This window comes from Halomonas sp. YLGW01, from assembly GCF_014840935.1.
Classification (GTDB): domain Bacteria; phylum Pseudomonadota; class Gammaproteobacteria; order Pseudomonadales; family Halomonadaceae; genus Onishia.
Genome location: NZ_CP062005.1, coordinates 1,805,084 through 1,920,426 on the forward strand (window position 1 = coordinate 1,805,084; position 115,343 = coordinate 1,920,426).

Here is a 115,343-nt window from a genome sequence, read left to right on the forward strand (position 1 = left end):
TCTTCAGCCCGGCCCATAAACGATGACACCCGACAACATACATGGCCGGGTGTCATAAGATCGCTTTGCAATAAACCACTGTTTTCCTTGCTCATTTATGACAGGAGGAGGATTATCAAAATCGCCAACCTGCCCCACTCCCCCATGCTAGTGCCTTTCGTGGGTTATGGCGCCAGTAACGGCGTTTTGATGGCTCTTCGTCGCTGGTTGTGAAATTCACCACCTGACCTGGGCCAGGATATGGCCTCCACTTAGACAGGAGGTATGGCATGGTCGACACCCAGATTCGGACCCTCGGCCTGGACCTGGAGGCGCCTTGGGTGCTATCGGGCCCTCTCTAAAGGCTGGGCTTTCTCGATACGCTCGAGCCTCTTGGCGTCGTGAGTCGCTTCCCAAATATCCATCTTTTGCTGAAGGCTCAGCCAGAACTGCGCAGTATTGCCGAACACACGAGAGAACATCAGCGCGGTATCAGCTGTCACTGCTCTCTTATTACGGCAAAGCTCGGCGGTCTCAATGACCAAGTGCAACACGTGACCCATCAGGTACGGTGTTTCCATGAACCACTGCTATCGCCATCTTTCTGCTGAAGACCGAGCCGCCATCATGATGATGAGAGCGACTCACTCGATCCGAGCTATCGCCCATCATCTGGGCCGTGCACCGAGTACCGTGTCGCGAGAAATCGCTCGCCACTCCATCAATGGCTACGATGCTAGCCTCGCAGGCTACCGGGCTCGCCTGACACGCCATCGGCCCCGTCGGCGTCCCAAGCTGCACCCCGACGGGGAGTTGTTTGAAGTCGTGGTCCATCTGCTGCGCAAGTACTGGTCACCGCAACAGATAGCCCGCACACTGAAGCGCATGTCTCCCAACGATTCACGTCGACAGGTCTCGCACGAGGCCATCTACAACGCGCTCTATGTGATGCCCCGCGGCAGCCTCAAAAAGGAACTCATCACCTGCCTGCGACAAGGCAACGGCAAACGCCGGCCACGAAGTCGTGGCACGGATCGGCGCAACCAGATTCCCGATCTGGTCAGCATCCACGCGCGACCGCCTGAGGTCGAAGATCGTTTGATGCCTGGCCACTGGGAAGGCGATCTCATCATCGGTGCCAACAATCGCTCTGCCGTCGGTAGGCTGGTGGAACGCACCACGCGATTGGTGATTCTGGCGAAAGTGGATGGCACCACTGCCACCGCAGCGGCCGTTGGCTTCAGCGACAAGCTAAACGAGGTGCCGCGATCGCTGCGCTTGTCCATGACCTACGATCAGGGCAGAGAGATGGTGAAACATGCCGAAATCACCCAGAAGACCGGCACGGCGATCTACTTCGCTGACCCGCATAGCCCCTGGCAGCGAGGTTCGAACGAGAACACCAACGGGCTGTTGCGGCAGTATCTGCCAAAGGGCACGGATCTCTCCGTCTACAGCCAGGAAGAGCTCGACGAGATCGCCGACTCACTGAACACACGGCCTCGCCAGACACTGGACTGGCGAACCCCACTGGAAGTCTACGCCGAGGTGCTCAAGAAATCCGTCGGCGGTCCGAGCACCCTTCAATAGCGTTGCGCTTGGAACTTGAGACCGCCGACCCTACCCTGGGACTGGCAACTAAAAATGTCATCGCCCGAACGGGCGATCCTGGAAATCATGGATGAATTGCCCGGCAATGAGAGCTTCCACAATCTCGATATGGTATTTGAGAGTTTGACAACCCTTCGCCCGCGCACGCTTACTGCTTTGTTGCACAGTTGCAGGAAGATTAAAGTTACGCGGCTATTCTTCGTCTTTGCCGACCGCCACAACCACCCGTGGCGTAAGCGCCTCGACCCGCAAGAATTCAACCTCGGAAGCGGAGACCGCGCTCTGGTCAAAGGCGGTAAGATACACCCGCGCTACAGCATCATGGTGCCGGAAGAGTTTGCGAAAACGGAGGCAGCTGATGGCGCGTGAAGATTACAAGGCGCAGGTCGCCCTGCTCGTACGCCTCCTCCCCTATGTCGCTGAAGAAGAAATTTTCGCACTGAAAGGCGGCACGGCCATCAACCTGTTTTACCGTGACCTCCCGCGCCTATCGGTTGATATTAAAGTGGCCCCCATTCTTTGAAGTGGACCCCATTCTTTGGACCACCTGACAGGCTATCTAAGCTCGGATCGGGTCATCATCGGCGTCAGGCCGCCTTGTTCAGTGGTTGAGGGAAATACAGCTCATCGGGTGTCGCATCGTCCAGTCCCTGGTGAGGCCGCTCCTGGTTGTACCAGGTGAAGTAGCGGCCCAGCTCCTGTTTCAGCTGAGCCCCGTCCTTGAAGGCTTTCAGGTAGACGCACTCATACTTCACGCTGCGCCAGAGTCGCTCCACGAATATGTTGTCCCGGTAGCAGCCCTTGCCGTCCATGCTGATGGTCACGCCATGAGCCGCCAGAACGTCGGTGAAGTCCTGGCTAGTGAATTGGCAGCCCTGATCCGTGTTGAATATCTCCGGCGACCCATGGCGTGTCAGTGCCTCTTCCAGGGCATCAATACAGAAGTCGGTGTCCAGCGTGTTGGAAACCCGCCACGACAGCACTCGACGACTGTGCCAGTCCATCACTGCCACCAGATACATGAATCCACGTGCCAGCGGAATGTAGCTGATGTCAGTCGCCCACACTTGGTTTGGCCGGTTGATCGTCAGGCCGCGCAGTCGGTAGGGATAGATGCGGTGCCCCTTTCCCGGCAGGCTGGTCCGCGGTCGCGGATAGATGGCGTGGAGTCCCATCTGACGCATCAGGCGACGGACCCGCTTACGGTTGACCCGCTGGCCCAGCCGATTGAGATGGACGGTCATCCGGCGTGATCCGTAGACCGGCGTCAGCAAGTGCTGTTCATCGATCAGGCGCATCAGCGCCAAATCCTCGGCCCGCCACTCCCGCTGTTGGTAGTACAGCGATGAGCGGCTGATGCCCAGCAGCTGGCACTGACGACCCAGGCTGGGTGTATCGGGAGTCGGCGGCTCGACCATGGCCCGGCGCTGCGCCCGGCTCAACGCTCGAGCCTGCGTGATAAAAAATCCCGTTCCACCGTCAACTTACCGATCTCGCGGTAGAGGGTATCGACCTCTTCCTGGCTCTTCTGCGCGGCTTTGCCGCTGCTACCCTCGAAGAGATCGGCAGCGTTATCGAGTAGCTCACGCTTCCACTGGCTGACCATGGATGGATGGATCTCAAAGCGAGCCGCCAATGCGGAGGTGGTCTCATCGCCCTTCAACGCAGCGAGGGCCACCTTGGCCTTGAACTCACCGCTGTAATGCCGACGTTTCTTGCTCATGATCAGGGTCTCCTGGTCGGTCTGATCAGAGCTTAGCGCCTGGTCCGAAATTCGGGGACCACTTCACCCAGAGGCACGCTTTCCATAACATCGCCAAACCACTGCTGCCTCAAACCGCGCTGCTCAAGCAGCAGGATGTCGAGGTAAACGGGCAGCGGATGATCGATGGGCAAGCGAGAGGCGTGATCACGCAGGGCCTTCTGGTAGCGTTGCTGCTCAGGCGGTAGATGCCCAGCATGTGCGCGCTCTGCCAGGTCCTGGCGCTCCGGTAGCAGCAGGTGAGTCGCGCCACTAGCCAAGGCGATACTCACCCCCTTAGCATCGAAGTCGCCGAGATAGAGGTGGGGCCTGGCACTCTCCGCCCACGCTTCCGCCACCTTGGCGAAGGCGCCGCCGTAGTGGCTGTCACCCCGGTAAACCACCAGTGGACAGGACCAGCTGGCCAACGCAGCCGGTATGGTCGGCTCGAAGGCGTAGAAGCCATCGAGGTTCTCCACCTGAACCAGCACGTCGAAAGCGTCGAGGTCGAGCTCGCACCAGTCGAGGTCGATGAAGTCCCGGGGGCGGCAGGCAAGCCCCGGTCGCGGCTCCGCAACAGCAGGGAAGCTGGCCAATACGCGCCGATCACGAGGCTTCTCGCGGACGCTCTTCTCTTCCCGGTTTCCCAGGTGAGCCTGCTCGGCGGAGGTCAGGCCGCTAAGATCGGCCGCGATGGCTGGCTCACCCAGAGCGGCCAGTGTCTCGTCAATCCAGGCGAGCAATTCACGGTCGAACTGCAGGCGGGCATGGGAGATTCGCGGGCCGAGCTCGATATCGTGCGCCTCGCACCAGGCCACGACCTCGTTCACCACCTTGCTGCGCCGCTTCTCGACGCTGGGCGCGCTGCGCAGCGCCTGGCCCGCGTCGCGAAGCAGGTTACGCACACGCGACGAGAGGTTCATACCCCGCCCCTCAGCGCCAGGCTGACATCATGGATCAACCGCAAGTGGTTGAAGGGGCTGGCCTGACTCTCCTGCTGGCCAAGACGAAAGGCGCGCTGCTCGTTTCTGGGCAGGCCCTGGAACTCAGCAATCACCTGGAAGAGCCAGATCTCCTCACTCCACGCCAGCTCGCTCTCCTGCAGGTACTCCAAGGCGCTGAGTCCCTCACCGCCGCGGTCCACCACCGAAAGATAAAAGCGCTCCACATCTTCCTTGAGTGCTAGCTGACGCGCGGCGACGAGAGTGTCTTGCTGGGGCGCGGCGGCAGCGGCGGCGGTCACCGGTTCCGGGCGATGGCTAGGCCGCGGCAGCTGGTGCAGCAACTCAGCGAACACTCGCGTATCGGCGTGGTGATCCAGGGCCGCGGCGCCGGCGGCGATCAGCGGCGCGGCGCGGTTGACCAGCGCTGGCACCTCGCTGCGCCGGGCGTAATTGCCGGGCACAAACCCCGGATGCTCACGCAAGAAGCCGGCCATGCCGACCACCAGGCGACTGCGTGACTGCTGCTGGCGAAAGCGCGCCATCAGCTCGACCATGCGCCGCTGCACCTCGCGCAGGCTGGTGTAGTGCTGGGTGAGCTGCTGCTGCAGACCGCTGACCAGCAGCTTGCGCAGGGCGCCATCGCCGCCCACCAGTTCGATCAGTTCGTGGAAGTCGATCAACTCCAGGCCGTCGAGCAGGCGAACGATCTGCTTCTGCGCGCGCTCATTCTCGCGGATCTTGTCGCCCAGCCGGCTGACGAAGCCGAAGTCGCTGTTGAGCCGCCGCCACAGGCTGTCGATGGCGTCGGCAAACCGGCCGTTGAGGTCATCTACCTCCTGGCGCAGGCGCAGCAGCTGCTGCTCCTGGCGCCAGTACTCGCCGGCGTCCCGGGCCTCGCGGTAGCTCTGCACCAGGGTGCGTATTAGCTCCAGGGTCTCAGCCACGTCGGCGTTGACGTGGCGCCGGGTCTCATCGGCGAGCATCTCGGCGATCAACTCGCGCACCTTGGGGGCGAGCTTTACCCCGCCCTGCTCATCTGGCCGCCACAGAATGCGCGCCGCCAGCAATCGGTTGAGGGCAGTGGTGCTGAGCCCTTCCAGGGGGACCTCGTCCCGTGTGTAACCGGCCATCAACGCCTCGGCGTGCTTGCCGAGCAGCGCCAGGCGCTCGACGCCGGTGCCGATCAGGCGGCTCTCCAGAGCGTGGGAATCGCGATCACTCACAGCAGGCTCTCCTGGCTGACCGGTACCTGGTCATCCACAGGCAGGTTCTCCTCGTCGCGGATGAAGCGCACCAAGTCGATCAGGTAGTCGATCTTGGCGGTGACCACAAAGTACTGGCGGTCGGCATGGGGCTGGAGCAGGTAGCCGTGCTCTTTCAGGCGCTTGAAAACCTGCTTGAGCTGGGCATCGAGCTGGTCGCTCTGCGAGCCAAAGAAGGGATCGGTGGCCAGCCGTTCGAGGCGCTCGCGCAAGCCCTGGTTGTCCTCGCAGCGCGAGCTGAAGTCGGCGGGCTTGAGCACGTCACCGGGAGTGGCCAGGCCGTCGCGACCCAGCGTCTCTTGCACCAGCTGCAGCCACTCCAGCATCGGCAGCAGACTGTTAACGGTGTCCGCCAACTGGCGCGAAAGCTGCTCGCGAGCGCCCTCGTCGAGCGCTCGCCAGGCCAGGAAATAGACGCTGCCTTCGTCATTGGTGGCCAGGCGACGGTTGAGTGGGCGCAAGTAGGTATCGAGCTGCTCGCGAACCTCGTCGTCCTGTAGGCGGCGGTAGGCGCTCTCGTCGCTCACCGCACAGATGAACTCACCGGCCAGGAGGCGTTCAAGCAGAGGGCCGTGTTCGGTCATTGAGTGCTCGATCATGAGGCGGTCTCCTCGGCGCGAGCCTGCAGACGCTGGGCCAGGCGGCTCAGGCGAGGTTCGATGCGCTTGAGGCGTCGCTTGTCGGGTGCCGCCTCATCGCGGTCAATCAGGTAACGGTTGTGGAAGAGCAACAACACATCCGATTCGGGGTTGGGAAAGGCGCCGACGATATGGATACGGTTGTTGTCGCAGGCCTCAAACAACTTCTCGACGTTGTGATAGGCCAGGGTGCCGATCTCGTCGATGGGCCAATGGATGGCTACCTCAGCCTGGCCGCGCAGCAGTCGGGTGAAGGCGAGCAGAAACTTGCACAGGATCAGGTAGGCCATGCCGTGACTTGAAGATTCCAGCAGTTGGCGGTCGTTCCTAATGACCAGGTCCGTGCCGCCCTCGTTGAGGTGAAGCTCCAGGCGCAGGAGGCTCTCGAAGCTGTATTGCTGATCACTGCGCAACAGCTCCACCACATCGGCCAGGGCATCCAGGTAGTCGTCACCAGGCAGCGGCTGACCCGAGTCGCGCCATTCGTGATAGCGCTGGGCGAAGCGCTTGAGCGGCTCCCAGAAACCTAGCTCGTCGATGGTTGACTGAATCTTGACCTCGGCGCGACCGATGCCCTCGAGCCTGAGATCGTCGGCCACCTCGTCGGAGAGACGGCGGCTCTGGGCATTGATGCGCCGGTTGAGGTCGCGGAACACGGTGAAGAACTTATCGAGGTCGTCACTGAGGTTACGTCCTTCCTGCAGCAGCTGCTGCTGTTGCCCCTCGAGCAGCTGAAGCATACCGGCGATCACCGGCAACAGCCGGCGCGGGCTGGCACCCTCGAGCTTGGCCTGCTCGGCCTGAAGCATCTCCTGAAAGTCGGCGCTGGCGCCCTTGATCAGCTCGGACTCGATCTTCTCGCAGCCGCGACGCAGCTCATCCAGCCGCCGGGCGTGGTCGGCAAGCCCCTGACGACCGCGCTCGATGCGTTCATCAACATCACCCGGGGCGTCGCCGATGGGTGCCGGGGCGGGCTCGAGGCTCAAGGTTTGGAGCTTCTCGAGCAGCGGAGAAAGGGTCTCCACCAGCGCCTTGCCTGCGTCGCGGCGGGCCTTCAGTGCACTTACCGTCGCCTGATGCTCACTGCGGGCGGTGCGGAAGTCGGCCCAGTGCTGTTCGCGTTCGCGCTCGACTTGCTGGCGCTCGTGGGAGAGCTCGGCCTCCTTCTTCACCAGGCGCGGCTTGCGCTCTCCCCACTCCACGCGCATGAAGTGACGATATTCCCTCAGTTCATCTTCGCGCTCGGTGGTCTGGCGAATGCGGGTGGCCAGGGCCTCCAGGCGTGAGCGGGTCTCGCGGACGGTGGTCGGGTCGACGCCCTGCTCGGTCAGGTCGCGGTCAAAGGCGGCCTGCAGCTCGTCACGCTGGCGACGATTCTCTGCCCTGTGGTCGTCAAGCTGGCGGCGGTGCTGGGCGATCTGTTGATGGAAGCCGGCCAGCTGCCCTTGGTAGTCGGCGGTCAGCTCCAGCCGCTGGGCACGGTGGCCGTCGGCCAGGGCCTGGAGAGCCTGACGCTGATCGTCGCTCAGCGCCTGCTGCACGACCTCCTGCTCCTCAAGTGCCTCGCGACAGGCGGACTGGCGCGCTCTCTGTGCGGCGGCATGGCGCTGCTGGCATTGGCTTCGCGCCTGCAGGGCATACTCGACCTCCTCGGCCGCGCGACGGCGCGTACCGCGAGCGCGGTCGAGGCGTGCATCGGCTGCCTGCACTTTGTTGTGGCAGGCCCGAAGCGATTTCTCGGCGCCCTTCTCGACCTCCTGTGCCTCACCCAGTGTCGCCTCCGCGGCCTCGATCTCGGCCAGCAAGCTGGCCTCGTCCTGGGCGGAGTCGGGCAGCGCGATGGCGGCCAGATCCAGCACCAGCCCGAAGAGGTCGTCGCTGGCGTCCTCGTTGAGCTGGGGCGCCAGGTCGCGACGCTCGAGCAGCTCCGGAGCGATCACCTTGCCCAGGCCCTGCTCCCAGCCCGGGCGATGGTGGCGAAGGAAGTGACGCAGGCTTCCCTGGGCGGGGTCTCGCTGAACCAGTAAGGCATCGCGGCGTGCCTCGGCGCGAGAGCGCTGTGCCCGGGCCCTTTCCAGTGCGCGCTCGGCGGCCTCCCGCTCCTTCTTATGCTCATCGAGTTCGGCTCGAACGCTCTCCATGGCGGCAGAAGCCGCACTTTGCTCGCTCTGGGCCTGGTCGACCCGCGCCTGCGCCTGCTCGAATTCGCTAGCCTCCTCCGGCGTCTGGGCGCTACTGGAAAGCTGTGCCTTGAGCACGGAGAGCCTGGCGGTGACCTGCTCCAGGCGGGTGCGGTAATCGTCATCCAAGGCCTGGCGGCGAGTCTGATAATCCGCGTCCAGACGGCCCTCGGCATCGCTCTGTTGATCGCGACAGGCTTCCTTCTTCTCGCCCAGCGCATCGATCAGCGATTGAAGCTCATCGCGGCGCTGCTCAAGGGAATCGCCCAGCTCTACCAGACGAGCCTCTAGCTTGGCCTTGCTCTCCTTTACCGCCTGCTGCATCAGTTCCAGGTGCTCACGCAGCTGTTGTTGCTGGTCGCGCCACTGGGGCAGCGCCTTGAGGTCTTGTTCAAGACTCGGCATGTCGGCCTCCTCGAAGGCCTCGAACTGGCGCTGCAGGTCGTCAAGGTCGGCTCGTGATTTGCTCAGCTCGCTATCGAGCGAACTCAAGCGTTCATTCAGCGCATCGCGTGTCTCCTGGTAGGCCTCCTCCCGTGCCTGGAAGGCGCGCTGCTGGCTCTGGAGCTGCGCTTCGAGATCTGCGCTCTCGCGATTAGCACGGTGGCGGTCAGCCTCGAGCTGGGGCCGCAGCTGCCACAGCGAGGTCTCGATATCGGCGATCTCCCGGTCGAGGCTCTCTAGGTCCGAAAGCGAGCGCTGCAGGGGCTCCAGGCGCATCGATTGACGCATGCGATCGATCCACTCCCGAGCCTTGGTATTACGGATGCGGGTCACCGGCAGCTCGACACCGTCCTCCTCGAAGATCGCCGCCAACATGGTCTTGAGGGTGTCCATCTTGCCTTCCTTGGCATGTACCGCGGAGACCAGCTTCTCTATATGCCGGATACGTTGCCCGGGGCGCACCAGGCTATAGCGTGCCGCCAGCTGGCGAAGCCGCAGCCCTTCCTTGCTGTTACCTCTGGGCTGGATCCCGGTCTGAGTAAAGTCATTCTGGATCACCGCGCGGTATTCAGTGGTGGCGCCCAACTTAGCCGATGGTGGGATGCCCTGGCGGCGCAGGCCGTTGGCCCACTGGGCATAGTCCAGAGCGGTAACGCCACCCTCGCTCTCCACCAGATAGTCCTCGGGACGATAGGGGGCCCCGACGAAACGATACTCCACACCACCATCGCTCTTGCGTGTTAGCACTGCCTGGCAGACGTCACCCTCTTCGCGACGATACTCGTAGACGAGGTAGCTATTGCGGTGAGGTAGATAGAAGGCGTCGAACTTGAGTCGTGTCTTCGGCACCACCTTGTTGGGCTGCTCGCCGTAGAACACTGGCACCAGCCGCTGCAGGGTGGTCTTGCCCGAGGCGTTGGTTCCGCAGATGTTGGTGTGGCCGTCCACACTGAGCTCCACCACCCCCTCGAGGTGGCCGTGGATCATCACGATGCGTTGAAGATGAGCCATGTCGCGTCCTTGGTCGTTGGCGATCCATGCTGCCCGCAGGCGAAATCAGGATAGTGCCCGAGTCTATCAACTGATTCAAAAAGGGCAGGCCAAGGGGTGACCTTCTCCCCTTGCTCCATTGGCAATTGCTCCAAGCCCTAATGCACGAAAGTCCGAGTAATCAAATATCATCGCCAATAGCTGCCAAAGTATTGGTGATTAGAAAGCTCTGGGCCATCAAACGCTCCCACATATTGAAGTGGTCCCCGAATTTCGGACCAGGCGCTAAGCTCTGATCAGACCGACCAGGAGACCCTGATCATGAGCAAGAAACGTCGGCATTACAGCGGTGAGTTCAAGGCCAAGGTGGCCCTCGCTGCGTTGAAGGGCGATGAGACCACCTCCGCATTGGCGGCTCGCTTTGAGATCCATCCATCCATGGTCAGCCAGTGGAAGCGTGAGCTACTCGATAACGCTGCCGATCTCTTCGAGGGTAGCAGCGGCAAAGCCGCGCAGAAGAGCCAGGAAGAGGTCGATACCCTCTACCGCGAGATCGGTAAGTTGACGGTGGAACGGGATAATGGAATGGTCCGCCCCTCCCACTTACGCTTCCGGATGAGACCATTCCGAGGCGGAGGAGGAATGCACCATGACCATCGCTACCATTGGCATCGATATCGGCAAATCCAAGTTTCATGTCTGCGCGTTGGATGACCGTGGTCACGTCAAGTTGCGCCGGGTCTTCTCACGTTCTGCATTGATACGGTTTCTCAGCAATACGCCGCCGGCGCGCGTGGCGACCGAAGCTTGCGCTGGCGCCCATTTCATCGGGCGCAAAGCGGAGGCCTTTGGTCACGATGCCCGGCTGTTACCGGCTCAATACGTCAAAGCCTACGTCAAGTCTCAGAAAAACGACTACGCCGATGCCGAGGCCATCGCCGAAGCGGCTACGCGCCCTACCATGCGGTCGGTGCCGATCAAATCGATCGACCGCCAAACGCTCCAGCTCCTCCATCGTCAGCGAAGTGGCTGGGTATCGGAGCGGACGGCCTTGGTAAACCGCATTCGCGCTATCCTTCTGGAGTTCGGTATTACGGTGCCGAAAGGCATACGTCAATTACGGCGTGCCTTGCCGTGGGTGCTGGAAGATGGTGACAACGGGCTACCGCACCGCCTGCGGGAACTGTTGGCTGTGCTCTGGAGCGATATGAGCCGCCTTGATGAACGTATCGAGACGCTAACCACCGAGTTGGGAGCACTTGCCCGCGATGATCCGCAGCTACGACTGTTGATGAGCATTCCCGGCATCGGCCCGATCGTTGCCACTGCCTTGGCTGCCGGTATCGGTGACGCTGGTGCGTTCCGCAAGGGACGAGACTTAGCCGCCTGGCTTGGCCTGGTACCTCGTCAGCACAGTACAGGTGGGCAGACTCGCTTGTTAGGCATCGGGAAACGTGGCAATCCTCATCTACGCATGCTGCTCATCCATGGCGCCCGAGCGGTGCTGAGAGTCATTCATACGCGCGATGCTGATGATGGCCTGCGACGGTGGGTCGAACGAGTCCGTTCTCGCAAGCATGCCAACGTCGTGGCCGTCGCGCTGGCCAACAAGCTGGCCCGAATCGTTCATGGGGTTTTGCGTGATCGGGTGCCATATGACCCGCATCGGCTAAGCGCCTGAACCAAAGCTCACAGGTCATCCTCAGGATCAGCAGAGATGTCAGGAGGTTGATTCCCACCGAGTGAATGCAAGCGCCGGAACCGATGGCGGAAACAGGTCAACGGCATACCGAGAACCTGGTTAAAAAATCGGCCCTTCGAGGCCTTTGGGATATTAAGGATCGGTATGCGCGGATTTCCATCATGGCCCGGGCCATCAATATGTGGCCCATTGTGAGGCCGGATACATTAGCGCAATCCTGTCCCCGTCAAGGTAGAAGGCACTTGCCTCACCGGGGCGGACCATACATTTTTTATCACGCAGGCTCGAGCGTTGAGCCGGGCGCAGCGCCGGGCCATGGTCGAGCCGCCGACTCCCGATACACCCAGCCTGGGTCGTCAGTGCCAGCTGCTGGGCATCAGCCGCTCATCGCTGTACTACCAACAGCGGGAGTGGCGGGCCGAGGATTTGGCGCTGATGCGCCTGATCGATGAACAGCACTTGCTGACGCCGGTCTACGGATCACGCCGGATGACCGTCCATCTCAATCGGCTGGGCCAGCGGGTCAACCGTATTGAAGCAGGAGCTGGGCAGCTACTTCACTTGGTACAACCGGGATCGTCCCCACCAAGGACTGGACGATGCCACACCGGATGAGATGTACTTCTCTCAACCAGTGAAACAGGCGGCCTGACGCCGATAATGACCCGATCCGAGCTTAGATGACCTGTCAGGTGGTCCGAAGGATGGGGTCCACTTCACCCCCCCTATCGTGCTATCGGGAGACTCTTGAGATGCGCATCGATAGCGTTGCGCACATCCGGTATCATCGGGAGATTGTTTTTTTCGGCTTGCCAGTGCTGGTGGAATCGCGCAACTGTTTCGTGAGCCGTATCTAGAACAAGCTTTTCGGGAATGGCGGCCTTTACTGCCAAATGCTCAAGTTCGTCATTGGTCAGCTCTGAAAACGCTCGGGTCCGGCTGATCCTAAGTCCCATATCGTCGTTGGGGATGTAGGGAATAGTCGAGACAAGATCATAGGCCGGAGCGAGCGAGGCGTTTCGCCGATCGGGATAAATGAGTGACCAGTTCTTCATGTGCATATCGCCGTTTCCGGTCAGAACGCAGAACACCAGCCGTCGGATGAATTCAGCGATATCGGCGTCGCTGGTCTCGGCGGCGAGCACCTGTGCGATATTGCGCAAGGTCGCCGTTTTGTATTTATGCTCGGCATAGACATCGAAGACCTGCGCAAAATCCTCGATATGGACGGCACCGCCGTCAGACAGCCTGTCGAACCGTTCGATAATGAAGGCCCTTTGGCCGATTTTCTCGACTCCCTCAGGCAGATTTTCGATGCTGCCGACATCGACAAGATCAATCGGCGGGACGTCTATTCCGATAAGGCGCGCAAGCGTCATCATAGAAAATTCGTTTTCAGGAACGCCGTCGAACTCGCGCGATGGGAGTTTCACGATCCATGAGCCACCAACACCGGAGGCGGGAATCGTCAGGCCGCCCGTCGGTGCGAGAACTGCCGAGAATTTAAGCTGCACCCCTGCAAGCGAGAACCGCAAGGCGTTCTCGCGGCGGTTATCTTCGGTGATACCGGCATCGCTACTCTTACCACCAAGCGGCGGCCATGCCTCGCCGTCAGCGGGTTTGATCGTGACCGCACCTGGCAGGTCGTGACCCAGTGCCCAGAGTAGATGAAACTCACGCTCGGGATTGACCCCCGCACTCTCCGCAAGGTACTTGCGCAGATGACCTTCGGGCAGCAGATTCGAGAAAAAGGGCATTACACGCTTCTGGTAGGCCCGGAAGTCCGTCAGCAGTCCGCCGAATTCATCCTTGAAGGCCAGTCCCTGGGTCGGCCTGTCAGAATCGTCGATATAGGCTTCATTAAAGGCGAAAATCGTCCGGTCTCCGCCGACATGGGTAAGAGTGCCGACGGGTTCCCCGTAGAGCAGGACATCAAGGACAGAAACATCAGCCATCTTGATCCTCCTCCAGCCGATAGGCCGGCCTTGGGGCGCGCGGCTTCTCATGGGACACGCCGCGATGGGCAAGCTGGTTACGCAGGGAGCGGATAGTGTCTGCGGCCCGATTAACGGCCTCATTGCTGGCTGAGGACTCGATAGACTCGATAATGCCTCGTACCTTTTGCAAAATTTCGGGGTCAATCTGGCTGCGAATTTGGGTGATCTCGCGGATGCGGCGCTGAAGATTATCGAAGTTCGCGCCGGAGGCATGGGTTGCGAGGGCATTGACCTTTTCGCGGATACGGTCGAGCTCCCGCTGTGATTCGGCGTTGACGACCGGCGCGCGGGCGACGTTGCGGGTGATTGACTGGACAGCCGGAAGCGCCTTGCGGGGTACTAGCACCAACTCCAAGTCCAGCGCGTGGGCGATAGAGGAAAGGCTTGAGACGCGCAGGTCAACGGCATTGTTCTCGATCTTCGAGATGTGCGACTGCGGCACACCGGCAAGCGCGCTCAGTTCCCGCTGGTTGAGCCCTTTGGCTTCTCGTGCGGCCTTGAGACGTGCAGCCAGTTCTTCCGTTCCATAACTCATTTGATCTACTTTTATATATCACATGGGAATAATGATCTACTAAACTAGATCACATTATGCAGTAAAGCTCAAAAATCATTGATATACTATAACACATCAGGATGCGATTTTGATCTATCTAAATAGATCAAAAGCTGCCTATAGATGCTGGCCTTGAGGCTACCCACAATCTCTAGGGACACTCGAAAAAAATCGAGTGCGCCAGGGGCGATAAAGCGAAACCGCCCGCGTCATAGCGCGGGCAGCGTATGAGACTTGGCCAGGCCGGGGCCGCCTATGCGGCGGTCCCGGCTATTGCGGGCTGCAAGCCGTGGAGGTAGTGGCGGCACGCTATGGGTCAGCTCCAGTTTTGCGTAATGCAGGTAGCCATAGTTTCTGCCTTCAACGACCCCCTTGCCACGGTGGCGACGAGCATTGATCCCTGGGCTCTGAGAAAGCCGGTACGGTTCAGTTTTTCGGACAATCGCGTTGCATGTAACGCAGATGTGCGCTAACTTGTTACATGTAACAAGACGGAGGAGCCGCCATGGTGGCTACGAACGATGTAAACAACAGGGTGAAGAAGCACCGCGGCGCCTTGCGAGCGGCCGGCCTGCGCCCGATCCAAATCTGGGTCCCGGACACTCGACAACCCGGCTTCGCCGAAGAGGCTCACCGTCAGTGCGCTCTCGTGGCAGCTGCCGACGCCGGGGATCGCGACCTGCAGGACTTCATGGACGCGGCTCTGCTGGATCTTGACCTGGATGACGAGGGTGACGCATGAGGCGTGGGGATCTCGTGACCATTGCCCTATCGGGTGATTTCGGTAAGCCGCGTCCCGCCCTCATCGTCCAGTCCGACCAGTTTGCCGGCACAGGCAGTGTGACGGTGCTGCTGCTCTCCAGAAGCCGGGTCAATGCACCGTTGATCCGCCTCGATGTTGAGCCCACCCCCGAGAACGGCTTGCACCGACGCTCCCAGATCATGGTGGACAAACCCATGACGGTGAAACGCGAGAGAGTTGGAGAGTACTTCGGTCACCTCGATGACAGCGCCATGGTCGCCGTCAACAGAGCGCTGGCCGTCTTCCTGGGCTTCGCGTGAGTGAGGCTAGTCATCGCTTGCCCCACACATTCCTGAGACCTATCCAAAGCCCAGCCCCGAGACATTTTCCTTGAGGTCGGCATTGTCGAGGGCGCTTGGCCAGCCGCCTCTTCAGGCGAGCCTTTCGGTTTCCAGATCACGAAAGCGCTTGGTTCCCGCGTCCCCCATGCCGCCCTGTCGGGGCTTGCAACGAAAGGTGTCTGTTCGGCCAAACCATCCAGCCGGGTGAGCGCGGCGATCGAGGCACCTCATTCGTGGGCCTTAAGGACGGTGATGGTCTGCGCTTCGACATGACGATCTCGCTGCATCGTGAGCCCCCTGCTATCGGGGTAAACGTAGCGGAGATCTCACCTCACCGGTGGACCGGCTTCTGGGTAGGAGGTCATGCGGTTGCTGAGGTCGTTATTGGTCTCGGGGATCAGCCAAGCGGTGGCGCCGATCACGGTTTTCCAGCTGCTGAGGATCACCGGCAACTCGAGTTAGAGCTCGGAGAGGCGGGGCTGATTACCCCAAGATCAACCATGCCCCGACAGTGCCTGCGTATCGCAGTTCATGGCACGCGCAGTGGTCGGGTTGAGCCGTGACAGTAGCGATGCAAGAGGTCACGTCGTCAGACACTCAGGCCATGTCGATGCCCTGTTGCGTCGGCATAGGTGCGGGTTTGCAGAGGAAGCAGTGCTTTGCGTAGTGGCCCGGTGGCATCGTTCAAGCCCCATCGCTTGCTGGGGCAATATCGCCCTTGGGTGAGCGTGTCGTCGCCTCCCAGCAGTTGCCTGGGGTACACCCGGGTCAGCCGCTGCTAGTGTCGGGCCGTATCAGAGCGACATACCAGCTCATCAGCGTCTTTCAAACTATCTACACGACCTATACTCGGGAACGTCTCGCAGCCAGCTAATGTAGGTATGAAAAAACCAACTCCTGTGAAGGGTGGGCTAATGGTTTCTGGAGCTACCTAGGGGTCACATGGAGTCCAGTAATTCCTTCCGGCGGCGCCCAACCGTCTCGAGAGAACGCTTATGCGCCTCTTTCCAAGCCCGCTCCATTTCCTCGGAGCTGGCCCAGACACCTCTTGGCTTACGGGCACCCCCTAGCAGGACCGAGCGCCCTGAGCGTGACCTGCCTCGGAGCTCCGGGCGCTGATCTTCAGGCTTCGTTGGTAAACTGCTCATATTGGCCTCCCTCGGTAGTGCCATGGGTGGATTCCTCTTATTAAGTATACTGGTCAAACGGCAGAATTCCCAAAGGGTTGAATTGTCGACGCATCCTGCGTACGCGGATGAGCTAGGTTTTTAGCCCGGAGTGTAATGGTCCATGGTACTAGGAGGAGCCATGGCACAAGTACTTCAACAACGCGTTGGCCGTGACAAAGATCGGGGTGTTCAAGACTGAAGTGATCCGCCACCCAGGACCATGGCGGCATCTCGAAGTCGATGAGCTCACCACCCGAGAAATGGGTCGACTGTTTCAATCACCGGCGGATCCTGGAACCGTGCAGAGCGAGAAGCGCTGTATTTTGAACAGAGGCTATAAAGCTTTACAGGGTGCTTTAGGCGGCATAATGTCAATAGGTGTCCACGCCTCTCGATAACTGGATACAGTTAAGGAGACAACGTATGCAACCCGAAATCGCACTGCCGCTGGCTATACTCGGAGTGACACTTACGTTCTTCGCAGCTAGCTTTGCATGGGCACGCAAGAAGGACCGCAACCAAGCCAGCCGGAAGTAGATTTACCCGCTGGGTATTGGCCCCCACTGGTTGACCTAATTTTTTCTGCCCGGTATTCTTAATGGAGAGGTGGTCCGAGCCACCCCAAAAGCATCTCGGCCATACCGCATCAACTTAGCTTAAATACCGTGCACATCTACGTCGTGCATGTATGCCTCTACAGCTTCTTGTCCCCGCACGCTAAATCGTGGCACCGGGCGTGCAATATACCCTGCTTTTGCACTCTTTCTTTTCTCTTCTGTCTCTTGCAGGTGCTTGGATAACACCCTCGCACCTCGCGCGAGTAGAGACCGATCAGTACCATCAAGCAGGGCCATCCTTCATCGGTAGCCAGCTAGGTGATATCGCCGCCCCATTTCTGGTTTGATGCCCAAGAGATAACGTCTTGCTCCAGTAGGTTGGATGCTACCGGCAGCGCGTGTCGCGAGTTCCTCGTCGCCTTGAACTTACGCAGTACCTTGGCGCGAACTCCCTAGCGCAATAGTTCAATAATTACCTCGCATCGATTTTGTTATCTCAACTCTAATAGAGATGAGTTTTTTGCGTGTTAAAAAAGAGTGGCTCCAGCCATTCGCATCGCGGTTTTCCGCATAAAAAATCAGCCCAAAAGGCTTAAACGTCGAGTAACCGTCTGCCTCGACCAGGCATTTCTGCGAAAAAAACCTGGAGCCGAAAAATGTCAATCACTACTTACTACAGCATTCTTTCAGGGCACGAATACTATTTAAAAGGAAGTATTGTCGAGCGATCACTAATAGAGCTTCTCCGCTCTCAAGCACCGAGATCTAACGGCAGACTCGAGAGAGTAACACTCGATACCCTGCCAGTCGTATTGACATGCAAAGAATGGCCAGAGGAAGAACTAATAAATCGCGATAGCGTAATAAACCAACTCCCCAAAAATAAAGGCAGAAATATTCCAATTGACATCAAAACCCTACACACGATAAGGATTGATATCGATGATATCCCACCTGGCGATATAGACTTGGTGAGATTCATCTTTGGGCAGCTAAGCCGGATACATCAAATGCCAGAAACGGACAAAAACAAGACACAAGAAATCCATGGAATCATTGCTCACATAGAAAACAACAGCCATATAAAAGAGGCAATACAAAATAGCCTTTACGGTGGAGAAACGCTTCAAAGGCGGCATTATGTGTGGCTGCTGGCGAACCAGCGTGGCACTAGCTTTGTAGAACAATCGCTGCGAAGAGCACGCAGTCAGGCTAGCGCCAACAAGGTAACCAGCGACAATGAGGTGGCCAACGCCCTTAAGGTAGCCAGCACGGACAAGGTAGCCCATACCGGTAAGGAGACCAACACCGACAAAGCCATCCATAAGGATGTTCCGAAGTCCATTGATGAAGAAGAGGACAATAGCATATGTAAAACAAGCACATCGAGCGATTTTCTTGCCGAGAGTGCAAGTAGATTGCTAGCAGTGGTCAGGAACTCTGAAAACCAGAGGAAAGATTCCTGAACGCTTAAGACAAGGAGTAACCACAACTTCCCTGCAAGATATTTTAAAAGGCCGCCTTTGGCGGCCTAACCTTCCTGACCGACCGACCGACCGACCGACCGACCGACCGAGGCTTATAATGCTGACAGTTATACATTTTACGCCACATAATAAGTGACAGAAATTTTAATTTTTACGATTATGAAAAGGACTACACAACACAAGGTAGAACTATGTATATTTCAGACAACCCAAGTCATCTGACATTGAAAAAATCAAGCCATTTTCTTTTTGGTACAGCTCTTGTTGCCCCACAGTCGACATATATATTTTAACCCACCGAATTCACAAGCAACCAGCGAGAGGAAATAATTTTTCCGAAACAAATAAATATAAATAACAAATAAGCAATGAACACTCAATTAAATATTAACCCGCACACTACTATCTAATTTTCAACCCCCTATGGCGAGGAAGACATACAGGGTCGATGTAGCACCTGCTCTGCACCGCCTCACATCATTCCACTCGCAGCTTATCATCATTTCCGAAGCGACAGTTTACAGGCCTCGCGAGCCTTGCTATCTTGTGGGTGTCGAGTTAAATCACTCGGCCGGGTTTGGCGACCCGATTCACAAAGGCGCACAAGCGCCCCACCATGGTTGGCGTTTTTTTGTGTCTGCCATGCGTTATGGCGGTCGTGCGTGGGAGACCCTCGGGTCTGCCGGCATCCTTTGTGGCCGGTTCGCCAACCTGCGTACGGCCGCCCCCATCACTGTTTGGCGACAGCGGGAGCGGCTCCAACACAAAGGAGCTCTACCCATGATCGGATCGATCCCATCTTTCCACGATACCTCTTGGCGAATGCGTGCCTCAGCGCATAACAAGATCGTAGTCCATGCCCCGGCCTCCCATCACCGTGCACCAATCCGCTCTCAGCGCCTCCTTACGCCTATTCGCTGGGTTCTGGCAACCACCCAAATCGACAGCCATATCCCGCGGGAGGTGAAGTCATGACCTCCCTTTTTTCCGAGGCGTCGACTGCTCATCAAGAAGCACCCCATACCCATGGGATCGGCCTCATCAATGAACACTTGGATGAGCTGATTACCGAGTACGCGACTCAGGCAGAGCGTTTCACTGTCTGCGAGTGGCGAGATCGTCTACTCAAAGTGCCCGAGTTAGCGAACTCGTGCCCTAGAACGCTGCGGTTTCGGGTGCGTGACCGTGTGAAGGCGCTGGAAAAACAAGGCTTGGTGCATCAGGTCGGCTTTCAGGGTCGGCGTCGTCCCGTCTTCATGCTCGACCAAGCGGCGGTTCCTGTGGCACGAGCACATGGGAGCACAGACTCAAGATCCGGGGATGCCTCACCTACTAACCCCCTCTCCTCCCCCAACTTCCATGACACGCCTTTGACTCGCGAGGCATCACCGTCTTTTGTCGACTTTCTGGATCAGGAGTGTCACCGCCTAAAACTCGACATGCAGGCGGCATTAGGCGAGGCCAGCCACTATTCCCATATCCTTTCGCGCTACCCGGAACAACGGGCACTCATCGAGCCCCTCCATCAGGCTGCCTGCCAACGAGGCAGCGAAGCCAAAGGAGCCCTGGATGCTGTCCTGACCCTGCGCAAGCGTATTGATATGGAGGACGATACATGAACGCCAGAAAAGCCAACATGCTGTTGGCCTCCAACGATCGGCCTTCCCTTCGCGCCTGGCAGGCTCGCTGCATCGACCAAGCACTGCAGACACTATCTGATGAGCACCCCCACTACCTTTGCCAAGCGACACCAGGCGCCGGCAAGATGTTGATGGCCGCTGTACTCGCCCAAGAACTGCTCCAAGGTGACGCCATCGACTATGTCATCTATCTAGGGCCAACCACCTCGGTCGTTGAACGAGCAAGGGATACCCTCGAGAAGATTACTGGCCTTGCCATGCATGGCCGACTGGGCGCTGGCGGTGCAGCTTTTACGTACCATGCGCTGCATCACCGTTTGTCGGAACTAAAACATCTGTGCCAGCAAGGGCGAGTAATGCTGGTATGGGACGAGAGCCATCATGCTGCTGGTCACAGCGGCGGAACGAGCGCCGCCAATCAATGGGGGGTGGGGCTACTGGCACTGGAACGTCAGGTACGTTTTACTCTGGCGCTGTCGGGTACGCCTTGGCGCTCGGATGGCGGCCGCTTGCCACTGCTCCGCTACCTAGACACAGATGAAGAAAGTGCCCTGCCCGAGGGCGGGTCAGACGGTACTGCCATTCGGCAACAACTGATGCCCGACTTTATCTATTCGCTCGAAGAGGCCATTCGCGATCAAGTCTGCCGTTACCCGCGTGTTCTCTTAGTAGACAATCGAGATATCCAACTCACGGCCTATCACACGCAGCAACAGCAACGTGCGACACAACACTACGCCAGCATTCCCCACTTGCTACGCCATCCTGCCATCAATTACTCAGGGTTGCTTCGGCATGACGAGCCTCTGGACCATGTGCTAACCCTTGGCTGCCAGCGTCTCGCTCAGCTTCGTCAACTTGATCCCGATGCTGCCGGTCTAGTGGTGGCATCTGACATTGCGCATGCGGAGGATTTAACCGAGCGCCTCGAGGATCTCGGCCAATCGGTTTGTCTCATAACCAGTAAATCGTATGATGCACACAACCGCTTACGCGCCTTTCGCGATTCGAGTGCCCCCTGGATCGTCTCGGTGGGCATGGTCAGTGAAGGCGTAGACATTCCCAGGCTGCGAGTATGCTGCTACCTCAGCCATGTACGAACCGAGCAACATTTCCGCCAAGTTTTGGGCCGCATCATCCGTCGAGAAGGCATCAACGATGTCGACTGTTATTTGTACGCGCTCAATGAACCATACCTGATACGCTATGCCCGCCGCATTGCTGATGACCTACCTGATGACCTGGCGTCTGTGACGGTGTCAGTTACCAACCCCATTTCATCCGCTGCAGCTGCATACGACATTTCTCGAGATACATTTCCACAAGAGCAGACATCAACTGACACTCATGCGATGGCTCATGAAGAGCCAGCTGGCGAAACCATTGCAGAGAACACTACCTCTTCAACGACGCAAATCAGCATGGGAAGTAGTGGCGATAAGACAGGATCAGTAGACCCTGACCTAGCGTTCTCTCAGGCCTTCATTGAAAGACTAGTGGCCCTACAACTACCTTCCGCTTAGTGACAGGTATAGATACCCCGACCTCTTGCGACCAGCCGGTTGAGACTGGGTCTCAGAGGAATATCGGACGCTATACGTAATGAGACTTCCGCTATCGCACCGCCAGATGACAACAAGCCCGCATAGTTACTGAGTCAGCTCTACAGTACACGGCTGTTGCATGATCAGCACAGCAGAATGAGGCAGAACATGTCAGATCATCCTCTTCAACATCAAGTTATCAATATTGACTATCAAGAACGATATGGCGACGTCATGCCCGACCAAAAGGAAGGGCTAACGCCAGAAGCACAACGTCTTCTGGCAGAGAGCGTGTCCCATAACACTATCCGGGCTATGCGTGCCGATATTCGGGTCTATTTATCAGCAGGATTCCCGTTGCCCGCGACCGAGCCAGATATCGCCAACTTCCTCTCGGATCAAAACAAACTCGGCAAAAAGCCAGCAACATTGATTCGCTACGCGAATTCACTGCACATGTGGCACCGATATATGGGAGTTTCCTCGCCAGCACGCACCATGACCATTCGCAGCATTCTGCGGGGCATCAAGAAAACGCGTGACATGCGGCAAGCATCAGCCCCCGCATTGAGGCTGGCGGAGTTACATGTCCTGCTTGAGGCCTTGGATCGCAATACACTGCGAGGCCTGAGAGATAGCGCCCTCTTTGCCTTGAGCTTTTATGGCGCCTTCAGGCGTAGCGAAATTGTTGGGTTACGTGTCGATGATCTCGACTGGCAACCTAAAGGGGTTACCATCAGGATACGCTATAGCAAAACTAATCAGGCCGGTAGAATCGAAAATAAAAGCATCATGCAGGCTACGCAGGAGACGAGTTATTGCCCGGTAACACTGCTAAAGGCATGGTTGAGTACTTCCGGCATTTCGCGAGGTGCGATCTTTCGAAGCATAACGCTCGGTGACCACATCGGTTCGGGCCCATTAACCGACCAAACGGTATCTGACCGAATGAAAGTAGCGCTTGAAAAAACGTCTCTGACAGATCGCGGCTATACGCCTCACAGCTTCAGGGCGGGCTTTATCACTGAAGCCCACCTTCGTGGAAAAAGCGACACTCAGATTAAGCGCATCAGCGGGCATCGTAGCCAGAGAACGTTCGAGCAATATATTCGGATTGCTGATGAATTTGAGGATCATGCCGGAGATTTTTTCAGCTGATGTGATCACTCGTCGAAACTGTCATCTCGTTTCACGTAGAAATCGGACCATATATTTGACGGCGAGGGCCTCAAGTCTTCGCCGCCATGTATTGAATAGCAGCAAATTTTGGGTCATTATAACAGGATATACTAATGACGAAATAACCCTCACATGAGCAATGAACATTTCCTTCCTCAAGAAATAATCAAGCAGTGGCAAGATGCCGTGATGTCAATAGAGTTGTCGCCTAATGCTCGCCAACAGCTCTTCTCAATCGTACGCTATTCCCTGCCACCAGTATCAAGATCAGCACTTGAGAAAGCAGCTTTAGTTTATGTGAGTGATCACGATGCTTTATCGCATCACCAGATCATCGAATTATATTCTGGCAATATACTTAGCGACTCATTGCCACGCTCATTAAAGACTCAGTTCTCACTCTATGTTTCAATGACAAGCTTGAAACATCTTGGGGATATCAGCAATCCACTTGCCCACCTAGGGCGGAAACTGCTCAATGAGTGGTTTGCTACAGAACACGAAGATGTGAAAGACACACTCTACTACGAGCATTTGCTGAAGGTACGCACGGTCACAGAAATCGTTGCTCGCTCCGATTGGCCTACTCCTCATTCCTTCGCTGACCCTCGCTCCATCATAATGTCAGCTGCTGGCAGCGAGAGGCTCAGTTATCCTATCGGCCAGTGTTTCAATAAATATGAATTATTCACTCAAATTGCAGAAGGGAAGCGGGAAGCAGGCGTGCCAAAGCGCCATGTGTCAGAACGCCGGGCTGGGTACCGCGAGGCCACGCAACGCGATAAATGGCAAGATGAGCACCTATCCCGGCTAGCCAAGGAAATGCCTTCAAATGGAAAGCGTGTTGAACCGGAGAAGGCTGACAAACAAGATGGTGGTGATATGCCTACCGAGGCAAATCAGCTGGGCATACTACCTTGCATCGCCTCAAGCGACGATATAGACAATGAAGGAGACATTGTTTATCAAAGGCGCAAAGCATCGACTCTAACACCAATCGACGACCACCTGCTTGTCCGTCGTTTGTCTCGTGCAGCTTCCACCTCAAGCATTGCCACGCACTGCGATTTACAGCGGTTGCCTCATGAGCGAGTTCGATCCGTCCTCGACACCGAATTGCCAGCAGAGCTTCGGACTTTCACGGTACTGTTGCTCACGACAGGCATGTCAGTGTCGCGATTAGCCCGACTCCGACTAGCAGAAGAAGATTTTCTTCAACCAGGCGCCACTCTACCAGGTGATGATGATCCGCGTGTTGAGCCACTTAACGGTACACTTTCATACCGATTAAGTGATGGACCCAGCGACTGCTCGGCGTCAGCGAATCGTTGGATCTCATTATCCCTTCCCAACGTTCTTGTTGGCTCACTATCAGCGGCAATTGAGGAGGCAAGTTCAACAACCATCAGCCGATCAGACCATGCGCTTGAACCCGACATTGTGCCTCGCCCCCTCAAAAGCGCGGCAGGTCGACTTAATCGATTTCTGCATCGTCTGTTTTCCAATAAGCCCGGTCTGACGCCAACCGCCAACCGATTGCGAGCCAGCAGTTGGTTATGGCGACGCCCCAATGCGCGAGACGATGTAGCGGCACAGCTGCTAGCAGGCCATCTGGGGCTAATGCTAGCAGCCCCTGCTGCTTATCGTCAGTTGGACCGCGCCGAACTTCAGAAAGTATTTGATAAAACCCTCCAAGAGCTGGGAGTAGCCCTTGAGCCTGCTGGCATTCTTGTCGCTCCGCTCAGCGGAGTCGGTATTACCACATTAGGCTCGGGCGTAGCTATAGAAGCTAGAGAGTTCGCCCCTATCTTCGCGAAACTACGGCAGCAGATTTTCAATACGCATCGGGACTTTCAATCTTGGTATCCTAGCAAGCCCCTGCCGCTCGAAGCACTGCACCACATATCCGCCCTCACCGCCGGTCATACTTATCTCGGCTGGCTGTTAGCGACCGGTGCACGCCCCTTGGGCTTGAGCAGCCGCAACCGACTCAGCCAAGGTTTCCTCTGGATGCGTGATAAAGCATCGAGCCAAGGCGATGAAAGTCGTGTAATACCGCTAAACAAACAGATCGTCGATGCACTTCACGAGCACGCTTCCTGGACAGCGAGTGCGATAGAGTGGTGGACTGAACAAGGAGGCCGAATTGATGATCGGCGTAACCATCAGCGAGATACGCCGTCATGCCTCTTTCCAGGCCGTCAACAACAAACATTGGTACTGCGTGAGATGTCCCATGCGGATTTCAAGAAAACCCTGGAACTTGTACCGAACCTGAGCGATGCAGAAAAGTGCTGGCCAGATAACGTGACGCGCCACTCATTGGCCAGTTGGTTGCGACAATATCGCCCGGATGGTGAAGTCGATGGGCTTCTGGGTCACGCCCATCATGGTCAAGCAATCACCGCTCCGTGGGCCTCTGCCCCGATCGGCGCTCAGAAAAAACTGGGGGAAGCGCTTGCCTACTGGCTGAAACTCACCGGGTATGCCCCCCTTCCCTGGCAGGCATTGAGATGCTGAAGCTCAACGCGCACTCACTGCTAGGGCAATGGAAAGAAGAGCGCCATCCCTTGCTAAGGCCTCATCGCGAGAATGACACTCGCTGGCTCGTTGCGGCTGCGCTCGAGTCCGCCACCGCCAGTGGATTAATGCTGGACCTTCAGGCGGTCAAAACATTAGAAAAAGATTTCTTTCAATGGCGACAAGAAACTGGACGTAGCATCTCCCATCGCCAAGCCCAATGCCGAGTCACGCGCGTGCTGCAATCACTCAATGAGCAGCCACATATTACAGCCGTATTACCCCCACGTCCGGTTCGCTCTCATCGCGAGACAGCCATGCCCCGCCGAGGCGATACACTTGTCCAAACTCATAGAACGATGGCGCTGGATCGCCATCTGCTAACCTGGGCCCGCCAACATAACACCCGTGATGCCTGGTTATTCGTCCTTGCCGTCCGGTTGGTCACACGCATTGGGCTGGGAGAACCTGTTCTGTTGGGCACACTTTCCCAATTAACCCGTCGTCATGTCGACAACCAGTGGCTGACACTGCCCTCCCATCCCGATTCTGCACTGCCAGATGGCGCACATTACCGCCTTAAAATGCCAAGCGCTGTATGGATTCCGCTGCGAGCTATACTGAACCGCTGCACAGGGGAAAACGATACTTGGTTACTTGCCCCTACAGGCAAAGCCCTGGAAAAACGTATCAGCCGTGAAAAAAATTTGCGCGAACGCCTCAACGCCGGCGCTGTGCAATGTTTACAAGAAATGTACGGCCATACTGACAAACATAAATGGGAAGGGCTAAGGTCCTGGACATCGATTTACCGAGGAGGTCGCTATGCGCAGGTACTGAACGGTGTTCCGCCATTATGGGCAGGCCTTCTCCATCACTATCCGCTCCCTAGCGATACCCCCATACCACTTCTCGCTGATACTGATGCACACCACCATCAGCCTGGTGCGCGTTATGGGCCTCTCAACTCGACACAAACGCCAGCCCCCCTGCCAACACTGGGCAATGAGACTCAGTCACCCGGCGTTTACGAGCTGGATCTGTCATACCTGCCCGCGGACTGGCCTCGGCAGATTAAACGGCGCCTAAGTCAATTCCTCACCGATGCAAGTGGTCTCAGCTCCAGTCAGCGACTTTATGCTGACCGATACGCGGAAGACCTTCAGCAACTACTAGCCCATTACGAGCGCTTGATCACCGAACTAATCGGTCACAATGGCAGCTATGCTCAATGGCTCCTGCACTGGGCTTACCACTTATTACGTGTCGACCGAAACAAGCTATCGACAGCACGCACGTACATTTCACGAATCACTCCGATAACTATGTTGCTGCATGAAGGAACATTGAATCTTGCTGACTGGGACGACGAACTGGTAGAAGAAATAAAGGCGGGCACACTCAGCGAGCAATCTTGGAAAGACACTACAATAGGGGCTTATAGTCAAACACTTGGACAATTCATTCGGTTCTGTCAGAACCACGGCATGCTCGAGGAAGTGACGCCACCAATGAAGGAGCGGGGACAGAGCGTCAGCACGCTGCGCACGCGCATCCTGACACCAGGCCACTTCCTTAGCCTATGGCATGGCCTTGCCCACCAGTACGCCATCGGCGAGCGACGACAATTACTCGCGCTGATCATGGCGCTGGGATTCTATGGAGGGCTACGCGCTTCCGAGATCCTGGCGCTGACGCTCAGTGATGTGGTGATCGGCGAAGAGAAAGGAAAACGGACATGCTGGGTAGAAGTGTTGGGAGGGAAAACCCCGGCAGCACGAAGGCGCATCGCCTTGCACGTAATGGCTCCGCCATCAGTAGTAGAAACTTTGGGCGAATGGGTAGAGTACCGGAAGTCGAGCTGTGGCGGAGGGCATAAAATCAGTGACGTGGCGCTATTCGGCCCAGACTATAATCCAGATGCCTTTACTCGTCGTGCACTGATCACGCCGGTGATCGAGTGGATGCGAAAGGTATTGGGTGAAGGGGTCGATTTCCATGGCCTTCGTCATGCGGCGGTATCGTGGACGTTGCTAAGGCTGCATGCTGCTCAAACGCCGACATTCGCCGATACGCTTTTTCACCGCTACGACTGGATGTTTTCTGAGGAAGCGCTGGCGACTTTACTGAATCACTTTTGCGGGGCGGAAGGCGAAGATGCGATCGCCCGTGGAACGATGATTTACCGCGTAGCTAAGTGGATCGGGCATCGCGACCCTTCCACATTGCTACAACATTATGCTCATGTGCTTGGTCTCATCCATAGCGATATTCTCACACACTCATCGACTGGCAAGTGAAAAGCGAATTTTTCAACCGTAGTGCATATTATTACTAGCTGTCGGATCCTGCGTAATTAATAATGCGGGACCCGACAACCACCGAATATTAAGATCGATAGCCTTCTGGGTTATTGACCTGCCAGCGCCATGTATCATGCATCATGGCATCCAGGTTTCTCTTGGCCTTCCACCCCAGCTCACGCTCAGCCTTGGAAGGATCCGCCCAGCACTCAGGAATATCACCGTCACGGCGTAGTGCGATGTTGTACGGGACATCTCTGCCTGATGCCTCCTCGAAAGCCTGAATCATATTGAGCACGGAATACCCTTGACCTGTTCCCAAGTTCCAGATGCCAATCCCAGGCTGCCTGGCAATGGCCTGCATGGCGCATAGATGACCATCTACCAGATCACTCACGTGGATATAATCACGCACGCCGGTACCATCAGGCGTTGGGTAATCGTTACCATAGACGGAAAGCACTTCACGACGACCTATGGCGACCTGGGAAATGAACGGAACCAGATTATTTGGAATGTCGTTAGGATCTTCTCCAATCAAGCCGCTCTCGTGAGCTCCCACCGGGTTGAAATAGCGCAACAGTGCAATCGACCAACGAGAATCTGACTTGACAAGGTCTTTTAACACTTCCTCCACCATTAGTTTGGACCGACCATAAGGGTTAGTCGGCGTGCCGGTTGGCAGACCTTCGTGTATGGGCATGGTGCCTACTTCGCCATACACGGTAGCTGAAGAACTGAACACCAGCCGCCTAACGCCGGCGGCCTCCATCGCCTGGCAAAGGGCCAAAGTACCGCTAACGTTATTATCGAAATAATGTAACGGCTGCTCGACACTTTTCCCCACCGCTTTCAGCCCTGCGAAATGCAACACATCCGAGATGTTGTGCTCTGCAAATAGCCGATCCAGCAACTCACGATCGCGGATGTCCCCTTCAATAAAGCGTAAAGACTTACCAGTGATGCTCTCCACCCGACGCAATGCCTCAAGGGAGGAATTCACTAGGCTATCCAACACCACCACATCATGATCATGCTCCAGCAGGGAAAGCACCATATGAGAGCCGATATAGCCGGCACCACCAGTCACGAGAATGGACATGAAAACCGTCCTTGTATGATTAATCTAGGAATCACTTGGCCCCAAATCCTGTCAGGATCGTCTTAATCGTCTTGAACAAGATCAGGATATCCAGCCACAGTGAAAAATGCTTGATGTAATAAAAATCATGCTGAATTTTGATTCGAGTATCGTCGGCATCGCTGGCATATCCCTGTACCACTTGCGCCCAGCCTGTGATCCCCGGCTTTACGACATGGCGATAGGTATAAAATGGGATCTCTTCATCAAACTGTTCGACGAAGGCGCGCTGCTCCGGTCGCGGCCCAATCAGACTCATGTCACCCTTGATGACATTGAAAAATTGGGGGAGCTCATCAAGCCTCGTCTTGCGAATGATCTTACCTACCCGGGTGACCCGCATGTCGTCGGACTGGGCCAGTTTCGCCCCATCTTTTTCAGAATCCCGGCACATGCTGCGGAACTTGTAGATTTTATAGTCTTTATTGCCCTGACCAACGCGGTTCTGAATGAATAGGGCTGGCCCAGGGCTATCCAGCTTAACTGCGATGGCAGTGAACGCCATTATGGGAATGGTGATGGGAGCCGTTATCACTATTGCTGCAATATCGAAGCAGCGCTTGAAGAAGCTGTAAACACCAGAAGGCAGCAACGAACCAAAATCGTTTTCAGCGAGATGTTCTATTTGCACCCTACCAGTGATTGATTCACTAATTTGCTTCACGTGATAGACAGGAATATGACAAAGCGTGCAGCGGGCTAGGAACCTCTCCCATTCCGGCATCAGTTCATCGGAACGCAGATCTGCCACGATACCATCAAAGCGCACCCCGTTAAGGTCTGGCGCATCTAGCATACGAAATTCATTACCTTCAGTTTGCTGAAGATATTGTGTCGCTCCGAATGGAACAGCTGCAAGCTTCAGTCGGCGATATCGTATCCCGATGAAATAGCCTGCGAAGCACCAAGCCAAAGTCAGTAGATAGCCAATAAATAACACTTGGCGGGAATACCCTTCACGAGTAAAGAACAACAGAGCAATGGCAACTAGAAAAATACTAGTGACCGTTGGCACTATATACGAAACAATATGCGAGCCAGGAAAGCGAAGCAGCCGTCTCTGGGTCAAAATAGTAGCAATAAAAGATAGAGCAATCGCGAGCAGTGTATTGCTGCGAACCTCATTCATAGCATGCCAGAACCCCCACCCCCAGCGTTCCAGGCTTGGCAGAAGCAATACAAATGACAGCCCTACTATCAGCTGGAATGGCAGGGCTAGTAGGGCCTTTTCGTACCACCGCGAGTGGCGACGTTCGTAAGGGTATGTCACATCCATGCCTATATTGGTTTTCCGCAGCTAAGTATGATATGTAATGCTAGCGTCATTGACGCGTTCAGCGGCAATACCGCATCAAACTGAGGTACGCGTTTATACATGACCACGCGGACCAATATCCTGTGCAGCGCTAGTGCCGCGTGATGGTGCCGCACACGAGCGGCTATACTATTCTTGGCAACTTAACACCCTTTCTGAGCGAGCGCGAGACGACCAGCAAGTGGCTCAGGTTTACCAGCGCCGAAGTGGCTGCTCAGCCTCTCCCAGGTTAGCTCTAGATCTCATCGACGACGGTCTGCCGGTGACTCGCAAAACAGTCGCCGCTAGCCAGCAGCGCCAGCGGCTTCCCGCCAGGGCGACGACGAACTCGCGGCACTCTCTGCCGGTGGCACCCAACCTGCTGGATCAATACTACACTGCCAAGGTACAGGGCCAGAAGTGGGGGCGATGACATCACTTACCTGGCGACCGGCGAAGGATAGCTCTACTTGGCGGTGCTGACAGACCTTTACTCACGGAAGCTGATTGGCTTGGCGTTAAGCAACCATATGACTGAACTTCCCCCCAGAAACCGTTCCATCGTCAATGTGAGATTTCCGCTACGTTTACCCTGATAGCAGGAGATCTCGCGATGAAGCGTAACCACCAAACCGAAGAGCAGATCATCACCATCCTCAAGGCCCATGAACGTAGCGTGTCGATGGCCGAGCTGGCCCGGCAGCATGGCAGACCATCTATCGCTGGAAGGCCAAGTACGGCGGTATGGAGGTATTGGAAGCCAAACGTCTCCGGGACTTGGAAACCGAAAACGCCCTCCTGAAGAAACTGCTGGCGGAAAGCGCCCTCGACAATGCCTGCCGCCCTCAAGGAGATCGTCTCGGGAAAGTGGTAACGCCCGAAGCGAAGCCGCGTGACGATGAGCCGCTTCGGGCTCGACTACAAGCCTTGGCGACCTGCTATCCCCGCTACGGCTACCTGCTGCTGCACGACCTGTTGCGTCAGGAGGGCCTGGTGGTCAATCGCAAACGTACCTACCGGCTCTACTGCGAAGCTGGGCTTCAAGTCCGCCCCGCCAGCGCAAGCGACTGGTGCGGTCCAGCATGTCGATGCCATTACCCGATGGCCCCAATCAACGCTGGTTCCTGGACTACATCTTGGATTAGCTCGCCTCGGGGCGTCGTTTCCGCGTGCCTAACATCGTGGACGATTTCAGTCGGGAATGCATCGGCCAGCTAGTGATCTGGTCGGCGCCTGGCCAGATTCTTGGATGACATTACACAGCAGCGCGCGCTGCCCGGGTCGATTGTCTGCGATAACGGCCCCGAACTGACCAGCAAGGCGATGTTCTTATGGGCGCGTGAGCGGAAGGTCACGCTGGCCTTCATCCAGCCGGGCAAGCCGACACAGAATGCCTTCATCAGGAACTTCAACGGCAAGGTCCGCGATTGCTGCCTCAATCAGCACGGGTTTCTAAGCCTGACCGATGACAGACATGAAATCGACCAATTGAGGGCCCACTACAACCATGTCAGACCGAACAACTCGCTGGGTTATATGCTGCCTGTTGCCTATGCCCAGCGGTGTGCATGAAGGAGCGGTTTCTCACATTGAGCACGGACCTAAATCAGGGGGAAGGTCATAAGATTGATGCTTAAGAGTGCCGATAGCCTCGCCGATGGTCGACTCACTATTGAACCATGCGGTAATCACAGAGATCTTCAACGTTTCACTCATCAACAACGTCCATAGCGGTCATTGAAGCGGACGATGTCGTCCTCTCCTAGATAGGACCCCGACTGTACCTCAATCAGCTCCAACGGAATTTTGCCAGGATTCTCTAAGGCGTGGACCTGACCGATAGGTATATAAGTCGACTCGTTCTCGCAGACAAGACGGGTTGTTTCGCCGATAGTGACCTTGGCTGTGCCCGAAACCACCACCCAATGCTCAGCGCGGTGATGGTGCATCTGCACCGAGAGCTTGGCTCCAGGTTTAACGGTGATGCACTTGACCTGATAACGGTTGCCGCTATCAATGCTGTCGTAGACGCCCCAAGGTCGATAGACCTCGCGGTGGTTTGTCTGCTCGGTACGGCCCTCATCTTTCAGGCGCGAAACAATCTTCTTGACCTCCTGAGCGCGGCCCTTACGAGCCACCAGCACGGCATCCTTGGTTTCTACTACCACCAAATCCTCAACGCCTACCGTAGCGACCAGGCGATGTTCGGCATGCACCAACAGGTCGTGACTGTCGTGAAGCATCACGTCGCCATGGCAAACGTTACCTTGAGCATCACGATCACTGACCTCCCAAAGCGCCGACCAAGAACCGATATCGCTCCAGCCAGCGTCCAGCGGCACTACGCTGGCATATCTGGTACGTTCCATTACCGCATAATCGATGGAATCAGCAGGGCAGGCCTTGAAAGCCTCGGCGTCCAAACGCGTGAAATCGAGATCCTGACTGGCCCCGGCCAAGGCGTCGCGACAGGCATTCACCATGGCTGGCTGGAAGCATTCCAGCTCCTCCAGATAGCGCTTGGCTGAGAACAGAAACATGCCACTGTTCCAATAGTAGTCCCCAGCATTCAGGTAGTCTTCGGCGGTGATCCGATCGGGCTTCTCGACGAAGCGCTTGACCCTAAAGCCGAAACTTCCCTGCTCTTCGCCGCGCTGGATATAACCGTAGCCGGTCTCGGCATGGGTGGGCACCACACCGAAGGTAACCAACTGGCCCTGCTCGGCAAGCGTCTGGGCGTGATCCACACTCTCGTGAAACCTTGCCACGTCACGGATCAAATGGTCAGCGGCCAGCACCAGCATTAACGCCTCAGGATCCTCGGCAACCGCTTTCAACGCCGCTAGCGCAATCGCTGGAGCAGTATTACGCCCTTCCGGCTCAAGCAGGATACGCGCATCGGTGATGCCCTGTTGCCGAAGCTGTTCGGCGACCAAGAAACGATGCTCCTCGTTACAGATCAGCAACGGTGAGCGATGTTCGAGGGGAGCCAGACGCTTAAGAGTCTCCTGCAGCATCGTGCCCTCGCCGGTCAGCGGCAGGAACTGCTTGGGGCGCAACTGGCGTGATAGCGGCCAAAGCCGCGAACCGCTCCCCCCAGCCATGATGACGGGCGTTATCATGGGGGAAATCTCCTTATTCATATTTCAGGCTTTAACAGCCGGCAGATAGGCACGCGTATTGGCGTGCACCGCCTTATCATCAGCGATGGAGTGCGGTGACCACCAGCGATACGTGTCATGCTGCTCACGGGGCAGGGTCTCTAGATCTAAGTTCAGTTTTAACTGATAGGCCAGCACAACATAGTGCGTCGAAAGCCCAGAATCGTGCATGCTATTGGGATAGAAGTGTTGGTAAACACCCAAGAAGCGCATATTGGCCAGTTCGTTAATCCGGCCGAACTCGTCGCGGGTCAGGCGTATTGCCGCAGCTTCAAGAGTCTCGCCCTTTCGGACCCTCCCGCCTGGCACGAACCAGCTTCCTTGTGCCGGACGATTCAAGCGCTGGCCAAGTAGCCACTGACCTTGAGTATTAATCATCACGAAATCTAGAGAGACGAGCGGAGCATGCGCCACGACCTGGCGAAAGGCGTCAACGCTTAGCCACCCTTGGTCAGTCACTTGCGTTTCACACATGACGATCAACCGCGGAAGCGGTCTTGGTTATCCAGAAACCACTGGTAGGCATCCTGCAGACCATCCTCAAGAGAAATGGTGGCCTGCCAGCCTAGGGCCTTTAACCGCGAGACATCCATCAGCTTGCGCGGGGTGCCATCGGGCTTGCTGGCATCGAAAGTCAACTTGCCCTCAAATCCCGTTACACTCTTTACTGTCTCGGCCAGTTCCCGGATTGTGCAATCTACCCCGGTACCAACGTTGATATGGGAGAGCATCGGCGAGGTATTTGCTTCGTATGTGGCTTGGTCGAGCTCCATCACATGCACGCTGGCAGCAGCCATATCGTCCACATGTAAGAACTCACGCATCGGTGTGCCACTGCCCCACACAACCACCTCATCATCTCCCTGCTGCTTGGCCTCGTGGAAACGCCGCAGCAGCGCGGGAATCACATGGGAGTTCTCAGGATGGAAGTTGTCGTGGGGCCCATAAAGGTTGGTGGGCATCACACTGCGATAGTCGCGCCCGTACTGGCGGTTGTAACTCTCGCAGAGCTTGATGCCAGTGATCTTGGCAATGGCATAAGGTTCGTTGGTTGGTTCCAGCGTGCCGGTGAGTAGTGCCTCTTCCCTCATAGGTTGCTCAGCCAGCTTAGGATAGATACACGACGAGCCCAGAAAAAGCAGCTTCTGCACCCCGGCCTGATGAGCAGCGTGGACAAGGTTGGCCTCGATAATCAGATTCTGGTAGATGAAATCAGCCGGATAGCTGTTGTTGGCCTGGATGCCACCCACTTTCGCGGCCGCCAGGTACACCTGATCAATAGCGTGGCGCTCGAAGTAGGCATTTACCTGGGCCTGATCGGTGAGATCCAACTCATCACGGCCCGCGGTAAGAATGTTGCGATAGCCCAGCGCCTCAAGACGACGCACGATGGCCGAGCCCACCATACCCCGATGGCCGGCCACGAAGATCACCTGATCTAAATCACGCGCCATGCTTAGCCCTCCACCGTGACCGGAATCTCGTAGCCATGGTCTTTGAGGAGCGCATGGCGCTTGGCCACCTTTAGATCCTCAGCGACCATCTCTGCGCACATTTCCTGCACAGTGATCTCGGGCTCCCAACCCAGCTTTGCCTTTGCCTTAGTTGGATCGCCGAGTAGCGTCTCCACCTCAGCGGGCCGGAAATAACGTGGGTCGACTTTCACGATAAGGTCGCCAACCTTTATCTCTGGAGCTTTGTCACCTTCGATACTCTCGACAATGGCAACCTCGTCAACGCCCTGATTCTCAAAACGCAGTGTGACGCCCAGATTCTCAGCACTCAGCCGGATGAAGTCGCGCACCGAGATTTGTTTCCCAGTGGCAATAACGAAATCCTCGGCCTCATCCTGCTGCAGCATCATCCACTGCATGCGCACATAGTCTTTGGCATGGCCCCAGTCACGCAACGCATCCATATTCCCCATGTAAAGACACGTCTCCAAACCTTGAGCTATGTTGGCTAGCCCCCGGGTAATCTTGCGCGTGACGAAGGTCTCACCCCGGCGTGGCGATTCATGGTTGAAAAGGATACCGTTGCAAGCGTACATACCATAAGATTCGCGGTAATTAATCGTAACCCAGTAGGCGTACAACTTAGCAGCGGCATAAGGCGAGCGAGGATAGAACGGGGTCGTCTCGCGTTGCGGCGTTTCCTGCACTTCACCAAAAAGTTCGGAAGTAGAAGCTTGGTAAAATCTAGTTTTCTTCTCTAGACCAAGTAAACGAATCGCCTCAAGGATTCTTAAAGCACCCAGTGCATCAACATCTGCTGTATATTCAGGAGACTCGAAGCTTACCGCAACATGAGACTGGGCAGCCAAGTTATAGATCTCGTCTGGTTGAACTTGCTGAATAATGCGTGTCAAATTTGACGAGTCGGACAGGTCCCCATAATGGAGGACAAAATTCTGCTGATCAACATGAGGATCTTGATATATATGGTCAACACGCTGAGTATTAAAGAGCGAAGCGCGCCGCTTTATACCATGAACCTCATAGCCCCTCTCAAGAAGAAATTCTGCGAGGTAAGAACCATCTTGACCAGTCACACCAGTAATTAGAGCTCTTTTCATTTCACACCATTGATAAATAATTTTAATTAACTGACCATATATACACTTGAGACTTTTTCACACATATCTTCCAAAGAAAAATTATTCAAATAAGCCATTCTCGACCTTTCACCCATCTTCACCCTCAATTCTAAAGAAGATGAACGAGCAAAAGCATTCACAAGAGATGAAAAATCATTATTCTCTACTAAAATACCATTATCGTCATTAGCTACAAGCTCAGAAACACCGCCGACATTAGTTGCTACTACCATTTTTCCTGCACTCATCGCCTCAATAATTGCAAGAGGTAAAGCTTCGTAATTAGATATCAATGCAACAACGTCTGCCTGCGACATCAAGAATTCTATATCTGACCGCTGACCTAGTAGCTTGATATCTGAAACCCTTTTGGGCGCAAGATCTGCGACAGTCTCCTTAAATTCATTACTATCTGTTCCTGCGCCACAAAGCCACAGCTCAGAATCAAAATCTAAGGAATTGAATACCTTCAGAATCATAGCGTGATTTTTCGCATCACATACTCTAGCAGGCATAAGGATTTTAAGAGGACCTGAGGAGGGCTCACTATTATGTTTTAAATCACGAACTCCATTATAAATCACCGCCCCCTCATATTCTTTTATGCCAAGCACTCCCTCCGCCTGAGATTTTACAGAATTAGAAACATAAATATAGTGAACATTGCTACATATTTTAGCTAAAACATACTCAATACAAAAAACTAATGTACGTGGTATAAGCCCCAAGCCTCTCCACCCCCAGCCATGAACAGTATAAATTGCACTAACAGTATTCTTCCATGCTATAACTCTACCTAACATGGCAGCCTTGGAGCTATGACAGTGCACAACATCAGGTTTGTGTAGAGAAAATATTCTTTGTATTTTTTTTAGCGCTCGGAAATCATCAGACAGGTTAATACTACTTCTCAAATTCTCTACAATGTAAACATCAATACCAAGCTCACGTATTTTTTCGGCGACCGGACCTTCTTCACCAAACACTACAACAAAAACAAATTTCTCACGAAGCCCGTTCACAATACTATAAACATGTCTAGGAGCTCCCGCTTCATCTGCATTTGTACATATAACCATTATCTTTTTCATAAAACCATCTTATCACAACAATGCTTATAGAAAAAAAGTGGAGCTCTACAGCTTGACTTTAGAGCATTGATCTAAATGAATTCCATAGAATCGATATCACTGATTTAACATTTGGCTTTAAAAGGAATTCTCTAACAGCCAAACCTGCACACTCAGCATAAGCAAGGCTTGCCCCTTGAGATGAGTTTGAGTGAACCCTGTATCTTATTAACTTTTCATCCAAATTATCCCACTTAACACCCAGTCGGTATAGACGAAGCCATAGATCGTAATCTTCAGAAGAAAAGCCAGAGTTGTAACCCCTAGCCATAGTTATGAACGATTTTCTATACATAACGGATGGATGACAAAAGGGATTTTTCAACCTTACAAGCTTATTTATATCATCTCCTTTTGGATAAACTCTACAACCTACGACATCACCATCCGGATCGATAATCCTTACATCACTACCCAACACATCAAGCCTACGCTCTTTAATAGCAGCAAGCTGCTTCCTTAATCGATCAGGCTCTGAAACATCATCTGCATCCATCCTAGCGACATATTCGCAATCAGTTAAAGAAAGCCCATAATTCAAGGAATAAGAGAGCTGAGGAATAGGAGTGGATACTACACGCAGCAAAGACTCATCAGAATATTTATACTCAAGTTCATTTTTTATTTTTTTAGCTTCTGAACCATTAGCGATAACTAAAACGTTATGAATAACACCAACTTGTCTTATAGCACTATCAATTGCCTCATAGGTATACTTATCTATCCTGTGCAACCCTATAAGCACGCATACTTCAGCTTGACGTTTATCACCCATCATTTATGAACACCAACCCAACTATCTAAAGAAGGATCCAAAGAAAACTTTTGCCTCTTGTCATACCAGGGGTACGGACAAACAACAATCTGGCCATCACTAGAGCCTAAATATGCTCCCCACCAACTAAAACTACTATTAGCTATAATATTATGTTTTGCCAAACTCATTAGCCAGAGATCCTCTTCCTGGCTACCACCATTTACGTAGGAAACATCTCGCCCACTGAAGAGGCTTTCCATATTTTCCTCAACCCATTGTAGATCATCACTAAACACAAAGTACTTTGGCCTACAAACTCTACCCTCAATATAATCCATAGCTTGTCTATAGTAATTCAAACCACAAATACCGTGGTTTTTTAAAGCCCTTTTATTACTAATATAGTCTCCACGCCTCACATGGATAGCCACTGACGATTCATCCATTATAGCCTCGGAATAAAAAACAGATGAACTACTTATCTCCTTAGGAATGAAAACGCTTTTCAGCTCAGAAAAAATACCATCGAAGTATCTCCTACTCTGCCAATATCCAATCATCAAGGCGTAATCTTGTTTTTTCATCCCTGGAGAACCATACGCTTCATGCGCTATTTTCAGGAACGGTATTTTAGATAACAAGGGTGCTTTCATGACTATATTTAAGACCCATCCAGGATACTTCCTACGCTCATCTTTCCCTATAACTTTTAAAGGATGAATATTCATATTATGGAGCCTAACCCCACCATGTTGTTCATCTTTACTGTACGAACGCGCATCTAACATCAATTCACAATTGTTTTCCCGCGCAAAACTTAAAGCAGCGGCATATTGAAAGAGCTGATTGCCCAGCCCTCCGTCCAGTCGAACAATAATCACTCAAACACCTCTATAAAGTTATAAATCATGTGGGAATTAGACACCTAGAAACCAACAAAACCATCAATAATGTTATGGGTCAATATTTAAAATTTACCGTCATTATAGACAAGAAGCCCAACATGAATTAGATGAAAATGGCGAGACATATGTTTTCAACTATAACAAAACTATATTTAACCAACTCTTATTTCAAACCAGAGGGTAAGATGTCAACCTATAAACTCATTGTAAATAACAACTGGCTGCAAATATTGAGTGCAACACCTGATCGAATCGGCAAGGTGTTGTATCAGGGAAAACGCATGAAAAAACTTACACCGCTAGAATGTCCGCCAAGTAGGTCTCATCCAGCGCTGATCTTGCCCAGCAACAGTGGACACCCCGTTAAGGCATTACACTGAACGAGGTGTCCACTGTTGCTGGGCAAGATCAGGGTGCAGCTTGGGACGCTGACGTGGCTGCTGTCGCGTCAAACGAGCTCGATAGCCCGCCAGGCTGGCATCGTAGCCCTTGATGGGGTTGACCGTGTGGCGTGCGATTTCTCGCGACACGGCGCTCGGTGCACGGTGCACGGTGCACGGTGCACGGTGCACGGCCCAGATGAGTGGCGATGGACCGGATCGAATGAGTCGCTCGCATCATCATGATGGTGGCTCGGTCTTCGGCGGTGAGATGGCGGTAGCACTGGGTCATGGCAACACCGTACCTGATAGGTCATGTGTTGCACTTGGTCATTGAGACCGCCCTCTCTTGCTGCCAGCAGAGGATAACTCCTATAGCTCATCTGACCATCAGGGACCCTACGACTAGGGGGATATATTGCACCTGAACACGATTAGCATCGAGAGGAAAGACACTTACCCCTCTATGTTGGCTTGGGCTTTAACCCTGCATCATGAAACAACATATTTTACCAAATATACGGCAACTTCAGCATTTTTTTTTACTATTATCAAGATAGCCAAAACATCTTTTTATCGCAAATTTAAATCTAAAAACCAGATTTAACAAACAGAACACTTTCAGTCCTTTGTAGCTTATGGGTTTCACATTCCGTTCAAAAAAAAGTTTATGGAAGACAACGTCTTCATGGAAAGACTCTGAATATAACTTGCTTTCCACTGAATGGAAATGACACCCTTTCTCTGTGAGATCTTGAACAATTCTCCCGAACTGGACATCATTCTGAGGTAAACCATAATTCTTAATGGGCAACTCGCCTAGCGAGAAACCATACGATTTATAGATCCACCTATATCTTTTAACTGGCTTACTGCTTAAAGAAGAAAATGGTTTAACTATAATAGTAGGCAATCCTGAACGAGCACCATCCAATGCCGATGTACCCATGGCGAACATTACATCGTAGCTTTTTCTCAAGAAGTCACTCAATTGACTATAATCTACACTTTCTACAAAAAAGACAGGAAAACTAAAATGAGATTCTTTTATATAGCTTTTTAGCAATTCTAGTCCATCACCAGAACCAATAACTGTAAAGCTATTTATCAAAGAAACATCAGCATTGGTGCTGTTTATATCTTCAAGAAGACACATGAGTGGATGAACCTTAAAATCTGTACTCACCCTTCCTAACCAAACTGCTCGAAGCCCGCAACTTTTATCGTCTGCCTTTACTTTCTTTTCTTCATAAGCAGGAACAGGAACAGCAATGGGGTAAATAATTTCATCTATAGGCACACCATTGGTAATACGGCCGTTTAAATCATAGAGCATTCCAGTATAGTCTGTGTATACTAAGCTTCGGGTTTCTATTAAGGCTTTTTGACACTTCTCAGCAAACTTGCTAATCAAAAACCCAAGAAAAAAGCTGTACTTACCGTTAGTGTTATATATAGATGCCTTAAAAGCACCATGGCCCATAGACCATATTAAAAAACCACTATCATCTTTGTAACACTTTACTATTTTGTAGGAATCTTTCAACCTTGATGTTGGAAGAACAAATAAGTCAACATGCGGCTTACTGTCTACCAATTGACTCTCATCAATAACATTCACACCATTTTCAAACAACCAGCCCTCAGCTCGTTTTAGTAAGCTGTCAGTACCTCCATATTCACATTGATAAAGAAAACAAATAGAATTCACTGGCATACTCACTTTAGTTATTTAACAATTCACGCAGCGCTGATAAAGTCCAAGTGCAACGCTATTGAAGGATACTCGGTCCACCAAAGGATTTCTTTAGCACCGCGACAAAAACTTCCAGCTGCGTTCGCCAATCCAGTGTCTTGCGCGGCCGAGTGTTCAGTAAATCGGCAATTTCATCTTAGTGATCTTGTACAGCAGATGTGGACACTGATCTAAGCGATCATTCGGGCCTCAAAGACCTCTGGGCTGATCATCCCGATCACCCTGCGCCAGCGCTGCCGGTTGTAGTCTATCTCGATGTACTCTAACATTTGGCACCAAATGGCGTTCTGGGTTTTGAAACGCTCACCATTGATCGCCTCGACCTTCAGGCTGTGGAAGAAGTTCTCAACACACGCGTTATCTTAACAGCAGCCTTTGGCGCTCATGCTACAAGTGAGTTGATATTCCAGGATGCAAAGCGAAGAATATGTCATGGGTACAACGCATTGTCGATTAGATCAGGTATTGCACTCAGAGTTTCCGGCCAAGCTTTGTTAAGATGAAGAGTGAGCTGGATGAACCACTAATAAACACCTAAACGCATAGCTAGCCGCAAGTGTTAGAATTAATACTGCGAAGAACTTAACCAGAAGATCATACGAACCACTTCGAGCGAAATATATCAAATTAGGAATGGTCAGAAAAAGAATAAGGCCATGCAGTTTACCGTCTTGAACAGAGAATTCACCCTTAAGATATTTAGCCCTAACTTGTGATATAAAATCAAGGTATTTAAGCAGCGACCCCAGAGTTAGACAAAAAGCCAATGAGGGAAGGAGACCCAAGTAATATATCTCAGCAAAGAAGCTACTAGCAAATCCTCCGTACTCCCAGTAAACACCTCTTGACCTGTCAACACATTGCCCAAAATCAGTACTAGAGAAAAAATAATCGTATATTTTTATGCATGACCTCAACTCATCTGTGAAATTAACAGCACCATATAAAACCTCAAATGTCGCACCTTGTTGGTGAAATGTCTTATACAATACATCAAAAACCCCATCGTAAATCTTAATCCCAAGCCTGTACTCAATCACTGCAGATGATATATAAACAACAAATAAAGCGATCAGAGACAATCCCGCAATATTAATACTTCTCTTCTCAGCCAGAAAATATAGATACATGAAGAAGTATGCGACTGCATAACCCCTCAGACCAACAAACAAGAAACCGACTCCGCCCAAAGCCAAAATTAATGCACCAAGATTATATTTAGCAGAGTGGCCAGATAGTAAAAGGTAAGCGATTATACAGTATTTAGCGTAAAAAAAATACTTAATATGGTTGCTAAACCCCTCTTTGCCTGCAAGCTCAAAATAGCTATAATCCCCAAGCAATAACGATGCCTGATAAGATTTATATAAAAATACGAAAACCAAAAAAAACGCAAAAAACAAGAAAAGACTTGAAAACTCCTTCCTTAAAATACGCCCACTGGGCACCTTAGGCAAAAACCTATCTATTTTTTTTGCAGGGAAAATACAATAGCCAAACACAATAACTGAAAGGCAAAAAGACAAAAAGATGACTGGCTTAACTTCATCTCCATGGTTCAGAACAATTCCAGCCTCCACCAACTCCCCATTAAAAAAAATAGACAAGATAGGCCTTGCTAAAATAAAGACGACCACGGACAAAATAAAAAAACCCACTGGGGAAATTATTTTTTTATTGAGCGAAAAACCAGATAAGCTTAATAGCAAAACAAGACAATACAGTACAAAAAAAGATCCCCCCCCCCCATCACCCCCCAAAAAAAGGAAAGCAAAGAAGAACACCACAAGTGCTAAAAAAGAACAGCACAGTAAAATAAAAAGGGAATAACTTCTGTTTGAATTAACCATACTCATAAACTCTTGAAATGCATCTTTGTTCGTAAAAAAATTGAAAGGATATACTCCCGCTATATTTCTAAAAATCCGGCCTGATTTTTGGCATTAAAGCCTGAATTCATAGAGTAATCGCAGCACTTTGGACCACGAGGTAGAGGCGGGAGGGGCAGCGCCGGTACCCTTCTCGGCTCACCTACCAAAGTGAAGCAGAGCATGGGATACCGACAGCTGACCCAGACCCAACGATACCAGATCTATGCCCGTCATGACTTGGGCATGAGCCGACGTCAGATCGCCAGAGAGCTTGGCATCCACAACAGCACGGTCAGCCGGGAACTGCGCCGTAACGCCACCGACAGCGGTTACGATCCTGAGCAGGCGCAGTCCTGCAGTGATCATCGGCGACGCACTTCCTGGAAGTGGACGAAGCGCTTGCCCAGCATGATTGCCGCTGTCGTCGACCGGCTGCGAGAGGAATGGAGCCCAGAGCAGATCAGCGGTTTCATGGCCCCCTTGTCTGGCGTCGGCGTCAGTCACCAGTGGATCTATTCCTTAATCTGGGATGACAAGGCCCGCGGTGGCGAGCTCTGGAAGCACCTCCGCCAGCCCAAGCGGCGCAGCAAGCACCGGGCTCAAGCCAAGAGCGCAGGACTTGGTAAGATTCCCAACCGCGTGGGCATCGAGCATCGCGCGGCTGAGATCGATGACAGGCGCTTTATCGGGCACTGGGAGGGTGACACCGTGGTCCAGGGGCACAAGCAGTCGGGCCTGGTCACGCTGGTCGAGCGACGTAGCGGCTATCTGCTGGCGGCACGGTTGCCCAAGCTTTCGGCGGAGCTGACGCAAAGGGCCATGATTCGGCTGCTAAAACCTCGCCGCGGTGCTGTCCAGACCATCACCCTGGACAACGGCTCGGAATTCGCTGATCACGAGACCGTAGCCCAGGCGGTAACGGCAGCGACTTACTTCTGCGATCCCTACTGCTCCGGGCAGCGTGGGACCAATGAGAACACCAATGGCCTGATACGACAGTACTTCCCCAAGGGAACGGACTTTCGACAGGTCACCGATGCCAAGCTGCGCAAGGTGGTCGAGAAGCTGAATGACCGACCCCGAAAGCGTCTCGGCTATCGCACACCGGCACAGGTGTTCCTGGGGGAATATTCAGGCGCCCTGGATACCGCAGGTGCTGCGCTTGTTGCTTGAATTCAGGAAGTACATAGACAATCGCTAGGTTCTGTCTGATAAGTCGGCACGCAAGCAAGGCATATCATTGCCCCGAAACTGCTGGCCAACTTGTCGTACCGGGTGCAGACCCGGTGCAGTTTCTTAATCCAGCCGGAACAGCGCTCGATGATGTTTCGCTCTCATTAGCGAGGCTTATCGAAGCCCCGCGGAGCGCCAGGACGCGGTTTTCGCTTCATCTTGCGCCGGGCAATGATTGGCTTCATACGGTGCTGGTCGCTGTAGCGACGCAACGGTTCGCTGTCATATCCCTTTTCACCGCACGACGGTTAAAAAGTATATCCGACAGCTGATGCTAAACTTTCCAAGCCTAGCGGAAGACGGGAACGATCGATAAGTGGTGCATAAGAGATAGTGTCAGCATCGGGTCATCCATGAGCAAAAGCTGTTAGATGACCACATTAGCTCCTACTGGTAAATCGCCACGAAGCCCGTCGTAGAGCAGTTTTTTATGCGTTTTCCCTGGTAGTTAATTTAGCCAGGATCCGAAAAATAACAAAAGAATCTATATCTCATACACCAGATCATAACCAAAAGATATAGGCTGTAATTAAGCGCAAATGCGTAAGTAACGCCAACAAGCCCAAACTCATTGACAAAGAGAAAGGTTAGTAGAATAAATAGACCTGAAAAAACAAGTTCGGTAAGAATAAACAACTTAGTCATAGCCTTTGCCAACATCATATAGGCTAAAAGCCACCCAGCCAACTTAATCACATCTCCTACAAGTTGCCAAGCGAACAATGCACGCATAGGGGTAAAACTTGGACTAAACAATAACCAAATAATAAAATCCTTAAGTAGGTAAATCGTTACAGCCATCACCATCACAACAGGCATGATAAGCTTATACCCTGCAAGAAGTTCTTGCACAATCTTTTTTTTATCATTAATTTCAGATAAACGAGGAAGATAGTAGATACCAAGTGTCGTTGTAACCACCATTAAGTACATTGAGGAAATATACCAAATAGCCTGCCAGTAACCAGCTTTTTCCCATCCTAGAGTCTCACCTAGATAATTACGTATAACAAGATGGGATATGGGAACAGCCGTAGCAGTAGTAATCGCCATCGCTGAGTAACGAAATAATTTCTTTGCTTGAGCTAAATCAAATTTTCTCTTGAATGTTTGTAGCTTAACTATTGCATGATTGCGCAAGTGCCAAATCACTAAAGCCAATACTATCGATTGGTTTGTGACCAACGCCACCAAAGCGCCATCCAAACCGAAGTAAACAACTAACAATGTGGTATAAAAGAGGCTAAAAGTATTTTGAGCAACATTTATAAGAACAAAGTTCTTTACTTCTTTCAAGCCATTGACAATAGACAAAAGAAGCTGATTGATCACAAATAGAACTATCGTGCAACCGAACAAAACAAAAATGTAGGAAAATTCGGCGCTTTCAAGAAATTGTTGTGCGGCAAAGTGAGAAAAGATAATCAGGCCAAGCCCCACGATCAGCGAGCATACTAACGATATCCGTGCAGCAGTTGCGAGAAGCGGGATGAGTTGTTCACCATCTACACCGTATTGAGCTGTATATTTAGTAACACCTGTATTGATACCACCCTGAGCCATAGTCATGGACAGCTGCATTATATTTTGAAACTGGCCGATTACTGCCAAGCCAGAAGGCCCAACAAATACTGACACTGCCTTGTTAATAGAAAGGCCTGCCAAGATTTTAACTGTTGTGGCAATCAGGCTTAGAAAAGATGTTTTAATAAGTGTCATGAGAAGCTATTTACCGCTTCAATAACGTTCTTCACCTCTTCGTCCGTTAGAGTTGGCCCCATGGGAAGACTAAGCACTTGCTTATGAATAGCTTCAGTCACCGGGTAGCTTTGATCTTTCAAGCCTTTATAAGCTTTCTGTTGATGCGGAGGTATGGGATAGTGAATCATGGTTTTCACACCTGCTTCACTGAGATAGGCTTGCAGATCATTTCGTTTGGCTGTACGAATCACATATAAATGAAATGCGTGTAATTTAAGAGAAGTTGAAGCAGCATCTGCGATTATTGGATTTTTTATGGCAGGGTTATGAATGCTCTTCGCGTATTCCTGAGCAATTTCTCTACGGCGAGCTGTTTCTGAATCTAAATACCGGAGCTTTACCCTCAGCATTGCCGCCTGGATTTCATCCAATCGACTGTTGCGACCCTGATATAGGTTTTCGTATTTCTTTCTACTACCATAGTTTCCAAGCGCACGAATAGCATTAGCAACTAGTTCGTCATTCGTTGTTACTGCACCAGCATCACCAAGGGCACCAAGATTTTTTCCTGGATAAAAACTGAACGCGCTAGCATGCCCCCAGCTTCCAGCTTTCTTACCATGGAGACTAGCGCCATGCGCCTGAGCAGAATCCTCTAGAACTAGCAGTTTATACCGTTCAGCAATGTCCATGATTGCAGGCATATCCGCCAACTGACCATATAAGTGCACTGGTAGGATGGCACGAGTTCTGCTGGTAATAGCTGCTTCAGCTTTATCGGGGCAGATGTTAAAGGTTACCTCATCTGGCTCGACCAATACAGGCACCAAACGATTCTCGGTAACAGCCAGAATACTCGCGATATAGGTATTAGCTGGCACGATAACTTCATCACCTTCTTTGAGGCGACCTAATTCTATCCATGCCCGTAAAGTTAGCACCAAAGCTTCCAATCCATTTGCGACGCCCACACAATGTTCAGTGCCGCAGTAGTTGGCAAACTCTTGCTCGAAGGCACTAACCTCGGCCCCCTGGACATACCACCCTGAATCAATGACGCGTGTTGCCGCAGAAACAAGTTCATCGCGATATTGGTCATTGATTGCTTTCAAATCTAGAAAAGTGACCATTAATCAATATACCTAATTATTTTTGCAGGATTACCTACGACTACAGCTTTATCTGGGACGTCTCGAGTGACAACTGAACCAGCACCAACCATTGCACTTTCACCGACAGTAATACCAGGAAGGAGCGTGGCATTTGCACCAATGCTGGAATTTTTCTTTATATGAATACCAGAAAATTTTTCTGGGGTTTTTTTTGACCGTGGGTAAGGGTCATTTGTGAATGTAGCGTTAGGGCCGATGAAAACATCTGACTCAATGCGAGTACCATCCCAGATGAAAACACCTGATTTTACGGTAACACGATCGCCTAGCTCAACATCACTTTCAATCAATGCATGTGCACAGATGTTGCAATCTCGACCAATCTTAGCCCCCTCTAACACCACTACAAATTGCCAAATACGTGTCCCGGCACCAATGTCGCACTTAGAAACAATTGCAGTCTCATGTATCATGATAGAATCAATATCACATTTTTTGTAAAAATTCAGCATAGTCCCGAATATAGTCATTCTCGTCATAATGGTCACTAGCAAGAACCATCAGCACGCAATCATCACTAAAATCGTGCATTTCGTGCCATACCATCTGCTTTATTAAAACACCTTGTAGCGGGCTATCGAGCCAAGCACATTCCCTTCGAACCCCGTTATCGAATTCCATGCGACACTTCCCAGCAACACATATAGCCATTTGTATTAGTGCCTTGTGTGCATGAAAACCTCTCGCGATATCGTTCCTTGTGCCAAAAATATAATAGACACGCTTAATACAAAATGGAGCTGTGCTATTTTCCTCTATTGAAACTAAAGAACCGCGTTCATCACCCAACTGCGAAAGATTGATCCACTCAAATAGGCTCATGACTCCCCCCTGGAAATGGAAAGTAAGTATTGCCCATAACCATTCTTTTTTAAATTACTGCCAATACGATGCAGATCATCACCACTCAGCCATCCTTGATTGAAGGCAATCTCTTCTAAACAGGCGATCTTATAACCTTGGCGCTTCTCAATCGTTTCTACAAAATGAGCTGCTTCGAGCAGACTTTCGTGAGTACCTGTATCAAGCCAGGCGAATCCGCGGCCCAGTTGCTCAACATTAAGGTTGCCACGCTCCAGGTAGGCCTGATTGACGCTGGTGATCTCGAGCTCGCCTCGGTGAGAGGGCTCGACCCGTTTGGCGATCTCAATGACGTCGTTATCATAGAAATAAAGTCCGGTTACCGCGTAATGAGACTTGGGCTTGACCGGCTTCTCTTCAATGGATATTGCGCGCTTGTTTGCGTCGAACGCCACCACGCCGAAGCGTTCTGGATCTTTGACCTGGTAGCCAAACACTGTGGCACCGCTGGCTTGCGCCGAGGCTTCCTTGAGCTTGGGGGTAAAGCCTTGGCCGTAGAAGATATTATCGCCGAGCACCAAGCAAACACTGTCGTTGCCAATAAAATCCTCGCCAATGATGAAGGCTTGGGCCAGACCATCGGGGCTGGGCTGCTCAGCATAGCTGATCTCGACACCAAACTGACTACCGTCGCCCAGTAAACGTTCGAAGCTCGTCAGGTCTTCCGGTGTGGTGATGATCAGCACTTCACGAATACCCGCCAACATAAGTACTGAAAGCGGATAATAGATCATCGGCTTGTCATAGATGGGCAGTAGTTGCTTCGAGACGCCCATTGTTATGGGGTACAGGCGCGTGCCAGAACCGCCAGCGAGGATAATGCCTTTGCGTGCCATGTGGAATCCTTGTCTGAATCTGCGATGGCTGCGTGATGCTTCTCACAGTGAAGAAGCTGCGCTCCGATAATTTTTAAGCTGTGGTGACACCTAAGCGTTCACGCTGGTAGCTACCATCCTGCACCCGGCGACACCATTCTTGGTTATTCAGATACCATTGAACGGTCTTACGAATACCACTTTCGAACGTTTCCTCAGGACGCCAGCCAAGCTGACGCTCGATCTTGTTTGCGTCGATCGCGTAGCGCAGGTCGTGACCAGGCCGATCCGCCACATGAGTGATCAAGTTGGTGTAGGGCGAATGCTGTGAGGGTGCCATCTCATCAAGCAGGGCGCAGATTGTGCGTACCACCTCGATGTTCTGCATCTCGTTGTGGCCGCCGATGTTGTAGGTCTCTCCTACTTGGCCTTCCGTAACCACCTTGTAGAGCGCCCGGGCGTGGTCTTCCACATAAAGCCAGTCGCGAACTTGCTCACCTTTGCCGTATACCGGCAGTGCCTTGCCTTCCAGGGCGTTAAGAATGATCAGCGGAATCAGCTTCTCGGGGAAGTGGTAGGGCCCGTAGTTGTTGGAACAGTTGGTGATCAGCGTGGGCAGGCCATAGGTGCGCTGCCAAGCACGGACCAAGTGATCCGAGCTGGCCTTACTAGCGGAATATGGCGAGCTGGGGGCATAGGAGGTTTCTTCGGTAAACAGCCCTACTGGTCCTTCCAGGTCGCCATACACCTCATCGGTGGAGATATGGTGGAAGCGGAAGGCTTGCTTACCTTTACTATCCAGGTTGTTCCAGTAGGAGCGTGTCACTTCCAGCAAGGTGTAGGTGCCAATGATATTGGTTTCGATGAACGCTGCCGGGCCATCGATGGAGCGGTCGACATGACTCTCAGCTGCCAGGTGCATCACCGCATCTGGCTGGTGCTCATTGAACACCCTCTCAAGCTCATTTCGGTCGCAGATATCCACCTGTTCAAATGCGTAGCGCTCACTGTCGCTGACCTCGGCCAGCGATTCCAAATTTCCGGCGTAGGTCAGCTTATCGACGTTTACCACGCTGTCGCCGGTGTTAGCGATGATATGGCGAATCACTGCTGAGCCGATGAAGCCCGCGCCACCAGTAACCAATAACTTCATAGCTTTCCTATTTATTAAAAATGCTGCTTGGCTAATAAAAAAACCACAAAAATGTGAGCAGGTACCTGCGACACTTCACATTTTTGTGAGCTTTAGCGTTTCGCTGAATCAGCCACATTTTTACGACAAAGCCCCACATTTCTGTGAGGCGTCGTCCGTAACCTACTAATTTTATTGACCACCACCGATAAGGGCGGTTATCAAAACTCTTAGGATTCTTTCTCATTGAGGCTGTTACAAACAAGTCCTGCAAACTGCATGAGAAACACCCCCATCACGGCCAGCATGCCACCCAACACCAGGGCCAAGGCCATGATCAGCGACCGACTCGTGCCCGCTTTCTCAAGGCTCTGCACCGCGCTCTGTGCCACACGCCCATCTTTCAGCAAGTCTAGGCGATCCTTCGTTAGGCCGATCTGCTCGATGTAACCCGCCATCAACTCTGCTGCGCCGGCACTGTTTGATTTCTCGGCTGTAGTCAGGGCGGCCTGCAAGCTTTCCAGTCGATTGGACAGCGTGGTGCGCTGACGGTCTACCAGCGCTTGCTGGTCACTCAAGATGCGCTCCAGAAGCGCACCATGCATTACCTTCACCAGAGACGCTGAATTTTCAGAGGCCTCTGAGGTAATTTTCACCAGCTGAGTATCTTCCGGAGATGACAGCTCGACAGAAAACGGCAGTGACTCCATCCCCTCCTGCTCAAGCATCTCGCGTGTCGTGGGTGCCACATACAAGCTCTGTGTCTTGGCAATCACAGTCGGCGCGGATTCCAAGGCACGTTCGGTGTTGCCCTCCCCTACCGGCGATTGCTCGGCTACCTCATAAACCGATGTGTATGTATAAGTTGGCGTCAAGGTAAACACGAAGGCCAGAGCGCCCAACACCACCACAGCAAATATGGCAGCCATAGCCTTCCACCGGCGCACCAGCACGGCCGCCAGGTCAACCAGGGAAATTTCGTCGTCGTGAGTGGTCTGCTGATCAGTCGTCACATCGAATACTCGTTGATTAGTTTTTCACCATCACGGCAAGCAGGCACGCTACCGCCCGGGGATTCCCTGGGTATGGTCCCTAACCCTTTGTTTCATCATGGCTTGTGCAGCTCTGCCGCAAGGCCCACATTGTATCCGCATTATCCACGAAGCTCTATGCGGCCATGGTGAGAAAAGGTATCCCAATGGGTCGCTAATCGGAGACAGACACTTGTGACGTCAATCACTTATAGACATAGTTGTAATATCCGTATTCAGCGCTGGCCGCCGCCTTGCGCTCGACGGCGTTGAGTACACAGCCCTTGACCACCACCCCATTGTCCGCCAGCCGCTGCCGAGCAACTTCCACTTCCTTGGGCGGGTTCAGCTGGAAACGTGCCACCATTAGGGTTGTGCCACATTGACTAGCCACAATCGCAGGATCCGTAACCGCTAGCACCGGCGGGGTATCGATGATGATCAGATCGTATCGTTCGCTCACCTCTGCGAGTACGTCACTGAAGGCGGCATGCATCAGCAGTTCGGCCGGGTTCGGAGGTAGCATGCCTCGCGAAATGTAGCTGAGTCCTGGTACCTGGCTGCTACGAATCACCTCATCGAGAGAACACTTGCCCGAGATCAACTCGGATAACCCCCCCTCGCTCAGCCCACCGAATGCCGTGTGAACGTGCCCCTTCCGCATATCGGCGTCCACGATAAGCACGCTCTGCCCGCCTTGAGCGCACACCGCGCCCAGATTGGTACTGACAAAGCTCTTGCCGATGCCGGGACTAGGCCCAGTGATGACCAATCGGTTGTCCTTAGCCTCAAGCATCGCGAAATGCAGGCTGGTTCGAAGCCCTCGCAGTGCCTCGATAGACAGATCCGCCGGTGCCCGCCCCGCTAGTACGTCGGTGGAGACACTCTGTCCTTGCTTGTCTTGCTTGCGCTTGATGCGCCGCGACAACTTGCCCTGCTCTTCAGACAAGGGGACAGTGGTATACACATTCAGCCCCAGCTCTTCCAACTGCTCGGGCGCCTCTACGCCTCGTTTGAGCAGCCCACGCACCAGCACCAGCCCGACTGAGAGCATGCCGCCCAGCAGGGTCGCCAGCACCACGATCAGCGGACGCTTAGGTGCGACAGTGCCAGGCAATACTTCAGCATCATCGAGAATACGCACGTTACCGATAGTACTGGCCACCGCGATCTCCATTTCCTGCACCTTGTTGCGCAGCTGAACGTAGATTTCCTGGCCCACCTTGACGTCGCGAGAAAATCTTAGAATTTCTTGCTGTGTCTCAGGTAAGGTGTTGACCTGCTGCCCCAGTTTGACGCGTTCACGCTCGAGTTGAGCCCTCTTATCTAGCAAGGCCGAATAGGTCGGATGACTGGGGGTAAAGCGGCGCGAAATCTCCGACTCCAACAATTCGAGTTCGTTGAGCTGGCTCTCGAGATTCACCAAGCGCTCCAGAACCGCCTTAGTCTCCAGCGACACATCGACGCTTTCCTGCTGAGAGCGATAGCGGTTTAGGTTGTTCTCTGACTGGCGCAGTTCTTGGCGCACCTTCGGCATCTGCCCCTTGAGGAATTCAAGGCTCTTGCGCACCTCCTCGGATTGGCGGCGCATATTCTGTGATACGTACATATCCGCCACCGTGTTCAGAATACGCTTGAGCGCTTCAGGGTTAGTCCCTTCAAGCGACCAATGCAGAATGCCAGTGTTGTGGCCCTGCTCACTGATCGAGAGGCGATCACGCAGGCTGACGAACTCGCGCATTCGTGTTATGCGGAAGACATCGAATCGAGCACCCGCCGCTGCCTGTATAGCACCAACGCGAAGCGCCACATCGCCATTGGAAAAAGATGAAAGCTCCCCTACTAATCCCTCTCCGAGACGCTTGCCTTCCAGGTAGAGCGCATATTGAGTGTCGTTCAGCACCTCCAACTCGAAGACCTCACCTCGCATCTCGTCGGTCAACGGCATCTCGGTCACGGAAATGCCTTCATCCGCCCAGACACTATCCCACCCCTGAGCAAAGCCGGGCCGCTCGATGCCGCGACGCACCAGGAAGTCACCTATCACCGGCAGTCGATGCGGCTTAACCTTCAGGTCGAGATTGAGCAAATCTACCGCCTTTCCCAGCACCATGCGAGAGCGAATAATTTCGATCTCGGCCTGGGAGGGAGGCTCGCTGCCTAACATATTGGTGACATCCGAGAGCGGGTTCATCGACCCCGCCCTATCCTCGATCTGTACCAGCGTCTCGGCACGATAAACAGGCGTCGCCAATAATGCATAGGAGCCCCCTATCAGGGTGATGCTCAGCGTGATCATAGCAATCCACCACTTGTGATCGATCAAGAGGCCAAACAGGCGACTCAGGTCAATCTCATCATCGGCAGATGGTGTAACAGAGGATTGAGACATTTCAGCACCAGCGGAGGGAGCAATGACAACAATGCGATGAATGCTTTGATAGCGAGGCGGCGCCTGACACCATCAAGGACATTCAGAGCTTCTTGGCCCAAGTGTCGGCCGCAAGGACCAAACGGCGGTGAACAAACTCAAAGACTTCCTCGCTCTTACGGTATGGATCTGGAATCTCCTTGATGTCACGCTCAAGCCAGTGCCCGAGCAGCATGGTCTTCCCCAGCGCCGCCGGCGACATTTCTCCTATCGCGTGTCGCTGGCCGTCACTCATCACCAATACTAGGTCGACCTGCCGAAGCAGCTCACGACTAACCTGACGCGCCACATGCTCGCCCACATCCAGCCCATCCGCTTCCGCCAATTTCCTGGCGATCGGCTCGACACCCCGCCCCACAAGAGCACCTAAGCCTGCCGAGGTAATCACCTTGCCCGGTAAGCGCTGTGTGAGCATGGCTTCGGCTACAGGACTGCGGCATATATTGCCAATGCACACCACCATAATCTTCTCGAACAAGGTTAAAGATCCCTGACATCGCTGGACGTATCCGCAACGGTTCCCGGCAAGGCGACGGAAGGCAGCAAAAGACTGATCACACGATTCCAGCGCGCCACCGGCGCTGTGGTGACATAGATGATATCTCGGGGTTCGAGAATAAAGCGCTGCCCTAGAGTGAATGCAGCGGCATTGCTGACATCCAACTGATAGACCGTTGCCAGGCGATTGCTCTTAGGAGATTCGCTTCGCACCACGAAGATACCCGAAGCCTCGGCGCTTGCCTCGTTAATACCGCCGGCGCGCGATATAGCATCAGTCAGCGACAGGCGCTCATTACCGAGAGCGAAATTACCAGGCCGAATCACTTGCCCCATGACGGCGACCGTCTGATTCTCGGCACTAGAAACATGTAATACATCACCGTCCCGGAGCAAATGATTCTGCCTCTGATCACCTTTACGCAACAAACCGTAGAGCGACAGCGGCATTTCCTGGCCCTCACGGGTCAAGATGGCACGATGCCAATTGGCTTCCTGGGTAGCGCCACCAGCCTGACTGATGGCATCAGGAATGGTCATCGGGACATCGGTAATTGGAAGCGCCCCTGGTTGTGCCACAGCCCCGCTTACGTAGACTTTCTTGGACCGGAAGGCAGCGACCCTGACGTCGACCTGCGGCTCCGCGATGTAAGCTGCCAGGCGCCTCGTGAGCACTCGACGGATATCATCCAAGGTCTTGCCCAACACATCGACCTGCCCGATGTAGGGGTAAAAGATCGTACCGTCACTACGCACCTGGTTACCGGCCTCAGCAGCACTGCGATCGGAGCCCGCCGGGATGGTCAGCTCAGGATGGTCATAGACGATGATATCGAGGATGTCGCCCTTGCCAACCCTGTAGACATAGCCGTCTATCGCGGCAGCAAGCTCGGGTGATTGAGGCGCCGCCTGCTGGCTCATCGCCTCTCGGTACGCAGCCACCAAGCCGGGGGTGATGGGTTGGATATCGACTAGGTCATCGCTGGGAGCGGTATCGATCTCGTAGTCTAAGTGACTGCCCGGCGCCCAGGCGCAGCCGCTCAAAGACACTATCGTGACCAACAACGACAACCTCTTGCCCAAACCGTAGCAATTCATAGAACTTCATCCTTGTCCGAGCGGTGTTCTGTGTATGGCCTCATAATATCTTTATATTCAATAGCACTCATCACTGGCACGAATTTTTCCTCAGCACCCATCCTCAACAACTTTTCGTAACATTATCAACGTCTCCTGATCTTGATTGATACCAACGTTCGCAACGATGGAACGAAAACAGCCATAAGATAAGCCGCCTAACAACCCTGCTTTTTGCAGGAAAATTCATACAAAGGCTACGGTATTTGACGCACTCCTACTTCTTACTAATATTTAGGTGCTAGTTACATGATAAGCAAGTGCTGTCTGCTATTTGGAACACGACCAGGTGATCAAGGATTCTAATAACGAGGACACTCAATGTTGAAGAAAATCATGGCGCTAGCCGCAATTTCCGGCCTGCTATCTTCACCGCTGGTCATGGCACAAAGCACCACGGCTGCAGGCGCCAACACTGGGGGCGATGCGGGTGGTGCTTCAGGCACTGGTGGCATAGCCGCCGCCCTCACCGATGACAGCGTCACCTCTGACACCACCGGTGCCAACTGATGATACCGTTATGGGAAGACCAGCGAGGCCGCCTCCGGGCGGTCTCGTTGTGCTTGTTACTAACTTCCTGCACTCAGGGTGGCGGCACGACACCCATGAGCGACACCTTGGGCATCTATTTGGGCCCTGATGAAACGGATCTCTCCGCTCAGGCAGGCGCCCTCCCCCATGCCTCTATAGCAGTGGACGTGCGCGGCAATCGCGGCCTGCTGGTCATGGCCTATCAAGGCGGCGCTCAAGGCGAACACACCTATTGGCAAGCCGGGGATGAAGCGACACTTGCCTTCAGCAACGGTCGCCCCTTCGCGACGGCGGGGCTCGAAGAAAACTTGCTGAGCTATCGATTCACCATGGATCAGCCTACCCCCTCAGTTGTCGAGGTCCATTGGCAGGATGCCCAAGGCCTCGATCACCATGCTCGGGGCATCCGGACGGCCAGCTGCTCCTCGCCAGCACCGTTTGAACTGCCACTGACAACGCTATCGCTCGAACGCTGTCACGAGCATATTGAGTGGGATCGCGGCGCCAGTTCAGAGAACACACTATGGCGCCTCCCCTCGACAGGCCACATCTGGGCGGGTGATGTACAACCCTGGCCTGACGCCGAACCGATTCGGTGGCAAGTGGCTCGCCCCTGGTGGAGCGGCTAGGCCCAACGCATCCGCTATTCCTGTTGCCCTATCATCATTATCCGCCATGCCGGGCGCTAACATAACGAGTCGCAATGCCTAGACCCCTATTTTCTCGCCATGCCCTCGCGATGCTATCGCTAGCAGCACTGTCGGCGGCAAGCTCCATATGCTTGGCGAATCCCGCCTGGGCCAATGAGTCACGGGAACGTCATGCCTTCATCGAACCCGCAACAACCGACTCAGCGTACTCCATCAGAGTCCATCAGTTCAGCGACCTAACAGGTACGCTACGCGATGCCTGGCTAAAAGAACCCGAGCAACCGCCTGCGCCCGGCTATGCATTTATGCTGCGGCAGGAAGATCGACAACCTCAGCAGTTCACTGCGAGGCGGCTACTGGCAGAGCTTGATGCCTTAAGAAGCGCACCGAAGTTCCTTGATCACGCCGAGACCTATGAAGTGGCTGGACTGGAGGTCTGGCATGGACAGCTTGAGAAATATTCCGATGGCCGGCTGGCCCGCACCCCGGGGCGTGCCGACCCAACATCACTGATCGCCCGCCCTCGCCACAATCCCGCCCTTGCAACGCTGGAGCACTTCGGTCACTGCCGGCCACCGAACTGGACAGAGGTATGGCATGCACAGGGCGTCACTCGCCTGCCTTTCCAGCCAGGCATGACCGTACCGAACGCAATAGATACACTGAAGGACCGGTTGCCGGGGCTTTCCATCGCATCCGATACGGCATGGCGCGTGTCACCACTTGGTCAAGTGAACAGCGTGGGTATTGCGGCCTACAACCATGAGTCGGTCGAGCTGACGGCAGGCAGCCGTGTCGTGTTGCCGCTGTCATCGACGACCATCGGGGCTCGCTGGATCAATCAGACACTGCCTCGGTTCCTAGCGACACGACTGCCAGGCGATGATTGCGTACTTTACTCGTTCTCCCCCCTCGAGACTGCCAAGGGCGCCGCTTCACCATGATGTACCCTCTTTCTGCTGTCGAAGCCGTCGGATTCGCCGTCTCTCGATGCCCCTCATCGAGTGCCCTGGCCTCGACCTCAATGGCCGTAAGGCGTGTTCCCGCACACTTGCCGCCTTCACGACTGACACTTGCCGTGATGATGGCCTCGATGACATTACCCGCGACGGCAGCCTCTCTCTCCGTGAATGGGGAGAATCACGCCCTAGACACACATTATCCGTCATTGGAGAGCAGTCACCTACTGGGTGGAAGCCAATCCGATTTCGGTGGAATCGGTCTGATGCAGACGCCGACCGCGCGCATGGCGCCGCTGGGCAATTTTTCCTTCACCTATAACCGTGTTGCTCCTTACCGGCGCTATAGCATCAGCCTGCAGCCCACCGACTGGTTCGAGTTCACCTTTCACTACTCAGAGATCGAGGACCGCCTGTATGGCGAATCGATAGCCGGCAGCCGGGATTACCTGGACAAGGGGCTGGATGGCAAGTTTCGTCTGTGGCGCGAGAGTCGTTATCTACCCGAAATCGCTGTCGGCCTGCGGGACGCCGGCGGCACCTCGCTGTTCGGTGCCGAATACCTGGTCGCCAGCAAGCGCTGGTACGACCTCGACCTTAGCCTGGGCCTCGGGTGGGGGTATCTGGGGACACGCGGCGACATGGACTCGCCATTGTCAGTACTGGATGACCGCTTCGAGACGCGCCCCGACGATGCCGGTGGCGACCAGGGCGGTGAGTTCGCCTTGAATCAGCTGTTCAGAGGGCCCGCGGCGGTCTTCGCCGGAGCCGAGTACCAGACACCCTGGGATCCTCTGATTCTGCAGCTCGAGTACGAAGGCAACAACTATCAGAATGAGCCGGCCACCTCTCCCATCGAGCAGGACTCGCCCGTCAATATCGGCGCGCGCTATCACATCAACGACAACCTGACCCTGAGTACCGCCTGGCAGCGCGGTAACACCCTGATGACCGGCATCACCCTGAATGCCGACCTGGCCGGCCTGAGCCAGGTCAAGCGCGACACCCGGCCGCTATCGATCGCCGACACGTTATCCTCGCCGGCCCCATTGGCCACGACCCCGGCTGACAACAACGATGCAGCGAATTCTGAATCGCCAGCGCCCCAGACGATCGCCGCCACCTACGGCGAGACCACCATCGATGGCGTGCCTAGAGATGAAGCTGAGGTCAACTGGCAAGACGTCAGCCAGCAACTGGAAGACAACGCTGGTATTCGGGTCAATGGTATTCACCTCAATGGCGATACTCTGCTCATTGAGGCCACGCCAATCAAGTATCGCTCATTGGCGCAAACCGCCGGGCGCGCCAATCGCATCCTCCATCGGTACGCCCCGCCGCAGATCAACACCTTCCGCTATCGATGGCAGGAGCTTGGGCTCGATCTGCGTGACGATGTCCATCCTCGTGCCGCTTTCGTCGCTGCTCTGGTGAATGCGGAGCAGGAGTCCCGCTACCACCACAGCATATACGCTCAGCTTCCGCGACAGATAAGCTCACAGCCCCCCGACTTCGAGGCCACTCAGGAGCGATTCCGCTATAACCTCGGCCCTGGCTACAACCAGAATTTGGGCGGCCCGGATGGATACCTCTACCAGCTGCTCCTGCGGGCAAGTGGCGAGCTGAAAACTGACGACAATGGCTGGTTCTCGGGCGCACTAGGCTGGACAGTAGCCGACAACTTCGACAACTACGACTATATCGCCGAGTCCGACCTGCCCCGCGTGCGCACCTATATCGGGGACTATCTGGCCGAGTCCACCGTTGGCATCACCAACCTGCAATACACGCGTACGTCGCAGCTCGGCAAGAACTGGTTCGCCATGGGCTATGGCGGCCTGCTGGAGATGATGTATGCCGGGGCTGGCGGTGAGATGCTGTATCGCCCCTTCAACAGCGACTGGGCGCTCGGCATGGATCTGAACTATGTTCGCCAGCGTGATTTTGATCAACAATTTGGTTTGCGCGATTACTCGACCTGGACGGGTCACCTGAGCGCTTACGTGCAGACCGACTTCGAGGACGTACTGGCCAAGGTGAGCGTGGGCCGCTATCTGGCCAAGGACATCGGCGCGACCTTCGACTTCTCGAGGGAATTCGCGTCCGGCGTGCGTATGGGTGGCTGGGCCACCTTCACCGATGCCGGCGATGATTACGGCGAAGGCAGCTTCGACAAGGGCGTCTACATCACCCTGCCGCTGGATGCCTTCTTCACGACCTACAGCCGCGATGACGTCAATATCAGCTGGCAGCCGCTGACACGTGACGGCGGTGCCCGCCTCAATCGCCGCTACTCGCTGTATGATATCACCGAGGATCGTACCATGGGGAGCTTCTGGGAGGAGCGTGACCAGGTCTGGGAGTAAGACTCCCAGGGCCTAGCCTAGCCCCTCCGTAGGTATCTCACCCCTCACACGAAAACGCCCCGGCACGCATGCCGGGGCGATTGCCTGACCATCTGAGAATGCCGGGCTCTCAGCACTATTGCAGGCAGTGACTCAGAACAGTCGATTCAGACCATTCTGCGCTGCCACCCGGTAGGCCTCGGCCATGGTCGGGTAGTTGAAGGTGGTGTTGATGAAATACTTGAGGTTATTGGCCTCGCCTTCCTGCTGCATGATCGCCTGACCGATGTGCACGATCTCCGAGGCCTGGTCACCGAAGCAGTGAATGCCGAGGATCTCGAGGGTCTCGCGGTGGAAGAGGATCTTCAGCATGCCCACGGTATCCCCGGTGATCTGGGCACGAGCGGTATCCTTGAAGAAGGCCTGGGCCACTTCATAGGGCACCTTCGCGCCGGTCAGCTCGCGTTCGTTCTTGCCTACCGAGCTGATCTCGGGAATGGTATAGATTCCGGTCGGTACGTCATCGACGAAGCGGAAATCCTCATCGAGCAAGTCATCGCTGGCGTTACGCCCTTGGTCATAGGCGGCACTGGCGAGGCTCGGCCAGCCGATCACATCGCCTACGGCATAGATGTGCGGAGTGGTGGTGCGATAGTGGTTGTCGACCTGCAGCTGACCGCGGCCGTTGGCCTCCAGGCCGATGTTCTCGAGGCCCAGCTGATCCGTGTTGCCGGTACGGCCATTGGCCCACAGGAAGGCATCGGCACGCAGCTTCTTGCCGGACTTCAGGTGTACGACCACGCCGGACTCGTCCCCCTCGACCCGTTCGTAGTCCTCATTGTGGCGAATCAGCGCGCCGTGGTGGCGCAGATGATAGGACAGCGCATCGCTGATCTCATCATCGAGGAAAGACAACAGTCGGTCACGGGAATCGATCAGGTCGACCTTGACGCCAAGCCCAGAGAAGATCGAGGCATATTCGCTGCCGATAACGCCAGCACCGAAGATGATCAGGGTCCGCGGCGTGTGCGACAGGCCAAGGATAGTGTCAGAGCAATAGATGCGCGGGTGGCGGAAGTCGATGTCCGCCGGGCGATAGGGGCGCGAGCCGGTGGCGATGACGATCTTCTGGGCGTTGAGCTCCTCGATCCCCTCCTGGTTGTCGCGCACCAGTAGCGTATGCTCATCCTTGAAACGTGCCACGCCGAAGAACAGATCGATGCGGTTACGGGCATAAAAGGTGGTGCGCATCTCGACCTGCTGGTCGATCGTCACCTGAGAACGCTCCAGTACCTTCGGAAACGAGAACCAACGCGGCTCGCCGATATCACGGAACATGCGATTGGTGTTGAAGGACATGATCTGCTTGACCTGGTGACGCAGTGCCTTCGACGGGATGGTGCCCCAGTGCGTGCAGTTGCCGCCCACCGCACGCTGCTTTTCGATCACCGCCACGCGTTTGCCGTGCTTGGCGGCGTTGATGGCGGCGCTCTCTCCAGAGGGGCCGGTACCGATCACCACCACATCGTAATTATGAACTGCCATCGTTTCTCCTAGCGTTGTAGGTCCCGTCTCTGTCCCGTTCGGCCGATCGCGATTCAGCGGCGTGTGGCGTCATAGCCCAGGTCAGCGCCACGGCTCTCGTCACTGGCCCGACGGGCACTGGTGCCCTTCTTGCTCTCTTCCTCGCAGACCTTGTCGTTACCACCGCAGATATCGCAGCCTTCCTTCAGGCCCAGATTGTTGAGCCCGCCACAGGTGCCCGCAATCGGCTTTCGGCCGAGGATGACACCCACGGCCATCGCGGCCACTACCAGCAGCATGAAACCGAAAACGAGAAACCAGATCGTCATGATGATCTCCTTGGCTGCGGTGCTTAGTCGGCAGGATCGCAGGCGTTGGGGAGTGAGTGAATATCGCAGTGGCTGCGACCTCGGCTGGCGGCGTGTCATCGCCATGTCGCCAGCCGAGGGAGCAGCCCTCAAAAGGCAACAGGGCCGACCCACTGGGCCGGCCCTGCGTCGCAAAGGGCCGTATCGTGCCAGGCTGATCAGCCGCCGAAATCGTCCAGTGCGATGTTCTCGGGTTCGACGCCCATATCCAGCAGCATCTTGATCACCGAGGCGTTCATCATGGGCGGCCCACACATGTAGTACTCGCAGTCCTCGGGAGCCGGATGGTCCTTGAGGTAGTTCTCGTACAACACATTGTGGATGAAGCCGGTGGGGCCTTCCCAGTTGTCTTCGGGCAGCGGATCCGACAGGGCCAGGTGCCACTCGAAGTTGTCGTTCTCCTCGGCCAGCTGGTCGAATTCCTCGTTGTAGAAGGTCTCGCGCCAGGAACGCGCGCCGTACCAGAAGGAGATCTTGCGCTTGGAATTCAGGCGCTTGAGCTGGTCGAAGATGTGGCTGCGCATCGGCGCCATCCCGGCACCGCCGCCGATGAAGACCATCTCGGCATCGGTGTCCTTGGCGAAGAACTCGCCGAAGGGCCCCATCACCTGCACCTTGTCACCCGGTTTCAGGTTGAAGACGTAGGTGGACATCAGGCCCGGCGGATGGCTGGTGCCGGGAGGCGGTGTCGCAATACGGATGTTGAACTTCAGCAGGCCATACTCTTCCGGGTAGTTGGCCATCGAGTAGGCGCGAATGACCTCTTCGTCGCTCTTGTGGGAGACCTTGAACAGGTCGAACTTCTCCCAGTCGCCCCGGTAGTCCTCCTCGATATCGAAGTCGGAGAACTTGATGTCGTAGGGCGGCGCCACCAGCTGCACATAGCCGCCGGCCCGGAAGTCGACTTCCTCGCCTTCGGGCAGCTTGAGGTTGAGCTCCTTGATGAAGGTCGCGACGTTGGGGTTCGAGGTGACCTCGCATTCCCACTGCTTGACGCCGAAGACCTCTTCCGGGACCTCGATCTTCATGTCCTGCTTCACCGGCACCTGGCAGGAAAGCCGCCAGCCTTCCTTCTTCTCGCGCATGGTGAAGGCGGATTCTTCGGTCGGCAGGATCGCCCCGCCGCCGTCGGCCACGCGGCACTTGCACTGGGCGCAGGAGCCGCCGCCGCCACAGGCGGAGGACAGGAAGATGCCGTTGGCCGCCAGGGTCTGCAGCAGCTTGCCGCCCGCCTGGGTGCTCAGGGTGTGCTCGGGGTCGCCGTTGATCTCGATGGTCACATCGCCGCTGCTGACGAGGCGGCTGCGTGCGGCCAGGATGATCGCCACCAGGCCGATAACGACCACGGTGAACATGACCACGCCGAGCAAGATGACATTTGTATCAACCATGTCGGGTTCCTATTGGTGTTCGTTGTCCGAGGCGCGCCTCAGAGCTGGATACCGGAGAAGGACATGAAGCCGAGCGACATCAGACCCACGGTGATGAAGGTGATGCCCAGCCCCTGCAGGCCGGCCGGCACGTCGCTGTACTTGAGCTTCTCGCGAATCCCGGCCAGCGCCGCGATCGCCAATGCCCAGCCGAAGCCTGCGCCCGCGCCATACACAACGGACTCGCCGAAGTTGTAGTTACGCTCGACCATGAACAGCGTGCCGCCGAGAATGGCGCAGTTCACGGTGATCAGCGGCAGGAAGACACCCAGCGCGTTGTAGAGTGCCGGCACGAACTTGTCGAGAAACATCTCGAGAATCTGCACCAGCGCCGCGATGACGCCGATATAGCTCAGAAGCCCCAGGAACGACAGGTCGATGTTCTCGGCCCCGGCAATCCCGGTCCAGGAAAGCGCACCTTCCTCGAGCAGGTAGGTCAGGATCAGGTTATTGACCGGCACGGTGATCGCCAGTACCGCGATCACGGCGACGCCCAGACCGATGGCCGAGGAGACCTTCTTGGACACCGCCAGGAAGGTACACATCCCCAGGAAGAAGGCCAGGGCCATGTTCTCGACGAAGACCGCCGAGATGAACAGGCTGAGGTAATGTTCGAGCATTTACACGGCCTCCTTCGGCTGGGTGTTTTCCTTCATCTTGAACTCGTTCTCCTCGATCTGCTCCGGCTGAACGCTGCGCAGCACCCAGATGAACAGACCGATGACGAAGAACGCGGAGGGCGGCAGCAGCATCAGGCCGTTCGGAACGTACCAGCCACCGTCCTGGATCGGCGTCAGCACGGTGATGCCGAACAGGCTGCCGGAGCCGAGCAGTTCACGGAAGAAGCCGACGATCATCAGGATGACGCCATAGCCAAGGCCATTACCGATGCCGTCGAGGAACGACAGCATCGGCCCGTTCTGCATGGCGAAGGCCTCGGCGCGGCCCATCACGATGCAGTTGGTGATGATCAGGCCGACGAAAACCGACAGCTGCTTGGACATCTCATAGGCGTAAGCCTTGAGCACCTGGTCGACCACGATCACCAGCGAGGCGATGATGGTCATCTGCACGATGATGCGGATCGAGGACGGGATATGATTGCGGATCAGCGAGACGAACAGGTTGGAGAACGCCGTGACCGCGATCACCGCCAGCGCCATCACCAGCGACACGCTCATGCTGCTGGTCACCGCGAGGGCCGAACAGATCCCGAGGATCTGCAGCGCAATCGGGTTGTTCTTGAAGATTGGCGTGATCAGCACGCCTTTAGGAGTTGCGGCTGACATGTCTTAGGCTCCTTCCGATGTGTCGCGGATCTTGGCGAGGTAGTTGCCGAAGCCGGCATCGCTCAGCCAGAACTGCACCAGATTGGTCACGCCCTTGCTGGTAAGCGTCGCACCGGACAGGGCATCGACCTCGGTGGCCTGGCTCGCGCCACCCTTGACCAATGCGATTTCCGGGCCGCCCTCACCGACTTCACCATCGGGGTAGACCTGCTTGCCTTCCCACTGGGCCTTCCACTTCGGGTTATCCACTTCGCCGCCCAGCCCCGGAGTTTCGGAGTGGGAATAGAAGGTGATGCCTTCGATGGTGTTGGCGTCGCCCTGTAGCGCAAGATAACCGCGCATCAGGCCCCACAGGCCCTGACCCCGCACCGGCAGAATGATCTGCTCGGGATTCTGCGGATCCCCGACCAGATAGACCACCGAGTAGTTTTCCTGACGTGACAGGCCGGCGATGTCCTTCTCACCCGACAGGGTGCGAGACTGGGCCGGATCACGGGAAGCGGCAAACTGGTCATAGGTCTCCGGGTCTACCGCATCGGTGTACTCGCCGGTGCGCAGATCCACGGCACGCGGGGTCACCTGCTCGAACTGCTCGGTGATCGGCTCGCCGGCCTGATACAGGCCCGCCACCTGGAGGATGTTCGACTTGCGGTCGGCCTCCTGGTTGAACTGCTGCTGCGGGCGCAGGGCCACGGCGGCAGTGGACACGATCACCGAGCAGACGATGCACAACGCGAAGGCAACGGTCAGCGTCTTCTTGATGGAGTTGTTACTCGCCATCAGGCACTCTCCTCAGCCATGGCACCGGTGCGCTGCTGACGGCGCTTGATGTTGGCCTGCACAAAGAAATGGTCGATCAGCGGAGCGAACAGGTTGGCGAACAGGATCGCCAGCATGATGCCCTCGGGGAAAGCCGGGTTGACGACACGGATCAGCACGGTCATCACGCCGATCAGGGCGCCAAAGGCGAAACGGCCCTGGTTGGTCATGGCAGCGGAGACCGGGTCGGTCGCCATGAACACCATGCCGAAGGCGAAGCCGCCAATCACCAGGTGCCAGTACCAGGGCATGGCGAACATGGCATTGGTGTCGGACCCGATGAAGTTGAACAGCGAGCTGGTCGCCACCATACCCAGGAAAACGCCCAGCATGATCCGCCAGGAGGCAATTCGGGTCCACAGCAGAACCGCGGCGCCGATGAAGATCGCAAGCGTCGAGGTTTCACCAATGGAGCCGGGAATGTAGCCCAGGAAGGCGTCCAGCCAGCTGAACTGGCTCGACAGCGCGGACATGCCGCTCTGGTAGGCCGTGGACAGCGCTGTGGCACCGGTGTAGCCATCGGCGGCGACCCAGACGCTGTCGCCCGAGATCTGTGCCGGATAGGCGAAGTACAGGAAGGCCCGCCCGGTCAGTGCCGGGTTCAAGAAGTTCTTGCCGGTACCGCCGAAGATTTCCTTGCCGATCACGATACCGAAGGTGATGCCCAGGGCCACCTGCCACAGCGGAATGGTCGCCGGCAGGATCAGCGCGAACAGCACCGAGGAGACGAAGAAGCCCTCGTTGACCTCATGGCCGCGCTTGATGGCAAACAGCACTTCCCAGAAGCCGCCGACCACGAAGGTCACCAGATAGATCGGCAGGAAGTAGGTCGCCCCCAGCACGAAGTTGGACCAGACGCTGCCGACATCATGACCGCCAGCGAGCAGCATCAGGATAGCCTCGCGCCAGCCCCCCATGGAGGCGTAGCCCTCGGCGATCGCGGCATTGGCCTGCCAGCCGGCATTCCACATACCGAAGAACATCGCCGGGAAGGTGCACATCCAGACGGTGATCATGATGCGCTTCAGGTCGACCCCATCACGCACGTGAGCCGTGGTCTTGGTGACGCTGACCGGCGCGTAGAAAATCGTGTCGATGGCTTCGTACAGCGGGTAGAACTGCTCGTACTTGCCACCCTTGTGAAAGTGCGGCTCGAGATTATCGAGTGTCTGTCGGATACCCATCATCAGGCCTCTTTCTCGATAGTGGTGAGGTTGTCACGCAGGATGGGACCGTACTCATACTTGCCGGGGCACACATAGGTGCACAGCGCCAGGTCCTCTTCATCCAGTTCCAGACAACCCAACTGCATGGCAGTTTCAATATCGCCAACGATCAGCGAGCGCAGCAGCTGAGTGGGCAGGATATCCAGCGGCATGACGGTCTCGTAGTTGCCGACCGGTACCATGGCACGCTCGGAGCCATTGGTGGAGGTATCCGGGGCATACTTGTTGAGCCCGAGGATCTTCGACAGATAGATGCCCATCACCGAGTGGCGGTTGGTGCCCGTGGACAACCAGCCCATGAAGGCACGCTTGTTACCCTCTTCCAGCAGGCTGAGCTGGTTGTGGAAACGCCCCACATAGCACAGTGCGCCTTCGGCGATGGCGCCGGAGAACACCGAACCGGAGATCACCCGGGTATCGTCAGGCTTATTGACCTCACCGGCCAGCAGCTCATCGGTACTGGCGCCGATGCGAGTGCGCAGCATCCGCGGCTTCTCGGCTCGCGGCCCGCCGATGGCGACCACGCGGCTGACATCCAGCTTGCCTTCGGCAAACAGCTTGCCGACCGCGATCACATCCTGGTAGCCGATATGCCAGACCTGCTTGTGCAGGGCCACCGGCGACAGGTGATGGATATGCGTCCCCACCAGACCGGCCGGGTGCGGGCCACCGAAGCTCTCGACCTGCACCTTGTCCACCTGGCTGCCGGGCAGCTTGGCATCCGGTGCCTGGCACAGGAACACCTTGCCCTCGGTCAGCCGCGAGAGCACCTTGAGGCCATTTTCGAAGGCCTCGGGCGCCTCGTTAATGATGACGGCAGGATCCGGACTGAGCGGATGGGTATCGACGGCGGTGACGAAGATGCTTTCCGGCACGGCGTCGAGTGCCGGCGTCCGCGAGAACGGCCGTGTGCGTAGGGCCGTCCACAGGCCCGACTCGACCAGCTGGTCGACGACCACCTGACGGTCGAGGCTGACCAGCTTGCCGGCCTCATGGGCCGTGAACTCGACGGCTTCTTCCGCGTTTTCATCAACCTTGATCACCACCGACAGCAGCTTGCGCTTCTCCCCGCGGTTGATCGCCACCACTTCACCTGCCGCCGGCGCGGTGAACCGCACGCCGTCGATCTTCTTGTCGGTGAAGAGCAGCTGGCCTAGTTTGACGCTGTCCCCCTCCCGGACCTCCATGGTCGGCTTCATGCCGACATAGTCGGTGCCCAGGATGGCCACGTGACGAACCGGGCGCGCATCCTCGATGCGCTGCTCGGGCGCCCCCGTGATGGGGAGATCCAGGCCTCGTTTGACTTCGATCATAGACTCGCCCAGTTATCGGCTCTGATTTGTCAGGAAAGAGGTTCGAAAGACGCACATCCCCGATTAGCGCCGGATGGCACCAAGGGTCGCGGTCACGGTGTTCGAATTCTTTTCTTATCAGAAGGTTGTCAGTTCGGTCCGCCTTGAACGGACCGCCCCTAAAATCTCGGTCATTATAATGACATGGGAAACGAAAGACCACACGCCCTAAGGTAGCATGCGGCCTGACGACGACGCGGGATGCGACGCCCATGGGCGGAGACAGGGAGTAGCGCAAGGCCGCCAACGCTCCAAGCTCAGGAGCGACTGGAAAACGCAAAGCGCCCAGGCGGGAGCCTGGGCGCAGGAGCGGTGAAACGAGCGGGCAACAGTCGCGATGCCGTCAATCGCGATACCGTCAGTCGCGGTGGTATCAGTCGCGATCCATGGGGAAGGCGAGGAAGCTCACGTTGGACATGTGCTGCAGGATGCGAACCACCTGGCAGCTGTAGCCGAACTCGTTGTCGTACCAGACATAGAGCACCGCGTTCTTGTCCTCGGCAATGGTGGCCTTGGCATCGACGATGCCGGCATGCCGGTTGCCGACGAAGTCCGACGACACGACCTCGGACGAGTCCACGAAGTCGATCTGTTTCTGCATCGGGGAATGAATGGCCATGCGCCGCAGGTGGTCGTTGAGCGACTCGGCGTCGGTGCCCTGATGCAGGTTCAAGTTAAGGATCGCCATCGACACATTCGGTGTCGGCACCCGGATGGCATTGCCCGTCAGCTTGCCCGACAGTTCCGGTAGCGCCTTGGCGACGGCCTTGGCGGCCCCGGTCTCGGTCAGCACCATGTTCAGCGGTGCGCTGCGACCCCGACGGTCGCCCTTGTGGTAGTTGTCGATCAGGTTCTGGTCGTTGGTGTAGGAGTGCACCGTCTCCACATGGCCGTGCTCGATGCCGAACTTGTCGTTGAGCGCCTTGAGGACCGGGACGATGGCGTTGGTGGTGCAGGACGCCGCCGAGACGATGCGATCCTCGCGGGCGATGTCGGTGTGATTGATGCCATAGACGACGTTCTTGACCTCTCCCTTGCCCGGGGCGGTCAGGAGCGCCTTGGCCACCCCCTTGCAGGCCAGATGCTGCCCCAGGCCCTCTTCGTCACGCCACATGCCGGTATTGTCGACCACGATGGCCTTATCGATGCCATAGGCGGTGTAGTCGATCTCGCTCGGGGCGTTGGCGTAGATCACCTTGATGTAGTTGCCGTTGACGATCAGGGCGCTGTTGTCGTGATCGACGCTGATGGTGCCCGAGAAGGGACCGTGCACGGAATCACGTCGCAGCAGGCTGGCACGCTTCTCCAGATCCTTGGCCAGATCGCCCCGCCCTCGCACCACGATGGCTCTCAGACGCAGTAGGTTACCGCCGCCGGCCTTCTCGACCAGGATGCGCGCCAGGATGCGGCCGATGCGGCCAAAGCCATAGAGCACCACGTCCTTGGGCTCGCCGTTGCCCTTCACCTCGCAGTGCCCGCCGACGATCTCGGCCAGCTCCTGCTCGAGGAAGGCCGAGACATCATTGAACTGGCTGCGCTTGAAGGCCACCGCCAGCTTGCCGACATCCACATGCGCCGGCCCGAGATTGAGCTCGCTCATCGCCTTGACCAAGGGAAAGGTATCCCGGACGGAAAGCTCGGTGCCCTCGACCTTCTTGACGAAGCGATGGTCCTTGAGGATGCGGATCACCGACTGATTAATCAGCGAGCGACCGTAAAGCGAGGTAACGATATTGTACTGGCGGTACAGCTTGCCCAGCAGCGGAATCATCTCCTCTGCCAGTGCTTCATTGCTTTGCCATTCCTCGAAGACGGTATCGAGCATCTGCTGACTCACGTGAAGGCCTCTCTATTAGGAGCGGAGCGTCGGACTGACATCACCACCGGGTGACACCGGACCGGCGCAAAAACAGGGTGTCGGAACAACACTAGACGAACGAATTATCCGAATTGGTGAGAAAGGCCGCAATTACTGGATAGTCGCAGGCGCTGTAAGGCAATTACAGAAATGGCGACTTGACTACAAACACGAAATCGGCAGGTAGCCGATTCCTCTTCCGAAGTCGCTTCCGGCCCGCTAGAGTGGTTGGCCTGAGAGCGGCCAAGCGAGCCGCTTCCCCCTCTTCTTCCCGGTTGCGATCAAGACGACACCATGCCGCATTTTTCACCACTCGACCCTCCTCGCCCCCAGGGGGTGCGCGACACGCTCTACTGGCAGGCGCCTCAGGGCAGCGCCGCACCGCTGGCCCTGGCGCGCCTGGCCGATGATGCGCCCTTGATGATCATCACCGCCGATACCGCCAGTGCCCAGCGCCTGGAAGATGACCTGCGGTTCTTCGCCAAGGTGCCGGTACTGCCCTTCCCCGACTGGGAGACGCTGCCCTATGACAGCTTCTCTCCTCATCAGGATATCGTCTCGTCACGCCTGCGCACCCTGAGAAGCCTGCACCAGGCCAGCGAAGGCATCGTGATCGTCCCCATCAACACCCTGATGCAGCGCCTGCCGCCCACCGAGTATATCGCCGGCCAGGTGCTGACCCTCAGGGTCGGCATGACGATCGATCGCGAGGCATTTCGCGACACCCTGTCCCGAGCCGGCTATCGAGCCGTGGAAACCGTCTATGAACCCGGCGAGTACGCCCTGCGCGGCGCCCTGATTGACCTGTTCCCGATGGGCAGCGAGGCACCGCTGCGCCTGGACCTGTTCGATAACGAGCTCGATACCCTACGCCACTTCGACCCGGACACCCAGCGCAGCGAGGATAAGGTCGAGGCCGTCGAGCTGCTGCCGGCTCACGAGTACCCCCTGACTCGCTCGGCCATCGCCTGCTTCCGCGAGGGCTTCGAGACCCTGTTCGATGTCGACCCGCGTCAATGCCCGCTCTACAACGATGCCCTCAAGGGGATCCCCTCCCCCGGCCTCGAACAGCATCTGCCGCTGTTCTTCGAGGACACCGCCACCCTCTTCGATCATCTGGTCGACGGCACCCGGGTCTCCCTGATGCCCGGCGTCTTCGAGGCCGCCGAGCACCACTGGGCATCGATCCAGAGCCGCTTCGAGAACCTGGGGGTCGACCCCACGCGCCCGCTACTGCCGCCTCACCGCGCCTTCGTGCCGGTGGCCGAAGTGTTCGCGGCGATCAAGCGGTCCCCGCGGGTCGAGCTGGTCACGGACGAAGATCACCCCCATGCACGGGCCAGCAACACGCACGCCGCCCCTTCGGTGGCCATCAATGCCCGCGCTCAGCAATCGCTTTCTGCGCTGTCGAGCTACCTGGAGGCCGAAGCGAAGACGCGCGCCCTGTTCGTCGCCGAATCCCGGGGGCGCCGCGAGGCCCTGGAAGAAACCCTGGCGCCACTGGGCCTGTCCATCCCCCATGTCAACGGCTGGAGTGACTTCCTCGCCACCGACCACCGCCTCGCCATCACCGAGGGCAGCCTGGACGCCGGCCTCGCCATCGACGAGCCGGCGCTCGCGATCATCACCGAGACCGAGCTCTACGGCGAGGTGGTGCGCCAGAGCCGGCGCCGCGAAAAGGCCACCGACGACAGCGAACTGGCCATTCGCCATCTCTCCGAACTGCGCCCCGGCGCCCCAGTGGTCCACCACGCCCATGGCGTCGGCCGCTACCTGGGCCTCGAGACCCTTGAGGCCGGCGGTCAGGCGGCGGAATTCGTGGCCCTGGAATATGCCAATGGCGCTCGCCTCTATGTCCCGGTCGACAGCCTGCACCTGATCTCCCGCTATGCCGGCGCCAGCGACGAACTGGCCCCGCTGCACAAGCTGGGCTCCGATCAGTGGGACAAGGCCAAGAAGAAGGCCGCAGAGAAGGTGCGGGACACCGCCGCCGAACTGCTCGACGTCTACGCCCGTCGCGAGGCGCGGGAAGGCTTCGCCTGCGATCTCCCGGAATCGGAGTATGCCCGCTTCGCCGGAAGCTTCCCGTTCGAGGAGACACCCGACCAGCGGGCCGCCATCGAGGCGGTGATCGGCGACATGACCGCGCCGCGGCCGATGGACCGCGTAGTCTGTGGCGATGTCGGCTTCGGCAAGACCGAGGTCGCCATGCGTGCCGCCTTCCTGGCGGTCAACGCCGGCCGGCAGGTGGTGGTGCTGGTGCCCACCACCCTGCTCGCCCAGCAGCATTTCGAGAACTTCCGCGACCGCTTCGCCGACACGGCGGTGCAGATCGAACTGATTTCCCGCTTCACCGGCGGCAAGAGCCAGGACAAGGCTCTCGAGCGCATCCAGGACGGGCGCGCCGACATCGTGATCGGCACCCATAAACTGCTGTCAAAGAGCATGAAGCTGCCCAACATGGGCCTCTTGATCATCGATGAGGAGCATCGTTTCGGGGTCGCCCAGAAGGAACGGCTGAAGAACCTGCGGGCCGAGGTCGACATCCTGACCCTCACCGCCACGCCGATTCCCCGCACCCTCAACATGGCCATGAGCGGCATTCGCGACCTGTCGATCATCGCCACGCCGCCGGCCAAGCGCCTGTCGGTCAAGACCTTCGTCCAGCAGCGCAACGAGCCGGTGATCAAAGAGGCGATCCTGCGAGAGATCCTCCGCGGCGGCCAGGTCTATGTGCTGCACAACGAGGTCAAGACCATCGAGACCACCGCCGAGCAGGTACGCGAACTGGTGCCCGAGGCGCGGGTCGGCGTGGCCCACGGCCAGCTCCCAGAGCGCAGTCTCGAGCGCGTCATGTCGGACTTCTATCACAAGCGCTTCAACGTGCTGGTCTGCTCCACCATCATCGAGACCGGCATCGATGTGCCGAGTGCCAACACCATCGTCATCGAGCGTGCCGACAAGTTCGGACTCGCTCAGCTTCACCAGCTGCGCGGTCGGGTCGGACGCAGTCACCACCAGGCCTATGCCTACCTGCTGACGCCGCCGCCGCGCAGCATGACCAAGGATGCGATCAAGCGCCTGGAGGCCATCGGCGAAGCCGAGGACCTGGGCGCCGGCTTCACCCTGGCCAGCCACGACATGGAGATTCGCGGCGCCGGCGAGCTGCTGGGGGACGAACAGAGCGGCCAGATGGAGACCATCGGCTATAGTCTCTACATGCAGATGCTGGACCGCGCCGTGAAGGCCATTCGTGCCGGCAAGACGCCCAATATCGAGGCCCCGCTGGACGAAGGGGTGGAAATCAAGCTCAACCTGCCGGCGCTGATCCCCGACGACTACCTGCACGACGTGCAGCAACGCCTGGTGATGTACAAACGCATCGCTAGCGCGGAAAATGCCACCGAGCTCAAGGAACTGCAGGTCGAGCTGATCGACCGCTTCGGCCTGCTGCCGGCCCCGCTCAAGACCCTGCTGCGCCAGACGCGTCTGCGTCAGCGGGCCGAACAGCTCGGCATCACCCGCCTGGAAGCCGGCGAGCAGCGCGGCCGGGTCGTTTTCGGCTCGGGCACCGCGGTCGATCCCATGACCCTGGTCAGCCTGATCCAGAAGGACCCCGTACATTATCGCCTCGACGGCGCCGACACCCTGCGCTTCGAGGCCGACATGGCCAACGAGGAGGCTCGCTTCCAGACAGTGGAAGGCCTGCTCGACCGACTCAACCGCAAGACCGAGGCGGCCTAGGCACTCCTGCCGGGCCGAGACCAAGATGAGCAATGCAATGAAAGCAAGAACCCACGCCCGTGATGTCACGGGCCCCTGGCGTCTGACGCTTGCCGGCCTGCTGCTGGCCCTACCCCTGTCCTTGACGCCTATCACGGCACTGGGGGCAGATGACGCCCAGACGCCCCAAGGCGCCGAGGTGAGCAAGGACGCTGGCGACCAGGCCTGGCCGCAAGGCCACTACCCGCTGCCCGAGGACGGCGATATCGTCGGCGAGACCTCGACCATGATCGCCGAGGCCTCCGATACTCTGCTCGACATCGGTCGACGCCATGGCATCGGCTATGAAGAGATGCGACGCGCCAACCCGGATGTGAATGTCTGGTACCCCGGGGAAGGCACCGAGATCGTGATTCCCTCGCGCTTCATCCTGCCTCCCGGCGCGCGGGAAGGCGTGGTGGTGAACGTGGCCGAGATGCGCATCTACTTCTTCCCGGAACCCAAGGATGGCGAGACACCCCGCGTCGAGACCTACCCGGTCAGCGTCGGGCGCATGGACTGGAAGACGCCGCTGGGCACCACCTCGATCACCCAGATGGTCAAGAACCCGGCCTGGTACCCGCCCCAGTCGATCATCAAGGAACATGCCGAGGACGGCCGCGGCGAGCTGCCAAGGGTCGTACCGGCAGGCCCAGACAACCCACTGGGCTCACGCAAGATGCGCCTCAACATTCCCGGCTACCTGATCCATGGCACCAACCGTCCGGACGGGATCGGCATGCGGGTCACCCATGGCTGCATCCGCATGCTGCCGGAAGACGTCGAGGCCCTGTTCGAAAAGGTCGGCGTCGGCACCCAGGTCCGCCTGATCAACAAACCCTTCAAGCTGGGCTGGTCCGACGGCACCCTCTACGTCCAGGCCTACCCGTATCTGGACGAAGAGGATGGCACCACCGTCGAGCGCATCACCAATGCCCTACAGCAGGTCGACGAGGAGGTGACCGGGCTGGATTACCCCGTCGACTATGCTCGCCTGCGCGACGTGGTCGAGGTACCCGGCGGCCTGCCGGTGGCGCTCGAGTATACCGCTCCCCCCGAGCCGACACGCCCCGCCAAGACACTCTACGAGCGTCTGGAGCTGATCGCAGCCGATACGTCGGAGACCGTCAACGTGCGGGCGGCCAAGGCGCTCGTCGAGCGCAGCTGAACCATGGCCGGCCCCTGAAGGGCCGGCCAGCCCCCCTGCTTCGCCTGCACACGAATATCGCCCCGCTTGAAGCGGGGCGATGTCTGCACGCTCGATGCGAGCGCCAGGCAGACCACCTCCTGATACCCGAGCGTTGCGACAAGGGCATCACCAGTACATAACCACAAAAAAGCCCTGCCATATGGCAGGGCTTTCGCGTTGCGGACCAGGTGCATTTGCCGCCTGGCCTGCGACGGCATGCTTACTTGCGCATGGAGCGCTCGAACATGCGGTCCATGGCCTGACGGTTTTCCTGGGCCATCTGCATGGCGGCCTGGGCGTCGCGCTGAGCCTGGTTGGCAGTGTTCAGTGCACGGTTGGCAGTGCTGTTCGCCTGAGCGGCGTCAGCCTTGGCTTCCTCGGCAGTCATACGAACTTCTTCCAGAGCACCGGTAGAAGCACAACCCGCCAGAACGGCCAGAGAGGCGGCTGCAGCGGTCAGCTTCAGAGTATTCTTGATGGACTTAGACATGGAGTTCTCCTTGAGGGTCTTCCTTGGTTAGCCGGGCATACCCGATGTCAATCAGGCCCCTGCTCGACTTTGTTATCGACGCAGGACACTGCCTCGACACGACGACTCTGGCAACCCAGAACCGGTAGGTCAATGACCATTACATTATAGACACAACTCATTGTCTATACGGAATAACAGCAACTTCCGTAGTGAAGACTAGCGGATCACTACCGGCGTGCCAATCGCCACCATGTCGGCGAGGCGATCAATTTGCGAATTGGTCACCGCCACACAGCCCTGCGTCCAGTTGAAACGCCGATGGATGTCGGGATCGGCTTCACCTAGCCCATGAATACCGATGTATCCACCCAGCACGGTATCCTGCGGCGGCTGGCCCGTTCTGCGAAGATCGCTCATGAAGTCACCATACTCCCGCGCGGTCATCATGCCGGCGTCCCAGGCCTCACGGGCGTGAGCCGCCGTGGGAAAGTCGAGCCCCAGGAAAATATGGAAATCGCTGTCAAGCTTGACCCGGTTGATATGGAAGGTCCCCGTCGGCGTCGAGCGGTCACCTTCCCGCCGCAGGCGCTTCACGCCCCCGCGCCCCACCGAGACCGGCGAGTAGCGCTCGACGACGTCCTGCCCCTGGTAGACGGTCAGGCTCTCGCTCGCATTATCGACGAGCAACCAGATACCGTGACTGGGGACTGAGTGGCTGCTAACGGAGGCGTGGGCACCCCACAGAGGAGTGCCCCACAAGACGATGAAGATCAATACACTGGCAAGACGGGTCATAATCGCATGGCGCACTAATCGCGCAAAATGTGGCTGAGAAAAATGGGGTTGTACGCGATTCCCCGTCACATGGCAACGCCCCATCGATCATGCCTCAGACAGGCAGCAAGGCGCCGACACGGAACAGCTCACCCAGCGTCGTCACCCCTCTCTCCGCCTTGTCCAGCCCATCGCGAAACATCAGGCGCTCTCCCCGCGCGTGCAGTTCGTGTCTCAGTTTGTGTTCATCGATGTGGCGGAGAATCTGGCCATGATCGCCCTGTGTCGGCTGCCAGACTTCGAAGATCCCCGTCCGCCCCCGGAAGCCCAGGCCGTCGCATTCGTCACAGCCGGACGCGACCCAGACCCGCTCTGGCACCTCGAGACCACTCGCATCCAACCAGCTGGCATCATGCTCACTGATAGGTTCCTGTCGACGACAACGCTCACACAGCCGACGCACCAGACGCTGCGCGACGACCACGCCCAGGTTGGACGCGATTTCCTCGTCCTCGAGACCGCGCTGTCGCAGGGTGGAAACCGCTCCCACCGCATCGCGGCTGTGCAGCGTCCCCATCACGGATCGGCCACTGACCGACACGCCAAAGGCCGCCTGGGCGGACGCGCTGTCGCGAATCTCGCCAATCAGCACATAGTCCGGATCCAGACGCAGGGACGCCAGGGTGCCGGAATAGAAACCCAGCCCCTTGGCGTCATCGACCTGAATCTGGTTGATCCCGGGTATCGAGTACTCGACGGGGTCCTCGAGGGTCATGACCTGGCTATCGCCAAGCGACAGGCGGTGCAGCAGGGTATACAGGGTGGTGGTCTTCCCCGACCCGGTAGGCCCCGTGACCAGCAACATGCCTCCGGTGGCATCCATCCACTTCTTGATCCAGCCGACCCCCTCGCCACTGATGCCCAGGCCTTCGATGTCCTCGAAGATCAGGGGAGGTGCCAGAAAGCGAATCGCCAGCTTCTCTCCGGCGAAGCAGTTCACGGCCGTCACTCGCAGAGTGAACTCCTTTCCGCGCAGCGAAGCGGAGAAGCTGCCCTCCGCCGACAACAGGGAGGGCAGCGGATCGAGACCGGCCATCACCTTGAGCTGGTTGACCAGCTGTCTGCCGCCGTCGACATCGAACTCGGCGGCATCCACCATCATGCCGTCGATCCGCAGGCGCAGCCGATAGCTGGCCGGCAAGGGGTCCAGATGTATATCCGTCGCCCGCGCCAGCTCCGCATCGTCGAGCAGGGCCATGGCCTCAGACGGTGTATGACGAGGGCCGGATGTCTCACTCATTTCGGTGTGGAGCTTTTTCAGCAGGTGCTGGCGTACGGGACGTGGCATTGGTCGACTCCTTGACTCGTTACCTTGGCGTGAGAGCGTACACCTCAGAGGATCGAGCTGCCTCGGCGCGCAAGCCCCACCCACATTGCATCCTCGCTGTTACGCCCGCCGAGAGCAGGCCTGCCAGCACAACCGTATTTCGCGGCCCTGCCCGCGATACAGAAGCAGCAGGCGGGACATACAGAGCCTGAGGCCGTGGCTGCCCCATGCGCTTTCATCCTTTTTGCTTGGCAATTCACCCGAACTAATGACTAAGGTTAGTCTTCATCCAGAATCCGGCAACTCACGCATGAAGATCGGCCCCGCCACCAAGCCCCAACTTCCTACCAGGCCTGACTAGCCTTTTCGCCTGAGTGGGCCTGTGTTGCTCGCCCAGGCCGGTCAGCTCCGCTCCTCGGGAATAGTCCATTACTCGCCCGCTCCCCCTCGCCCTCATGGCAAGGTACCCTGACAGTCGGCACCAATCGTCATCCGAAGGAGTGCGCTGCATTGCTGAACACCATGCTGTCTGTTGGCCACCTGCTGGTAGTGATCGCGACCCTCGTGACCGTCGTCCTCTGCGTACTGCTGCACTACGAGGTGTCCATGGCCCTGAGCCGGCGAATGGAGCACTCCACCCACTCGCAACGTCAGCGCTTCCTGACCTTGATCTTCGGGCTGCTGGGCAGCCATATCGCCGAAATCTGGGCCTTCGCAGTGACCATGGAGCTGCTGCTCGACCTGCCCGGCAGTGGCGACGTGATCGGCATCACGGCACCGGGATTCCTGGACCTCGTCTATCTGTCGGCGATCAACTTCACCACCCTGGGCTATGGCGACATGGTGCCGAGCGGTCCCATCCGCTTCATCATGGGCACGGAAGCCCTCACCGGCTTCATGCTGATCACCTGGTCGGCGTCACTGACCTTCCTCGAGATGCAGAAGCACTGGCGTACCAATCACTCGGACTAGGATGCCAAGCCGTATAGCGGTGAATCGTCGGCACCGTCCCCCGGCATCGCCGACGCCCCAGATCAGGCGCCCGGAATCGCTCGACATCCGCTTGAGGGGACGGTTGCCGTGTAGGCTGGCCGCTTCCCTGAGCAACCGCTCAGGCAGGGACTCGGGTAAGCCCATGCAAGGAAGACAGGGACGGCCTGAGAAAAGGCGCGGAGAGAAGGACTAGAAGAAGCTCCGTGGGATCGGCTCAGCGGATGCCGGCCTTGCCCAACAATAGAGCCTCGTCGATGGGGACGAAGGTCGTGGCGGCCTGAATCAGCGAATCGGCGGTCAGGGCCGGCACACCGTAAACGTCTACCTGGACACCATGGCGCTGCCGCATGCGATTCACCAGCAGATCGAAATCGCCATCACCGGACACCAGTACGACGCGATCGACCTCGGCGGCCGCTTCGATGGCATCGAGGGCGATACCGACGTCCCAGTCGCCCTTGGCGGAGCCATCCCGTCGCTGGATGAAGGGCTTGAGTTTCACGTCGAAGCCGATGCTTCGCAGGATGGCCTGGAACTGGCGCTGTCGCGCATCACCGCGATCCACCGCATAGGCGTTGGCGATCACGACGACTCCGAACGACGCGAGACGCGCCCAGAAGGCATGGTAATCGAAGTGACGGCCATAGGCCTGACGGGTGGTGTAGTAGACGTTTTGCACGTCGACGAAGACGGCGACGCGGGGCGCGTCGCCAGGCGATGTAGCCATCGGAGGCCCTCAGTGCACGGTGGCGGGGATTTCCGGCTCGTCGCTTTCTTCCTGCCACAGCTTGCTGCGGGTAATGGCATGGTCGATCATCTCGCGAGCCACCTCGAAGCGACTCTGACGCAGCAGGTCACCGGCTTCCTCGGAGAAGTTGATACGCAGCAGCGGTTCGCCTTCGCCTTCGGCATGGCGCAGCACGATTTCACCGTCATTGAGTTCGACGATTTCCAGAACAGCGGTCTCTGACATTCTGGATGAAGCCTCCAGCTGATTGGGCAATAAAAAACGACCATGGCGATCATCCATGGTCGTTGTCGATGGGGTTAGGTTACCACCGCAGGGGCACAGCCGTCACCCGAGATTCTCCGTCGGGCGGAAGGCAGCGATGCACTGATTGGGCATCGTGCATCGCTTTCCTCCCCGCGCTATTGGCGACTCACCACTCGACGCTGGTTTCGCGCAGTCGCGCCAGGGTCGCCTTGAACTCGGCGATGCATCCCGCGAGCTCATCGCCCAGGTCACGCTGTCCGGCCACGGCGATGGTCATCGGGCTTGCCACCTCGCGCCGAGCCGCACCATCCACGCCATGCAGCGCCTGGAGGCGCCCCAGCAGCCAGCCAAGCCAACTCTCCGGCTGCGCCGCCAGCGAGCGAAGCTGGGTCAGTTCGGCCACGGGGCTAGCATCTGCGGCGAGCAGCTCCCGCCATTCGTGACGGGGCAGGCGCGCATGCTCGGTCAGCTCGCGCAGCGCCGAATTCAGCGAAAGCTCGAGCAACGCCAGCGCCCCCTCCTCAGCCGACTGACGACGGGCCACGGCGTGCTCGTCGTTTCCCGCCAGGACGGCCAGCAACAGCTCAGCCTGGTAGAGCAACTGATTCGTTCGACCGCTTGACGTCATTTGCGCTTGTCCTCGACCTGCCATTTGCCTGCGTCGAAGGTAGCCTTCCAGCCGGTGGCTTTGCCATCCTCGTCGGTCATCACGAACTGCGACTTGGTCTTGCGCGAGAAGCGGATCTGGGTCGGACGACCATCCGGATCTTCGCTCGGCGCCTTGAGCAGGAAGTGGTACTTCTCCGGCAGCTCGTCGGCATGCGCCTTGAGCTCGCGCACCAGCGGCGGACGCGTTTCGCGATTCTTGGGGAACTGGCTGGCGGCAAGGAAGAGCCCACTGGCCCCATCACGCAGCACGTAGTGATCCTCGACCTTCTGGCAGGCCAGCTCCGGCATCGGGATCGGATCCATCTTGGGCGGCGCCACCTCGCCGCTCTTCAACAGCTTGCGGGTGTTCTTGCAGCTATCGCTGGTACAGCCGAAGTACTTGCCGAAGCGCCCGCTCTTGAGCTGCATCTCGGCGCCGCACTTGTCGCACTCGATGACCGGGCCTTCATAGCCCTTGATCTTGAAGTGGCCCTGCTCGATCTCGTAACCACCGCAATCGGGGCTGTTGCCGCAGATGTGCAGCTTGCGGGTCTCGTCGATCAGATAGCTGTCCATGGCCGTACCGCAGATGCCACAGCGGTGCTTGGCGCGCAGCGCATCGGTCTCGGCCTCGTCGCCGGCGTCGGCGGCCACCGCCTCGTCGCCCGGAATCAGGTCGATGGTGGTCTTGCAGCGCTCCTTGGGCGGCAGGTTGTAGCCCGAGCAGCCCAGGAAGACCCCGGTCGAGGCGGTACGGATCTGCATCTTGCGACCACAGGTCGGGCAGTCGATATCGGTAGGCACCGGCTGGTTGGGCCGCATGCCCTCCTCGCTCTCGGCCACCTCGAGTTCCTTGCGGAATTCGCCGTAGAAGGCATTGAGCAGCTCGCGCCAGTTGCGTTCGCCTTCGGCCACCTCATCGAGGTTGTCCTCCATCCGCGCCGTGAAGGAGAAGTCCATCAGGTCCGGGAAGGACTCGCTGAGCCGCTCGGTGACGATATCGCCGAGCTTCTCGGCGTAGAAGCGGCGGCTCTCGAGCTTCACATAGCCACGATCCTGGATGGTCGAGATGATGGCGGCATAGGTCGAGGGCCGGCCGATGCCCCGCTTCTCGAGCTCCTTGACCAGGCTCGCCTCGGTGAAGCGGGCCGGCGGCTTGGTGAAGTGCTGCTGCGGATCCAACGTCTCGAGGTGCATCGGCGTGCCCTCGGCCAGATCGGGCAGCGACTGATCCTCTTCCTTCTTGCCGGCGGGCTTCATGACCCGAGTGTAACCATCGAACTTGAGCACCCGGCCCTTGGCCCGAAGCTCATACCCATCGACCTCTACCGTCAGGGTGCTCGACAGGTATTCCGCCGGCGTCATCTGACAGGCCACGAACTGACGCCAGATCAGCTCGTAGAGACGCTCCGCGTCGCGCTCCATGCCGGCAAGATCCGTGGCCTTGTACGCCACATTGGAGGGGCGAATGGCCTCGTGTGCTTCCTGGGCGCCTTCCTTGCTCGAATAGCGGTTGGCCGCCTCGGGCAGATAGCGTGCGCCGTATTCCTCTTCGATATGGCCGCGCACCGCCTCGATCGCATCCTTCGACAGGTTGGTCGAGTCGGTACGCATATAGGTGATGTAGCCCGCCTCATAGAGGCGCTGGGCCATGGTCATGGTCTTCTTGACCGAGAAGCCCAGGCGACCGCTGGCGGCCTGCTGCAGGGTCGAGGTGATGAAGGGTGCATTGGGCTTGGAGCGGGTCGGCTTGTCTTCGCGACCGGTGATGGCAAGCGAGGCGGTCTTTAGCGCCGCGATGCGCTCCAGCGTCTCGGCTTCGCTGGTCGGCCGGAACGCCTTGCCATCCTGGCGCACCAGCTCGAAGCGGATCGGCGCGGCGCCCTGCTTCGTGTCGCCCGCCACCAGATCGGCATGGACATCCCAGAACTCCTCGGGCACGAAGGCGCGGATCTGGCGTTCGCGTTCGACGATCAGGCGCACCGCGACCGACTGGACTCGCCCGGCCGACAGGCCGCGGGCCACCTTGCTCCACAGAAGCGGCGAGAGCATGAAGCCCACTACCCGGTCGAGGAAGCGACGGGCCTGCTGGGCCTCGACCCGAGGAATATTGAGCTGGCCGGGATCCTGGAAGGCCTCCTGGATCGCGTTCTTGGTGATCTCGTTGAAGACCACCCGCTTGTAGCGCTCAGGCTCGCCGCCGATGGTTTCCTGCAGGTGCCAGGCAATGGCCTCCCCTTCTCGGTCCAAGTCGGTCGCGAGATAGACGGCATCGGCCTTTTCGGCATGCTTCTTCAGCTCGGCGACCACCTTCTCCTTGCCGGGCAGGATCTCGTAGTTCGCTTCCCAGTCATGCTCGGGGTCGATACCCATGCGCCGGATCAACTGATCCCAGGCCTTGCGCTTCTTGTACGACGCCTTCTCGTCCGGCGACATCTTGCGGGTCGCCGCCGCCTGGCGAGCGCGCTCCTTGGGGTCGCTGGATGCCTTACCCGAGCCGCTGGTCGGCAGGTCGCGGATATGACCCACGCTCGACTTCACGATGTAATCGTTGCCGAGATACTTATTGATCGTCTTCGCCTTGGCCGGCGACTCGACGATGACCAGTGACTTGCCCATAGTGCTCCAAATTAGTATCAGCCCGGGCCATGACGCCCCGAGGCAACAGCCGTTTGCCGACATACATTAGCGGCAGAAAAATGCGCCTACCCTACCCCAGCGCCGGAAACGGCGCCAGTCATTGAGCCGACTCGCTATCTGACCCTAGACCGCGCTACTGGGCATCGGCAAGCTTTGGTGCTGCTTCACCCAGACGACTCAGGCTGTCATCTTGTGGTGACAGCATGGAGGTGCGCCCCGGTGCCGTCGGGCTTTTCAGCCGGCCGGGGGCGTGGTGTACTATGATGTAGTAAAATCACTACATGGCTATCTGCCATTCAGATCAAGCCACGCATCACGGTTGCCACTGTGCACCACCAGTCAAGCCAACTCGTCAGGAGAGACGCATGTCGAATGCCCTAAACGGCCCCATCCGCCGCACCAAGATCGTCGCCACGCTCGGCCCCGCCAGCGACCGCGAGGGCGTGCTCGAGGAGATGATCGCTGCCGGTGTCGACGTCGTGCGACTGAACTTCTCTCACGGCTCGGCGGATGATCACCGTCACCGCTTGGGTCGTGTCCGTGAGATTGCCGACCGCCTAGGCCGGAGCGTCGCGGCTCTTGGTGACCTGCAGGGTCCGAAGATCCGCATCGCCCGCTTTGCCGATGGCGCCGTCCACCTGGAAGAAGGCCAGTCCTTCATCCTGGATGTGTCGCTGGACAGCAATGCCGGCGACGCGCAGCGCGTCGGCTGTGACTACAAGTCGCTGGCCGAGGACGTCGCAGCCGGCGACATGCTTCTGCTCGACGACGGCCGCCTGGTGCTGGAAGTGGAAAAGGTGAGCGCCCCCGAGGTGCACACCAAGGTAGTGGTGGGCGGCAAGCTCTCCAACAACAAGGGCATCAACAAGCAGGGAGGCGGGCTGTCCGCCGCGGCCCTGACCGACAAGGACAAGGCCGACCTGAAGACCGCCATCGATATCGGCGTCGACTACCTGGCGGTCTCCTTCCCGCGCACGGCCGCCGACATGCTCGAGGCTCGCGAACTGCTGGGCGAGGCCGGAAAGGAGATTGGCCTTGTGGCCAAGGTCGAGCGCGCCGAGGCGGTGGCCGATGACGAGACCCTCGACGGCATCATCAAGGCCAGCGAGGCGGTGATGGTGGCCCGCGGCGATCTCGGCGTCGAGATCGGCGATGCCCAGCTGATCGGTGTGCAGAAGCGCATGATCAAGCGTGCCCGCAGCCTCAACCGTGCCGTGATCACCGCCACTCAGATGATGGAGTCGATGATCGAATCGCCGCTGCCCACCCGCGCCGAGGTCTTCGATGTCGCCAACGCCGTGCTCGACGGCACCGATGCGGTGATGCTCTCGGCCGAGACCGCCGCCGGCGACTATCCGGTCGAGACCATCGAGGCGATGAACCGCCTGTGCCTGGGCGCGGAGCGCGAACGCAGCGCCCAGGAGTCCGGGCATCGCATGCACGAAGGGTTCAGCAAGACCGACGAGACCGTGGCCCTGTCGGCGATGTATGCCGCCAACCATCTGAAGGGGGTGGCCGCCATCGCCTGCATGACTGCCACCGGCTATACCCCGCTGATCGCCTCGCGTATCCGTTCGGGCCTGCCGATCATCGGCTTCGCCCATAGCCCCATCGCCCAGCGGCGCATGGCCCTCTATCGCGGCGTAGTCTCGCTCTATTTCGACTCCGGGAACATGAACCCCGGCGAACTGAATGAGGCGGCCCTCAAGGAACTGACCGAGCGCGGCATCGCCAAGGCCGGCGATTACGTCATCCTCACCCGCGGCGAACACATGAACGCCCACGGCGGCACCAATACCATGCAGATCCTGGACGTCCAGTAACGGCCACGACGCCATCCATCGCGCAGAGAGGAAGGAGACACCATGAGTGAGCAACGCCCAGGGCAGCAGACGACGCGCAACCTGCCGCGCCGCAAGCGCATCGCGCTGATCGCCCACGACGGCAAGAAGGATGAGCTACTGGCCTGGGCGAAGCGCTGGCATGACACCCTGGCAACCCATCAGCTGGTAGGCACGGGCACCACGGCGACCCGCGTCTCCAAGGAGCTGGGACTCGAGGTCGAGGGGCTGATGAGCGGCCCGCTGGGCGGCGATCAACAGATCGGCGCCCGCATCACCGAGCAGGCACTGGATCTGTTGATCTTCTTCTGGGATCCCTTCGCCCCCATGCCCCACGACCCGGACGTCAAGGCACTGCTGCGCCTGGCCGCCCTGTGGAACATTCCCGTGGCATGCAACGCCGCCAGCGCCGACTTCCTGATCAGCTCTCCGTATGTGAGCGAGGAATTCACGATCGGCATTCCCGATGCCGGCCGCTGGGTGTCGGCGCGGGTCGAGGGAGCCTAGCCCCTCCGACGCCCGTCCGTCGAAGTCATGCAAAAGCGCCGCCCCCAGGGGCGGCGCTTTTGTCTGCGTCACAGGTGACCGTATTCGCTACGGCCAGGGCGACGGTCAGGCGTCCCCGGAGGGCGGCGTCTTGCGGCTGGACTTGCGCGAAGCCGGTCGCCGGCGCTTGGCCTGGCCGCCAGGGGCAGTCTTCGCGGCGGTGTTACCGGCGGTACTGCCACTGGCCTTGGCCGACGGCGACTCAGACGCGCTGACCGTCTTGGTAGCCCCCGCTGCGCCTTCGGTCGCCGCGGTCCGGGGAGCGCCCTTCTCGGCACCTTTTTCAGCGTCCTTCTTCCCCGCTGCGCCCTGCCCTTCGGCGCGGTCTTCGCCTGGTTCCACCTTGGGCGTTGCCGTCTGCACCGCCTCCTCAACCTCTCGACTGGCCTGCGTCAACGACGCCTGATCGCCAGCAGCCGCCACGGACGGCTGGGCTACCGCCGTGGGCTCGGTCGGACGCGCGCGATCGAAGCAACGGCGAATCGTGTCCAGGCGTCTCGCCGCCCGCTCTCCCGGAGGACCACTGGCGGCCAGCACATGCTCGATATGAGTCAGATAATCGTCGATCTCCTGGTTATCGGCCCCCTCCAGCATGGCAGGCAGCGCGTCCAGCGCCTTGTGACGATCGAGCTTGAGGATGAAGAATTGCTCCCGCACCAGGGCCTTGAAGTCGGCCATCTTGAGATCCGGCTCCAGCTCCTGACGGGTCGCCCGCAGACGCTTGAAGTTGCGCTCATCGGTAGAGGGCGCACCGCCCAGCACGTAGATCACCGAGCGCATCACGGCGGCATGATACCCGCCCTGATCGACCCGGGCATGCAACTCGGCCTGGCGGTTGGCGACGAAGCGCTTGTGCTCGGGCTCGATGCCTGGGCGTCGCCGTACCGGTTCGCCGTCAACCCCCAAACCCACCATGGTCTGCAACCAGGGCTGGCCATAGACATGCTGGAAGAGCCGCTCCGTCGCCTGGTCACGCACCTGCTGATACGCTTCCAGCGACGCCTCGACCTGATCGGACAGGGTGAACTCCAGCTGCCGAAAGGCATTGTCACGACCCGCTTCGTGACGGTCGGCGCGAACCCGATCGGCCAGGACCGGCACCGGCACCATCAGCGGATTGCGATCGGAAAACAACTTGTACCCCAGCCGAATCGGGTGCATGCGCCGAATCCAGCGTGCCGCCGACGGCGTCATTGCCGCCCGCAACCAGGGTTGTACGAGCATCTGGTAGATCCCGAGATTGATCTCGGAGACCCGTGCCACGGTGGCGAAGCGGCGCTCGTCCTCGGCATGGGGTTTGACGATGGCGTTGACGTCATCGATATCCCGCTGAGTGAACTCCAGGAGATAGTCCCCATCGATGTGCACGGCCTCGGCCGCTCCGCGCGCGGCCGTTTCCGTCACCGTGGTCTCGTAGAGCCCCGGCGGCAACACGTCGATATAGTCCATGTTGGCGGTAAACTCGGCGTGCTCCTTGCGGGACACACTGCCCGACACGAAGATCCCCAGGTGACCGGTGGTATCGTGCTGGCAGTAAACGATGGTCTGCTCATTGGCGACGATGTCGTCGACATCGCCATAGAGATCGCCGATCCAGCCAAGCGCCTGGGGCGGTGGGGTGATGTCGTCGCCCTTGGAACAGAAGACCACGATCGGCGAGCGCACGTTGCGCAGGTCGATCCGACGGCCATCGCGAGTGGTCAGGCGCGCATTGCTGAGCCGGTTGCCGACGAACAGGTTGTCGACGATGTACTGGATCTCTTCGGCGCCGAGCACCACATGTCCGCCCCACCAGCGCTCGAACTGCAGGTAGCGCTCGGCCTCGCGATCGATATTGGCGTAGAGGCGGTACTGCTTGGTCCAGAGCGTGTTGGCCGGATTGAGCTTCTCGAAATTCTGTACCAGCAAGGCACCGTCGAAGAGCCCGGCACCCAGATCACCGGCCAGGGCCGTCGCCCAGCTGCCGCCGGTCATGCCGCCAGAGTAGCGCATGGGCGCCTTGCCCCGCTCCCCGGCCCAGTAGGACAAGGGCGCCCCGGCGATCAGGATAGGACCGAAGCAATCGGGCTCCAGCGCCGCGGCCATCATGATCTGCCAGCCGGCCTGACAGTTGCCGACTACCATGGGCTTCTCGGTCAGGTGATCATGACGGGCGATCACCTCCCACAGGAAGGCGATCTCGGCCTCGACCACATCCTCGACCGTCTGCCCCGGCTCGGGAAACGGCAGGAAGCCGATGAAATAGCAAGGATGCCCCGCGCGCAGCGCCACGCCGAGCTCGCTGTCCGGCTTGAAGCCGCCGATCCCGGGACCGTGGCCGGCCCGGGGATCGACGACCACGAAGGGTCGCATGTCGGGGTCAACCTCGACACCCTCGGGGGGCAGGATGCGCATCAGCTCATAATTGACCGGCCGCGGCAGGTCGCGGCCGTCCATGATCACTTCGGACTCGAAGCCCAGCACATTCGGTTTGGTCTGCTCCATGTGCTCGAGGTACTGATTGCCGCGCTCCCGCATCACATCCAGGAACAGCACCTGGCGCTCGACGGCATCGCGCCAGTAGTCCAGCGCGCTTTGTCCAAGCCCCAGCGGGTCAAAAAACGACAATGCCGTTTGGGTCATATTGTTATAGGCAGCAAGCATAGGGTTCTCCCGGTCGTCGGTGGGATGCAGGCCATTCCCTGGCCATGCTGCGATGCAAAACAGATTAGCGCGAAAGCCCGCCGCTTGTCATCGACTCATGCCGCTCGAGCCAAGGACAGCCCTCCACGCCGGCATCGACGACGAAGGATCGACGTGGACCCGCTGGCGCAGCAACATCGGCCGCATGGGAGACGAAAAACAGCCATGCTGCCCCCTTGCCTCACCGGGTCGGCACATCGGCTCGATGCCCGGAGCGGCAGAGGAAGGACGACAAGAAAGAGATGATCAAGCAAAAGAGGCTGGGAAAGAAGGGGCTGGGAAAGGGGCGAAAACCGGCGCTTAGCCCTGGCTGGGCGAGGAATTGACGATACGCTGGCGAAGGGGGTCGCGCCTGAACGAGAGTGCAGCCGGCCAGCCGCTTCGGCCGGCCGGCTGCAACGCCATCATCACTCGATCTCGATCAGCACCTCGCCGGGGGTCACCCGATCGCCCTTGGCCACGTGGATCGCCACTACGCTGCCGGCCTGTCGGGCATGTACCTCGGTCTCCATCTTCATGGCCTCGCTGATCAGCACCGCCTGGCCCGCCTCGACCGTATCGCCGACGGCCACCAGCACCTCGACGATATTGCCCGGCATGGCGGTGGTCACGTGCCCCTTGCCTGAGGCGCGCGCCCGCCCGCCCTTGCTCGTCGGGGCGGCGTCATAGCTGTCACGCGCCTCGAAGACCACCGATTCGGGCATGCCATCCAGGGTCAGGTAGACCTGACGCTTACCGCCGGCATCGCTGCCCACGCCGGTGATCTGCACCTCATAGGATTCGCCATGCACGTCGATCACGAACTCGGTCGGCGTGGCCTCGGTGACCGGCCGCTGAGCATCGCCCATCGCCGGCAGCGCTTCGGGCACCAGGCTGCCTTCACGCCGCCCCTGGAGGAAGTCGCGCCCCAGGTCTGGGAACATGGCATAGGTCAGCACGTCTTCCTCGCTTTCGGCGAGCTCGCCGATGTCGGCGGTAAGGCGCGCCATCTCCGGGCTCAGCTGATCGGCGGGACGCCCCTCCTCGACCTGCTGATTGCCGATCGCCCGCTTCTTCAGCCCCTCGTCCACCGCTGCCGGCGGCTGACCGTACCCCCCCAGCAGATAGCGCTTGACCTCGTTGGTGATCGACTTGTAGCGGCTACCGGTGAGCACGTTCATCACCGCCTGGGTGCCAACGATCTGCGAGGTCGGGGTGACCAGCGGCGGAAAGCCCAGGTCCTCGCGCACTCGAGGGATCTCCGCGAACACCTCGCGGATCTGCGACAGGGCGTTCTGCTCCTTGAGCTGGTTGGCCAGGTTGGACATCATGCCGCCGGGCACCTGGTTGATCTGCACCGCCACGTCTTCACGCGTGAACTCGCTCTCGAAGCCCGAGTACTTCTTGCGCACCTCGCGAAGCTGATCGCCCACCGCCTTGATCGCCTCCAGGTCGAGACCGGTGTCGTAGGGCGTATCCTTGAAGGCCGCCACCATGGCCTCGGTGGAGGGATGGCTGGTGCCACCGGCGAAGGCCGAGTTGCAGGTATCGATGTGTCGGCAGCCGGCTTCCACGGCCTTGAGCTGGCACTGCGCCGCCAGCCCTGAGGTTGCATGGGAATGCAGGTGCACCGGCACCTCGACGCACTCGACCAGCGCGGCGACCAGTTGCTCGGTCGCATAGGGCGTCAACAGGCCGGCCATGTCCTTGATGGCGATGGAATCTGCACCCATGTCCACCAGCCGCTGGGCATCCGCGACGTAGCGCTCCAGGGTATGGACCGGGCTGACCGTATAGCAGAGGGTGCCCTGCGCATGCTTGCCGCTGGCCTTGACCGCACGCATCGCGGTCTCCAGGTTGCGCAGGTCGTTGAGGGCATCGAAGACCCGGAAGATGTCGACGCCGTTGTCGGCCGCCCTGGCGACGAAGCGCTCCACCACATCGTCGGCATAGTGGCGATAGCCGAGCAGGTTCTGGCCGCGCAGCAGCATCTGCAGGGGCGTGTTGGGCAGGGCCGCCTTGAGCTGCACCAGGCGCTGCCAGGGATCTTCCTTGAGGAAGCGCACGCAGGCATCGAAGGTCGCCCCACCCCAGACCTCCAGGGAATGGAAGCCGATGGCGTCGAGGGCCGGGCAGATCGGCAGCATGTCCTCGGTGCGCAGCCGGGTGGCGATCAGCGACTGATGACCGTCGCGCAGCACCACGTCGGTGATGTTGACGGCAGAAGCGGAAGCAGGTGTCGATGTCATGATGTCTCCTTAGAGGCCGGCGTGGGCGGCGATGGCGGCGGCAATCACCAGGGCCGCCTCTTCGGGGTTGCGCTTGACCGAGTAGTTAAGCAGCTCGGGGTGCGCCGGCACGAAGCCGGTATCGAAGTGTCCACTACGGAAGTCGGCATGGCGCAGGATCTCCTCGTAGTAGGGCGCCGTGGTCTTGACGCCCTGCAGACGCATGTCATTGAGCGCCCGGATGCCTCGGTCGAGGGTCTCTTCCCAGGTCAGCCCCCAGACCACCAGCTTCAGGCACAGCGAGTCGAAGTAAGGGGGAATCTGATAGCCGGTGTAGATGGCGGTATCGGTTCGCACGCCGGGGCCGCCGGGCGCGTAGTAGCGGGTGATGCGCCCGAAGGATGGCAGGAAGTCGTTCTTCGGGTCCTCGGCATTGATGCGAAACTGGATCGCATAGCCATGGTGATGGATATCTTCCTGGCGAAAGGCCAGCTTGTGACCGCTGGCGATGCGCAGCTGCTCGCGAACGATATCCACTCCGGTGATGGACTCGGTGATGGTGTGCTCGACCTGCACCCGAGTATTCATCTCCATGAAGTAGATCTCGTTGCCCTTGACCAGGAACTCCACGGTACCGGCGTTCTCGTACCCCACTGCCTTGGCCGCGCGCACGGCAAGCTCGCCGACATAGGCACGCTGTTCAGGGGTCAGCTGCGGGCTGGGCGCGATCTCGATCAGCTTCTGATTACGACGCTGGATGGAGCAGTCGCGCTCGAAGAGGTGGATCACGCTGCCGCGCTGATCGGCGAGGATCTGCACCTCGATGTGATGGGGATCCACCACGCATTTCTCGAGGAAGACATCGGCGGAGCCGAAGGCCTTGGTGGCCTCCGAGACCACGCGCTCCCAGGCCTGCTCCAGCTGGGCCGCACTGTCACAGCGCCGGATGCCCCGGCCGCCTCCACCGGAGGTGGCCTTGAGCATCACCGGATAGCCGATGCGCTCGGCTTCGGCGAGCGCGGCGTCGCAATCGGCCAGGTTACCTTCTGACCCCGGCGTAACAGGCACGCCCGCCTCACGCATGGCGCACCGAGCCGCGGTCTTGTCCCCCATCCGAGCAATTACCGCGGCCGACGGGCCGACGAAGGTGATGCCGGCGGCCTCGCAGATGCGGGCAAACTCTTCATTTTCCGACAGGAAGCCGTAACCGGGATGGATGGCATCGCAGCCGGTCTCGCGGGCCAGATCCACCAGGCGTCGTGGATCGAGGTAGCCATCGAGGGGGTCATCACCGACCTGGTAGGCCTCGTCGGCTCGCTTGACGTGCAAGGCGAAGCGGTCGGGCTCGGTATAGATGGCCACCGACCGGATGCCAAGCTCGGCGCAGGCGCGCTCAATGCGCACGGCGATTTCGCCGCGATTGGCAATCAACAGTTTCTGGAACACGTATCGAATCTCCAGGGTAACGGGTTGCGTCCTGATCTAGCCTGCGAAACACTCGAAAGCCCCCGGGAGGTCGGCCGTCGCCCTCTTCCTCCCTCGACCAGCGGCTCACGGGTATCCAGCTAGGCGTCGTAACAGGACGTTTTTCACGCTACCGGGTGTCGAACCAATAGAAAAATTGATATTTTTTTGCCAACCTATAAGCTATACCTTATAGCTGATCCGTTGCGGGAATGCCGATGACTCGACCCAGTCTGCTCAATCGCCTGACTTTTCGTCAGTTGCAGGTCTTTCAGGCCGTGCATCGCCAGCAGTCGTATTCCCGGGCCGCCGAGCAACTCGGCCTCACCCAGCCCGCGGTGAGCGCCCAGATTCGTCAGCTCGAGCAGGCACTGGAACAACCGCTGTTCAAGTATGCCGGCAAGACCCTCCATGTGCTGCCCGCCGCCGATGCCCTGGCCGCCTCGGTGACCTCGATCTTCGGCCAGGTGTCCAGCCTGCAGATGGAGCTCTCAGAGATTGCCGGCACCATTCGTGGCGAGCTCAACCTGGCGGCGGTCTCTACCGCCCAGTACGTGGTGCCTCATATCCTGGCGCGCTTTCGCGCCCGCTATCCCGAAGTCACCATCCGGCTGCGGGTCTGCAACCGCAGCCAGGCCCTCGAGCGCCTCGCCGAGCGCCGCGACGATCTGGTGATCATGGGCATGGTGCCCCAGGATGCTCAGCTGGCCTTCATGCCGATCCTCGATAACGAGCTGATTCCGGTGGTGTGGCCGGGGCACCCCCTGCTGACCGCCGCCAAACCAAGCCTCGAGGATTTCGCGCGCCACTATGTGCTGATGCGCGAGCCCGGCTCCGGGACGCGCACCGCCTTCGAGGAATTCGCGGCAAGGGAACGGGTATCGCTGCCGCATACCATCGAGCTGGGCACCAACGAGGCGATCAAGCAGGGCATCATGGCCCATCTGGGCGTGGCGGTCCTGCCGCGGCTTGCCGTGCAGCTGGAAATCGCCTCTGGACTGCTGGCCTCGCCCAAGCTGCCCGGCTTCCCCCTAAGGCGTTCCTGGTGCACCGTCTATCCCAAGGACCGACCGCCTTCGCCGGTCACCGAACTGTTCCTGCGCTGCCTGCGCGAGTTGCTGCCCGAGCTCAACCGCCATTTCAACAGCCCGCTCGAACCCATGCCGGGCCACGGCGTGGTGTGCCTGCCGGCATTGGACAGCCCGCACTCCTAGCCCGAGCGGCACAGAGCAAAGACGACAGTTGCCGGCCATTACCTGACCTTCCAGCACCCACAAAAAAGCCGGGCTCGATGAGCCCGGCCTTGCTTCGTCGCTAGCGGCACGGCATCAGGTACGCGGCAGGGTCACGCCACGCTGGCCCATGTACTTGCCACCCCGATCCTTGTAGGACGTCTCGCAGACCTCGTCGGATTCCAGGAACAGCATCTGCGCCACGCCCTCGTTGGCGTAGATCTTGGCCGGCAGATTGGTGGTGTTGGAGAACTCGAGGGTCACGTGCCCTTCCCACTCGGGCTCCAGCGGCGTGACGTTGACGATGATGCCGCAACGGGCGTAGGTCGACTTGCCCAGGCAGATGGTCAGCACATTGCGCGGGATACGGAAGTATTCCACGGTACGCGCCAAGGCGAAGGAGTTGGGGGGGATCACGCAGACATCGCCCTTGACATCGACGAAGCTCTTCTCATCGAAGGCCTTGGGGTCCACCACCGCCGAATGGATGTTGGTGAACACCTTGAACTCGTCGGAGCAGCGCACGTCGTAGCCGTAGCTGGAGGTGCCATAGGAGATCACCCGCTGCTCGTTGACGTAACGCACCTGATCCTCCATGAACGGTTCGATCATTCCGTCACTCGCGGCCATGCGACGGATCCAGTTATCGGACTTGATGCTCATGGGTGATTCCTTGGGGCGTCGTGGGGATAGGAAAAAACAGGGCCGCTATCATAACGGCCCTGACGGTGTTCCAAAAGACTTGCGCCCCGTTAAGCCTCGTGAACGGGCCTTGGGGTCCGACATCGATCTCGTGACCTGATCGCTCCTAGTCGCCGAAGGAGATGCTCGGCCCCTCGGCCTCCTGAGCCTCGACGCTCTTGGCCACGGCACGCGCCACCTGGCGGAAGGTGGTCGCCACCTCGCCGTCCGGTTCGGCGACCACGGTCGGGCGGCCGCCATCGGCCTGCTCGCGGATGCCGAGACTCAGCGGCAGCTGGCCGAGCAGGGTTGTCTCGTACTGAGAGGCGATCCGTTCGCCGCCGCCGGCGCCGAAGATCGGCTCCTGGTGACCGCACTGGGAGCAGACATGCAGGCTCATGTTCTCGACGATCCCCAGCACCGGGACATTGACCTTGCGGAACATCTCGATGCCCTTGCGCGCATCCAGCAGGGCGATGTCCTGGGGCGTGGTGACAATCACCGCACCGTCCACCTCGACTTTCTGCGCCAGTGTCAGCTGGATATCGCCGGTGCCCGGCGGCATGTCGATGAACAGATAGTCCAGGTCATCCCAGGCCGTCTGGTTGAGCAGCTGCTGGAAGGCCCCGGCGACCATCGGGCCTCGCCACACCATGGGCTCGGTGATATCGACCATGAAGGCCATCGACATCGCCTGAATGCCATGCGCTTCCAGAGGCGCGAAGCGGTTCTCTCCCGCCTGTTGCGGCCGCACGCCCTCGCCGATGCCCAGCATCTGCGCCTGGCTGGGGCCATAGATATCGGCATCCAGGAGCCCGACCCGATAGCCTTCGGCGGCCATGGCAAGTGCCAGATTAGCGGTCACAGTGGACTTGCCTACGCCACCCTTGCCCGACGCCACGGCGACAATATGCTTTACACCCTCCATTACGATCCTCTCCTGTATCGTTGATCGTCGGCATCGCATGCCGCCATGAGGCGGAGTATAACCCGCGTGAACCGGGCAATCCCAAGCATGCTAGTCAACTTTTCACCCCGAGGGGGTCCGAGAGGCGTCGTCGAGAGACGAGACCAAGATCCCTCTTCGCGCCACGTTTCTGACCTACGCTGAAAGTGAGCCCTTCAGGATCACCCCACCATGATCTTCCACGACCGCCACGATGCCGGACGCCAGCTCGCCGCCGCCCTGGATACCTACCGCCAGCCCCCGCCACCGCTGGTGCTCGGGCTGCCCCGGGGCGGCGTACCGGTGGCCTTCGAGGTGGCGCAGGCCTTGGGCGGCGAGTTGGATGTGCTGGTGGTGCGCAAGCTCGGTGTGCCGTGGCATCCGGAACTCGCCATGGGCGCCATCGCCGGCCACGGCGTCTGCATCCTCAATCATGACCTGATTGCACGCCTCGGCGTCAATCAGGACCGCCTCGACGCCATCATCGCCGACGAGACGAGAGAGCTTGCACGCCGCGAGCTTGCCTACCGGGGCCCCCGGCCACGGCCGCACATCGCCGGGCGCCGCGTGATCCTGGTCGACGACGGCCTGGCCACCGGGGCCACCATGCAGGCCGCGGTAGAGGCGTTGCGCGAGCAGGGGCCACGGGAGCTGGTGGTGGCGGTGCCCGTGGCGGCCGCCGACAGCCTCGCCGAGATCGAGGAACTCGCCGATCGGGTCGTGTGCCTGCAAACACCCTGCGACTTCATGGCGGTGGGACAGTGGTACCAGACCTTCGGCCAGACCAGCGACGAGGAAGTCCTCGCGCTGCTGGCGCGTGCTGCCTCGCCCCGGTCACCGCCAGCATCATAGTCCAGGAAGCGGCCCGGCCTGATCGAGACGGGCCTCGACCAGCAGAACCCGCCCGCTTGAAACGACACGGCCCCCGCGAACGGGGGCCGTGATTCATGCTACTGGTGCTTCAGGCACTACTGCCGAGGATCATTCGGCCTGGCGATCCTGCAGCAGCTCCTCCTGGTTGCGCTCTTCCTGTGAGGCCTTCGCCTGATCAGCCTGCTGCGGTGTGGAATCCTCGCTTCCACCTTCCGGCGCCGCTGTTTCAGCCCCCGGCGCGGAGCTCGAGGCATCCCCCGTCTCGGCGCCCTGCTGGGTTTCCTGTGCCATGGAACCCACCTCGACCTGGCTGAGCTCGTCACGCCATTCGGCGAGCTGAGTCTCGAGCCGGTCGAGCTGGTTGCGGCGGGTATCAGCCTGATCGGTCAGGTTGGCCACCTGCTCCTGAACGCTGGCACGCTGCTGCTGAGTCGCGTCGAGTTCATCGAGCGCCTGGGTCAGATTCGCGTCGACATGGCTGAAGGACTGCTCGGCGGCCGCGATCTTGGCCTCCAGCGAGGCGACCCGCTCCTCTCGAGCGGCAATCTCCTCGTCCAGTGCCACACGACGTTCTTCGCGGGAGGCGATGTTGCTTTTCAGCTCCGCCTGGCGCCCTTCGGCCTCGGCAATCGCACTGCGGCTCTCCTCGAGGGTCGCCTGCGCCTCGTCGCGGGCCTGTTCGGCCTGCTCGACCTGGCCGACCAGCGTTTCATGCTCGGCCTGGCGGGCGGCGATCGCCGTGTCGAGTTCCTCCAGCTGCGCCTCGCGCTCCTCGAGCGTCGCGGCCAAGGCATCCTGGCGGGACTGCGCCTCATCCACGGTCTCTTCAAGCGTCGCCAGCCGTGTCTTGGCCGCGTCGATCTGGGTGTTCAGGTCGGCAAGGGCCGATTCCGCCGCCTCGAGGGAATCGTAGGTCTCGCTGAAGGCCGCGACACGATCACTCAAGGCCTGACGCTCGCTCTCGAGCTCGGCCACTCGCGCGTCCAATTGTTCTCGCTGTTCACGCTCGCCGCTGGCATTGGAACCGGCATAGAAGGCATAGAGCACCGCCAGCACCAGCACCACGACCAACGCCTTGACGCGGTTATCCTTGAGTAATTCACCCATCGACTGATCTGCCATCCCATCGTCTCCTGTCCGCCCAGCGGATCCACGATCCACCAGGCCATTGAATCCTTACAGTCCCGGTCGTAAGCCCTCCGGGCCGAACATTCAAGATAGAAAAAACCAGCGTTGACTGCCATGCGCCTGGGTCAGTCGATGGCCTGCCGGCTCACCTTGCCGCGCATGGCCTTGTGCTTGCCGCGCTGCTTCTTCTGTTCGATGCGCCGCTGCTTGGCGCCCTTGCTGGGGCGGGTGGGAATCCGCTTCTTGGGCGCATAGAGCACGCGCTTGATCAACGACTTGAGCCGGGCCAGCGCCTCCTGACGGTTGCGCTCCTGGGTGCGGTGTTCCTGGGCCTTGATGATCACCACGCCGTCGCGGCTGATACGCTTGTCATGCAGCGCCAGGAGTTGTTCCTTGACGCCCTCGGGCAATCGAGAAGCACGAATATCGAAGCGCAGATGTATTGCCGAGGCGACCTTGTTGACATTCTGTCCGCCGGCGCCCTGGGCGCGCACCGCCTGCAGGTCCAGTTCGTCGTCGCTGATGACGATCTGTCGCGATACTTCCAGCATGGAGAGGGTTCCTTGTCACCGTGGTGTGTAAGTGTCGTGCCGAGGGTTAGAGCCAGCCCGCCCGGCGGAACCGCCAGTAGAGGGTTCCGCAGGCAAGCCCCATGATCGACAGGGCGAGAGGATAACCGAGCCGCCAGTCGAGTTCCGGCATGTGCGTGAAGTTCATACCCCAGATGCCGGCCAGGATCGTCGCCACGGCGAAGATCGCCGCCCAGGCCGCCAGGCGCTTGTGCACCTCGCTCTCGTCGATGGCAACCATCGAGAGGTTGACCTGGATCGCGGTGATGATGGTCTCGCGAATGGCATCGACTCCGACCTCGATGCGGTGAAGGTGATCATACACGTCGCGGAAGTATTCGCGGGTATTGAGACACAGCGCCGGTACCCGCCCACCGATCAGGTGAGCCGTGGCCTCGGCCAGCGGCGTCACGGCATGCTTGAGCAGCATGGTCCGGCGCTTGAGCTGATAGAGGCGCTCGAGACTCAGGCGTGCCGTGCCTCGGATGAAGATCTGATCCTCGATCTCCTCCAGCTCATTCTCCAGCGACTCGACCACCGGAAAGTAGCGATCCACCATGGCATCCAGCAGCGCGTAGAGCACGAAGGCTGGCCCCTGCTTGAGCAGATGCGGTTCCCGCTCACAGCGCGCCCGTACCCCGAGAAAGCCCTGGGTCGCATGCTGGCGTACCGACAGCACATAGCGCTCGCCGAGGAACACCGCGAGCTCCCCCTCATCGAATTCGCCGTCGACCAGGGTGATGGGGCGCATGAAGGCAAACAGCGCCTTGCCATATTCCTCGATCTTGGGTCGCTGCTGGCCGTGAAGGGCATCTTCCACGGCCAGCTCGTGGAGGTCGAAGACCTCCTCGAGGCTCCGGAACTCCTCGGGATCCGGGTCATGCAGGGCGACCCACACGAAGCAGTCGGGCTGTTGCATGGCCTCGGCGATGTCCTCGACACGGATATCCCGCTGGCGATGCCCGTGTTCATAGGCGACACAGTTGACGATCATCGGCGAGCTCCTGGCAGGATCCTGGATGCCTCGACGCTCCGGACAGCGGATGACGCTCGAAGCCGAACGGCTCACGAAAGCGACGAGCCCACCCTGCCAAGCGTTGTCACCCGAAGCGCAAACGTCAATCGGCGCGCCCGTCCCGGCGCAGGACCAAAGGCCGACGGCTAATCCGTCGAGACGGCCAAAGCGGCACGCCATGCGGGCAACGCTGCCTCGAGGGTACTGTGCATGTGCCGGGCGTGAGAGCCATACCAGTAAAGCCGTGCGCAGGTCGAGCAACGGGATAGCAGCCCCGGTGAGGCCCGCACCGAGGCCGGCAGCGCATCGGCATACGCTTCGCGTGTCACCTCGACCAGCGGGGTATTGCAACGTAAACAGCGCGTGAAGAGTCCGGGCGGTGAAGAAAGTGCATAGGCATCGATGACCTGGCACAACTGCTCCAGAGGATCGTCGGGCAGGATCAGCAGGGCATGATGGGGCGACAGATGGTCATAGAGGTGACGGTCTCGCGTCAGCAGGGTCCGCGATTGACGGTTGGCGCGCGCCACCAGGCTGGCGTCATCCAACTCGGGCGCCAGCGCCGTATCGAAGCCCAGCACCCGCAACCATTTCGCCAACCCCGCCAGCATGGCATCGGCCTGAAAGCGAGGCGTTGGTGGTAGCGTCACCGCTCCTCCTCCCCGCCCAGACAGGGGCTCCCCGAACGCCCTGGGCGAGTCCCGCTCAGCGTCGGACGTCTGAGCAGCAGCAAGGCCACCCGACGCAGTCCGCGCAGTAACGGATACCAGCCCCGAGCGCGCGCTCGGCCACCGAATAGACGACGATTGCAGCGGTTGAAGACGCCCAGCGGACTGCTCAATAGCGCCAGCACCCGAAGCGCCTCGGCACCGTGGTACCACTGGCCGTCGAGCCTGAACGCCATGCCCCGATCGAGATCGAGCCCGAAGGCCCGCACCTCGTCGATCGCCGGATCATCGCCACGGGCATCGACCAGGCGTATCTCGCCCACGCTCTCCCGCAGGCGCAGCCAGCGCACATAGCGGCAGCAGAAGGGACACTGGCCATCGTAGATCAGCAGGTTGTCGGTATATGAAGTCGTCATGCCCCCCCCCCAATACTCACCCTACCCGACCGCACACATGGCCGCCGGCCTGCCACAGCGCTTATGATGATATCGAGCCATTGCCAGTCGCCACTTGATCATCAGGATGTCGTGCATGCCGAGTCGTTTCGCCCACCTCCCCCGACTCCTCTATCGCCTGGCGCGCTTCGCCTGGCGAGTGCTCACGGCCTTTCTGCGCAACCGCGGCATCCTGCTCGCCGGCGGCGTCGGCTACAACATCCTGCTGTCGATCGTGCCGCTGTTCGCGCTGCTCTGCGTGCTGCTGACCCATGTGGCCGACGAGCGTCACCTGCTCGAGGTGCTGTCGGTCCAGGCACGCCACCTGACGCCTGGCCATGCCAGCATCCTGCTCGAGGCGGTAAAGGCACTACTGGAATCCCGCGACGCCATCGGCCTGTTCGGCATCCCGATGCTGCTGGTCTTCAGCTCCTTCGCCTTCCGCATGCTCGAGGACTGCATGGCGATCATCTTCCACCACCCGGATCATCCGGCGAAACGCAGCGTCTGGGTATCCGTGCTGCTACCCTATGCCTTCATCCTGGTGCTGGGTACCGGCCTGCTGGGCCTGACCCTGCTGGTGTCGATGATCGGCGCCCTCAACAACGCCATGCTGGCACTCTTTGGCGTCAGCTTGCCGCTGGCGAGCCTATCGGAGCCGGCGCTCAACCTGATCAGCTTCTTCGGCATGTTTGCCATGTTCAGCGCCATCTACAAGGTGCTGCCGGTGGTCCATATCGCCCTGCGCCGCGCCCTGGTCGGCGGCTTCGTGGCGGCGCTGCTCTGGGAAGGCGTGCGGCAGCTGCTGGTGGTCTATTTCGCCAATCTGTCGCTGGTCAATGCGGTCTACGGCTCGCTCGCCACCATCATCATCGTGCTGCTGAGCCTCGAGGTGGGCGCCATCATCCTGCTGCTGGGGGGGCAGGTGATCGCGGAGCTTGAACACAATGACCGTGCTGGCCTGCCCTGGTACGTCGACCCAAGCCGGGACGCCGTCAGCGCGATCCGCTGAGGGCGTCCTGAACGCTGAGCTTGGCACGGATAAAATCGCCATGGCCGACGTGCAGCAGGTCCGCCAGGCGACGAATACGGTGCTCCTCAAGCGGACTCAGCTCGTCATCGGCATAGGCGAGCTGCCACATCAGCCGGATCAGCTGTGCGCGCTGCGCATAACCGTAGTGCTCCTTGATCAGGCTCACGAACTGGTAGTGACCCACGGCCTCCTCGACTTCCTGCTGCGCCAGGGCCATCAGCTCGTCCACCGTGCCCTCCTCGATCGGAAAGTGACTCAGCAGCATGGCGCGCAGCGCATCCAGCTCACGTGGATCGTGCTGATAATCCGCTCGAACCACCTCACACAGCAGGGCGGCAGCGGCAAGTTCAAGAGTCGGCTCTCGTGAGGACTGCCCCGATGCAACCAGGGTACGTTGGAAGAACTGCTGAATGGCGTCGAGCATGGCGTCTCCTTGGCTGGCAAAATCATGTCGCTGCCGACTGCGACCACCGCCGCGCCGGGGAAGTTCAGCATCGAGCTGTCGCCTCGCTTAAGGCTTGAGCCGGTAGCCACTGCGAAAGATCCAGCTCACCACGGCAACGCTCACGGCGAGGAAGGCCAACACCATGGTGAGGCTCGCCGCCAGGCTGACGTCGCCGATGCCGTAGAAGCTCCAGCGAAAGCCGCTGACCAGATAGACCACCGGGTTGAACAGGGTGACGCCTTGCCAGAAGGGCGGCAGCATGTCGATGGAATAGAAGGTCCCGCCAAGGAAGGTCAGCGGCGTAATCACCAGCAACGGGACCAGCTGCAGGCGGTCGAAGCCCTCGGCCCAGATGCCGATGATGAAGCCCAGCAGGCTGAAGGTGATCGCCGTCAGTACCAGGAACAGCAGCATCCACCCCGGATGGGCGATCTCGAGGGGCACGAAGAAGCCCGCCGTGCCAAGAATGATCAGGCCCAGCAGGATCGACTTGCTGGCCGCCGCCCCCACGTAGCCCATCACGATTTCCACATAGGACACCGGCGCCGAGAGCAATTCGTAGATGCTGCCCGAGAAGCGCGGGAAGAAGATGCCGAAGGAGGCATTCGAGACGCTCTGGGTAAGCAACATCAGCATGATCAACCCCGGCACGATGAAGGCGCCATAGCTGATGCCGGCCACCTCGGTGATCCGCGAGCCGATCGCCGAGCCGAACACCACGAAGTACAAGGACGTCGAGAGCACCGGCGAGACGATGCTCTGCAGCAGGGTGCGCCGGGTTCGCGCCATTTCCGAGCGGTAGATGGCGGCCATGCCACGCAGGTTCATGGATTCTCCCTGACCAGGCTGACGAAGATGTCTTCAAGCGAGCTCTGCTCGGTATGCAGGTCCTTGAAGTGGATGCCGGCACTCCTGAGCTCGCCGAGCAGGCCCGCGATGCCGGTGTGCTTCTGCTGGGCATCGTAGCGATAGATCAGCTCATGGCCATCCTCGGAGAGCGTCAGCGGGTAGTCGGCCAGGGCATTGGGCAAGGCCACCAGCGGCTCCAGCAACTCGAGGGTCAACTGCTTGCGCCCCAGACTCTTCATCAGGGTCTGCTTGTCCTCGACCAGGATGATCTCGCCGCGCTGAATCACGCCGATGCGATCGGCCATCTCCTCGGCTTCTTCAATGTAGTGGGTGGTCAGGATGATGGTCACGCCGTTCTCGCGCAGGCCACGCACCACGTCCCACATCTCGCGGCGTAGCTCGACATCGACGCCCGCCGTCGGCTCGTCGAGGAACAGGATCGTGGGCTCGTGGGACAGTGCCTTGGCGATCAGTACCCGCCGCTTCATGCCCCCAGACAGGGTGATCAGGCGGTTATTGCGTTTCTCCCATAGCGCCAGCGAGCGTAGCACCCGCTCGATATGCTCCGCATCCGGCGCCTTGCCGAACAGCCCGCGGCTGAAGCTCACCGAGTTCCATACCGTTTCGAAGGCCTCGTTGGTCAGCTCCTGGGGGACCAGGCCGATCCGTGACCGGGCGGCCCGGTAGTCGCGGATGTTGTCATGGCCATCGACCAGCACCCGGCCCGTGCTGGGGTTGACCAGGCCGCAGATGATACTGATCAGAGTGGTCTTGCCGGCGCCGTTGGGGCCCAGCAGGGCGAAGATCTCGCCCGACTGGACCTCGAGACTGACGCCGGTGAGCGCCTTGAAGCCCGAGGCATAGGTCTTCGACAGATCGGTGACGCTGATCGCGGGCGTCATGGCACCTCCTGGGTTGAGGGCGCGGCGGGACAGAGAGGCCCCCTCACTCGAGACTGATACGACCGTCCACCTCGACCCTGAGCGAAAGGCCGGCGATCACCAGGGTCGCCTTGGCCTCGAACGCCTCCGTGCCCTGAATACGTCCCTCGGCGATGGCCTGATCCACGGCCTGCTCGATCTCCCGCTGGGAGTTGATGCCGACCTGCTTGAGAAACTTGCGAATACTCAGATTGAAGGTTTCCTCGTTCATGCCCCATTCCTCGCTGGATGCCAGACAGTCGGCCAGACTCTCTCGATGAGCCATTGCCATTCTGGCAAGCCTAGCCGCTTCCTGCCCGACCGGCGACGCTGCCATGGCGGCGCGCGTCAACGTTCACACCGCTGCCAGGCAGCAGGCCAAGCCACTAGAAGGTCGACAGGCCCGACGCCTCCATCAGCCGATACTGCCAGTAGCGACGGCGGGAGGGATCTGCGAAGGCGGCATAGGGGAGGCTATAGTGGCGGCCCGACGCATTGCGCCACTGGCGCTCGAAGAAGGCACTGGCCGCTTCGATGGCGCGTCGATCCGGCGAGGCCCGCAGCCGCACGCTGGTCTCGAGGTTCAGACCATCCAGGTTGCGGCGGGTAAAGTTGGCCGACCCGAGAATCAGCTCGGCGAGCCCCTCCGCCGGTCGTCGCAGCAGCAGCTTGGCGTGGCACTGCTCACCGTGGGTGTCACACCAGCGCAGCGGAACGCCGGCCGCGTGAAGTTCGTGTGCCACCGGACGATTGGGAATACCATTCTTCTCAAGGCCGAAGGCGTCCCGATTGGGGTCGAGCAGCACCCGCAGGCCTACTCCTCGCGCCTGAGCGGCCTTAATGGCCTCGATCAGCTCGCGGTGCGCGAGATAGAAGACGGCAATATCCAGCCGATCGCCGGCCCGGCTCTCGGCCACGGCCGCCAGCAGCGACTCGCGGATGGCCGATTCGGTCAGCACCTGAACTTCACCCGAGACCGGGGACGACGTCGCAGACGACGCAGGGCGAAACACCGCATCGGTGGGAGGCGGAATCGCCCCGGCAGCGCCCGAGAAGGCTGCCACCGCCCGTTCGCTGTCGAGCAGATCGAGGGCCGCGTCCCCCGAGAAGCGCAGCGCCACGTTGTCATGATGGCTACTGGCATCATGGGGATTCGCGGAGGTGACAAGCCCCGTCCACTGCTCGCCCTCGTCGACCACCAGGGTCTTGCGATGGTTGGCGGTGAAATTGAGCATCTCGAGGTAGCTTCGCAGGGTCACACGGCCGGGCCCCAGGGCACTGGGCAGCCAGCCGGCATTGCTGGCGTTGCCGAAGACCCGGCAGCACAGATGCCACAACCCTCCCCAGGTGGGGTTCGAGGCTCGCAATCGCGCCAGATCGGTGATGATCACCTCGATACCGGCATCGCGCAGGGCCGTCAGATGCGAAGGCGACAGCCCCCCATACACGGTATTGATGGGGTCGGTGATCACCACTGCCGTGAGCCCCGGCACTTCTTCCTTGCGCCGAATCAGCGCGTCGGTGAGCTCGCGGGACAGCGGCCGAAAGGCATCGTCCGTCTCGGCGCCGAAATCATTGAAGAGAAACATGTCCAGCACCACCAGTCGCTCGGCCTGGGCGACCAGCCGCAATACCTCGTCGAAGATCGCCTGATCGCTATGGCGCCGGCCGTCCGCCGACGTCCAGGTCTCATCTACGAGGAAGGCCACATCGTTGACGGCACGCAAGGGCTCGCTGCGCCCCAGTCCCGGCGGCAATGGCTTATAGGCCTGCCAGATGGCCATGCCTCCCCAGGCCAGCACGGCAAGCAATAGGATCCACCCCGTGCTTGCTCCCATCACCGTCCTCATGGTGACTCTCCCTCATGGATCAGGCCTTGTCTTCATCGGCCCAGAACACAAGAAGCCGTGGTGGAGGCTCTCCACACACGGCTTCTCGATCAGCGCCCCGTCCGCATCAGGTGCGGCTGGTGATCTCCAGCAGGTGGTAGCCGAACTGCGTCTTGACCGGGCCATGCACCTTGTTCAGCTCACCACTGAACACCACCTTGTCGAACTCCGGCACCATCTGGCCCGGGCCGAAAGAGCCCAGGTCTCCGCCCTGACGGCTCGACGGGCAGGAGGAGTTCTCCTTGGCGACCTCGGCAAAGTCGCGGCCGCCCTCGATCTCAGCCTTCAGTGCTTCGCACTTGGCTTCGCTGTCCACCAGAATATGCCGTGCTGTGGCCTTTGCCATGCTCTTGTCTCCCAATCTTGGATAAATCACACCGGTTGGTGCCACGCCAAGGATACCACCCTGGACCGCCGTCGGCGCCCGCCAACAGGACTCAAGGGAATCGCCCTATCCCACACCAGGTTTGAGGCCACGAGCTCGGCGCCCCCACCCAGGAGCCGCCGTCTGTCGGGAATGTCGCGAGTGCAGGGCTAATATGTAGCAAAATGTACGCGCTCATGGCCGCGCCGGCTACGCTTGAGGAAGGATTGGGATAGATCACAATGAGGGGCAGGGAGCGCCGCCTCGTCAGGAGTTGGCCCATGGGTGACCGCGACGTCCCCCCCTCTTCACCACGTGATATCTTCCTGCACGAGGCACCTCTCACGCCCTTGGCTCCGCCACCAAGGCCTCGGTTTCACTGGGCCCGCTGGCTATGCCTGCTGGCCACCCTGGCGGCCTTGGCCCTCATGACCCTGATGCTGGTTAATGAAGCGCAGTCATCGCGCTGGCAGGCCAGGGAAATCTCCCAGTACGCCCAGCGCCTGCGCTATGCGCTCGCGGACGGCCCCAGCGATCGCCTGATCTTTCCCCGCCATGGTCCCTTCGACGAGCGCCTGGGCTATACCCGTCTGCCTAGCTGGCAGCAGCGCCTGGAAGATCGCGGCTTTGCGGTGCGCCAGCAGGCGCGCATGTCGCCTGCGATGATCGACTATGCCCGTCGCGGCTTCTTCGTGCCCTACGCCGAGAAAACCCGGGCGGGACTGATGCTGTCGGAATGCCGTGGCGAGACGATGTACCGCTTCGCCAGCCCCCAGCGCCACTTCGCTCACTTCGATGACGTGCCTGAGTTGGTGCTGAAGAGCCTGTTGTTCATCGAGAACCGGGCCCTGCTGGATACCGAGCATCGCTATGCCAACCCCGCCGTGGACTGGCCGCGCTTCATGCGTGCCGCGATCTCTCAGGTCGGTGAAGCCATCCACCTGCCCGGCCAGTCATCGGGCGGCAGTACCCTCGCCACTCAGCTCGAGAAGTACCGTCACTCGCCTGGCGGCCTGACTGTTTCGGCGCAGGAGAAGCTTCGCCAGATGGTATCCGCCAGTGTGCGTGCCTACCGCCAAGGTCCCGAAACACTGACCGCACGCCAGGACGTGGCACTGGACTACCTCAATTCCGTGCCTCTCTCCGCCGCCCGTGGCCACGGCGAGGTGCACGGGCTGGGCGATGGGCTCTGGGTATGGTTCGGTGTCGAACTCGACGATGTTCGACATGCCTTGATGTCGACCGAGGACGGCGACGCGGCACTGGCCGCTCGCGGTCGAGCCTTGAGGCAGGTGCTGGCGCTGATGATCGCCCAGCGTCGTCCTTCCCATTACCTGCATCGCGGGCATGACGACCTGACCAGGCTCAGCGCCTCCTATCTGCGGCTGATGAGCCAGGAGGGCTTGCTCGACCCGCAGCTACACGATGCCGCCCTCGCAGAGCCCCTCGCCTTCCGCGACTTCGCGGCGTCGCCGGTTTCGCTGCGCATCGAGAGCGACAAGGGACTCCGCCTGGCCCGCGGGCGCCTGGCCACCCTACTGGGCGTCTCGCTCTTTGAGCTCGACCGACTCGACCTGAGGGCCACCACCACCCTCAACGCCGATCTTCAGCACGCCGTCAGTGACTATCTGGCCAGCCTGGAAGATCCCGCCACGGCGGCCACCGCCGGCCTGTTCGGCAAACACCTGCTCGGCCGCCCCGAAGACGCCGCCGCGGTACGCTACAGCTTCACGCTCTTCGAGCGCGGCGAGGAGGGCTTTCAGGTACGCGTGCAGACCGACACCAACGGCACGGCCTTCGACATCAACCAGGACAGCAAGCTGGAACTGGGCTCCACGGCCAAGTTGCGGGTGCTGGCGACCTACCTGGAGATCATCGCCGAACTCCATGAGCGCTATGCCGGCGAGTCCCGGAACGCGCTTCGCCGCATCGACGTCGATCGCCGCGATGCATTGATGCGCTGGGTGATGGATCGCCTGATTCACGACCCCGACCTGCCCCTTCAGACACTGCTCGAAGCCGCCATGCAGCGCCGCTACTCGGCGAGCCCCCATGAACGCTTCATCACGGGCGGTGGCATCCACACCTTCGCCAATTTTCGTCGTGAGCATAACGGCCGACGCCCTACCCTCACCGAGGCGCTGCGCCAGTCGATCAATCTGCCCTTCGTGCGACTGCTACGCGATCTGGTGCATCACCACGTCTATGCCGACCCGGACAACCGCCGCCTGCTGGAAGACGATGGCGATACCCGCCGCGGGCTCTATCTCTCGCGCTTCGCCGACCAGGAGGGCCGTATCTTTCTGGACCGCTTCTGGAGGCGATACCGCGGGCTCGAGCCCGAGGATCGCCTGACGCGACTACTGCGTGACATTCCAGCAACGCCACTGCGGCTGGCGGTGATCTATCGCCACCTGATGCCCGAGCAGTCGCTGGCCGACTTCCATCAGACCCTGCAAGGGCGTCTGTCGCAGGAAAGAAGAGACAGCCAAGCGCTGGAAGATGCCGCCCTGGATGCCCTCTACTGGCAGTATGGCGCCGACCGGTACTCCCTGAATGATCGTGCCTACCTGAGTCGCACGCATCCACTCGAGCTGTGGCTCCTTCGCTATCTCGGCACTCACCCCGAGGCCAGCCGCGAGGAGGCGATGCTGGCGAGCATCGAGGAACGCCAGGAAAGCTATGCCTGGTTGTCGCGCACCCGCCATCGCCAGGCACGGGACAGCCGCATTCGCCGCATGCTGGAGGTCGAGGCCTTCGATGACCTGCACCACCGCTGGGCACGACTAGGCTATCCCTTCGCGAGGCTGGTGCCGTCGCTGGCCACCGCCATCGGTAGCTCCGGTGACCGACCGGCGGCGCTGGCCGAGCTGATGGGGATCATCCTCAATGACGGCATACGCCAGCCCACGGTGCGCATCGACCGCCTGCACTTCGCCGCCGACACGCCCTACGAGACGGGTTTCACCCGCATGACGCGCGGCGTTCGGGTCATGGCACCGGAGGTAGCAAAGGTGCTGCGAGAGGCCGTCATCGGCGTGGTCGAGGCAGGCACTGCCCGGCGACTGGCGGGCAGCTACCTCGACACGGATGGCGCCCCCATGACGGTAGGCGGCAAGACGGGCACCGGTGACAACCGTATCGAGACCGTTACCCGCACCGGCGAGGTGACCGATTCACGGGCGCGCAATCGCACCGCCACCTTCGCCTTCTTCCTCGGCGAGCATCATTTCGGCACCCTGACCGCCTACGTGCTGGGCGCCGAGGCCGAGGACCATCGCTTCACTTCCTCGCTGCCGGTTCAAGTGCTCAAGAGCATGCAACCGCTACTCGGCCCTTATGTGGCACAGCAGCTGGCGCAGCCGTCCTCGGGTGGATGCCGACCCACTCCCGAAGTGAGGATGATGGCCGGCGATCTGGCCCCAGGCGATGCCTGAGCCGTCCCCGAGCATCGAACCGGCGCGCAGGACGCTACGGATTGACTCAGCCGGCCTGGCGTGGATGATCATTAGGCTTCAGGGATGCATGCTTCACTCCACAGGACGCCATCATGATCGATATCCGGGTCACTCGCCGTGCCCAGGTTCCGGACCCGCTTCGGATCCGACGCTGCCAGCAGTCACCCGAACTGGGACCACAGATCCTGTTCTTCAGTGGAGGGTCTGCGCTCGATGGCCTGTCGCGGACCCTGCCTCTCTACACGCATCGCTCGATTCATCTGGTCACCCCCTTCGACTCCGGCGGCAGCTCAGCCAAACTGCGACATGCCTTCGACATGCCGGCCGTCGGAGATCTGCGCAGCCGCCTGATGGCCCTGGCGGATGATTCGCTGCTCGGCCATCCCGAGGTCTTCCGGCTCTTTCAGCACCGCCTTCCCGACACGGCGCCGCCTGAACTGCTGTCCACGCGGTTGACCGCCCTGGCGGCGGGTGAGCACCCGCTGATTCGCGACATCGCCGACCCGATGCGCAAGCTGATCCTTCATCAGCTCGAGCACTTCTGCGCTGCCATGCCCGAGGACTTCGACCTGCGCGGCGCCAGTATCGGCAACCTGATCCTGGCCGGCGGCTACCTGAGCCATCAGCATCAGCTCGACCCGATCATCTTCCTGTTCTCCCAGCTGGTGCAGGTACGGGGTACCGTGCGAGCGATCGTCGATGAGAACTATCATCTGGCTGCCACACTGGAAAACGGCGCGACCGTGGTGGGTCAGCACCGCCTGACCGGCAAGGAGGTGGCCCCACTGACCTCGCCGATCGCTCGCTTCGGCTTGTCCCGCCGGGCCGATCGCTGGGACCCCGGCACCGCGACCCTGCCCGACAAGAGTCGAAAACTGATCGAAGCGGCGGAGCTGATCTGCTATCCACCGGGCAGCTTCTACACCAGCCTGATCGCCAACCTGTTGGCCAGCGGGGTGGGCCGAGCGATCCGTACCAATCCCGGTCCCAAGGTGTTCATCCCCAATACCGGTATCGATCCCGAGCAGCTGGGCATGAGCCTGGAGCGCCAGCTAGACACCCTGCTGCATCAGCTGCGACAGGATGCCGGGGAAGATACCCCGACCCATCAGCTCTTGAACTTCGTGCTCCTCGACAGCCGCCAGGGCGGGAGTTCCTCCGCGTTGCCGATCGATACCTTGACCCGCCAGTGCGCCGAGCGCGGCCTCACCCTGATCGATACTCGCCTGATCAGCGAGGCGAGCGCCCCCTACTACGATAATGACCTGCTGGCCCGCGCCCTGGTCTCCTTGGCCTGAGGCAGCGTGACACGCCATCACGCTACCGCTACACGGGCATGACAGCCCGGCAACATAAAAAGGCCCGCGGCGATATGCGCCGCGGGCCTTGCGATCACGATGATGCGAGGTGTCGCTTCAGGTTGCGTGATGTTATCGGACGGAGACCGCCTAGTTGCAGGGCACCACGGCACGCTGCGTGTCCAGCGCCCACAGCGTCTGGCCGTCGGGGGTCTCGCCCTGCTCGCTCCAGGTCTCGGTGACCTTGACGCAGTAGGAGCCGAGATTCTCGGTGGTAACCTGCGGGTCCGCCGGACGCTCGTTGCCGATACGCATGATATCGGGGTTCTGGCTGGTGTAGTTGGGCGCGATGGCGCTGCCGGCGCAGCCGGCGATCAGGGTGGCCAGGGCCAGCACGAAAAGGATCGGAGTGAAACGCATGTTCATATACCTCGTTTGGAAGAGTCACTGGGCCATGCGTGACGCGGGGCGATGAGTCTGCCGGGACACCCAGGGTCCATGGGCGCCGCCGATGGCAACGGGGGGCACTCTACCGCCAAGCGAGAGACAGGCCAAACGTCGCCCTTCACCGACACCGCCAGCGGATGCAGGCGGCGGCGAAAATGCTACAATCCGGGGCTGATTTCATGGTCATCACGTCAGGGACGAGGCCCGGCGGCGACGCTCGCTGCCCCGAGGACGCCACCTCGTCCCTCACGCACTACGTTACGGGAACCCCGCGCCACTATGTCGAACTCCGCCAGCCCTTCGCGCAAGATCCTGGTCACCAGCGCCCTGCCCTACGCCAATGGCGCGATCCACCTGGGCCACCTGCTGGAATACATTCAGACCGATATCTGGGTGCGCTTTCAGAAGAGCCGCGGCCACCAGTGCCACTATGTCTGCGCCGACGATGCCCACGGCACCGCCATCATGCTGCGCGCCGAACAGGAAGGGATCACCTCGGAGGCCCTGATCGAGCGCGTCTCCCGGGAACACCAGGACGACTTCGCCCGCTTCGGGGTGGGGTTCGACAATTATCATTCGACGCATTCGCCGGAAAACCGCCACTTCAGCGAGCTGATCTACACCCGACTGCGCGACAAGGGGCATATCGCTACCCGCGACATCGAGCAGATGTACGATCCGGTCAAGGGGCTGTTTCTGGCCGACCGCTTCATCAAGGGCACCTGCCCGAAGTGCAAGGCCGACGATCAGTACGGCGACAACTGTGAAGCCTGCGGCGCCACCTACACGCCGGCCGAGCTGATCGATCCGGTCTCGGCGATCTCCGGCGCCACCCCCGAGGTGAGAAGCTCCACCCACTACTTCTTCAAGCTCCCCGACTTCGCCGACTTCATGCAGGGCTGGATCGATGACGGTCACGTGCAGCCGCAGATCCGCAACAAGCTGCTGGAGTGGTTCGAGTCCGGCTTCAACGAGTGGGACATCTCCCGCGATGCGCCCTACTTCGGCTTCGAGATCCCCGACGCCCCGGGCAAGTACTTCTATGTCTGGCTCGACGCGCCGATCGGCTATCTGGCCAGCTTCCAGAACCTCTGCGAGCGGGAGGGGCTGGACTTCGACAGCTATTGGCAGCCTGATGCCGACGCCGAGATCTATCACTTCATCGGCAAGGACATCGTCTACTTCCACGCCCTGTTCTGGCCGGCCATGCTGCACGGCGCCGACTTCCGCACCCCGACCGCCGTCAACTGCCACGGCTTCGTCACCGTCAACGGCGCCAAGATGTCCAAGTCCCGCGGCACCTTCATCAAGGCCGCCACCTACGCCGAGTACCTGAACCCGGAGTACCTGCGCTACTACTTCGCCGCCAAGCTGACGGCCGGGGTCGATGACCTGGATCTCAACCTCGAGGACTTCTCGGCCCGGGTCAATGCCGATCTGGTCGGCAAGGTGGTCAACATCGCCAGCCGCTGCGCCGGCTTCGTCAAGAAGCTCGGTGGCGGCCAGCTCAGCGCCCACTGCGCCGAGCCGGAGCTCGTGGCCCGCTTCATCGCCGCCGGTGACGCCATCGCCGAGGACTACGAGGCCCGCGAATTCGGCCGCGCCATGCGCCGTATCATGGAGCTGGCCGACGAGGCCAACACCTACATCGCCGAGGCCGAACCCTGGGTGCTGGCCAAGCAGGACGGCCGCGAGCAGGAAGTGCTCGACATCTGCTCGGTGGGCATCAACCTGTTCCGCCAGCTGATGGTCTATCTGGCGCCGGTGGTGCCCAAGATGGCCGCCGACGCGAAGGCCTTCCTGCAGCTCGACTCCCTGGACTGGGAGAGCCGCCACACGGTGCTGCTGGATCATGGCATCGCCAAGTTCAAGCCGCTGATGACGCGCATCGAACGCGACAAGATCGATGCCATGATCGAGGCCTCCAAGGAGGACCTAGCCGAGGAGAAGAAGATGAAGGAGACCGCCAAGGGCCCGCTGGCCGACGACCCGATCGCCGACGAAATCGGCTTCGAGGACTTCAGCAAGGTCGACCTGCGCATCGCCCGCATCGCCAAGGCCGAGTACGTCGAGGGTGCCGACAAACTGCTCAAGCTGACCCTCGACCTGGGCGGCGAGACCCGCACCGTCTTCTCCGGCATCCGGAGCGCCTACGCACCGGAGGCCCTGGAAGGTCACCTGACGGTGATGGTCGCCAACCTGGCCCCGCGCAAGATGCGCTTCGGCGTCTCCGAGGGCATGGTGCTGGCCGCCGGCACGCCCTCTGACAAGAACGCGGGCATCTACCTGCTCGAGCCCCATGCCGGCGCCGAACCGGGCCAGCGGGTGACCTGAGCTCACCTCGACTCCGCCCCCTGTCTCAGCAAAAACGCGCAGCCCCGGCTGCGCGTTTTTGCATAGGGGCATTGCTCGCCACTCAAGTTGGCGAGGCGCTGGCCGATAGCTCAGTCAACTGACACCCACTCCGTCCCACTCGGCGAAAGCGGCCCACCGCCTCGCCAATCGGCTGGAATGCCCATGCGCTCAGCATTGCACTCCCTGCGTTACCGCTTCGTCCTCGCCCTGCTGGGGGTATTGGTCATCGCGCTGATCGCCCTCGCCGGCTTCACGCACATCATCCTCAAGCCGGAACTGCTGCGCAGTGAAGACCTGCTGGCCCAAGAGGCCCTCGCGCGCGCTCAGCGGGCCATCGACAACGAAGCGCGCCACCTCGATATGCTGACCAAGGACTGGGCCACCTGGGATGACAGCTACCAGTTCATGCGTGACGGCAACCCCCACTACCTAGCGTCCAACATCGCAGATGCCACCATCTTCGAGGATGCCGACCTGAGTGCGATCGCCTTCCTGACCCCCGCCGGCCAGCTGTTCTGGCTGTCGGGCCTCGACCCGCAAACAGGGGCTTATCATGCCTGCGCCGACCTGGACGCCCGGTGTCGATGGGCGCGCCCCTACCTCGACGCCTCACAGGCGCGTATCGCACACAGCAGGGTCGGTGGCGGCATGGCCTGGTTGCAGACCCACCCCCAGCAGGCGCTGGTCAGCGTCCAGCCCATCCTGCACAGCGATGGCAGTGGCCCGCTCGCCGGCTGGCTGGCCATGGTCCGCCCCATGAACGGTCCGACGCTTACCAAGCTTCGCGACAGCACGGGCCTGGCCATCAGCGTGCTTCGGGCCAGCCACCCGGGACTGGAGGCACTCAGTGTGCAGCGGCTGAACGACACCGCCATGCGCGCCACCACTTTCCTGGCCGCATCGCCGCCGGGCGAGCGACTCGCCCTGCACGTCGAGCTTCCCCGCCAGCACCTGGCCAGTCGGCTCAAGAACCTGGCGCTGGGCCAGACCTGGACCATCGGCCTGCTGGTCGTCGTGCTGCTGGTGGTACTGTTGCTGCTGGAGCGCATCGTACTACGACCGCTGCGCGTCTTCGCCGCCTTCACTCGCCGGGTGCGGCGCCCGGAGCGCACCGATGTCCCGGCCCCATTGCTGGCCCGACACGACGAGATCGGCACCCTGGCCCGCCACTTCCAGCAGCTGATCGAGTTTCAGCGCCAACAGAAAGCCGAGCTGGTCGACCTCTCCGAGCGGGACCCCCTGACCGGCCTGGCAAACCGGCGTCGCTTCGATGATCACCTGGAGAGTGCACTGGCGGCGGAGAGAGAACAGTCACAGTCGACCGCCTTGCTGGTGATCGACATCGACCGCTACAAGGCCTTCAACGATCGCTACGGCCACCCGGCCGGCGATGCCTGCCTGCGGCAACTGGCCGGGGTGATGAACACCCATTTCGAGCACCCGGGGCAGCTGGTGGCCCGAACCGGCGGCGAGGAGTTCATGGCGGTACTGCCCGCCACCACTCAAGCGAGCGCGCTCTTCACGGCCGACCGCCTGCGAGCGGCTATCGAGGCCCTGGCGATCCCGCACTCCGGCCAGGTGGTCACCATCAGTGTCGGGGTCGCGTGCAGCACACCCGAACGCCCCCTGAACGCCGACGGCCTGATCGAAGCCGCCGACCAGGCCCTCTATGCCGCGAAGGCGGCCGGCCGCAACCGAACCCTGCCGGCCGAATCGCTCGAATGATTCTCGCCGCCGCCAGGCGCGCAGCCCGGTATGATGCGACCGCCCCCCGCGCTATAATCGCCGCTCTCTAAGGCGCCTGGCGGCGCCCCGACGGTTCTCCACTTCTCGCCGAATGAGCGGGCCATGACCCATTATCTCCTGATCCTGGTCAGCACCGCGCTGGTCAACAACTTCGTGCTGGTGCAGTTTCTCGGGCTCTGCCCCTTCATGGGCGTGTCCAACAAGCTGGAATCGGCGATGGGCATGTCGCTGGCCACTACCTTCGTGCTGACCCTGTCCTCGGTGGCGAGCTACCTGACCTTTCATCACCTGCTCGCACCGCTTGGGCTCGAATACCTGCGCACCATCGCCTTCATCATGGTGATCGCGGTGATCGTACAGTTCACCGAACTGATGGTGAAGAAGGTAAGCCCGCTGCTCTACCAGGTGCTCGGCATCTTCCTGCCACTGATCACCACCAACTGCGCCGTGCTGGGCGTGGCGCTGCTCTCGCTCAATCGTCAATCGAGCTTCATGGAGGCCGCGCTCTATGGCTTCGGCGCCGCCCTGGGCTTCTCGCTGGTGCTGGTGCTGTTCGCCGCCATGCGCGAGCGCCTGGCGGTGGCCGACGTGCCCCGCCCCTTTCGCGGCGCCGCCATCGCCATGGTCACGGCGAGCCTGATGTCGCTGGCCTTCATGGGCTTCTCGGGGCTCGTGCAGGTAGGGCAGGGTTGATGATGGAATGGATCAGCGACCACGGCATGCTCGCCGCCATCCTCGCCCTTGCCGGTCTGTCGGTGGCCTTCGGAGCCCTGCTGGGATATGCCGGCGAGCGCTTTCGCGTCGAGGGCGACCCGGTGGTCGAACGCATCGATGCCCTGCTGCCTCAGACGCAGTGCGGCCAGTGTGGCTATCCCGGCTGCAAGCCCTACGCCGAGGCCATCAGTCAGGGCGATGCCATCAACAAGTGCCCGCCCGGTGGCGACGCCACCATCGCTGCCCTGGCCGACTTGCTGGGGCGCGAGGCCACGGCACTGGACGGCGAGGCGCAACAGGCCCCCCGCGTCGCCTACATCCGCGAGGACGAATGCATCGGCTGCACCAAGTGCATTCAGGCCTGCCCGGTCGACGCCATTCTCGGCGCCGCCAAGCACATGCACACCGTGATCGCCGACGAATGCACCGGCTGCGATCTGTGCCTGGAGCCCTGCCCGGTGGACTGCATCGACATGATCCCGCGCGATGACGCAGCCGACGCCTGGCAGCCTCCCCTGCCCGCGGGCCCCGGCCATCGCCCAAGCGCCCTGCTGATCGCCAGCGACCGCGACGCACCGCCCCACGCATCATCTCACCCGTCGTCCCAGGAGGCCGCCCATGACTAAGGCCTTCGACTTTCCCGGTGGCATTCACCCCCCGGCGCGCAAGGCCGCCGCCACCCGCGCCCCGATTACCCCGGCCGCCCTGCCCCGGCGAGTGGTGCTGCCGCTTGGCCAGCACAGAGGCCAGCCCGCCGAGCCCTGTGTGGCGGTGGGCGAGCGGGTCGCCACCGGCACCGTCGTGGCCCGGGCCCAGGGCCTGATCAGCGCCGACGTGCATGCGAGCATCACCGGCGAGGTCATCGCCATCGAGACGCACCCGGTCGCGCACCCCGGTGGCCTGGAGGAGACCTGTATCGTCATCGAGGGCAATGGCATCGAGGACGACTGGGCCTGGATGCCCCCCCTCGACTGGCGCACCAGCGATGCCGCCACTCTTAAGGCTCGCCTCGCTGCCTCCGGGGTGGTGGGCCTTGGCGGCGCGGGCTTTCCCACCCAGGTTAAAGCACGGGTGCGCGAGCGGCACGCCATCGACACCCTGATCATCAATGCCGCCGAGTGCGAACCCTATATCAGCGCCGACGACATGACCCTGCGCGAGCATGCCGCCGAGGTGCTGGAGGGCGCCCGGCTGATGGCGCACCTGAGCGGCGCCGGGCGCATCGTCATCGGCATCGAGGACGACAAGCCCGAAGCGGCCACGGCGTTGAACACGGCCATCGCGGCGGCGGGGGCGGAATCCCTCGAGATCACCCTCAAGCGCTTTCCCGCCCGCTACCCCAGCGGCGGCGAGAAACAGCTGATCAAGCGCCTGCTCGACCGCGAGGTACCGAGCCGCGGTCTGCCGGCGGATGTCGGGGTACTCTGCCATAACCCCGGCACCCTGCGCGCCGCGCTGCAGGCCGTGCGCGACGGCCGCCCGCTGATCTCGCGCATCGTGACCCTGACCGGCGAGGCCCTGGCGCGCCCCGGCAACGTCGAGGCACGCCTGGGCACGCCCATGGGCGAACTGCTCGCCGCCGCGGGCCTCGATGAGCGCCGCCTCGCCCGGCTGGTAATGGGGGGACCGATGATGGGCATGGAGCTTGCGCGCCTCGACCTGCCGCTGGTCAAGTCAAGCAACTGCCTGATCGCCGCCACCCTTGAGGAGCTGCCGCCGCCACCGGCCGAGCAGCCCTGCATCCGCTGCGGCGCCTGCGAGGAGGCCTGCCCCGCCGGCCTGTTGCCTCAGCAGCTCTACTGGTTCGCCAAGTCTCGCGAGCACGACAAGGCCGAACTGTTCAACCTCTTCGATTGCATCG

The 115,343-nt window shown here is 59.0% G+C and carries 95 protein-coding genes and 6 pseudogenes (1 of these 101 cut by a window edge); 36 read left to right on the forward strand and 65 right to left on the reverse strand.

Annotated features, from left to right (window positions below; all coding sequences use genetic code 11):
- Nucleotides 1-323: 323 nt before the first annotated feature.
- The gene (locus IEJ03_RS08390) at nucleotides 324-560 is read right to left on the reverse strand and encodes a HigA family addiction module antitoxin (RefSeq protein WP_192034413.1); all 237 of its coding nucleotides are present in this window, start codon (nucleotides 558-560) and stop codon (nucleotides 324-326) included.
- 46 nt (nucleotides 561-606) lie between these two features.
- Here IEJ03_RS08390 and IEJ03_RS08395 point away from each other — a divergent pair, with 46 nt between their 5' ends.
- From IEJ03_RS08395 to IEJ03_RS08405, 3 genes and pseudogenes are all read left to right on the forward strand, one after another.
- Nucleotides 607-1,569: an IS30 family transposase gene (locus IEJ03_RS08395; RefSeq protein WP_242458110.1), complete on the forward strand. Its 963-nt coding sequence runs from the start codon at nucleotides 607-609 to the stop codon at nucleotides 1,567-1,569.
- A 54-nt stretch (nucleotides 1,570-1,623) separates the two neighbouring features.
- Complete coding sequence (locus IEJ03_RS08400) at nucleotides 1,624-1,959, forward strand: type IV toxin-antitoxin system AbiEi family antitoxin domain-containing protein (RefSeq protein WP_242457906.1); 336 nt, start codon at nucleotides 1,624-1,626, stop codon at nucleotides 1,957-1,959.
- A pseudogene (locus IEJ03_RS08405) lies at nucleotides 1,949-2,101 on the forward strand (nucleotidyl transferase AbiEii/AbiGii toxin family protein); the annotation flags it as partial. The gene IEJ03_RS08400 and the pseudogene IEJ03_RS08405, both read left to right, overlap by 11 nt.
- A gap of 76 nt (nucleotides 2,102-2,177) precedes the next feature.
- Here IEJ03_RS08405 and IEJ03_RS08410 read toward each other — a convergent pair.
- The 5 genes from IEJ03_RS08410 to IEJ03_RS08430 all read right to left on the reverse strand — a co-directional run bounded on the left by IEJ03_RS08410 (nucleotide 2,178) and on the right by IEJ03_RS08430 (nucleotide 9,810).
- A protein-coding gene (locus IEJ03_RS08410; RefSeq protein ID WP_242457907.1) for an IS3 family transposase occupies nucleotides 2,178-3,313 on the reverse strand; the annotation gives its coding sequence in 2 pieces (ribosomal slippage) (nucleotides 2,178-3,043 and nucleotides 3,043-3,313; 1,137 coding nt in all).
- A gap of 32 nt (nucleotides 3,314-3,345) precedes the next feature.
- The gene (locus IEJ03_RS08415; protein ID WP_192034417.1) at nucleotides 3,346-4,254 is read right to left on the reverse strand and encodes a hypothetical protein; all 909 of its coding nucleotides are present in this window, start codon (nucleotides 4,252-4,254) and stop codon (nucleotides 3,346-3,348) included.
- The gene (locus tag IEJ03_RS08420) at nucleotides 4,251-5,498 is read right to left on the reverse strand and encodes a hypothetical protein (RefSeq protein WP_192034418.1); all 1,248 of its coding nucleotides are present in this window, start codon (nucleotides 5,496-5,498) and stop codon (nucleotides 4,251-4,253) included. Before IEJ03_RS08420 ends, IEJ03_RS08415 begins: the two co-directional genes overlap by 4 nt.
- Nucleotides 5,495-6,121 (reverse strand): hypothetical protein, encoded by a 627-nt coding sequence (locus IEJ03_RS08425; RefSeq protein ID WP_192037250.1) that lies wholly within the window; start codon nucleotides 6,119-6,121, stop codon nucleotides 5,495-5,497. The genes IEJ03_RS08420 and IEJ03_RS08425 overlap by 4 nt, the downstream gene beginning before the upstream one ends.
- An 11-nt stretch (nucleotides 6,122-6,132) precedes the next feature.
- Nucleotides 6,133-9,810 carry an ATP-binding protein gene (locus IEJ03_RS08430; protein WP_192034420.1) on the reverse strand — a complete coding sequence of 1,226 codons (3,678 nt, stop codon included), beginning with the start codon at nucleotides 9,808-9,810 and terminating at the stop codon, nucleotides 6,133-6,135.
- A 300-nt stretch (nucleotides 9,811-10,110) separates the two neighbouring features.
- Here IEJ03_RS08430 and IEJ03_RS08435 point away from each other — a divergent pair, with 300 nt between their 5' ends.
- Both IEJ03_RS08435 and IEJ03_RS08440 read left to right on the forward strand, forming a co-directional pair.
- Entirely contained in the window at nucleotides 10,111-10,503 is a 393-nt protein-coding gene (locus tag IEJ03_RS08435) for a transposase (protein ID WP_192034422.1), read from the forward strand.
- The gene (locus IEJ03_RS08440; protein WP_192034424.1) at nucleotides 10,439-11,470 is read left to right on the forward strand and encodes an IS110 family transposase; all 1,032 of its coding nucleotides are present in this window, start codon (nucleotides 10,439-10,441) and stop codon (nucleotides 11,468-11,470) included. Before IEJ03_RS08435 ends, IEJ03_RS08440 begins: the two co-directional genes overlap by 65 nt.
- A 746-nt stretch (nucleotides 11,471-12,216) precedes the next feature.
- Here IEJ03_RS08440 and IEJ03_RS08450 read toward each other — a convergent pair.
- Complete coding sequence (locus tag IEJ03_RS08450; RefSeq protein WP_192034428.1) at nucleotides 12,217-13,446, reverse strand: HipA domain-containing protein; 1,230 nt, start codon at nucleotides 13,444-13,446, stop codon at nucleotides 12,217-12,219.
- Nucleotides 13,439-14,023, reverse strand: coding sequence for a helix-turn-helix transcriptional regulator (locus tag IEJ03_RS08455; protein WP_192034430.1), 585 nt, complete (start codon nucleotides 14,021-14,023; stop codon nucleotides 13,439-13,441). The genes IEJ03_RS08450 and IEJ03_RS08455 overlap by 8 nt, the downstream gene beginning before the upstream one ends.
- 526 nt (nucleotides 14,024-14,549) lie before the next feature.
- On the opposite strand from IEJ03_RS08455, the gene IEJ03_RS08460 reads away from it, so the two are divergent.
- The 3 genes and pseudogenes from IEJ03_RS08460 to IEJ03_RS15895 form a co-directional block, all read left to right on the forward strand.
- On the forward strand, nucleotides 14,550-14,786 hold the full coding sequence (locus IEJ03_RS08460; protein ID WP_192034432.1) for an antitoxin MazE family protein: 237 nt from the start codon (nucleotides 14,550-14,552) through the stop codon (nucleotides 14,784-14,786).
- On the forward strand, nucleotides 14,783-15,106 hold the full coding sequence (locus IEJ03_RS08465) for a type II toxin-antitoxin system PemK/MazF family toxin (RefSeq protein WP_192034434.1): 324 nt from the start codon (nucleotides 14,783-14,785) through the stop codon (nucleotides 15,104-15,106). Before IEJ03_RS08460 ends, IEJ03_RS08465 begins: the two co-directional genes overlap by 4 nt.
- Nucleotides 15,107-16,448: 1,342 nt before the next feature.
- A pseudogene (locus IEJ03_RS15895) lies at nucleotides 16,449-16,593 on the forward strand (IS3 family transposase); the annotation flags it as partial.
- Between the two features lie 505 nt (nucleotides 16,594-17,098).
- Here IEJ03_RS15895 and IEJ03_RS15900 read toward each other — a convergent pair.
- Nucleotides 17,099-17,293 (reverse strand): annotated as a pseudogene (locus IEJ03_RS15900) (IS3 family transposase); the annotation flags it as partial.
- Nucleotides 17,294-17,509: 216 nt separating this feature from the next.
- Here IEJ03_RS15900 and IEJ03_RS08470 point away from each other — a divergent pair.
- The 6 genes from IEJ03_RS08470 to IEJ03_RS08495 all read left to right on the forward strand — a co-directional run bounded on the left by IEJ03_RS08470 (nucleotide 17,510) and on the right by IEJ03_RS08495 (nucleotide 27,523).
- A complete protein-coding gene (locus IEJ03_RS08470) occupies nucleotides 17,510-18,319 on the forward strand; it encodes a hypothetical protein (protein WP_192034436.1) in 810 nt (269 codons plus the stop codon).
- 992 nt (nucleotides 18,320-19,311) lie between these two features.
- Nucleotides 19,312-19,959, forward strand: coding sequence for a hypothetical protein (locus tag IEJ03_RS08475; RefSeq protein WP_192034437.1), 648 nt, complete (start codon nucleotides 19,312-19,314; stop codon nucleotides 19,957-19,959).
- Nucleotides 19,956-21,503, forward strand: a complete 1,548-nt coding sequence (locus tag IEJ03_RS08480; RefSeq protein ID WP_192034439.1) for a DEAD/DEAH box helicase family protein — start codon at nucleotides 19,956-19,958, stop codon at nucleotides 21,501-21,503. The genes IEJ03_RS08475 and IEJ03_RS08480 overlap by 4 nt, the downstream gene beginning before the upstream one ends.
- Nucleotides 21,504-21,692: 189 nt before the next feature.
- Nucleotides 21,693-22,682 (forward strand): tyrosine-type recombinase/integrase, encoded by a 990-nt coding sequence (locus IEJ03_RS08485; protein WP_242457910.1) that lies wholly within the window; start codon nucleotides 21,693-21,695, stop codon nucleotides 22,680-22,682.
- Between the two features lie 153 nt (nucleotides 22,683-22,835).
- Entirely contained in the window at nucleotides 22,836-25,223 is a 2,388-nt protein-coding gene (locus IEJ03_RS08490; protein ID WP_192034441.1) for a hypothetical protein, read from the forward strand.
- Complete coding sequence (locus IEJ03_RS08495; protein WP_192034443.1) at nucleotides 25,217-27,523, forward strand: site-specific integrase; 2,307 nt, start codon at nucleotides 25,217-25,219, stop codon at nucleotides 27,521-27,523. The genes IEJ03_RS08490 and IEJ03_RS08495 overlap by 7 nt, the downstream gene beginning before the upstream one ends.
- 88 nt (nucleotides 27,524-27,611) lie before the next feature.
- Here the strand turns inward: IEJ03_RS08495 and galE are convergent, their stop codons facing one another.
- Both galE and IEJ03_RS15905 read right to left on the reverse strand, forming a co-directional pair.
- Nucleotides 27,612-28,628 (reverse strand): UDP-glucose 4-epimerase GalE, encoded by a 1,017-nt coding sequence (gene galE, locus IEJ03_RS08500; protein WP_192034445.1) that lies wholly within the window; start codon nucleotides 28,626-28,628, stop codon nucleotides 27,612-27,614.
- Nucleotides 28,629-28,659: 31 nt separating this feature from the next.
- On the reverse strand, nucleotides 28,660-29,943 hold the full coding sequence (locus IEJ03_RS15905; RefSeq protein ID WP_192034447.1) for a sugar transferase: 1,284 nt from the start codon (nucleotides 29,941-29,943) through the stop codon (nucleotides 28,660-28,662).
- 310 nt (nucleotides 29,944-30,253) lie between these two features.
- Between IEJ03_RS15905 and IEJ03_RS15910 the strand changes: the two are divergent.
- Together IEJ03_RS15910 and IEJ03_RS08510 are read left to right on the forward strand one after the other, a co-directional pair.
- Nucleotides 30,254-30,422, forward strand: a pseudogene (locus IEJ03_RS15910) (IS3 family transposase); the annotation flags it as partial.
- 152 nt (nucleotides 30,423-30,574) lie between these two features.
- Nucleotides 30,575-31,533, forward strand: a pseudogene (locus tag IEJ03_RS08510) (IS3 family transposase).
- Between the two features lie 143 nt (nucleotides 31,534-31,676).
- Here the strand turns inward: IEJ03_RS08510 and IEJ03_RS08515 are convergent.
- From IEJ03_RS08515 to wzy, 11 genes and pseudogenes are all read right to left on the reverse strand, one after another.
- Complete coding sequence (locus tag IEJ03_RS08515; protein WP_192034449.1) at nucleotides 31,677-33,083, reverse strand: mannose-1-phosphate guanylyltransferase/mannose-6-phosphate isomerase; 1,407 nt, start codon at nucleotides 33,081-33,083, stop codon at nucleotides 31,677-31,679.
- A 24-nt stretch (nucleotides 33,084-33,107) separates the two neighbouring features.
- Nucleotides 33,108-33,596 carry a GDP-mannose mannosyl hydrolase gene (locus tag IEJ03_RS08520; protein WP_192034451.1) on the reverse strand — a complete coding sequence of 163 codons (489 nt, stop codon included), beginning with the start codon at nucleotides 33,594-33,596 and terminating at the stop codon, nucleotides 33,108-33,110.
- A gap of 5 nt (nucleotides 33,597-33,601) precedes the next feature.
- Nucleotides 33,602-34,576 carry a GDP-L-fucose synthase gene (locus IEJ03_RS08525; protein ID WP_192034453.1) on the reverse strand — a complete coding sequence of 325 codons (975 nt, stop codon included), beginning with the start codon at nucleotides 34,574-34,576 and terminating at the stop codon, nucleotides 33,602-33,604.
- Between the two features lie 2 nt (nucleotides 34,577-34,578).
- Nucleotides 34,579-35,697: a GDP-mannose 4,6-dehydratase gene (gene gmd / locus IEJ03_RS08530; protein WP_192034455.1), complete on the reverse strand. Its 1,119-nt coding sequence runs from the start codon at nucleotides 35,695-35,697 to the stop codon at nucleotides 34,579-34,581.
- A 26-nt stretch (nucleotides 35,698-35,723) separates the two neighbouring features.
- Nucleotides 35,724-36,809, reverse strand: a complete 1,086-nt coding sequence (locus IEJ03_RS08535; RefSeq protein WP_192034457.1) for a glycosyltransferase — start codon at nucleotides 36,807-36,809, stop codon at nucleotides 35,724-35,726.
- A 58-nt stretch (nucleotides 36,810-36,867) separates the two neighbouring features.
- Nucleotides 36,868-37,626: a glycosyltransferase gene (locus IEJ03_RS08540; protein WP_192034459.1), complete on the reverse strand. Its 759-nt coding sequence runs from the start codon at nucleotides 37,624-37,626 to the stop codon at nucleotides 36,868-36,870.
- Nucleotides 37,623-38,486: an alpha-1,2-fucosyltransferase gene (locus tag IEJ03_RS08545; RefSeq protein WP_192034461.1), complete on the reverse strand. Its 864-nt coding sequence runs from the start codon at nucleotides 38,484-38,486 to the stop codon at nucleotides 37,623-37,625. Before IEJ03_RS08545 ends, IEJ03_RS08540 begins: the two co-directional genes overlap by 4 nt.
- Before the next feature lie 432 nt (nucleotides 38,487-38,918).
- On the reverse strand, nucleotides 38,919-39,182 hold the full coding sequence (locus tag IEJ03_RS08550; RefSeq protein WP_347400976.1) for a helix-turn-helix domain-containing protein: 264 nt from the start codon (nucleotides 39,180-39,182) through the stop codon (nucleotides 38,919-38,921).
- A gap of 237 nt (nucleotides 39,183-39,419) precedes the next feature.
- A complete protein-coding gene (locus tag IEJ03_RS08555) occupies nucleotides 39,420-40,607 on the reverse strand; it encodes a glycosyltransferase (protein WP_192034463.1) in 1,188 nt (395 codons plus the stop codon).
- Nucleotides 40,608-40,816: 209 nt separating this feature from the next.
- Nucleotides 40,817-41,050, reverse strand: a pseudogene (locus IEJ03_RS08560) (IS3 family transposase); the annotation flags it as partial.
- A gap of 90 nt (nucleotides 41,051-41,140) precedes the next feature.
- The gene (gene wzy / locus IEJ03_RS08565; RefSeq protein WP_192034465.1) at nucleotides 41,141-42,496 is read right to left on the reverse strand and encodes an O-antigen polysaccharide polymerase Wzy; all 1,356 of its coding nucleotides are present in this window, start codon (nucleotides 42,494-42,496) and stop codon (nucleotides 41,141-41,143) included.
- Between the two features lie 201 nt (nucleotides 42,497-42,697).
- On the opposite strand from wzy, the gene IEJ03_RS08570 reads away from it, so the two are divergent.
- Complete coding sequence (locus IEJ03_RS08570; RefSeq protein WP_192034467.1) at nucleotides 42,698-43,690, forward strand: IS30 family transposase; 993 nt, start codon at nucleotides 42,698-42,700, stop codon at nucleotides 43,688-43,690.
- 513 nt (nucleotides 43,691-44,203) lie between these two features.
- On the opposite strand, the gene IEJ03_RS08580 is transcribed toward IEJ03_RS08570, so the two are convergent.
- The 10 genes from IEJ03_RS08580 to IEJ03_RS08625 form a co-directional block, all read right to left on the reverse strand.
- Nucleotides 44,204-45,469 carry an O-antigen translocase gene (locus IEJ03_RS08580; RefSeq protein ID WP_192034468.1) on the reverse strand — a complete coding sequence of 422 codons (1,266 nt, stop codon included), beginning with the start codon at nucleotides 45,467-45,469 and terminating at the stop codon, nucleotides 44,204-44,206.
- On the reverse strand, nucleotides 45,466-46,581 hold the full coding sequence (locus tag IEJ03_RS08585) for a DegT/DnrJ/EryC1/StrS family aminotransferase (protein WP_192034469.1): 1,116 nt from the start codon (nucleotides 46,579-46,581) through the stop codon (nucleotides 45,466-45,468). The genes IEJ03_RS08580 and IEJ03_RS08585 overlap by 4 nt, the downstream gene beginning before the upstream one ends.
- On the reverse strand, nucleotides 46,581-47,075 hold the full coding sequence (locus IEJ03_RS08590) for an acyltransferase (RefSeq protein WP_202884357.1): 495 nt from the start codon (nucleotides 47,073-47,075) through the stop codon (nucleotides 46,581-46,583). The genes IEJ03_RS08585 and IEJ03_RS08590 overlap by 1 nt, the downstream gene beginning before the upstream one ends.
- Nucleotides 47,050-47,445 (reverse strand): FdtA/QdtA family cupin domain-containing protein, encoded by a 396-nt coding sequence (locus IEJ03_RS08595; protein WP_192034470.1) that lies wholly within the window; start codon nucleotides 47,443-47,445, stop codon nucleotides 47,050-47,052. Before IEJ03_RS08595 ends, IEJ03_RS08590 begins: the two co-directional genes overlap by 26 nt.
- Complete coding sequence (rfbA, locus tag IEJ03_RS08600) at nucleotides 47,442-48,320, reverse strand: glucose-1-phosphate thymidylyltransferase RfbA (RefSeq protein ID WP_192034471.1); 879 nt, start codon at nucleotides 48,318-48,320, stop codon at nucleotides 47,442-47,444. The genes IEJ03_RS08595 and rfbA overlap by 4 nt, the downstream gene beginning before the upstream one ends.
- A 73-nt stretch (nucleotides 48,321-48,393) precedes the next feature.
- Nucleotides 48,394-49,452: a dTDP-glucose 4,6-dehydratase gene (rfbB, locus tag IEJ03_RS08605; RefSeq protein WP_192034472.1), complete on the reverse strand. Its 1,059-nt coding sequence runs from the start codon at nucleotides 49,450-49,452 to the stop codon at nucleotides 48,394-48,396.
- Between the two features lie 209 nt (nucleotides 49,453-49,661).
- Nucleotides 49,662-50,444, reverse strand: coding sequence for a Wzz/FepE/Etk N-terminal domain-containing protein (locus tag IEJ03_RS08610; protein WP_192034473.1), 783 nt, complete (start codon nucleotides 50,442-50,444; stop codon nucleotides 49,662-49,664).
- A gap of 223 nt (nucleotides 50,445-50,667) precedes the next feature.
- Nucleotides 50,668-52,854, reverse strand: coding sequence for a polysaccharide biosynthesis tyrosine autokinase (locus IEJ03_RS08615; RefSeq protein ID WP_192034474.1), 2,187 nt, complete (start codon nucleotides 52,852-52,854; stop codon nucleotides 50,668-50,670).
- Nucleotides 52,855-52,936: 82 nt separating this feature from the next.
- A complete protein-coding gene (locus tag IEJ03_RS08620; protein WP_192034475.1) occupies nucleotides 52,937-53,371 on the reverse strand; it encodes a low molecular weight protein-tyrosine-phosphatase in 435 nt (144 codons plus the stop codon).
- 2 nt (nucleotides 53,372-53,373) lie between these two features.
- Nucleotides 53,374-54,489, reverse strand: coding sequence for a polysaccharide export protein (locus IEJ03_RS08625; RefSeq protein ID WP_192034476.1), 1,116 nt, complete (start codon nucleotides 54,487-54,489; stop codon nucleotides 53,374-53,376).
- Between the two features lie 360 nt (nucleotides 54,490-54,849).
- Between IEJ03_RS08625 and IEJ03_RS08630 the strand changes: the two genes are divergently transcribed.
- The 4 genes from IEJ03_RS08630 to IEJ03_RS08645 all read left to right on the forward strand — a co-directional run bounded on the left by IEJ03_RS08630 (nucleotide 54,850) and on the right by IEJ03_RS08645 (nucleotide 59,034).
- On the forward strand, nucleotides 54,850-55,038 hold the full coding sequence (locus tag IEJ03_RS08630; protein ID WP_192034477.1) for a hypothetical protein: 189 nt from the start codon (nucleotides 54,850-54,852) through the stop codon (nucleotides 55,036-55,038).
- A gap of 95 nt (nucleotides 55,039-55,133) precedes the next feature.
- Nucleotides 55,134-55,688 (forward strand): YjbF family lipoprotein, encoded by a 555-nt coding sequence (locus tag IEJ03_RS08635; RefSeq protein WP_192034478.1) that lies wholly within the window; start codon nucleotides 55,134-55,136, stop codon nucleotides 55,686-55,688.
- 152 nt (nucleotides 55,689-55,840) lie between these two features.
- On the forward strand, nucleotides 55,841-56,653 hold the full coding sequence (locus IEJ03_RS08640) for a capsule biosynthesis GfcC family protein (RefSeq protein WP_192034479.1): 813 nt from the start codon (nucleotides 55,841-55,843) through the stop codon (nucleotides 56,651-56,653).
- Nucleotides 56,654-56,835: 182 nt separating this feature from the next.
- Nucleotides 56,836-59,034, forward strand: coding sequence for a YjbH domain-containing protein (locus IEJ03_RS08645; RefSeq protein WP_277950352.1), 2,199 nt, complete (start codon nucleotides 56,836-56,838; stop codon nucleotides 59,032-59,034).
- Between the two features lie 132 nt (nucleotides 59,035-59,166).
- Here the strand turns inward: IEJ03_RS08645 and sthA are convergent, their stop codons facing one another.
- From sthA to IEJ03_RS08690, 9 genes are all read right to left on the reverse strand, one after another.
- Nucleotides 59,167-60,558, reverse strand: coding sequence for a Si-specific NAD(P)(+) transhydrogenase (gene sthA, locus IEJ03_RS08650; RefSeq protein ID WP_192034481.1), 1,392 nt, complete (start codon nucleotides 60,556-60,558; stop codon nucleotides 59,167-59,169).
- Nucleotides 60,559-60,611: 53 nt separating this feature from the next.
- The gene (nqrM, locus tag IEJ03_RS08655; protein ID WP_192034482.1) at nucleotides 60,612-60,866 is read right to left on the reverse strand and encodes a (Na+)-NQR maturation NqrM; all 255 of its coding nucleotides are present in this window, start codon (nucleotides 60,864-60,866) and stop codon (nucleotides 60,612-60,614) included.
- A gap of 197 nt (nucleotides 60,867-61,063) precedes the next feature.
- Entirely contained in the window at nucleotides 61,064-62,296 is a 1,233-nt protein-coding gene (gene nqrF / locus IEJ03_RS08660; protein ID WP_192034483.1) for an NADH:ubiquinone reductase (Na(+)-transporting) subunit F, read from the reverse strand.
- 38 nt (nucleotides 62,297-62,334) lie between these two features.
- Nucleotides 62,335-62,955 (reverse strand): NADH:ubiquinone reductase (Na(+)-transporting) subunit E, encoded by a 621-nt coding sequence (gene nqrE / locus IEJ03_RS08665; protein ID WP_192034484.1) that lies wholly within the window; start codon nucleotides 62,953-62,955, stop codon nucleotides 62,335-62,337.
- Complete coding sequence (locus IEJ03_RS08670; protein ID WP_192034485.1) at nucleotides 62,956-63,624, reverse strand: NADH:ubiquinone reductase (Na(+)-transporting) subunit D; 669 nt, start codon at nucleotides 63,622-63,624, stop codon at nucleotides 62,956-62,958.
- A 3-nt stretch (nucleotides 63,625-63,627) separates the two neighbouring features.
- On the reverse strand, nucleotides 63,628-64,407 hold the full coding sequence (locus IEJ03_RS08675; RefSeq protein WP_192037255.1) for a Na(+)-translocating NADH-quinone reductase subunit C: 780 nt from the start codon (nucleotides 64,405-64,407) through the stop codon (nucleotides 63,628-63,630).
- Nucleotides 64,404-65,630, reverse strand: a complete 1,227-nt coding sequence (locus tag IEJ03_RS08680) for an NADH:ubiquinone reductase (Na(+)-transporting) subunit B (RefSeq protein ID WP_192034486.1) — start codon at nucleotides 65,628-65,630, stop codon at nucleotides 64,404-64,406. Before IEJ03_RS08680 ends, IEJ03_RS08675 begins: the two co-directional genes overlap by 4 nt.
- Complete coding sequence (locus tag IEJ03_RS08685) at nucleotides 65,630-66,982, reverse strand: Na(+)-translocating NADH-quinone reductase subunit A (protein ID WP_192034487.1); 1,353 nt, start codon at nucleotides 66,980-66,982, stop codon at nucleotides 65,630-65,632. Before IEJ03_RS08685 ends, IEJ03_RS08680 begins: the two co-directional genes overlap by 1 nt.
- Before the next feature lie 412 nt (nucleotides 66,983-67,394).
- Entirely contained in the window at nucleotides 67,395-68,858 is a 1,464-nt protein-coding gene (locus tag IEJ03_RS08690) for a glyceraldehyde-3-phosphate dehydrogenase (protein ID WP_192034488.1), read from the reverse strand.
- A 315-nt stretch (nucleotides 68,859-69,173) separates the two neighbouring features.
- On the opposite strand from IEJ03_RS08690, the gene mfd reads away from it, so the two are divergent.
- Entirely contained in the window at nucleotides 69,174-72,623 is a 3,450-nt protein-coding gene (mfd, locus tag IEJ03_RS08695; protein WP_192034489.1) for a transcription-repair coupling factor, read from the forward strand.
- 37 nt (nucleotides 72,624-72,660) lie between these two features.
- Nucleotides 72,661-73,809, forward strand: coding sequence for a L,D-transpeptidase family protein (locus tag IEJ03_RS08700; protein WP_192034490.1), 1,149 nt, complete (start codon nucleotides 72,661-72,663; stop codon nucleotides 73,807-73,809).
- Between the two features lie 241 nt (nucleotides 73,810-74,050).
- Here the strand turns inward: IEJ03_RS08700 and IEJ03_RS08705 are convergent, their stop codons facing one another.
- The 3 genes from IEJ03_RS08705 to IEJ03_RS08715 form a co-directional block, all read right to left on the reverse strand.
- A complete protein-coding gene (locus IEJ03_RS08705; protein WP_192034491.1) occupies nucleotides 74,051-74,320 on the reverse strand; it encodes an Lpp/OprI family alanine-zipper lipoprotein in 270 nt (89 codons plus the stop codon).
- 198 nt (nucleotides 74,321-74,518) lie between these two features.
- Nucleotides 74,519-74,989 (reverse strand): L,D-transpeptidase, encoded by a 471-nt coding sequence (locus IEJ03_RS08710; RefSeq protein ID WP_242457912.1) that lies wholly within the window; start codon nucleotides 74,987-74,989, stop codon nucleotides 74,519-74,521.
- Between the two features lie 202 nt (nucleotides 74,990-75,191).
- On the reverse strand, nucleotides 75,192-76,424 hold the full coding sequence (locus IEJ03_RS08715; RefSeq protein ID WP_192034493.1) for an ATPase, T2SS/T4P/T4SS family: 1,233 nt from the start codon (nucleotides 76,422-76,424) through the stop codon (nucleotides 75,192-75,194).
- A gap of 489 nt (nucleotides 76,425-76,913) precedes the next feature.
- Between IEJ03_RS08715 and IEJ03_RS08720 the strand changes: the two genes are divergently transcribed.
- Entirely contained in the window at nucleotides 76,914-77,375 is a 462-nt protein-coding gene (locus IEJ03_RS08720; protein ID WP_202884358.1) for an ion channel, read from the forward strand.
- Nucleotides 77,376-77,610: 235 nt separating this feature from the next.
- Here the strand turns inward: IEJ03_RS08720 and IEJ03_RS08725 are convergent, their stop codons facing one another.
- The 4 genes from IEJ03_RS08725 to topA all read right to left on the reverse strand — a co-directional run bounded on the left by IEJ03_RS08725 (nucleotide 77,611) and on the right by topA (nucleotide 81,657).
- A complete protein-coding gene (locus IEJ03_RS08725; RefSeq protein WP_192034494.1) occupies nucleotides 77,611-78,123 on the reverse strand; it encodes an NYN domain-containing protein in 513 nt (170 codons plus the stop codon).
- A gap of 9 nt (nucleotides 78,124-78,132) precedes the next feature.
- A complete protein-coding gene (locus IEJ03_RS08730; protein ID WP_192034495.1) occupies nucleotides 78,133-78,369 on the reverse strand; it encodes a hypothetical protein in 237 nt (78 codons plus the stop codon).
- A gap of 187 nt (nucleotides 78,370-78,556) precedes the next feature.
- On the reverse strand, nucleotides 78,557-79,018 hold the full coding sequence (locus IEJ03_RS08735) for a DUF6586 family protein (RefSeq protein ID WP_192034496.1): 462 nt from the start codon (nucleotides 79,016-79,018) through the stop codon (nucleotides 78,557-78,559).
- Nucleotides 79,015-81,657, reverse strand: coding sequence for a type I DNA topoisomerase (topA, locus tag IEJ03_RS08740; RefSeq protein WP_192034497.1), 2,643 nt, complete (start codon nucleotides 81,655-81,657; stop codon nucleotides 79,015-79,017). Before topA ends, IEJ03_RS08735 begins: the two co-directional genes overlap by 4 nt.
- A 386-nt stretch (nucleotides 81,658-82,043) precedes the next feature.
- Between topA and pyk the strand changes: the two genes are divergently transcribed.
- Nucleotides 82,044-83,501: a pyruvate kinase gene (gene pyk, locus IEJ03_RS08745; protein ID WP_192034498.1), complete on the forward strand. Its 1,458-nt coding sequence runs from the start codon at nucleotides 82,044-82,046 to the stop codon at nucleotides 83,499-83,501.
- 42 nt (nucleotides 83,502-83,543) lie between these two features.
- Nucleotides 83,544-84,026, forward strand: a complete 483-nt coding sequence (locus tag IEJ03_RS08750) for a methylglyoxal synthase (protein ID WP_192034499.1) — start codon at nucleotides 83,544-83,546, stop codon at nucleotides 84,024-84,026.
- 105 nt (nucleotides 84,027-84,131) lie between these two features.
- Here IEJ03_RS08750 and IEJ03_RS08755 read toward each other — a convergent pair whose 3' ends face one another.
- The 3 genes from IEJ03_RS08755 to IEJ03_RS08765 all read right to left on the reverse strand — a co-directional run bounded on the left by IEJ03_RS08755 (nucleotide 84,132) and on the right by IEJ03_RS08765 (nucleotide 90,400).
- Nucleotides 84,132-86,708: a DUF3141 domain-containing protein gene (locus tag IEJ03_RS08755; protein WP_192034500.1), complete on the reverse strand. Its 2,577-nt coding sequence runs from the start codon at nucleotides 86,706-86,708 to the stop codon at nucleotides 84,132-84,134.
- A 446-nt stretch (nucleotides 86,709-87,154) separates the two neighbouring features.
- Complete coding sequence (gene oadA / locus IEJ03_RS08760; RefSeq protein ID WP_192034501.1) at nucleotides 87,155-88,975, reverse strand: sodium-extruding oxaloacetate decarboxylase subunit alpha; 1,821 nt, start codon at nucleotides 88,973-88,975, stop codon at nucleotides 87,155-87,157.
- 9 nt (nucleotides 88,976-88,984) lie between these two features.
- Nucleotides 88,985-90,400, reverse strand: a complete 1,416-nt coding sequence (locus IEJ03_RS08765) for an acetyl-CoA carboxylase biotin carboxylase subunit (protein WP_192034502.1) — start codon at nucleotides 90,398-90,400, stop codon at nucleotides 88,985-88,987.
- A 236-nt stretch (nucleotides 90,401-90,636) separates the two neighbouring features.
- Here IEJ03_RS08765 and IEJ03_RS08770 point away from each other — a divergent pair, with 236 nt between their 5' ends.
- The gene (locus IEJ03_RS08770; RefSeq protein WP_192034503.1) at nucleotides 90,637-91,632 is read left to right on the forward strand and encodes a LysR family transcriptional regulator; all 996 of its coding nucleotides are present in this window, start codon (nucleotides 90,637-90,639) and stop codon (nucleotides 91,630-91,632) included.
- Nucleotides 91,633-91,746: 114 nt separating this feature from the next.
- Here IEJ03_RS08770 and dcd read toward each other — a convergent pair whose 3' ends face one another.
- Both dcd and apbC read right to left on the reverse strand, forming a co-directional pair.
- Nucleotides 91,747-92,313 (reverse strand): dCTP deaminase, encoded by a 567-nt coding sequence (dcd, locus tag IEJ03_RS08775; protein ID WP_192034504.1) that lies wholly within the window; start codon nucleotides 92,311-92,313, stop codon nucleotides 91,747-91,749.
- 145 nt (nucleotides 92,314-92,458) lie between these two features.
- Entirely contained in the window at nucleotides 92,459-93,298 is an 840-nt protein-coding gene (gene apbC, locus IEJ03_RS08780; protein ID WP_192034505.1) for an iron-sulfur cluster carrier protein ApbC, read from the reverse strand.
- A gap of 171 nt (nucleotides 93,299-93,469) precedes the next feature.
- On the opposite strand from apbC, the gene IEJ03_RS08785 reads away from it, so the two are divergent.
- A complete protein-coding gene (locus IEJ03_RS08785) occupies nucleotides 93,470-94,129 on the forward strand; it encodes a phosphoribosyltransferase (protein ID WP_192034506.1) in 660 nt (219 codons plus the stop codon).
- Between the two features lie 129 nt (nucleotides 94,130-94,258).
- On the opposite strand, the gene IEJ03_RS08790 is transcribed toward IEJ03_RS08785, so the two are convergent.
- The 5 genes from IEJ03_RS08790 to IEJ03_RS08810 form a co-directional block, all read right to left on the reverse strand.
- Entirely contained in the window at nucleotides 94,259-95,272 is a 1,014-nt protein-coding gene (locus IEJ03_RS08790) for a hypothetical protein (RefSeq protein WP_192034507.1), read from the reverse strand.
- Nucleotides 95,273-95,403: 131 nt separating this feature from the next.
- The gene (gene arfB, locus IEJ03_RS08795; protein ID WP_192034508.1) at nucleotides 95,404-95,829 is read right to left on the reverse strand and encodes an alternative ribosome rescue aminoacyl-tRNA hydrolase ArfB; all 426 of its coding nucleotides are present in this window, start codon (nucleotides 95,827-95,829) and stop codon (nucleotides 95,404-95,406) included.
- A gap of 46 nt (nucleotides 95,830-95,875) precedes the next feature.
- Complete coding sequence (gene corA / locus IEJ03_RS08800; RefSeq protein WP_192034509.1) at nucleotides 95,876-96,841, reverse strand: magnesium/cobalt transporter CorA; 966 nt, start codon at nucleotides 96,839-96,841, stop codon at nucleotides 95,876-95,878.
- Nucleotides 96,842-97,008: 167 nt separating this feature from the next.
- Nucleotides 97,009-97,512 carry a Mut7-C RNAse domain-containing protein gene (locus IEJ03_RS08805; protein ID WP_192034510.1) on the reverse strand — a complete coding sequence of 168 codons (504 nt, stop codon included), beginning with the start codon at nucleotides 97,510-97,512 and terminating at the stop codon, nucleotides 97,009-97,011.
- Nucleotides 97,509-97,946 (reverse strand): DCC1-like thiol-disulfide oxidoreductase family protein, encoded by a 438-nt coding sequence (locus IEJ03_RS08810; protein WP_192034511.1) that lies wholly within the window; start codon nucleotides 97,944-97,946, stop codon nucleotides 97,509-97,511. The genes IEJ03_RS08805 and IEJ03_RS08810 overlap by 4 nt, the downstream gene beginning before the upstream one ends.
- Nucleotides 97,947-98,061: 115 nt before the next feature.
- On the opposite strand from IEJ03_RS08810, the gene IEJ03_RS08815 reads away from it, so the two are divergent.
- Entirely contained in the window at nucleotides 98,062-98,976 is a 915-nt protein-coding gene (locus tag IEJ03_RS08815; protein WP_242457914.1) for a YihY/virulence factor BrkB family protein, read from the forward strand.
- Here the strand turns inward: IEJ03_RS08815 and IEJ03_RS08820 are convergent.
- The 6 genes from IEJ03_RS08820 to IEJ03_RS08845 all read right to left on the reverse strand — a co-directional run bounded on the left by IEJ03_RS08820 (nucleotide 98,960) and on the right by IEJ03_RS08845 (nucleotide 103,446).
- A complete protein-coding gene (locus IEJ03_RS08820) occupies nucleotides 98,960-99,421 on the reverse strand; it encodes a TerB family tellurite resistance protein (RefSeq protein ID WP_192034513.1) in 462 nt (153 codons plus the stop codon). The genes IEJ03_RS08815 and IEJ03_RS08820 overlap by 17 nt on opposite strands.
- 87 nt (nucleotides 99,422-99,508) lie before the next feature.
- Entirely contained in the window at nucleotides 99,509-100,270 is a 762-nt protein-coding gene (locus IEJ03_RS08825) for an ABC transporter permease (RefSeq protein ID WP_192034514.1), read from the reverse strand.
- On the reverse strand, nucleotides 100,267-101,193 hold the full coding sequence (locus IEJ03_RS08830; protein WP_192034515.1) for an ABC transporter ATP-binding protein: 927 nt from the start codon (nucleotides 101,191-101,193) through the stop codon (nucleotides 100,267-100,269). The genes IEJ03_RS08825 and IEJ03_RS08830 overlap by 4 nt, the downstream gene beginning before the upstream one ends.
- Nucleotides 101,194-101,236: 43 nt before the next feature.
- Nucleotides 101,237-101,443, reverse strand: coding sequence for a DUF6494 family protein (locus IEJ03_RS08835; protein ID WP_192034516.1), 207 nt, complete (start codon nucleotides 101,441-101,443; stop codon nucleotides 101,237-101,239).
- A gap of 154 nt (nucleotides 101,444-101,597) precedes the next feature.
- Nucleotides 101,598-103,061 (reverse strand): phospholipase D family protein, encoded by a 1,464-nt coding sequence (locus IEJ03_RS08840; protein WP_242457915.1) that lies wholly within the window; start codon nucleotides 103,059-103,061, stop codon nucleotides 101,598-101,600.
- A 106-nt stretch (nucleotides 103,062-103,167) separates the two neighbouring features.
- Entirely contained in the window at nucleotides 103,168-103,446 is a 279-nt protein-coding gene (locus IEJ03_RS08845; RefSeq protein ID WP_192034517.1) for a peptidylprolyl isomerase, read from the reverse strand.
- 299 nt (nucleotides 103,447-103,745) lie between these two features.
- Here IEJ03_RS08845 and IEJ03_RS08850 point away from each other — a divergent pair, with 299 nt between their 5' ends.
- Nucleotides 103,746-106,901, forward strand: coding sequence for a transglycosylase domain-containing protein (locus tag IEJ03_RS08850; protein ID WP_192034518.1), 3,156 nt, complete (start codon nucleotides 103,746-103,748; stop codon nucleotides 106,899-106,901).
- Nucleotides 106,902-107,014: 113 nt separating this feature from the next.
- A complete protein-coding gene (locus IEJ03_RS08855; protein ID WP_192034519.1) occupies nucleotides 107,015-108,220 on the forward strand; it encodes a GAK system CofD-like protein in 1,206 nt (401 codons plus the stop codon).
- Between the two features lie 150 nt (nucleotides 108,221-108,370).
- On the opposite strand, the gene IEJ03_RS08860 is transcribed toward IEJ03_RS08855, so the two are convergent.
- Nucleotides 108,371-108,640, reverse strand: a complete 270-nt coding sequence (locus IEJ03_RS08860) for a hypothetical protein (protein WP_242457916.1) — start codon at nucleotides 108,638-108,640, stop codon at nucleotides 108,371-108,373.
- 306 nt (nucleotides 108,641-108,946) lie between these two features.
- Here IEJ03_RS08860 and metG point away from each other — a divergent pair, with 306 nt between their 5' ends.
- The 5 genes from metG to rsxC all read left to right on the forward strand — a co-directional run.
- Entirely contained in the window at nucleotides 108,947-111,001 is a 2,055-nt protein-coding gene (gene metG, locus IEJ03_RS08865; RefSeq protein WP_192034521.1) for a methionine--tRNA ligase, read from the forward strand.
- Nucleotides 111,002-111,184: 183 nt separating this feature from the next.
- Complete coding sequence (locus IEJ03_RS08870) at nucleotides 111,185-112,747, forward strand: diguanylate cyclase (RefSeq protein WP_192034522.1); 1,563 nt, start codon at nucleotides 111,185-111,187, stop codon at nucleotides 112,745-112,747.
- 123 nt (nucleotides 112,748-112,870) lie between these two features.
- Entirely contained in the window at nucleotides 112,871-113,461 is a 591-nt protein-coding gene (gene rsxA / locus IEJ03_RS08875; RefSeq protein WP_192034523.1) for an electron transport complex subunit RsxA, read from the forward strand.
- On the forward strand, nucleotides 113,461-114,108 hold the full coding sequence (gene rsxB, locus IEJ03_RS08880) for an electron transport complex subunit RsxB (protein WP_192034524.1): 648 nt from the start codon (nucleotides 113,461-113,463) through the stop codon (nucleotides 114,106-114,108). The genes rsxA and rsxB overlap by 1 nt, the downstream gene beginning before the upstream one ends.
- Nucleotides 114,101-115,343, forward strand: partial view of an electron transport complex subunit RsxC gene (gene rsxC, locus IEJ03_RS08885; RefSeq protein WP_192034525.1) — the 5' portion only. Its footprint extends 551 nt past the window's final position; the window shows 1,243 of its 1,794 coding nt (coding positions 1-1,243); it begins with the start codon at nucleotides 114,101-114,103; its stop codon lies beyond the right edge, outside the window. The genes rsxB and rsxC overlap by 8 nt, the downstream gene beginning before the upstream one ends.

Bases quoted from the DNA above. Each gene is read 5' to 3' on its own strand.
- IEJ03_RS08390 (WP_192034413.1), bottom strand. From the start codon at position 560: ATGGAAACACCGTACCTGATGGGTCACGTGTTGCACTTGGTCATTGAG.
- IEJ03_RS08395 (WP_242458110.1), top strand. From the start codon at position 607: ATGATGATGAGAGCGACTCACTCGATCCGAGCTATCGCCCATCATCTG.
- IEJ03_RS08400 (WP_242457906.1), top strand. From the start codon at position 1,624: ATGTCATCGCCCGAACGGGCGATCCTGGAAATCATGGATGAATTGCCC.
- IEJ03_RS08415 (WP_192034417.1), bottom strand. From the start codon at position 4,254: ATGAACCTCTCGTCGCGTGTGCGTAACCTGCTTCGCGACGCGGGCCAG.
- IEJ03_RS08425 (WP_192037250.1), bottom strand. From the start codon at position 6,121: ATGACCGAACACGGCCCTCTGCTTGAACGCCTCCTGGCCGGTGAGTTC.
- IEJ03_RS08430 (WP_192034420.1), bottom strand. From the start codon at position 9,810: ATGGCTCATCTTCAACGCATCGTGATGATCCACGGCCACCTCGAGGGG.
- IEJ03_RS08435 (WP_192034422.1), top strand. From the start codon at position 10,111: ATGAGCAAGAAACGTCGGCATTACAGCGGTGAGTTCAAGGCCAAGGTG.
- IEJ03_RS08440 (WP_192034424.1), top strand. From the start codon at position 10,439: ATGACCATCGCTACCATTGGCATCGATATCGGCAAATCCAAGTTTCAT.
- IEJ03_RS08450 (WP_192034428.1), bottom strand. From the start codon at position 13,446: ATGGCTGATGTTTCTGTCCTTGATGTCCTGCTCTACGGGGAACCCGTC.
- IEJ03_RS08455 (WP_192034430.1), bottom strand. From the start codon at position 14,023: ATGAGTTATGGAACGGAAGAACTGGCTGCACGTCTCAAGGCCGCACGA.
- IEJ03_RS08460 (WP_192034432.1), top strand. From the start codon at position 14,550: ATGGTGGCTACGAACGATGTAAACAACAGGGTGAAGAAGCACCGCGGC.
- IEJ03_RS08465 (WP_192034434.1), top strand. From the start codon at position 14,783: ATGAGGCGTGGGGATCTCGTGACCATTGCCCTATCGGGTGATTTCGGT.
- IEJ03_RS08470 (WP_192034436.1), top strand. From the start codon at position 17,510: ATGTCAATCACTACTTACTACAGCATTCTTTCAGGGCACGAATACTAT.
- IEJ03_RS08475 (WP_192034437.1), top strand. From the start codon at position 19,312: ATGACCTCCCTTTTTTCCGAGGCGTCGACTGCTCATCAAGAAGCACCC.
- IEJ03_RS08480 (WP_192034439.1), top strand. From the start codon at position 19,956: ATGAACGCCAGAAAAGCCAACATGCTGTTGGCCTCCAACGATCGGCCT.
- IEJ03_RS08485 (WP_242457910.1), top strand. From the start codon at position 21,693: ATGTCAGATCATCCTCTTCAACATCAAGTTATCAATATTGACTATCAA.
- IEJ03_RS08490 (WP_192034441.1), top strand. From the start codon at position 22,836: ATGAGCAATGAACATTTCCTTCCTCAAGAAATAATCAAGCAGTGGCAA.
- IEJ03_RS08495 (WP_192034443.1), top strand. From the start codon at position 25,217: ATGCTGAAGCTCAACGCGCACTCACTGCTAGGGCAATGGAAAGAAGAG.
- galE (WP_192034445.1), bottom strand. From the start codon at position 28,628: ATGTCCATTCTCGTGACTGGTGGTGCCGGCTATATCGGCTCTCATATG.
- IEJ03_RS15905 (WP_192034447.1), bottom strand. From the start codon at position 29,943: ATGGATGTGACATACCCTTACGAACGTCGCCACTCGCGGTGGTACGAA.
- IEJ03_RS08515 (WP_192034449.1), bottom strand. From the start codon at position 33,083: ATGATAACGCCCGTCATCATGGCTGGGGGGAGCGGTTCGCGGCTTTGG.
- IEJ03_RS08520 (WP_192034451.1), bottom strand. From the start codon at position 33,596: ATGTGTGAAACGCAAGTGACTGACCAAGGGTGGCTAAGCGTTGACGCC.
- IEJ03_RS08525 (WP_192034453.1), bottom strand. From the start codon at position 34,576: ATGGCGCGTGATTTAGATCAGGTGATCTTCGTGGCCGGCCATCGGGGT.
- gmd (WP_192034455.1), bottom strand. From the start codon at position 35,697: ATGAAAAGAGCTCTAATTACTGGTGTGACTGGTCAAGATGGTTCTTAC.
- IEJ03_RS08535 (WP_192034457.1), bottom strand. From the start codon at position 36,809: ATGAAAAAGATAATGGTTATATGTACAAATGCAGATGAAGCGGGAGCT.
- IEJ03_RS08540 (WP_192034459.1), bottom strand. From the start codon at position 37,626: ATGATGGGTGATAAACGTCAAGCTGAAGTATGCGTGCTTATAGGGTTG.
- IEJ03_RS08550 (WP_347400976.1), bottom strand. From the start codon at position 39,182: ATGACCCAGTGCTACCGCCATCTCACCGCCGAAGACCGAGCCACCATC.
- IEJ03_RS08555 (WP_192034463.1), bottom strand. From the start codon at position 40,607: ATGCCAGTGAATTCTATTTGTTTTCTTTATCAATGTGAATATGGAGGT.
- wzy (WP_192034465.1), bottom strand. From the start codon at position 42,496: ATGGTTAATTCAAACAGAAGTTATTCCCTTTTTATTTTACTGTGCTGT.
- IEJ03_RS08570 (WP_192034467.1), top strand. From the start codon at position 42,698: ATGGGATACCGACAGCTGACCCAGACCCAACGATACCAGATCTATGCC.
- IEJ03_RS08580 (WP_192034468.1), bottom strand. From the start codon at position 45,469: ATGACACTTATTAAAACATCTTTTCTAAGCCTGATTGCCACAACAGTT.
- IEJ03_RS08585 (WP_192034469.1), bottom strand. From the start codon at position 46,581: ATGGTCACTTTTCTAGATTTGAAAGCAATCAATGACCAATATCGCGAT.
- IEJ03_RS08590 (WP_202884357.1), bottom strand. From the start codon at position 47,075: ATGCTGAATTTTTACAAAAAATGTGATATTGATTCTATCATGATACAT.
- IEJ03_RS08595 (WP_192034470.1), bottom strand. From the start codon at position 47,445: ATGAGCCTATTTGAGTGGATCAATCTTTCGCAGTTGGGTGATGAACGC.
- rfbA (WP_192034471.1), bottom strand. From the start codon at position 48,320: ATGGCACGCAAAGGCATTATCCTCGCTGGCGGTTCTGGCACGCGCCTG.
- rfbB (WP_192034472.1), bottom strand. From the start codon at position 49,452: ATGAAGTTATTGGTTACTGGTGGCGCGGGCTTCATCGGCTCAGCAGTG.
- IEJ03_RS08615 (WP_192034474.1), bottom strand. From the start codon at position 52,854: ATGTCTCAATCCTCTGTTACACCATCTGCCGATGATGAGATTGACCTG.
- IEJ03_RS08625 (WP_192034476.1), bottom strand. From the start codon at position 54,489: ATGAATTGCTACGGTTTGGGCAAGAGGTTGTCGTTGTTGGTCACGATA.
- IEJ03_RS08630 (WP_192034477.1), top strand. From the start codon at position 54,850: ATGTTGAAGAAAATCATGGCGCTAGCCGCAATTTCCGGCCTGCTATCT.
- IEJ03_RS08635 (WP_192034478.1), top strand. From the start codon at position 55,134: ATGAGCGACACCTTGGGCATCTATTTGGGCCCTGATGAAACGGATCTC.
- sthA (WP_192034481.1), bottom strand. From the start codon at position 60,558: ATGGCAGTTCATAATTACGATGTGGTGGTGATCGGTACCGGCCCCTCT.
- nqrM (WP_192034482.1), bottom strand. From the start codon at position 60,866: ATGACGATCTGGTTTCTCGTTTTCGGTTTCATGCTGCTGGTAGTGGCC.
- nqrF (WP_192034483.1), bottom strand. From the start codon at position 62,296: ATGGTTGATACAAATGTCATCTTGCTCGGCGTGGTCATGTTCACCGTG.
- nqrE (WP_192034484.1), bottom strand. From the start codon at position 62,955: ATGCTCGAACATTACCTCAGCCTGTTCATCTCGGCGGTCTTCGTCGAG.
- IEJ03_RS08670 (WP_192034485.1), bottom strand. From the start codon at position 63,624: ATGTCAGCCGCAACTCCTAAAGGCGTGCTGATCACGCCAATCTTCAAG.
- IEJ03_RS08680 (WP_192034486.1), bottom strand. From the start codon at position 65,630: ATGATGGGTATCCGACAGACACTCGATAATCTCGAGCCGCACTTTCAC.
- IEJ03_RS08685 (WP_192034487.1), bottom strand. From the start codon at position 66,982: ATGATCGAAGTCAAACGAGGCCTGGATCTCCCCATCACGGGGGCGCCC.
- mfd (WP_192034489.1), top strand. From the start codon at position 69,174: ATGCCGCATTTTTCACCACTCGACCCTCCTCGCCCCCAGGGGGTGCGC.
- IEJ03_RS08700 (WP_192034490.1), top strand. From the start codon at position 72,661: ATGAAAGCAAGAACCCACGCCCGTGATGTCACGGGCCCCTGGCGTCTG.
- IEJ03_RS08705 (WP_192034491.1), bottom strand. From the start codon at position 74,320: ATGTCTAAGTCCATCAAGAATACTCTGAAGCTGACCGCTGCAGCCGCC.
- IEJ03_RS08715 (WP_192034493.1), bottom strand. From the start codon at position 76,424: ATGCCACGTCCCGTACGCCAGCACCTGCTGAAAAAGCTCCACACCGAA.
- IEJ03_RS08725 (WP_192034494.1), bottom strand. From the start codon at position 78,123: ATGGCTACATCGCCTGGCGACGCGCCCCGCGTCGCCGTCTTCGTCGAC.
- IEJ03_RS08730 (WP_192034495.1), bottom strand. From the start codon at position 78,369: ATGTCAGAGACCGCTGTTCTGGAAATCGTCGAACTCAATGACGGTGAA.
- IEJ03_RS08735 (WP_192034496.1), bottom strand. From the start codon at position 79,018: ATGACGTCAAGCGGTCGAACGAATCAGTTGCTCTACCAGGCTGAGCTG.
- topA (WP_192034497.1), bottom strand. From the start codon at position 81,657: ATGGGCAAGTCACTGGTCATCGTCGAGTCGCCGGCCAAGGCGAAGACG.
- pyk (WP_192034498.1), top strand. From the start codon at position 82,044: ATGTCGAATGCCCTAAACGGCCCCATCCGCCGCACCAAGATCGTCGCC.
- IEJ03_RS08750 (WP_192034499.1), top strand. From the start codon at position 83,544: ATGAGTGAGCAACGCCCAGGGCAGCAGACGACGCGCAACCTGCCGCGC.
- IEJ03_RS08755 (WP_192034500.1), bottom strand. From the start codon at position 86,708: ATGCTTGCTGCCTATAACAATATGACCCAAACGGCATTGTCGTTTTTT.
- oadA (WP_192034501.1), bottom strand. From the start codon at position 88,975: ATGACATCGACACCTGCTTCCGCTTCTGCCGTCAACATCACCGACGTG.
- IEJ03_RS08770 (WP_192034503.1), top strand. From the start codon at position 90,637: ATGACTCGACCCAGTCTGCTCAATCGCCTGACTTTTCGTCAGTTGCAG.
- dcd (WP_192034504.1), bottom strand. From the start codon at position 92,313: ATGAGCATCAAGTCCGATAACTGGATCCGTCGCATGGCCGCGAGTGAC.
- apbC (WP_192034505.1), bottom strand. From the start codon at position 93,298: ATGCGATGCCGACGATCAACGATACAGGAGAGGATCGTAATGGAGGGT.
- IEJ03_RS08785 (WP_192034506.1), top strand. From the start codon at position 93,470: ATGATCTTCCACGACCGCCACGATGCCGGACGCCAGCTCGCCGCCGCC.
- IEJ03_RS08790 (WP_192034507.1), bottom strand. From the start codon at position 95,272: ATGGCAGATCAGTCGATGGGTGAATTACTCAAGGATAACCGCGTCAAG.
- arfB (WP_192034508.1), bottom strand. From the start codon at position 95,829: ATGCTGGAAGTATCGCGACAGATCGTCATCAGCGACGACGAACTGGAC.
- corA (WP_192034509.1), bottom strand. From the start codon at position 96,841: ATGATCGTCAACTGTGTCGCCTATGAACACGGGCATCGCCAGCGGGAT.
- IEJ03_RS08810 (WP_192034511.1), bottom strand. From the start codon at position 97,946: ATGACGACTTCATATACCGACAACCTGCTGATCTACGATGGCCAGTGT.
- IEJ03_RS08815 (WP_242457914.1), top strand. From the start codon at position 98,062: ATGCCGAGTCGTTTCGCCCACCTCCCCCGACTCCTCTATCGCCTGGCG.
- IEJ03_RS08820 (WP_192034513.1), bottom strand. From the start codon at position 99,421: ATGCTCGACGCCATTCAGCAGTTCTTCCAACGTACCCTGGTTGCATCG.
- IEJ03_RS08825 (WP_192034514.1), bottom strand. From the start codon at position 100,270: ATGAACCTGCGTGGCATGGCCGCCATCTACCGCTCGGAAATGGCGCGA.
- IEJ03_RS08830 (WP_192034515.1), bottom strand. From the start codon at position 101,193: ATGACGCCCGCGATCAGCGTCACCGATCTGTCGAAGACCTATGCCTCG.
- IEJ03_RS08835 (WP_192034516.1), bottom strand. From the start codon at position 101,443: ATGAACGAGGAAACCTTCAATCTGAGTATTCGCAAGTTTCTCAAGCAG.
- IEJ03_RS08840 (WP_242457915.1), bottom strand. From the start codon at position 103,061: ATGAGGACGGTGATGGGAGCAAGCACGGGGTGGATCCTATTGCTTGCC.
- IEJ03_RS08845 (WP_192034517.1), bottom strand. From the start codon at position 103,446: ATGGCAAAGGCCACAGCACGGCATATTCTGGTGGACAGCGAAGCCAAG.
- IEJ03_RS08850 (WP_192034518.1), top strand. From the start codon at position 103,746: ATGGGTGACCGCGACGTCCCCCCCTCTTCACCACGTGATATCTTCCTG.
- IEJ03_RS08855 (WP_192034519.1), top strand. From the start codon at position 107,015: ATGATCGATATCCGGGTCACTCGCCGTGCCCAGGTTCCGGACCCGCTT.
- IEJ03_RS08860 (WP_242457916.1), bottom strand. From the start codon at position 108,640: ATGCGTTTCACTCCGATCCTTTTCGTGCTGGCCCTGGCCACCCTGATC.
- metG (WP_192034521.1), top strand. From the start codon at position 108,947: ATGTCGAACTCCGCCAGCCCTTCGCGCAAGATCCTGGTCACCAGCGCC.
- IEJ03_RS08870 (WP_192034522.1), top strand. From the start codon at position 111,185: ATGCGCTCAGCATTGCACTCCCTGCGTTACCGCTTCGTCCTCGCCCTG.
- rsxA (WP_192034523.1), top strand. From the start codon at position 112,871: ATGACCCATTATCTCCTGATCCTGGTCAGCACCGCGCTGGTCAACAAC.
- rsxB (WP_192034524.1), top strand. From the start codon at position 113,461: ATGATGGAATGGATCAGCGACCACGGCATGCTCGCCGCCATCCTCGCC.